104 protein-coding genes, 1 tRNA gene, 1 pseudogene and 1 riboswitch (1 of these 107 only partly in view) are annotated in these 111050 nt (G+C 68.8%); of the genes and pseudogenes, 55 read left to right on the top strand and 51 right to left on the bottom strand.

The window, feature by feature from the left end:
* Positions 1-209, top strand: the end of a protein-coding gene (rapZ, locus tag ABDJ85_RS09215) for an RNase adapter RapZ (RefSeq protein WP_347704461.1). 721 nt of this gene lie to the left of the window's left edge; 209 of the gene's 930 nt are visible here — the last part of the coding sequence; its start codon lies off the left edge, out of view; the stop codon is at positions 207-209.
* A 12-nt stretch (positions 210-221) separates the two neighbouring features.
* Here the strand turns inward: rapZ and ABDJ85_RS09210 are convergent, their stop codons facing one another.
* Positions 222-1130 carry a substrate-binding periplasmic protein gene (locus tag ABDJ85_RS09210; protein ID WP_347704460.1) on the bottom strand — a complete coding sequence of 303 codons (909 nt, stop codon included), beginning with the start codon at positions 1128-1130 and terminating at the stop codon, positions 222-224.
* Between the two features lie 280 nt (positions 1131-1410).
* Here ABDJ85_RS09210 and ABDJ85_RS09205 point away from each other — a divergent pair, with 280 nt between their 5' ends.
* Positions 1411-2280, top strand: a complete 870-nt coding sequence (locus ABDJ85_RS09205) for a serine hydrolase (RefSeq protein WP_347704459.1) — start codon at positions 1411-1413, stop codon at positions 2278-2280.
* Here the strand turns inward: ABDJ85_RS09205 and mutY are convergent.
* On the bottom strand, positions 2261-3262 hold the full coding sequence (mutY, locus tag ABDJ85_RS09200) for an A/G-specific adenine glycosylase (RefSeq protein WP_347704458.1): 1002 nt from the start codon (positions 3260-3262) through the stop codon (positions 2261-2263). The two genes, ABDJ85_RS09205 and mutY, sit on opposite strands and share 20 nt — an antisense overlap.
* Positions 3247-4062, bottom strand: a complete 816-nt coding sequence (mutM, locus tag ABDJ85_RS09195; protein WP_347704457.1) for a bifunctional DNA-formamidopyrimidine glycosylase/DNA-(apurinic or apyrimidinic site) lyase — start codon at positions 4060-4062, stop codon at positions 3247-3249. Before mutM ends, mutY begins: the two co-directional genes overlap by 16 nt.
* Before the next feature lie 37 nt (positions 4063-4099).
* On the opposite strand from mutM, the gene ABDJ85_RS09190 reads away from it, so the two are divergent.
* The 17 genes from ABDJ85_RS09190 to ABDJ85_RS09110 all read left to right on the top strand — a co-directional run bounded on the left by ABDJ85_RS09190 (position 4100) and on the right by ABDJ85_RS09110 (position 19853).
* On the top strand, positions 4100-5875 hold the full coding sequence (locus tag ABDJ85_RS09190) for a tetratricopeptide repeat protein (protein WP_347704456.1): 1776 nt from the start codon (positions 4100-4102) through the stop codon (positions 5873-5875).
* Positions 5872-6408 carry a lipoprotein insertase outer membrane protein LolB gene (locus ABDJ85_RS09185; protein ID WP_347704455.1) on the top strand — a complete coding sequence of 179 codons (537 nt, stop codon included), beginning with the start codon at positions 5872-5874 and terminating at the stop codon, positions 6406-6408. The genes ABDJ85_RS09190 and ABDJ85_RS09185 overlap by 4 nt, the downstream gene beginning before the upstream one ends.
* On the top strand, positions 6392-7300 hold the full coding sequence (ispE, locus tag ABDJ85_RS09180) for a 4-(cytidine 5'-diphospho)-2-C-methyl-D-erythritol kinase (protein WP_347704454.1): 909 nt from the start codon (positions 6392-6394) through the stop codon (positions 7298-7300). The genes ABDJ85_RS09185 and ispE overlap by 17 nt, the downstream gene beginning before the upstream one ends.
* A gap of 40 nt (positions 7301-7340) precedes the next feature.
* Positions 7341-7417 (top strand) — tRNA-Gln (locus ABDJ85_RS09175).
* Positions 7418-7499: 82 nt separating this feature from the next.
* Positions 7500-8462 carry a ribose-phosphate pyrophosphokinase gene (locus ABDJ85_RS09170; protein WP_347704453.1) on the top strand — a complete coding sequence of 321 codons (963 nt, stop codon included), beginning with the start codon at positions 7500-7502 and terminating at the stop codon, positions 8460-8462.
* 79 nt (positions 8463-8541) lie between these two features.
* On the top strand, positions 8542-9168 hold the full coding sequence (locus ABDJ85_RS09165) for a 50S ribosomal protein L25/general stress protein Ctc (RefSeq protein ID WP_347704452.1): 627 nt from the start codon (positions 8542-8544) through the stop codon (positions 9166-9168).
* A 68-nt stretch (positions 9169-9236) separates the two neighbouring features.
* Positions 9237-9884: an aminoacyl-tRNA hydrolase gene (pth, locus tag ABDJ85_RS09160; protein WP_347704451.1), complete on the top strand. Its 648-nt coding sequence runs from the start codon at positions 9237-9239 to the stop codon at positions 9882-9884.
* 14 nt (positions 9885-9898) lie between these two features.
* Positions 9899-10369, top strand: coding sequence for a hypothetical protein (locus ABDJ85_RS09155; RefSeq protein ID WP_347704450.1), 471 nt, complete (start codon positions 9899-9901; stop codon positions 10367-10369).
* Positions 10365-10598: riboswitch (cobalamin riboswitch) on the top strand. (Overlaps the previous gene by 5 nt.)
* 75 nt (positions 10599-10673) lie before the next feature.
* Positions 10674-12548 (top strand): TonB-dependent receptor plug domain-containing protein, encoded by a 1875-nt coding sequence (locus ABDJ85_RS09150; RefSeq protein WP_347704449.1) that lies wholly within the window; start codon positions 10674-10676, stop codon positions 12546-12548.
* A complete protein-coding gene (locus tag ABDJ85_RS09145; protein ID WP_347704448.1) occupies positions 12545-13402 on the top strand; it encodes an ABC transporter substrate-binding protein in 858 nt (285 codons plus the stop codon). Before ABDJ85_RS09150 ends, ABDJ85_RS09145 begins: the two co-directional genes overlap by 4 nt.
* Positions 13399-14379: a FecCD family ABC transporter permease gene (locus ABDJ85_RS09140; RefSeq protein ID WP_347704447.1), complete on the top strand. Its 981-nt coding sequence runs from the start codon at positions 13399-13401 to the stop codon at positions 14377-14379. The genes ABDJ85_RS09145 and ABDJ85_RS09140 overlap by 4 nt, the downstream gene beginning before the upstream one ends.
* On the top strand, positions 14376-15131 hold the full coding sequence (locus ABDJ85_RS09135; RefSeq protein ID WP_347704446.1) for an ABC transporter ATP-binding protein: 756 nt from the start codon (positions 14376-14378) through the stop codon (positions 15129-15131). Before ABDJ85_RS09140 ends, ABDJ85_RS09135 begins: the two co-directional genes overlap by 4 nt.
* Positions 15132-15212: 81 nt before the next feature.
* A complete protein-coding gene (locus ABDJ85_RS09130) occupies positions 15213-16016 on the top strand; it encodes a DUF5677 domain-containing protein (protein WP_347704445.1) in 804 nt (267 codons plus the stop codon).
* A 65-nt stretch (positions 16017-16081) separates the two neighbouring features.
* Positions 16082-17542: a cobyric acid synthase gene (locus tag ABDJ85_RS09125; RefSeq protein ID WP_347704444.1), complete on the top strand. Its 1461-nt coding sequence runs from the start codon at positions 16082-16084 to the stop codon at positions 17540-17542.
* Between the two features lie 2 nt (positions 17543-17544).
* The gene (locus ABDJ85_RS09120) at positions 17545-18609 is read left to right on the top strand and encodes a S1/P1 nuclease (protein WP_347704878.1); all 1065 of its coding nucleotides are present in this window, start codon (positions 17545-17547) and stop codon (positions 18607-18609) included.
* A gap of 11 nt (positions 18610-18620) precedes the next feature.
* Entirely contained in the window at positions 18621-19061 is a 441-nt protein-coding gene (locus ABDJ85_RS09115) for a hypothetical protein (RefSeq protein WP_347704443.1), read from the top strand.
* Between the two features lie 84 nt (positions 19062-19145).
* The gene (locus tag ABDJ85_RS09110) at positions 19146-19853 is read left to right on the top strand and encodes a molybdopterin-dependent oxidoreductase (protein WP_347704442.1); all 708 of its coding nucleotides are present in this window, start codon (positions 19146-19148) and stop codon (positions 19851-19853) included.
* Between the two features lie 285 nt (positions 19854-20138).
* Here the strand turns inward: ABDJ85_RS09110 and ABDJ85_RS09105 are convergent, their stop codons facing one another.
* The 17 genes from ABDJ85_RS09105 to ABDJ85_RS09025 form a co-directional block, all read right to left on the bottom strand.
* The gene (locus ABDJ85_RS09105) at positions 20139-20807 is read right to left on the bottom strand and encodes a hypothetical protein (protein ID WP_347704441.1); all 669 of its coding nucleotides are present in this window, start codon (positions 20805-20807) and stop codon (positions 20139-20141) included.
* 108 nt (positions 20808-20915) lie between these two features.
* Positions 20916-21167 carry a YfhL family 4Fe-4S dicluster ferredoxin gene (locus ABDJ85_RS09100; protein WP_347704440.1) on the bottom strand — a complete coding sequence of 84 codons (252 nt, stop codon included), beginning with the start codon at positions 21165-21167 and terminating at the stop codon, positions 20916-20918.
* 3 nt (positions 21168-21170) lie between these two features.
* The gene (gene coaD / locus ABDJ85_RS09095) at positions 21171-21674 is read right to left on the bottom strand and encodes a pantetheine-phosphate adenylyltransferase (RefSeq protein ID WP_347704439.1); all 504 of its coding nucleotides are present in this window, start codon (positions 21672-21674) and stop codon (positions 21171-21173) included.
* Positions 21671-22231, bottom strand: a complete 561-nt coding sequence (gene rsmD, locus ABDJ85_RS09090) for a 16S rRNA (guanine(966)-N(2))-methyltransferase RsmD (protein ID WP_347704438.1) — start codon at positions 22229-22231, stop codon at positions 21671-21673. Before rsmD ends, coaD begins: the two co-directional genes overlap by 4 nt.
* Positions 22232-22238: 7 nt before the next feature.
* Positions 22239-23018: an imidazole glycerol phosphate synthase subunit HisF gene (hisF, locus tag ABDJ85_RS09085; RefSeq protein ID WP_347704437.1), complete on the bottom strand. Its 780-nt coding sequence runs from the start codon at positions 23016-23018 to the stop codon at positions 22239-22241.
* A gap of 148 nt (positions 23019-23166) precedes the next feature.
* Entirely contained in the window at positions 23167-23913 is a 747-nt protein-coding gene (gene hisA / locus ABDJ85_RS09080) for a 1-(5-phosphoribosyl)-5-[(5-phosphoribosylamino)methylideneamino]imidazole-4-carboxamide isomerase (RefSeq protein WP_347704436.1), read from the bottom strand.
* A 63-nt stretch (positions 23914-23976) separates the two neighbouring features.
* Positions 23977-24624 carry an imidazole glycerol phosphate synthase subunit HisH gene (gene hisH / locus ABDJ85_RS09075; protein ID WP_347704435.1) on the bottom strand — a complete coding sequence of 216 codons (648 nt, stop codon included), beginning with the start codon at positions 24622-24624 and terminating at the stop codon, positions 23977-23979.
* A gap of 1 nt (position 24625) precedes the next feature.
* Positions 24626-25219 (bottom strand): imidazoleglycerol-phosphate dehydratase HisB, encoded by a 594-nt coding sequence (hisB, locus tag ABDJ85_RS09070; RefSeq protein ID WP_347704434.1) that lies wholly within the window; start codon positions 25217-25219, stop codon positions 24626-24628.
* Positions 25216-26298, bottom strand: coding sequence for a histidinol-phosphate transaminase (gene hisC, locus ABDJ85_RS09065; RefSeq protein WP_347704433.1), 1083 nt, complete (start codon positions 26296-26298; stop codon positions 25216-25218). The genes hisB and hisC overlap by 4 nt, the downstream gene beginning before the upstream one ends.
* Entirely contained in the window at positions 26295-26723 is a 429-nt protein-coding gene (locus ABDJ85_RS09060; RefSeq protein ID WP_347704432.1) for a PIN domain-containing protein, read from the bottom strand. Before ABDJ85_RS09060 ends, hisC begins: the two co-directional genes overlap by 4 nt.
* A complete protein-coding gene (locus ABDJ85_RS09055) occupies positions 26720-26938 on the bottom strand; it encodes a CopG family transcriptional regulator (RefSeq protein WP_347704431.1) in 219 nt (72 codons plus the stop codon). Before ABDJ85_RS09055 ends, ABDJ85_RS09060 begins: the two co-directional genes overlap by 4 nt.
* Before the next feature lie 57 nt (positions 26939-26995).
* Positions 26996-27781, bottom strand: a complete 786-nt coding sequence (locus tag ABDJ85_RS09050; RefSeq protein WP_347704430.1) for a substrate-binding periplasmic protein — start codon at positions 27779-27781, stop codon at positions 26996-26998.
* Positions 27782-27935: 154 nt separating this feature from the next.
* On the bottom strand, positions 27936-29246 hold the full coding sequence (gene hisD / locus ABDJ85_RS09045) for a histidinol dehydrogenase (protein ID WP_347704429.1): 1311 nt from the start codon (positions 29244-29246) through the stop codon (positions 27936-27938).
* Positions 29243-29896 (bottom strand): ATP phosphoribosyltransferase, encoded by a 654-nt coding sequence (hisG, locus tag ABDJ85_RS09040; protein WP_347704428.1) that lies wholly within the window; start codon positions 29894-29896, stop codon positions 29243-29245. The genes hisD and hisG overlap by 4 nt, the downstream gene beginning before the upstream one ends.
* Positions 29893-30135, bottom strand: a complete 243-nt coding sequence (locus tag ABDJ85_RS09035) for a BolA family protein (RefSeq protein ID WP_347704427.1) — start codon at positions 30133-30135, stop codon at positions 29893-29895. Before ABDJ85_RS09035 ends, hisG begins: the two co-directional genes overlap by 4 nt.
* A 30-nt stretch (positions 30136-30165) precedes the next feature.
* On the bottom strand, positions 30166-30921 hold the full coding sequence (locus ABDJ85_RS09030) for an ABC transporter permease (protein WP_347704426.1): 756 nt from the start codon (positions 30919-30921) through the stop codon (positions 30166-30168).
* Complete coding sequence (locus ABDJ85_RS09025) at positions 30918-31835, bottom strand: ABC transporter ATP-binding protein (RefSeq protein ID WP_347704425.1); 918 nt, start codon at positions 31833-31835, stop codon at positions 30918-30920. The genes ABDJ85_RS09030 and ABDJ85_RS09025 overlap by 4 nt, the downstream gene beginning before the upstream one ends.
* Positions 31836-31932: 97 nt before the next feature.
* Here ABDJ85_RS09025 and ABDJ85_RS09020 point away from each other — a divergent pair, with 97 nt between their 5' ends.
* The 3 genes from ABDJ85_RS09020 (at position 31933) to ABDJ85_RS09010 (ending at position 33841) form a co-directional block, all read left to right on the top strand.
* Positions 31933-32589: a TetR/AcrR family transcriptional regulator gene (locus ABDJ85_RS09020; protein WP_347704424.1), complete on the top strand. Its 657-nt coding sequence runs from the start codon at positions 31933-31935 to the stop codon at positions 32587-32589.
* 19 nt (positions 32590-32608) lie between these two features.
* The gene (locus tag ABDJ85_RS09015) at positions 32609-33382 is read left to right on the top strand and encodes a tetratricopeptide repeat protein (RefSeq protein ID WP_347704423.1); all 774 of its coding nucleotides are present in this window, start codon (positions 32609-32611) and stop codon (positions 33380-33382) included.
* A gap of 117 nt (positions 33383-33499) precedes the next feature.
* Complete coding sequence (locus tag ABDJ85_RS09010; RefSeq protein WP_347704422.1) at positions 33500-33841, top strand: hypothetical protein; 342 nt, start codon at positions 33500-33502, stop codon at positions 33839-33841.
* Between the two features lie 115 nt (positions 33842-33956).
* Here the strand turns inward: ABDJ85_RS09010 and ABDJ85_RS09005 are convergent, their stop codons facing one another.
* Positions 33957-35456 (bottom strand): wax ester/triacylglycerol synthase family O-acyltransferase, encoded by a 1500-nt coding sequence (locus ABDJ85_RS09005; RefSeq protein WP_347704421.1) that lies wholly within the window; start codon positions 35454-35456, stop codon positions 33957-33959.
* A 10-nt stretch (positions 35457-35466) separates the two neighbouring features.
* Between ABDJ85_RS09005 and ABDJ85_RS09000 the strand changes: the two genes are divergently transcribed.
* Entirely contained in the window at positions 35467-35718 is a 252-nt protein-coding gene (locus tag ABDJ85_RS09000; protein WP_347704420.1) for an acyl-CoA-binding protein, read from the top strand.
* 21 nt (positions 35719-35739) lie between these two features.
* Here ABDJ85_RS09000 and ABDJ85_RS08995 read toward each other — a convergent pair whose 3' ends face one another.
* Positions 35740-36063 (bottom strand): polyhydroxyalkanoic acid system family protein, encoded by a 324-nt coding sequence (locus ABDJ85_RS08995; protein ID WP_347704419.1) that lies wholly within the window; start codon positions 36061-36063, stop codon positions 35740-35742.
* A 223-nt stretch (positions 36064-36286) separates the two neighbouring features.
* Here ABDJ85_RS08995 and ABDJ85_RS08990 point away from each other — a divergent pair, with 223 nt between their 5' ends.
* Positions 36287-37660 carry a tetratricopeptide repeat protein gene (locus ABDJ85_RS08990; protein WP_347704418.1) on the top strand — a complete coding sequence of 458 codons (1374 nt, stop codon included), beginning with the start codon at positions 36287-36289 and terminating at the stop codon, positions 37658-37660.
* Here ABDJ85_RS08990 and ABDJ85_RS08985 read toward each other — a convergent pair.
* The 3 genes from ABDJ85_RS08985 to ABDJ85_RS08975 all read right to left on the bottom strand — a co-directional run bounded on the left by ABDJ85_RS08985 (position 37657) and on the right by ABDJ85_RS08975 (position 41541).
* Positions 37657-38673, bottom strand: a complete 1017-nt coding sequence (locus ABDJ85_RS08985; RefSeq protein ID WP_347704417.1) for an aminopeptidase — start codon at positions 38671-38673, stop codon at positions 37657-37659. The genes ABDJ85_RS08990 and ABDJ85_RS08985 overlap by 4 nt on opposite strands.
* Positions 38674-38705: 32 nt before the next feature.
* Entirely contained in the window at positions 38706-40733 is a 2028-nt protein-coding gene (locus ABDJ85_RS08980; RefSeq protein ID WP_347704416.1) for a molybdopterin-containing oxidoreductase family protein, read from the bottom strand.
* A 73-nt stretch (positions 40734-40806) separates the two neighbouring features.
* Positions 40807-41541, bottom strand: a complete 735-nt coding sequence (locus ABDJ85_RS08975) for an SDR family oxidoreductase (protein WP_347704415.1) — start codon at positions 41539-41541, stop codon at positions 40807-40809.
* Between the two features lie 112 nt (positions 41542-41653).
* Here ABDJ85_RS08975 and ABDJ85_RS08970 point away from each other — a divergent pair, with 112 nt between their 5' ends.
* Complete coding sequence (locus ABDJ85_RS08970; protein ID WP_347704414.1) at positions 41654-42571, top strand: LysR family transcriptional regulator; 918 nt, start codon at positions 41654-41656, stop codon at positions 42569-42571.
* On the opposite strand, the gene ABDJ85_RS08965 is transcribed toward ABDJ85_RS08970, so the two are convergent.
* The 4 genes from ABDJ85_RS08965 to ABDJ85_RS08950 form a co-directional block, all read right to left on the bottom strand.
* Positions 42562-43731 carry a TIGR04552 family protein gene (locus ABDJ85_RS08965; protein WP_347704413.1) on the bottom strand — a complete coding sequence of 390 codons (1170 nt, stop codon included), beginning with the start codon at positions 43729-43731 and terminating at the stop codon, positions 42562-42564. The genes ABDJ85_RS08970 and ABDJ85_RS08965 overlap by 10 nt on opposite strands.
* A gap of 82 nt (positions 43732-43813) precedes the next feature.
* A complete protein-coding gene (locus ABDJ85_RS08960; protein WP_347704412.1) occupies positions 43814-44713 on the bottom strand; it encodes a transglutaminase family protein in 900 nt (299 codons plus the stop codon).
* On the bottom strand, positions 44704-47304 hold the full coding sequence (locus ABDJ85_RS08955) for a circularly permuted type 2 ATP-grasp protein (protein ID WP_430765526.1): 2601 nt from the start codon (positions 47302-47304) through the stop codon (positions 44704-44706). The genes ABDJ85_RS08960 and ABDJ85_RS08955 overlap by 10 nt, the downstream gene beginning before the upstream one ends.
* Positions 47305-47345: 41 nt before the next feature.
* Positions 47346-47636, bottom strand: a complete 291-nt coding sequence (locus tag ABDJ85_RS08950) for a hypothetical protein (protein WP_347704410.1) — start codon at positions 47634-47636, stop codon at positions 47346-47348.
* Between the two features lie 175 nt (positions 47637-47811).
* Between ABDJ85_RS08950 and ABDJ85_RS08945 the strand changes: the two genes are divergently transcribed.
* From ABDJ85_RS08945 to ABDJ85_RS08930, 4 genes are read left to right on the top strand one after another with little or no spacing between them, the layout of a single operon-like run.
* A complete protein-coding gene (locus ABDJ85_RS08945) occupies positions 47812-48507 on the top strand; it encodes a choice-of-anchor E domain-containing protein (protein ID WP_347704409.1) in 696 nt (231 codons plus the stop codon).
* 54 nt (positions 48508-48561) lie between these two features.
* Positions 48562-50331 (top strand): sensor histidine kinase, encoded by a 1770-nt coding sequence (locus ABDJ85_RS08940; protein ID WP_347704408.1) that lies wholly within the window; start codon positions 48562-48564, stop codon positions 50329-50331.
* Positions 50332-50340: 9 nt separating this feature from the next.
* Positions 50341-50697, top strand: coding sequence for a response regulator (locus ABDJ85_RS08935; RefSeq protein ID WP_347704407.1), 357 nt, complete (start codon positions 50341-50343; stop codon positions 50695-50697).
* A 10-nt stretch (positions 50698-50707) separates the two neighbouring features.
* Positions 50708-51025 carry a response regulator transcription factor gene (locus ABDJ85_RS08930; protein WP_347704406.1) on the top strand — a complete coding sequence of 106 codons (318 nt, stop codon included), beginning with the start codon at positions 50708-50710 and terminating at the stop codon, positions 51023-51025.
* A gap of 1 nt (position 51026) precedes the next feature.
* On the opposite strand, the gene ABDJ85_RS08925 is transcribed toward ABDJ85_RS08930, so the two are convergent.
* The 5 genes from ABDJ85_RS08925 to ABDJ85_RS08905 form a co-directional block, all read right to left on the bottom strand.
* The gene (locus ABDJ85_RS08925) at positions 51027-54452 is read right to left on the bottom strand and encodes a transglutaminase family protein (protein WP_347704405.1); all 3426 of its coding nucleotides are present in this window, start codon (positions 54450-54452) and stop codon (positions 51027-51029) included.
* Positions 54453-54582: 130 nt separating this feature from the next.
* Positions 54583-55521, bottom strand: coding sequence for an alpha-E domain-containing protein (locus ABDJ85_RS08920; protein WP_347704404.1), 939 nt, complete (start codon positions 55519-55521; stop codon positions 54583-54585).
* 16 nt (positions 55522-55537) lie between these two features.
* Positions 55538-56971: a circularly permuted type 2 ATP-grasp protein gene (locus ABDJ85_RS08915; RefSeq protein ID WP_347704403.1), complete on the bottom strand. Its 1434-nt coding sequence runs from the start codon at positions 56969-56971 to the stop codon at positions 55538-55540.
* 117 nt (positions 56972-57088) lie between these two features.
* A complete protein-coding gene (locus tag ABDJ85_RS08910; RefSeq protein ID WP_347704402.1) occupies positions 57089-59137 on the bottom strand; it encodes a TonB-dependent receptor in 2049 nt (682 codons plus the stop codon).
* A gap of 109 nt (positions 59138-59246) precedes the next feature.
* Entirely contained in the window at positions 59247-59615 is a 369-nt protein-coding gene (locus tag ABDJ85_RS08905; RefSeq protein ID WP_347704401.1) for a hypothetical protein, read from the bottom strand.
* 47 nt (positions 59616-59662) lie between these two features.
* On the opposite strand from ABDJ85_RS08905, the gene ABDJ85_RS08900 reads away from it, so the two are divergent.
* The 6 genes from ABDJ85_RS08900 to ABDJ85_RS08875 all read left to right on the top strand — a co-directional run bounded on the left by ABDJ85_RS08900 (position 59663) and on the right by ABDJ85_RS08875 (position 66698).
* Positions 59663-60850: a M20 aminoacylase family protein gene (locus tag ABDJ85_RS08900; protein WP_347704400.1), complete on the top strand. Its 1188-nt coding sequence runs from the start codon at positions 59663-59665 to the stop codon at positions 60848-60850.
* Between the two features lie 203 nt (positions 60851-61053).
* Entirely contained in the window at positions 61054-62565 is a 1512-nt protein-coding gene (locus ABDJ85_RS08895) for a methyl-accepting chemotaxis protein (protein ID WP_347704399.1), read from the top strand.
* A 41-nt stretch (positions 62566-62606) separates the two neighbouring features.
* The gene (locus ABDJ85_RS08890) at positions 62607-63749 is read left to right on the top strand and encodes a hypothetical protein (RefSeq protein WP_347704398.1); all 1143 of its coding nucleotides are present in this window, start codon (positions 62607-62609) and stop codon (positions 63747-63749) included.
* A gap of 14 nt (positions 63750-63763) precedes the next feature.
* Positions 63764-64198, top strand: coding sequence for a hypothetical protein (locus ABDJ85_RS08885; protein ID WP_347704397.1), 435 nt, complete (start codon positions 63764-63766; stop codon positions 64196-64198).
* A gap of 272 nt (positions 64199-64470) precedes the next feature.
* Positions 64471-65907, top strand: coding sequence for an MFS transporter (locus ABDJ85_RS08880; protein WP_347704396.1), 1437 nt, complete (start codon positions 64471-64473; stop codon positions 65905-65907).
* Between the two features lie 233 nt (positions 65908-66140).
* Positions 66141-66698, top strand: coding sequence for a DUF1415 domain-containing protein (locus ABDJ85_RS08875; protein ID WP_347704395.1), 558 nt, complete (start codon positions 66141-66143; stop codon positions 66696-66698).
* Here the strand turns inward: ABDJ85_RS08875 and ABDJ85_RS08870 are convergent.
* Complete coding sequence (locus ABDJ85_RS08870) at positions 66688-67047, bottom strand: hypothetical protein (RefSeq protein WP_347704394.1); 360 nt, start codon at positions 67045-67047, stop codon at positions 66688-66690. The genes ABDJ85_RS08875 and ABDJ85_RS08870 overlap by 11 nt on opposite strands.
* A 151-nt stretch (positions 67048-67198) precedes the next feature.
* On the opposite strand from ABDJ85_RS08870, the gene ABDJ85_RS08865 reads away from it, so the two are divergent.
* The gene (locus ABDJ85_RS08865; protein ID WP_347704393.1) at positions 67199-67888 is read left to right on the top strand and encodes a response regulator transcription factor; all 690 of its coding nucleotides are present in this window, start codon (positions 67199-67201) and stop codon (positions 67886-67888) included.
* Positions 67889-67955: 67 nt separating this feature from the next.
* Positions 67956-69146, top strand: coding sequence for a response regulator (locus ABDJ85_RS08860; protein WP_347704392.1), 1191 nt, complete (start codon positions 67956-67958; stop codon positions 69144-69146).
* A gap of 16 nt (positions 69147-69162) precedes the next feature.
* On the opposite strand, the gene ABDJ85_RS08855 is transcribed toward ABDJ85_RS08860, so the two are convergent.
* Together ABDJ85_RS08855 and ABDJ85_RS08850 are read right to left on the bottom strand one after the other, a co-directional pair.
* A complete protein-coding gene (locus ABDJ85_RS08855) occupies positions 69163-70707 on the bottom strand; it encodes a PAS domain-containing sensor histidine kinase (RefSeq protein ID WP_347704391.1) in 1545 nt (514 codons plus the stop codon).
* 79 nt (positions 70708-70786) lie between these two features.
* Complete coding sequence (locus ABDJ85_RS08850; RefSeq protein ID WP_347704390.1) at positions 70787-71365, bottom strand: hypothetical protein; 579 nt, start codon at positions 71363-71365, stop codon at positions 70787-70789.
* A 74-nt stretch (positions 71366-71439) separates the two neighbouring features.
* On the opposite strand from ABDJ85_RS08850, the gene ABDJ85_RS08845 reads away from it, so the two are divergent.
* Positions 71440-71652 carry a hypothetical protein gene (locus ABDJ85_RS08845; protein ID WP_347704389.1) on the top strand — a complete coding sequence of 71 codons (213 nt, stop codon included), beginning with the start codon at positions 71440-71442 and terminating at the stop codon, positions 71650-71652.
* A gap of 20 nt (positions 71653-71672) precedes the next feature.
* On the opposite strand, the gene ABDJ85_RS08840 is transcribed toward ABDJ85_RS08845, so the two are convergent.
* Positions 71673-72548: an HDOD domain-containing protein gene (locus ABDJ85_RS08840; RefSeq protein WP_347704388.1), complete on the bottom strand. Its 876-nt coding sequence runs from the start codon at positions 72546-72548 to the stop codon at positions 71673-71675.
* A 73-nt stretch (positions 72549-72621) separates the two neighbouring features.
* Here ABDJ85_RS08840 and ABDJ85_RS08835 point away from each other — a divergent pair, with 73 nt between their 5' ends.
* Together ABDJ85_RS08835 and ABDJ85_RS08830 are read left to right on the top strand one after the other, a co-directional pair.
* A complete protein-coding gene (locus ABDJ85_RS08835; RefSeq protein WP_347704387.1) occupies positions 72622-73269 on the top strand; it encodes a transglutaminase-like cysteine peptidase in 648 nt (215 codons plus the stop codon).
* Between the two features lie 13 nt (positions 73270-73282).
* Positions 73283-75211, top strand: coding sequence for a bifunctional diguanylate cyclase/phosphodiesterase (locus ABDJ85_RS08830; RefSeq protein WP_347704386.1), 1929 nt, complete (start codon positions 73283-73285; stop codon positions 75209-75211).
* Here the strand turns inward: ABDJ85_RS08830 and ABDJ85_RS08825 are convergent.
* The 3 genes from ABDJ85_RS08825 to ABDJ85_RS08815 form a co-directional block, all read right to left on the bottom strand.
* Complete coding sequence (locus ABDJ85_RS08825; RefSeq protein WP_347704385.1) at positions 75197-76858, bottom strand: PhoH family protein; 1662 nt, start codon at positions 76856-76858, stop codon at positions 75197-75199. The genes ABDJ85_RS08830 and ABDJ85_RS08825 overlap by 15 nt on opposite strands.
* Positions 76859-77005: 147 nt before the next feature.
* Positions 77006-77485 carry a peroxiredoxin gene (locus ABDJ85_RS08820; protein WP_347704384.1) on the bottom strand — a complete coding sequence of 160 codons (480 nt, stop codon included), beginning with the start codon at positions 77483-77485 and terminating at the stop codon, positions 77006-77008.
* A gap of 214 nt (positions 77486-77699) precedes the next feature.
* Entirely contained in the window at positions 77700-78077 is a 378-nt protein-coding gene (locus tag ABDJ85_RS08815) for an Mth938-like domain-containing protein (RefSeq protein WP_347704383.1), read from the bottom strand.
* A gap of 127 nt (positions 78078-78204) precedes the next feature.
* Between ABDJ85_RS08815 and ABDJ85_RS08810 the strand changes: the two genes are divergently transcribed.
* The 6 genes from ABDJ85_RS08810 (at position 78205) to speD (ending at position 84648) form a co-directional block, all read left to right on the top strand.
* Positions 78205-79431, top strand: coding sequence for a pyridoxal phosphate-dependent aminotransferase (locus ABDJ85_RS08810; RefSeq protein ID WP_347704382.1), 1227 nt, complete (start codon positions 78205-78207; stop codon positions 79429-79431).
* A gap of 22 nt (positions 79432-79453) precedes the next feature.
* Positions 79454-80773 (top strand): homoserine dehydrogenase, encoded by a 1320-nt coding sequence (locus tag ABDJ85_RS08805; protein ID WP_347704381.1) that lies wholly within the window; start codon positions 79454-79456, stop codon positions 80771-80773.
* A 5-nt stretch (positions 80774-80778) separates the two neighbouring features.
* Complete coding sequence (gene thrC, locus ABDJ85_RS08800; RefSeq protein ID WP_347704380.1) at positions 80779-82173, top strand: threonine synthase; 1395 nt, start codon at positions 80779-80781, stop codon at positions 82171-82173.
* A gap of 210 nt (positions 82174-82383) precedes the next feature.
* Complete coding sequence (locus ABDJ85_RS08795; RefSeq protein ID WP_347704379.1) at positions 82384-83568, top strand: molybdopterin molybdotransferase MoeA; 1185 nt, start codon at positions 82384-82386, stop codon at positions 83566-83568.
* Positions 83568-83819: a molybdopterin converting factor subunit 1 gene (gene moaD / locus ABDJ85_RS08790; RefSeq protein WP_347704877.1), complete on the top strand. Its 252-nt coding sequence runs from the start codon at positions 83568-83570 to the stop codon at positions 83817-83819. The genes ABDJ85_RS08795 and moaD overlap by 1 nt, the downstream gene beginning before the upstream one ends.
* 7 nt (positions 83820-83826) lie before the next feature.
* Complete coding sequence (gene speD, locus ABDJ85_RS08785) at positions 83827-84648, top strand: adenosylmethionine decarboxylase (RefSeq protein WP_347704378.1); 822 nt, start codon at positions 83827-83829, stop codon at positions 84646-84648.
* A gap of 106 nt (positions 84649-84754) precedes the next feature.
* On the opposite strand, the gene ABDJ85_RS08780 is transcribed toward speD, so the two are convergent.
* On the bottom strand, positions 84755-85744 hold the full coding sequence (locus tag ABDJ85_RS08780; RefSeq protein WP_347704377.1) for a serine hydrolase domain-containing protein: 990 nt from the start codon (positions 85742-85744) through the stop codon (positions 84755-84757).
* Positions 85745-85919: 175 nt separating this feature from the next.
* On the opposite strand from ABDJ85_RS08780, the gene ABDJ85_RS08775 reads away from it, so the two are divergent.
* Entirely contained in the window at positions 85920-86621 is a 702-nt protein-coding gene (locus ABDJ85_RS08775) for a response regulator (RefSeq protein ID WP_347704376.1), read from the top strand.
* Complete coding sequence (locus tag ABDJ85_RS08770; protein ID WP_347704375.1) at positions 86618-87940, top strand: ATP-binding protein; 1323 nt, start codon at positions 86618-86620, stop codon at positions 87938-87940. Before ABDJ85_RS08775 ends, ABDJ85_RS08770 begins: the two co-directional genes overlap by 4 nt.
* 5 nt (positions 87941-87945) lie before the next feature.
* Here the strand turns inward: ABDJ85_RS08770 and ABDJ85_RS08765 are convergent, their stop codons facing one another.
* Genes ABDJ85_RS08765 through ABDJ85_RS08755 form a run of 3 tightly spaced genes read right to left on the bottom strand, consistent with a single transcriptional unit; the run spans position 87946 to position 91363 of the window.
* Entirely contained in the window at positions 87946-89478 is a 1533-nt protein-coding gene (locus ABDJ85_RS08765; protein WP_347704374.1) for a flavin monoamine oxidase family protein, read from the bottom strand.
* A 26-nt stretch (positions 89479-89504) separates the two neighbouring features.
* On the bottom strand, positions 89505-91073 hold the full coding sequence (locus ABDJ85_RS08760; protein WP_347704373.1) for a polyamine aminopropyltransferase: 1569 nt from the start codon (positions 91071-91073) through the stop codon (positions 89505-89507).
* Complete coding sequence (locus tag ABDJ85_RS08755) at positions 91070-91363, bottom strand: antibiotic biosynthesis monooxygenase family protein (RefSeq protein WP_347704372.1); 294 nt, start codon at positions 91361-91363, stop codon at positions 91070-91072. Before ABDJ85_RS08755 ends, ABDJ85_RS08760 begins: the two co-directional genes overlap by 4 nt.
* A 235-nt stretch (positions 91364-91598) precedes the next feature.
* Here ABDJ85_RS08755 and ABDJ85_RS08750 point away from each other — a divergent pair, with 235 nt between their 5' ends.
* Entirely contained in the window at positions 91599-92186 is a 588-nt protein-coding gene (locus ABDJ85_RS08750; RefSeq protein ID WP_347704371.1) for a GNAT family N-acetyltransferase, read from the top strand.
* A 168-nt stretch (positions 92187-92354) separates the two neighbouring features.
* Here the strand turns inward: ABDJ85_RS08750 and ABDJ85_RS08745 are convergent, their stop codons facing one another.
* The 3 genes from ABDJ85_RS08745 to ABDJ85_RS08735 form a co-directional block, all read right to left on the bottom strand.
* Positions 92355-92576, bottom strand: coding sequence for a DUF350 domain-containing protein (locus tag ABDJ85_RS08745; RefSeq protein ID WP_347704370.1), 222 nt, complete (start codon positions 92574-92576; stop codon positions 92355-92357).
* Between the two features lie 180 nt (positions 92577-92756).
* Entirely contained in the window at positions 92757-94373 is a 1617-nt protein-coding gene (locus tag ABDJ85_RS08740; protein ID WP_347704369.1) for a DUF4178 domain-containing protein, read from the bottom strand.
* A gap of 9 nt (positions 94374-94382) precedes the next feature.
* Positions 94383-95411 carry an SPFH domain-containing protein gene (locus ABDJ85_RS08735; protein ID WP_347704368.1) on the bottom strand — a complete coding sequence of 343 codons (1029 nt, stop codon included), beginning with the start codon at positions 95409-95411 and terminating at the stop codon, positions 94383-94385.
* 134 nt (positions 95412-95545) lie between these two features.
* Here ABDJ85_RS08735 and ABDJ85_RS08730 point away from each other — a divergent pair, with 134 nt between their 5' ends.
* From ABDJ85_RS08730 to clpB, 5 genes are all read left to right on the top strand, one after another.
* A complete protein-coding gene (locus ABDJ85_RS08730) occupies positions 95546-96040 on the top strand; it encodes a molybdenum cofactor biosynthesis protein MoaE (RefSeq protein ID WP_347704367.1) in 495 nt (164 codons plus the stop codon).
* Positions 96037-96405, top strand: coding sequence for a fluoride efflux transporter CrcB (gene crcB / locus ABDJ85_RS08725; protein ID WP_347704366.1), 369 nt, complete (start codon positions 96037-96039; stop codon positions 96403-96405). The genes ABDJ85_RS08730 and crcB overlap by 4 nt, the downstream gene beginning before the upstream one ends.
* Before the next feature lie 10 nt (positions 96406-96415).
* Positions 96416-99259 (top strand): AfsR/SARP family transcriptional regulator, encoded by a 2844-nt coding sequence (locus tag ABDJ85_RS08720; RefSeq protein WP_347704365.1) that lies wholly within the window; start codon positions 96416-96418, stop codon positions 99257-99259.
* 91 nt (positions 99260-99350) lie between these two features.
* Positions 99351-100193 carry a PEP-CTERM sorting domain-containing protein gene (locus ABDJ85_RS08715; RefSeq protein WP_347704364.1) on the top strand — a complete coding sequence of 281 codons (843 nt, stop codon included), beginning with the start codon at positions 99351-99353 and terminating at the stop codon, positions 100191-100193.
* A 63-nt stretch (positions 100194-100256) separates the two neighbouring features.
* The gene (gene clpB / locus ABDJ85_RS08710) at positions 100257-102851 is read left to right on the top strand and encodes an ATP-dependent chaperone ClpB (protein ID WP_347704363.1); all 2595 of its coding nucleotides are present in this window, start codon (positions 100257-100259) and stop codon (positions 102849-102851) included.
* 33 nt (positions 102852-102884) lie between these two features.
* Here clpB and ABDJ85_RS08705 read toward each other — a convergent pair whose 3' ends face one another.
* Positions 102885-106250, bottom strand: coding sequence for a beta strand repeat-containing protein (locus tag ABDJ85_RS08705; RefSeq protein WP_347704362.1), 3366 nt, complete (start codon positions 106248-106250; stop codon positions 102885-102887).
* A gap of 131 nt (positions 106251-106381) precedes the next feature.
* Here ABDJ85_RS08705 and ABDJ85_RS08700 point away from each other — a divergent pair, with 131 nt between their 5' ends.
* Positions 106382-108904, top strand: a complete 2523-nt coding sequence (locus ABDJ85_RS08700; protein ID WP_347704361.1) for a hypothetical protein — start codon at positions 106382-106384, stop codon at positions 108902-108904.
* A gap of 69 nt (positions 108905-108973) precedes the next feature.
* On the opposite strand, the gene ABDJ85_RS08695 is transcribed toward ABDJ85_RS08700, so the two are convergent.
* Positions 108974-109786 carry a hypothetical protein gene (locus ABDJ85_RS08695; RefSeq protein WP_347704360.1) on the bottom strand — a complete coding sequence of 271 codons (813 nt, stop codon included), beginning with the start codon at positions 109784-109786 and terminating at the stop codon, positions 108974-108976.
* 44 nt (positions 109787-109830) lie between these two features.
* Positions 109831-110943, bottom strand: a pseudogene (locus ABDJ85_RS08690) (cryptochrome/photolyase family protein); the annotation flags it as partial.
* Positions 110944-111050 lie beyond the last annotated feature (107 nt).

Below are 111050 nucleotides of genomic sequence, written 5' to 3'. Positions count from 1 at the left end.
CCGAGGTGGGCGTGATGCTGGGTCAGATCGCCGGCTTCCTGGCGCGCTGGCTGCCCAACTTCCAGGCCGACCAGCGCAGCTACCTGACCGTGGCCATCGGCTGCACCGGTGGGCAGCACCGTTCGGTCTACATGGTCGAGATGCTGTCGCGCCAGTTCCACCAGCACGGCCACGTTCTCAAGCGCCATCGCGAGCTGGATGCCCGCTGACGGCAGGCCCCGTCAACGCTTTTGCGACGGCGGCGGCTTGCGCCAGAAGGCCAGGGTGGCTTCCAGGCCGCGTTCGGCCTCGGGGCTGACGTTGGGGTTGGTGAGGCGCAGCGCCAGGCGGTCTTGCAGCCGGGCGCGGGCCACGGCGGCGCCGTGGAAGCGCCACAGGTGGGCATCGAAGCTGCCGTCCGCCTTCATGGCGAGCAGGCCCTTCTCGACGCGTGCGGCCAGGGCCGACTGGCTGGGCGCGAAGTAGTACTGGTAGGGGTAGGGATAGACCAGCAGCAGGTGCGGGTCGATGGCGAGGCGGGGCATCTGCGCATGCCGGGCCTCGTACTCGTCGAACACTTCGCCCACGCCGCGTGGGAAGAGGTCGAAGCGGCCGGCCATCAGCATGCGGAACAGGTTCTCGTAGCCGGACACCGTCTGCACCTTGATGCCGCTGGCGCGCAAGACGTCCACGTCCGGCCAGGCCAGGCCCTGGCCGATGGTCAGGCGTCGCAGTGCCGCGAGGTCGCGGATCTTGGCGATGTCGGGCAGGCGCCGCTCGTCCACCAGCGCAATGCGCAAGCCCAGCAAGCCGTGCCGTGCGTCAAACGGGATGGTCTTGGCCAGGGTCCGTCGCTCGACCGACACCGTGGCCCAGGTCATGTGCAGGATGCCGCGGTCGGCGTCCAGCTCGGCAAACTGGCGCAGCTCGGTCAGCACTTCATCGGTGGGCTGCAGGCGGACCGGGCCGTACTCGGGCTCGGTGCGGCGCAGCGCGGCCTCCAGCAGGCTCAGCAGGTCGAGCGAGCGCGTGTCCAGCGGCGACTGCGGGGCGGGGTAGCGGATCACCGGCACATTGGCAGCCAGCGCAGCACCGCTGCCCAGCCCACTCGTCAGCCCATTCGCTAGGTAGCCCGCCAGACCCAGCGTCAAACAGCGCCGGCGGCGGGGCTGCGCGGGTGCGCATGGGGCGGGTGCTGGCGGCATCCCTGACTGCAAGGGGAACATGGGTCTCGGGGTCTCCGGTCACGAGGGGGCGGTGCCTGGTGCCGGCCAAGCCCCGTGATCGTTGGGCGAGTTTGGCATGGCGGTGTGGTGCACGAGATTTCTGCCCCTTTTTGCCCCTGACGAACACCACACGACGCGACAATCGGGGCCACAGCCTTCTGGCTTCGATGCACATGGAGAGGGGCGCATGCGCCTTGGATGGACGATGAACACCGCGCACGCGCTGCTGCGCCCTTTGCTGATCGTGCTGGCACTGTCAGCGGCCCTGGCCGAGGCCAAGGCGGCGGCGGAGCCGCCTGCACCGGCGCCCGACGCCGCAGCAGCGCAGCCCCTGCGCCTGCCGGTGAATGCCAAGCACGTGGTGGTGGTGGACGACGCGACCGGCAATGTCTTGATGGCGCGCGACGCAGCGGCCATCGTGCCAATTGCCTCGCTGACCAAGCTGATGACGGCCATGGTCATCCTCGATGCGCGCCAGCACCCGGCCGAGCGACTGCGCATCAGTGATGACGATGTGGACCGCCTCAAGCACAGCAAGAGTTTTGTTCGCGTGGGCACCGAGCTTTCGCGCCAGGATGCGCTGGAGCTGGCCCTGGTTTCGTCTGACAACCGCGCCGCCTCCGCCTTGGCGCGTGCCTACCCGGGCGGGGAGTCCGCCTTTGTGCGGGCCCTGCAAGCCAAGGTGCGCGCTTTGGGCCTGCGCAACACCTCGCTGCAAGAGCCCACGGGCCTGTCGCCGCAGAACACCTCCACCGCCATCGAGGTGGCCCGCATCACGGCAGCAGCCGCGCGCTACCCCGAGATCGCTCGCATCACCAGCAGCAAGCGCGCCACCGTGGCCTTGAGCGGCCGCACGCGCGAGTTGCACAACACCAACCGCCTGGTGGGTGCCAAGGGCTGGAACATCCTTCTCAGCAAGACCGGCTACACCGACGAAGCCGGCCGCTGCCTGGCCATGCGCATGATGAGCGGCGCCCGTGCGGTGACCGTGGTGCTGCTGGACGCCGACGGCTCGGCGCACCGGCTGCGCGATGCGGCCTTGATCCGCAAGTCGCTCAGCCGAACAACTTCTTGAGCGGCGCGGGCAGCGCGTAGCTGGCCAGCTCTTCGCGCGGGACCCAGGTGCCCGGCAGCGCGGGCGCTGCATCGCGGAGCACCGCGCGTACCGGGTGCAGCACCCAGTCAAAGTGCGTCAGCGCGTGCTCGATGCGCGGCAGCGGCTCCAGCGGCCCGCCTGCGGCGGCGCGCAAGCTGGCTTCGTCGTCAAACAGAGGCAGGGTCCAGAGGCCCGCCCAGACGCCCGGGGCAGGGCGCTGCTGCAGCAGCACGCGGCCCTCGTGCTCCAGCCACAGCCACCAGTTCTCGCGCCGGCTGCGCTTGAGCTTGCGGGTCTTGATGGGGTAGCGCTCAGCCTCGTGCTGGCCAGCACAGAGGTCGTTCACCGGGCAGGCCCCGCAGTCGGGCTTGCGCGCGGTGCACACCGTGGCACCCAGGTCCATCAGGCCTTGGGTGTAGCGGTCCACCTCGCGCGCCGGGAGCAAGGCGGTGGCGCGGTCCCACAGGCGCTTTTCTTCACGCGTCGAGGCCAGGTCGCCGTCAAACGCGAGCACGCGAGACAGCACGCGTTTGACATTGCCATCGAGGATGGCAACCCGCTCGCCAAAGCAGAAGGCCGCGATGGCGGCGGCCGTAGAGCGGCCGATGCCGGGCAAGGTCTGCAATTGGGCAGCAGACGCAGGGAAGGCGCCGCCATGCAGGGCCGCCACGGCCTGGGCACAGGCGTGCAGGTTGCGTGCGCGGCTGTAGTAGCCGAGGCCCGCCCAGAGCGTGAGCACTTCGTCGAGCGGTGCGGCGGCCAGCTCCAGCACGGTCGGGAAGCGCTCCAGGAAGCGCGCGTAGTAGCCCAGCACCGTCGTCACCTGCGTCTGCTGCAACATGATTTCCGACAGCCAGACGCGGTAGGGGTCGCGCGTGTTCTGCCAGGGCAGCTCGTGCCGGCCATGGCGCTTTTGCCAGGCCACCACACGGGCGCCAAAGTCGCTCAACGCTTCTGGCATGAAGGGCAGAAGAAGGTGGAGCGCTGGCCCTGGACGATGCGGCGGACGGGCGTGCCGCAACGCACACAGGCCTCGCCCTCGCGGCCATAGACCTGGGCCTGCATCTGGAAGCTGCCCGCCACGCCGTGGGCGTCCTTGAAGTCGCGCAGCGTGGTGCCACCGGCTTCCACTGCCCGGCCCAGCACCTCGCGCACCGCTTGGGCGAGTGCCTCAGCGCGCGGGCGACTGAGCTTGCCGGCGGCAAGGCGGGGGTCGATGCCGGCCATGAAGAGCGCCTCGCAAGCGTAGATATTGCCGGCCCCGACGACCGCATCACCTGCCAGCAGCGCCTGTTTCACCGCCACGCGGCGGCCACGCCAGGCGGTGTGCAGGTGGCTGCCGTCAAAGGCCGGGTCAAAGGGCTCCAGCCCCAGGCCGGCTAGCAGCTTGGCGGCCGGGTTGGCATCCAGCGCGGCCGACCACACCACGGCGCCAAAGCGGCGCGGGTCGGTCAGGCGCAAGAGGCCGGCGCTGGTGTGCAGGTCGAAGTGGTCATGCGGGCCCGGGGCCAGGGTCTCGGCCACCAGGCCGAGCGAGCCCGACATGCCCAGGTGCAGCAGCAAGCCGCCGCGCTCCAGCGGCAGCCACAGGTATTTGCCGCGCCGCGTGACGGGGCCGATCTGTTGGCCCAGCAGGCTTTCGGGGTCGGTGCCCAACGGCCAGCGCAGGGGCTTGCCCAGCCGCAGGCCGGTGACCCTGGCGCCCTCGACCCGGTTGGCAAAGCTGCGGCGCGTGACTTCAACCTCGGGGAGCTCGGGCATCGGGAAATGATAATTGCCGCCTGTTCTCGGAGCCTTCATGTCGTCCAGCCTGTCCCGTGGTTCTCGCTCTGCCATCGCCTCGGCGGTGGTCGGGCTCGCGTTGGCGATGTGCGGCGGGGCCGCGGCGGCGCATGAGCGTTCGATCGTCGAGAGGCCCATCAACTCCGAGCTGGACGCGCCGCTGCTCTACCAACTGCTGATTGGCGAGCTGGAACTGCGCAATGGCGAGACCGGCACCGCCTACCAGGTGCTGCTCGATGCCGCCCGCCGCACCGGCGACGAGGGCCTGTACAAGCGCGTGGTGCAGATCGCCGTGCAGGCCCGGGCGGGCGACCAGGCGCTGTCCGCGCTGCGGGCCTGGACAACGGCCCACCCGGATTCGTCCGATGCCTGGCAATCGACGGTGCAGTTGCTGGCGGTGCTGAACCGGCCTGCCGAGGCCGTGGAGCCCATGCGCAACCTGCTCAGCGTCGGGACCAGTGCCGAGCGCTTGGCGGCGCTGGCGATGCTGCCGCAATGGTTTCAGCGCTCGCCCGAGCCTCAGCGCGTGGCCGCTGCGATGGCGCCTGTGCTGCAGGCCCAGCAAGGCGAGCTCAAGGCCGCAGCCCTGGTCACCGAGGCCCGCCTGAGCCTGAGCGCTGGCCTCTTTGAGCGGGCCGAAGCCATCGCACGCCAACTGGCCGAGCTCTACCCGGAGGCCGACGACGCCATGATCCTGGCGCTGGACCTGCTGCCCCATGCCCCCGGCGCTGAGGCCTTGATCACCCAGCGTCTGGCAGCCCAGCCCGGCCGCAATGCCTTGCGCCAGGCCTATGCCCGTGCGCTGGTGCGCATGCAACGTGCGGCCGATGCGGCGCGTGAGTTCCGCGAGCTCACGCAACGCGACCCCGACGAGCCGGCCCACTGGCTGGCCCTCGGTGCACTGGATACCGAGCTGCGACACGTTGTTGAGGCCGAGGCCGCGCTGCGCGAAGTGCTCAAGCGTTTGGACACACCGCCCAAGGACGAGGCCAAGCCCGAAGCTGCTGAGGAGGCCAAGCGCAGCCGCAGCGAGTTGCGGCGCCAGGCCTTGCTATTGCTGTCCCAGCTGGCCGAGCAGCGTGACGACCTCAAGGGCGCCGAGCGTTGGCTCTCGCAGGTCGAGGGCGCGCAGATCGACGTGCGCTACCGCCGCGCCAGCCTGCTGGCCCGGCAGCACAAGCTGGCCGAGGCGCGCGCGCTGCTGCAAGCACCTGTCAGTGCCTCCGACGACGAGGCCCGCACCCACCTGCTGGCCGAGGCCCAATTGCTGCGCGAGCAACGCGATTGGCGCGGCGCCTTGGGCGTGCTCAAGCAGATCGATGCGCGCATCCCCGATGACCCCGACATCCTCTACGAGCAGGCCATGCTCGAAGAGCGCCTGGGTGAGTTCGACCAGATGGAAGAGCGCCTGCGCCGCGTGATCGCCGTCAAGGCCGACCACCACCACGCCTACAACGCCCTCGGCTACTCGCTGGCCGAGCGCAATCTGCGCTTGCCCGAGGCCAAGGCCTTGATCGAGCAGGCGCTCAAGCTTTCGCCGGGTGAGCCCTTCATCGTCGATAGCCTGGGCTGGGTTGAGTACCGGCTCGGCAATCTCGCGGAAGCCACGCGGCTGCTGACCCAGGCCCACGCCGCACGCCCCGACGCCGAAATCGCCGCGCACTTGGGCGAGGTGCTGTGGGTCAGCGGCAAGCAGGACGACGCCCGCCGCGTCTGGCGCGAGGCCCTGGGCCGTGACGCGCGCAACGAGGCGCTGCGCGAGACCCTGGATCGCTTGAAGGTTGGGCTTTGACGCGCTGGGCATTCCTGTTTGCTCTGGCGCTGCTCACAGGCTGCGCAGGCCTCGCGCCGGTGGTGCAACCCGAAGCCACAGCCCGCCTGGCTGGCCGCATCAGCATCCAGGTCGAAGGCAGCGGGGCCAAGGGTGGCGCCGGCAGCGCTGGCTTTGAACTCACCGGTGGCCCCGAGGCTGGCAGCCTGGAGCTGACCACGCCGCTCGGGGCCATTGCTGCGCGCGCGCAGTGGCAGCCGGGGGCCGCACGGCTCCAGACGCCCGAGCAGGATCGCGAGTTCGCCGACCTTGACGAGCTGACGCGCGAGCTGCTGGGCGAGCCCATCCCCGTGGCGGCCCTCTTTGCCTGGCTGCGCGGCGAGCCCTGGGGCGCAGCGCCCTCGGTGCCCGTGCCCGGCGGCTTTGAGCAACTCGGTTGGCAGATCGACACCACGCGCAAGGCCGAGCGTGTGCTGGTGGCCAAGCGCCTGGCCGCGCCGGCGGTGACGCTGCGTGCGCGGCTGGAGGAGGGCAACGATGCGAGCGCTCCATGACGTGCCCGCCCCGGCCAAGCTGAATCTCTTCCTCCACGTGGTGGGCAAGCGGCCCGACGGCTACCACCTGCTGGAGTCGCTCTTCGTGCTGATCGACTGGGCTGACACCCTGCACTTCGAGCGGCGCGACGACGGCCAGATCCAGCGCCATGACCTGCGTGGTGGCGATCTGTGTGGCGGCGACCTGCCGGCCGACGACCTCTGCGTGCGCGCCGCACGGGCGTTGCAGGCGGCGAGCGGTTGCACCCACGGCGTGGACATCCATCTCGACAAGCAATTGCCCTCAGGCGCCGGCATGGGCGGTGGCTCGTCCGACGCAGCGTCCACCCTGCTGGCGCTCAACCAGCTCTGGGGCCTGCACTGGCCGCGTGAGCGCCTGATGCCCATCGGGCTCAAGCTCGGGGCGGATGTGCCCTTCTTCCTGGGCGGGCAACCCGCCTTTGTCCAGGGCATTGGCGAGTTGCTGACGCCGCTGGCCGTGCCGGCGCGGCGCTTTGCGGTGCTCAAAGGACCGGCAGGCCTGGAAACCCGGGCCATCTTTTCAAGCCCGCTCTTGGCGCACTCTGAAAAGTCAGCTATAGTTGCGGGCTTTCCCGCTCAGGCAAAAACGCTTGAAAACCTGGTGGATGGCTTCGGTCGAAATGACCTGCAGCCGGCTGCCGTGGCGATCAGTGTTGAAGTGTTTGAGGCGATCCGCAGACTGGATGCCAGCTTTGGCAATGCCCGCATGACGGGCTCCGGCGCTGCAGTGTTCGCCAGGCTGTCCGGAGCGGGAGATGATGGTAGAGACGAACGGTCCTTGGCGACCTTGCTGCAGGAACTTCCTGCAGGATGGACCGGACGAATCTGCCGCAGTCTGGATCAGCACCCTTTGCGGAGCTGGGCCGGCTGAAGCAAGTTTCAGGTGGCAGCTTTCGGGCTGTGACCCGTGTAGGGGAGTCGCCAAGTTGGTTAAGGCATCGGATTTTGATTCCGACATGCGAGGGTTCGAGTCCTTCCTCCCCTGCCAAACATCTTTGTTCCATCTCTCGTTGCCCGCCGCTGATCCGGCCACGTGATTCCAGCGGACCACTGAAACTCAGAGGTTCCCAGTGCTGCTGAACACGGTCATCTTTACCGGCAACGCCAATCCCGCCCTCGCCCAGGAAATCGCCAACCACCTCGGTCTCGAAGTGGGCAAGGCGGCTGTCGGTCGTTTCTCCGACGGCGAGGTGACGGTCGAGATCCAGCAGAACGTCCGCGCCCGCGACGTGTTCGTCGTGCAGCCCACCTGCGCGCCGACGAACGAGAACCTGATGGAACTGCTGATCATGGTCGATGCGCTCAAGCGCGCCAGCGCGCGCCGCATCACCGCCGTGATCCCCTACTACGGCTACGCCCGCCAGGACCGTCGCCCGCGCTCTACCCGCGTGCCCATCTCGGCCAAGGTCGTGGCCAACCTGCTGGAGACCGTGGGCGTCGAGCGCGTGCTGACGATGGACCTGCACGCCGACCAGATCCAGGGCTTCTTCGACATCCCGGTCGACAACATTTACGCCAGCCCGGTGCTGCTGTCCGACCTCAAGAGCCGCAACTACAGCGACCTGATCGTCGTCAGCCCCGACGTTGGCGGCGTGGTGCGCGCCCGCGCGCTGGCCAAGCAACTCGGCTGCGACCTCGCCATCATCGACAAGCGCCGCCCGGCGGCCAATGTGTCCGAGGTGATGCACGTCATCGGCGACATCGAAGGCCGCAACTGCGTGATCATGGACGACATGATCGACACCGCCGGCACCCTGGTGAAGGCGGCTGAGGTGCTCAAGCAGCGCGGCGCCAAGCAGGTGTTCGCCTACTGCACCCACCCCATCCTGTCCGGCCCCGCCATCGAGCGCATCGCCCAGTCGCAGCTCGACGAGGTCGTGATCACCAACACCATCCCGCTGTCGGATGCGGCCAAGGCCTGCAAGAACATCCGCCAGCTGTCGGTCGCCTTCCTGTTCGCCGAAACCATCCGCCGCATCTCGGACGGTGAGTCGGTGACCTCTTTGTTTGCAGAGCAGAACAACAACTTCTGATCGGCATTTCGTCGCCGTCGCAAGACGGTTTATCAAACGGCGCCTGGTCGCGGGCGCTGTTCTCTTTTTGGAGAAAACCATGAAGTTTGTCGCCTTCGAGCGCAAGTTGCAGGGGACCGGAGCGAGCCGCCGCCTGCGTGTGGCCGGCAAGGTGCCGGGTATTGTTTATGGCGCCGGTGAGCCCGCTCTGATCGAGCTGGACCACAACGCTCTGTTCCACGCCCTCAAGAAGGAAGCCTTCCACAGCTCCCTGCTCGACATGGAACTGAACGGCACGGTCACGCAAGTGCTGCTGCGTGACTTCCAGATGCACGCCTACAAGCCGCAAGTCCAGCACGTGGACTTCCAGCGCGTGGACGCCACCACCAAGATCACCAAGAAGGTGCCCCTGCACTTCAAGGGCGAGGCCGAAAGCCCCGCCGTCAAGACCGACAAGTGCACGGTCAACCACGTCGTCACCGAGCTCGAGATCACCTGCCTGGCGCAGCAACTGCCCGAGTTCATCGAGGTGGACCTGTCCGGCCTGACCCGTGGCCACTCGCTGCATGTCAACGACATCAAGCTGCCCGCCGGCATCAAGGTCGTGACGCACGGCAAGCCCAACCCCGTCATCGTCACTCCGGTCGATGCGGCGGCTGAAGAAGTCATCGTCGCCGCTGCCGCTCCGGCCGCTGACGACAAGAAAAAGGGCAAGGGCAAGAAGTAAGCTTGCCTGGCAATGCCACCCAATGAAGGGGCCCCACGCGGGCCCCTTTTCTTTAGGATTCCGCCCCAATGATTCGCCTCCTTGTCGGCCTCGGTAACCCCGGCCCTGAATATGAAGACACCCGCCACAACGCCGGTTTTTGGTGGGTGGACGGCGTGGCGCGCGGGCTCAAGGTCTCGATGCAGCCCGACAAGGCCTATCACGGCCTCGTGGCGCGTGTGAACAGCGCCCCCGGTGCCAGTGGCCCCATCTGGCTGCTGGAGCCCATGACCTATATGAACCTCTCGGGCAAGTCGGTCGCGGCGCTGGCGCGTTTCTTCAAGATCGCGCCCGACGAGATCCTGGCCATCCACGACGAGTTGGACCTTGCCCCCGGCGAGATGAAGCTCAAGAAGGGCGGCGGCACCGGCGGGCACAACGGCCTCAAGGACATGCAGGCCCAGCTCGGCACCGGTGACTTCTGGCGCCTGCGCCTCGGCATCGGCCACCCCGGCCACAAGGACGAAGTGGCCGGCTACGTGCTGCGCAAGCCGCCCCTGGCCGAGCGCCAGGCCGTGGAAGACTGCATCGAGAAAAGCTACGCCGCCTTGGAGCTGATGCTGCGCGGCGACATGGACAAGGCACTCGCCAAGATCCACGCCAAGCCCCCGCGCCCCAAGCCGCCGCGCAAGCCGGAAGCCGCTGCGGCAACGCCGGCCCCTGATCCCAAGCCCTGACCGGAGCCCCCGCCATGCGCCTGTTTGCTGCCTTGCTCACCCTGCTTGTGATCACCTCGGCCAGCCAGGCGCAAACGCAGCGCAAGGAGACCCCCATCTACCGCTGCGGCCCCGAGGGGAAGGACCTGCGTGACGCGCCTTGCCCGGCAGGCGGCGCGGCCGACACCGTTCAGTTCGACCAGCCCAGCAACGCTGATGCCCGCGCCGCCCGCGAGCGCCAGCAGGCCGACGCTCGCGAGGCCAAGCAGCTGGAGAAAGAGCGCAAAGCCCAGGAGGCACGCGACCTCAAGGCCAACGCCCGCGCCGCCGTCATCGGCCCGCAAACCCCAGCCTCGGCAGCCTCAGCCGCATCGCCCACCAAGAAGGCACCCAAGGCCCCCAAGCGCCCCAAAGCAAAAGCGGCCAAGCCCGCCGAGGCTGGCAAGCTTGATGCCGCTCAAGCTCCTGCGGCCAACCCTGCGCTTGGTCCGAAACCCCAGCGATAAACTCCGCCCCGTTGGTGCTCGCGGTCGGCTTCATGCCGGCTGCAGTTCAACGGGAATCAGGAGGGGGCGCCGCCGCGCGGCAAACCTAACCTGAGCTGTCCCCGCAACGGTAAGCGGACGAGGCATATCGCCTCACAGCCCTGCACGACAAGCCACTGAAGCTCCTGCTTTGGGAAGGCGCAGAGCGCACGCCGCCAGCCCGGATACCGGCCAACGACGGGGTGGTGCGCCTTCTGGCGTGCCACCGTTTGCCAGCGCGCTGCGTGGGAAAGCGCTCTGGCGTGATCGTGCCTGTCTCTTTTCCATGTCCAACCCACTCTTCGCGGCCCGTCGGTCGCTGTTCGCCCTCACCTCCGTGGCGCTGGCGCTGTCTGCGCACGCCGCGGCTCCCAACCAACTCGAAACCGTCGTCACCACCGCCACGCGCTCGCCGCAGCGCCTGGCCGATGTGCTGGCTGACCTCACCGTCATCACCCGCGCCGACATCGAGCGCATGGCCGCCGCCAGCCTCGCTGACCTGCTGCGCGCCAGCGGCTGCGCCGAGTTCAGCCGCAACGGCGGCCCCGCCGGCACCACTTCGCTCTACCTGCGCGGCGCCGAGACGCGCCATACCCTGCTGCTCATCGACGGCGTGCGCGTCGACTCACAAGCCACCGGCGGCCCCGCCTGGAACAACATCCCCATCGCGCAGATCGAGCGCGTCGAGGTGCTCAAGGGCCCGGCCAGCGCCATCTACGGCAGCGATGCCGTCGGCGGTGTGGTGCAGGTCTTCACCCGTAAGGCCACGTCGGCCCCGCAGGTCGACCTGGGCTTGGGCGCAGGCAACCTCGGTATCCGCAAGCTCGACGCTGCCGTCACTGGCCGCGATGGCATCTTTGACTACGCGCTCAGCGCCGCCCTCGATCGCAGCACCGGCTTCAACGCCACGCTCGACGTGCCCGGCTCCTTCAGCTACGTGCCCGATACCGATGGCTACCGCAAGCACCAGGCCACCGCCCGCCTCGGGGCCCAGCTCTCCAGCGAGCACCGCGCTGAACTGGTCTTCCTCAAGAACCACCTCAACAGCCAGTACGACGCCTCCAAGTTCTCGCCCACCAACGACGATCACACGTTTCAGGACACCCGTGCCATGCGCCTGTCCTGGTCGGCACAGTGGAGTGCTGCGCTGCAGACCCAGCTCAGCGTCGGCGAGTCGCGCGACCGCTACGAGACCCGCCCCTCGCCCTACCAGACCGAGACCCGCATCCGCAATACCGCGCTGACCGGCTCCTACCGACTGGGTGCCGGCCAGCAGCTCAACTTCGCGCTTGAGCGCACCACGGAACACCTCGACAACTCCGGTCTCGTGGCCGGCGGTGTTGATGACCGCGCCCAGAACGCCCTCGGCCTCGGGTGGCTGATGAACGCTGGCGCACTCAACCTGCAACTGCACGCGCGCCACGATGACGACAGCCAGTTCGGCGGCGTCAACACTGGCACGCTGTTGGCGGGCTACGCGCTCACGCCCGCGCTGCGTGTTGTCGGCTCGGTGGGCAACGCCTTCCGCGCCCCCACGCTCTACCAGCGCGGCAGCGTCTATGGCCCTGACCTCAGCAAACCCGGCGTCAAGGCCCTGGATGCCGAGCGCGGCCACAACGCCGAGATCGGCCTCAAGTTCGCGCTGGGCGACCACGAAGCCAGCATCACCACCTACCGCAACCGTGTCGGCAATCTCATCGTCTTTGGCGCGGCGGGCAGCTGTGGCAGCAGCTTTGGTTGCTACGAGAACGTCTCGCAGGCGCTGCTCAAGGGCACCAGCCTCGCCGGCCGTGCGCGCCTCGGGGTGGTGAACCTGTCGGCCACGCTGGACTTCCAGTCGCCCACGGACGCCAGCACCGGCAAACTGCTCGCTCGCCGCGCCAAGCGCCTGGCCACCTTGCGTGCCGACACCGAACTGGCCGGTTGGCAGATTGGTGCCGGCGTGCAGGCCGCTGGCCAACGCTTTGACAATGCCGCCAACACCAAGCCACTCGCCGGCTACGCCCTCGTCACGCTGGACGCGGCCTACCGGCTGCAAAAGGACTTGAAGCTGCAAGTCAACATCGACAACGCCACTAACCGCGACTACCAAACCGCCGGTGGCTTTGCCTCGCAGCCGCGCACCGTGGTGCTCAGCCTGCGCTGGAGCCCGCAGCTGTGAAAGCACTCGTCGCGCTCCTGTTGTGCATCGCGCTGCCCACATGGTCAGCCGGCATCGAGCTGCGCGACGACCTGGGCCACACCAGCCGGCTCGCCGCGCCCGCAAGGCGCGTGGTGAGCCTGCTGCCTTCGCTCACCGAGTCGGTCTGCGCCTTGGGTGCCTGTGACCGCCTCGTGGGCGTGGACCGCTACTCCAACCACCCCAAGCAGGTGAAAGCCCTGCCCGAGGTCGGTGGCATCGACGACACGCACGTCGAGCAGATCGTGGCCCTCAAGCCCGACCTCGTGCTCGCTGCCACCTCCACCCGCGTGACCGACCGGCTGCGCGCCTTGGGCCTCACCGTCGTCTCGCTGGAGCCGCGCAGCCACGCCGATGCGCAGCGCGTGCTCGGCCTGCTCGGTCGCCTGCTGGGCGTGCCCGACGCCGAGGCGCTGTGGCAGCGCACCGAGGCCGGCGCGGCGGCAGCGGTGGCCAGCGTGCCGCCGGCAGCGCGCGGTGTGCGCGTGTACTGGGAGGTGTCCAGCGGCCTCTACGCCGCCGGCCCGCCGTCCTTCATGGGCGAACTGCTCACGCGCCTCGGCGTGGCCAACATCGTGCCCGCCTCGCTCGGGCCCTTTCCCAAGATCAACCCCGAGTTCGTCGTCCAGCAGAACCCCGCGCTCATCCTCGTTGGCGCCCGCAACGCCGAGGGCCTGGCCCAGCGGCCCGGCTGGGCGCAGATCGACGCCGTCCGCACCGGCCGCATCTGCACCTTCAGCAACGAAGAGGGCGACGTGCTTGCCCGCCCCGGCCCCCGGATGGCCGAGGCCGCGCAGATCGTGGCGAGGTGCCTCAAAGAGAAGTTCGCGTCATGAACCTCAAGGCTGGCTCGCTCGTGCTTGGGCTGCTGGCCTTGGGCGTGCTGCTCATCGTCGCTGGCGTGCTGGTCGGCAGCAGCGGCTTGCTGGGCCTGCAGGACGACGGCGCCTCACTCATCCTCTGGCAGATCCGCCTGCCGCGCTCGCTCGGCGCCTGGTGTGCGGGGGCGCTGCTGGGCTTGGCGGGCGCCACGGCGCAGGGCCTCTTTCGCAACCCGCTGGCCGACCCGTATCTGCTGGGCAGCGCGGCCGGCGCTGGGCTTGCCGTTGCGCTCACGCTGGCGCTCACCGGCCTGAGCCTGCAAGCCAGCGGCACCGTCGGGCTGCTCGGCCTCACGGGCATGGCCTTTGTGGGCACGCTGCTGGGCGTGGGCCTCACCCTGCTGCTGGCGCGTGGCGTGGAGCAGACCCTGCGCCTGCTGCTGGCCGGCGTCATCGTCGGCGTGGTGCTCAATGCGTGCACCGACCTCGTCACCCTGCGCGCGCCCGACATCCTGCGTGGCATGCAGGCCTTTTTGCTGGGCAACACGGCGCTGCTGGGTTGGCCCAGCGTGGCCATCATGGGCGGCGCGGTGTTGGTGGCGGGCCTCGCCGCCTGGGCCGCCAGCCCGGCGCTTGATGCCCTGGCCCTGGGCGAGGCCACGGCCCGCTCGCTCGGCGTGCCGCTGGCGCGCATGCGCCTCATCTTGATCGGCGCCTTTGCGCTGGCCACGGGCGCGGCCGTGGCGCAGACGGGCATCGTGGCCTTTGTGGGCCTCGTGGCACCTCACCTGGTGCGTGCCGCCACGCCTGCGCGGCACGGTGCCCTGGTGCTGCTCTCGGCCCTGGCTGGCGGCGCGCTGCTGCTGGCGGCCGACGTGCTCGCGCGCGGCCTGCTCGCGCCGCAGGAGCTGCCCGTGGGCCTCGTCACCGCCTTGCTTGGCGGCGGCTATCTGCTGGTGCTGCTGTACCGGCGCGGAGGGCCCCGGCGATGAGCCTGCATGCCCGCATCGCCCGCCTGCGCATCGAGGGCGCCGAGATCCTGCATGGCATCGATCTGCGCCTGCAGCCCGGCGCCTGGACGGCCATCGTCGGCCCCAATGGCGCGGGCAAGTCCAGCCTGCTGCGCGTGCTGGCCGGCCTGCTCAAACCCGAGGGCGAGGTGCAGTTGCAGGGGCGTGCCCTCGGCCACTGGCCCGCCGCCGAGCGCGCCCGTGAACTTGCCTGGATGGGCCCGCAAGAGCCCGGCGCTGACGACCTCACCGCCCACGACGTGGTCATGCTCGGCCGCCTGCCGCACCGCGCCTGGCTGGCCCCGCCCAGCCCGGCTGACCACGCCGCCGTCGAGGCCGCCATGCAGGCTCTGCAATGCTGGCCCTGGCGCCACCGCCGCTTGGCCAGCCTCTCCAGCGGCGAGCGCCAACGCGTGCTGCTCGCCCGCGTGCTGGCCGTGCAAGCGGCCGTGACCCTGCTCGACGAACCCCTGGCCCACCTCGACCCGCCCCACCAGGCCGAATGGCAAAGCGGCGTCCGCGATCTCGTCGCTCAAGGGCGCACGGTGGTGAGCGTGCTGCACGAACTCAACATCGCCCTCGCCGCCGACCAACTCGTCGTCATGGACGCCGGCCGCATCGTCAGCCACGCCCCACCCAGCGCGCCGGAGAGCCATGAGGCGCTGATGCGCGTGTTTGGTGGGCGGCTGGAGCTGGTGCCGCATGGGGGGAGGTGGGTGGTGGTGGTGAGGTGATTTGAAAGTTCGTCGCCGTACAGAAGACCGGAATGCTGTGGGTTGGCGAACAATGGGCACAGGACCATCTGTATCGAGACCATGACACAAGCTCTCACCGACGAGATGTTTCTCGACGACTGGATTCACCTTGCGACCGCTGGCATCCGGCTGAAGCACATGTCGACGATCGGTCTGTGTCGGGAGCTGAACGTCTGTGCCAATCGCCTGATTTTCTCGACCACCATCAGATCGTCGGATATCCAGCAGGTCCTCATCGCCGCGCTTTTGCCCAGGCTGTTGACCGCCTTTCAAGGTGCCGTATTGACCGGGCAGATTGGCCTTGCTTCGGAAGCCAAATTGCTGGTTCGAAAGGTTCTCGAAGTCACCTTTCGAATCGTCGCAGTGAGTAAATCTGTGGAGGTTGCCAACCGGTATGTGCAGTCAGACGAATGTCATCGCCGGAAGTTCTTGAACAAGCTAAGTGCGTTGAAATCCGTTGAGCTATCGGCTTTAGAAATGGAACAGGTCACCAGGCTCAAGCAGGAGGTGAACGACGCGATTGCCGAGAAGGGTATTCGCGAAATCGGCACTCAGTGGTTTGCCGAGCAGGCTGAGTTGATGGACCTATACAACACAGCCTACGCATTGCTGAGTGAGGCGGCGCATGCAAATGTTCGAGATATCGGAGAGGTGCTTATCCAGGCGGATGCGAGCGACGTTGATCATCTTCGTTACGGCCCGGACGACGATGGCCTCTCTGATGTGCCGTGCACCGCCATAGAAGCAACGCTCATTTCACTTGAGGCGGCATTTCAGACTTTGCCAATCGTCGACTCGATGTGTTTGCAGCAAGTGCGCCGTCGAATGACGCTGCTATTCGAAGTTGTAGGCGGAGCGGACTGAACCAGGGGACACCCCTCAGTGACGGTCAGATGGTCTGTGCAAGACGGCGTCCCCCAATTTCCTCGATGACCACCAGAGCCCTCATGATCCTCGGCACCACCAGCGGTGCCGGCAAGAGCTGGCTGGCCACAGCGCTGTGCCGCTGGTACGCGCGGCAGGGGCTCAAGGTGGCGCCGTTCAAGGCGCAGAACATGAGCAACAACGCGCGGGTGGCGGCGGGGGTGGGGGGCCGGGTGGGCGAGATTGGCAGTGCGCAGTACTTCCAGGCCCTGGCGGCGCGGCGCACGCCCGAGGTGCGCATGAACCCGGTGCTGCTCAAGCCCGAGGCGGACACGCAGAGCCAGGTGGTGGTGCTGGGCGAGGTGGATGAAGCACTGTCGCGCATGCCCTGGCGCGAGCGCAGCGGCCTGCTGTGGCCCCGTGCTGAAGCTGCGCTGCATGAGCTGATGGCGGAGAACGATCTGGTCGTGATCGAGGGCGCGGGCTCGCCGGCCGAGATCAATCTGGCGGACAGCGACTACGTGAACCTCTTCACCGCGCGGGCCTCGCAGGCGCGCTGCCTGCTGGTGACGGACATCGACCGGGGCGGCGCCTTTGCCCACCTCTACGGCACGCACCAGCTGATGCCGGCGGATGTGCGCGCGCAGATCAAAGGCTTTGTGTTGAACCGCTTCCGGGGCGACGCGCGCTTGCTGGCGCCGGGGCCTGAGCAGTTGCAGCAGCTGACGGGCGTGCCCACGCTGGCCACCTTGCCGATGTGGCGCGAGCATGGCTTGCCGGAGGAGGATGGCATCTTCGACACCGCACCTTCTGGCCAAGGTCTGACCGTGGCCGTGGTGGCCTACCCGCGAGTCTCCAACCTCGATGAGTTGCAGCCGCTGCGCCAGATGCCGGGCCTGCGCCTGGTGTGGGCGCGCACGCCGCGCGAACTGCAGGGGGCGGATTGGATCGTGCTGCCGGGCTCCAAGTCCACGGCGGCGGATCTGGCCTGGCTGCGTGCGCAGCGGCTTGATGCCGCGATTGCCGCGCATGCCCATGCGGGCCGGCCTGTGCTGGGCATTTGCGGTGGCCTGCAGATGCTGGGCGAGGCACTGGTGGATACGCACGGCCTGGACGGCAATGCGGCCGGTTTGGGGCTGTTGAACCTGGTGACCTGCTTTGAGCGCGACAAGCGGCTGCGCCATGGCGAGGCGCGCTTTGAAGCCCTGGCCTGGCCCTGGCGTGCGCTGGGTGGGCAGGCGGTGTCGGGCTACGAGATCCACCATGGCCAAACGCAAGCCCACCCCAGCCTGGCTGCGCCCACGGTGGCGCTGAGGAATGGCGAAGGCGAGCCGATTGGCTGGCAGCAGGGCTCGGTGCTGGGTGTGTACCTGCATGGGCTCTTTGAGCAGCCGCAGGTGCTGCAGGCGCTGTTCAACCAGGCGGTGCGGCCGCTGGACGCGGTGTTTGACGGGATGGCTGACTTTGTGGACTGTCACTTCAGCCCAGGCACACTTGCAGGCTTGATCGACAGGAGTTCAGCGTGATCATGAAGTGGCAAGCGTGTGTGATGCGAGTGGCCATGGCGGCGTGCGTGGCCGTGGCGGCGACGGGCGCCCAGGCCTGGTCAGGCGATGGCCACAAGACCGTGGGCACGCTGGCGGCGGAGCTGATCAAGGGCACGCCGGCCGAGGCGCGCGTGACGGCGCTGCTGGGCGGGCTGAGCCTGGCGGACGCGGCCGTCTGGGGCGACTGCGTCAAAGGCATCGACCCGCGCCGCAACTACAGCTACACCGTGACAGGCCGCTACGCCGAGTGCGCGGTGTACGAGGCCCGCCCTGATCTGCTGGCCGAGATGGCCGACTTTGTGCGCCGCATCGACCTGCAATGCGGCACGGCCGAGGGCAACGAGAACTGCCACAAGCAAGCCCACTACGTGAACATGCCGGTGCAGCGCAGCCGCTACGAGCTGGGCTTCACGGGCACGCGGGAGTACGACCTCGTCGGCGCTGCGCGCACGGCGGTCAAGGTGCTGCAGGGCCAGCCGGCGCCTGCGGCCTACAACCTCAAGGGCCCGCGCGAAGCGCTGCTGATGCTGGTGCACTTTGTGGGCGACCTGCACCAGCCGCTGCATGTGGGCTCGGTCTACCTGGACGCCGATGGCCACCCGGTGGACCCCGAGAAGAGCGGCTTTGACGCCAGCACCCACACCATCGGCGGCAACCGCATCCTCAAGCTGGTGACGGCCGACAAGCCGGCCAGCATTGCCGAGTACGCGGCGGGCTTCAGGCCGCCCAACCTGCACACGGTGTGGGACGACGGTAGTGGCCCACTGGGCCCGACCCATGTGGACGCCGCCTGGGTGGCAGCCGCAGCCAAGCAGCCGGCCTTGGCCGGCGAGCCCAGCGCCTGGCCCGAGCTGATCTTCAACGACACCCTGGAGCAGGCCCGCGTGGCCTTTGACGGCCTGGAGTTCTCTGCCCGCCAGGGTCAGCTCTGGACGGTGCGGCTCTCCGAGGCCTACGAGGCCCGGATGCTGGCGATCAAGCGTGAGCAGCTGACGCGTGCCGGTGCGCGGCTGGCGCAACTGCTCAAGGCCATCTTCCCGGACTGAATCTGCGATCAATGAGTCTCGCTCGCTCTACTTCTGTCCTCGTATTGGCGCTGTTGGCGCAAGGCCCCGTGCTGGCCCAGGCGGCGCCGTCTTTCATGCCTGGGTTCACCGCCTTCGAGGGCCAGCTCAAGGGCAGTGAGCCGCCCGCCTGGCAACTGGTCTCGATGATCCGCATCGGCAGCGAGGCCGACCTCAACCCGCGCGGCAACCGCCTGCTCTCAGCCCTCATCAGCTTCGTGAACAAGCGCGGCGAGGCGGCGCAGAGCGTGGTGCTGATGATCACCGCCGAGGACAAGCATGTGGAGCTGATCAACAAGCTGATCGGTTCAGTGCTCGAAGAAGCCGCCACGCGTGCGGATGCTGGTGTTGTGGCAAAGCTCAAGGTCTCGGTGTCCGTCACCGACCCGGTGACCAAGGAGAGCCGCAGCTTTGAGTTCGCCAAGCGGACTTGAGCCACGCGCACAGCCTGTCTCCTGCGCGCCAGTACGGCCGCCTGCGGCGCCAGATACTCGGCCTCGCCACGTTGAGGACGCACGATGGAATCAAAGTTGCCACCTGGCCAGCGGGCGGTTGAGGCCTTTCATCGGTTTGGCCTGACGCCCTTTGCCAAGCGGTTCCCGCGCCAGACGCACAGCCGATCGCTGGAGGTCTGTGGCCATGTCCAGCAGGTGCTGCAGTTGCAGGATGTGTTTGAGGGCTTGGAGCGCGCCGAGGTGCAAAGCGACTTCCACTGCGTGACGACCTGGAGCGTGCGATCGCTGCGCTGGGAGGGCGTCCGGTTCTCGGACCTCTACTGGCAGGTGCTGCATCCGCAGGCCCGGCACGACCCGGACGCGACCTTGGTGGCGATGCGCGGGCAGGATGGCGCTCGCACGGCCTTGCCGCTGGAGGACTTGCTGGCGCCAGAGGTGCTGCTGGCCGACCGGCTGAACGGTGAGCCGCTGACCATGGACCACGGGGCGCCCTTGCGGCTGGTGGTGCCTGGCCACTATGGCTACAAGTCGATGAAGTACCTGTGCCGGCTGGAGTTCCGGCGGCCGCAGGAGGGCTATGCGGTTTCGGGCTTGCGCTTCATGGACCACCCGCGCGCGCGGGTGGCCTTGGAGGAGCGAGGCCGTGCGCTGCCGGGCTGGCTCTTGCGCTGGCTGTACCGGCCACTGATCGCCAGCACGGTGGCGACCTTTGCCCGCGCGGCGACAGGCCCGGCGCCGCTGAACTCAGGCGCTGGCGAGGGACAGCGCTGAGGGGCTACGCCCGCTTGCCTGGCTGGCAGGCTCGCGGCTGTTGCCACGGCCCAGAACGGGCGCTCGCGAAGCGGCCAGCGGCGACGTTGCATCGCCCGGTGCGCCGCTTGGTGTGTCAAGAGGCAAGCTCAACTGCTGAAACAGCGACCGCGTCTGCCGGTGCGCGCGGTTGCCGGGTTGTCCCAAGAGGCTCATGGCCGTTTCTCCTCGTTGGGCCACTCTAGGCGCAAGGGGCGTCCGCTTACCGTGACCAAGCGTCTCAAGCCGCAACCGGCCCCTGTGCGTTCAGGGCGAGGCAGGCGCCTGGAGCGTTGGCGCTGGATGACCGTAGTGCGTTTCGAGGCCCTTGATGGCGGCGTTGACCTCGGCCAGCAAGCGGGAGGCGAGTGCGGCGCCTTCGTCGCTGCTGCGCTGTCGGCTGTACTTTTTGCCCAGCACCTGGACTGCCGCGAGCAGCACCTCACGCAGCGCGATCAGGACATTGCCGGTGTGGATGTGGAAGCGCACCAGGTCCGGTGTCTTGCTGGCCATGGCCATCAAGGGCTTGGCGGCATCGCGGGAGACGTGCAAAAAGGTATAGAAGCGGACCACCTCGCGGGCCAGGTCCTGGGGCAGGGTCCCGAGCTGCGGTGACAGGGACTCGTAGAGCTTGAAGTAGGTTTCCTCGCGAGCCGTGTCGTAGCCGGCCAGGGTGGTGGCATCGAGTTGGCGCAGGCTGGCGGCGAAGACGTAGGCCTTGACGATGTGCGTCAGGTGGAAGGCCTGGACGATGGAGCGGACATCGCTGCGCAGCGCCGTGATCAGGTTGTCCCGGAGCTGGCGCCTGGCATGGAGGATGACGAGGCCGTTGAAGGCCAAGGTGGTGGCAACGCCCGCGACACCTATCAGGGCGGCGCGCTCGGAATTGCTCAGTCCTGAGCACGCGGGGTCTGGGCTGGCAGCGGGTGTCGGCATGAGGGCTCTCTGGGGGCCTGGGCCGGCCGGCGAATCCGACGGACCTGGGGCGTTGCCCCGGTATACCCGAGACAGCCAGCCCTCGCAATCGCAGCGACGTGACGGCGCTCAGCTCGTGACGGCCAGGCGCTGGTACTTCTGCAGCAGGGTCTCGCGGTCTTCGACGTGGGCGGGGTTCACCGGGATGCAGGCCACGGGGCAGAGCGACACGCACTGGGGCTCGTCAAAGTGGCCCACGCACTCGGTGCATTTGGCGGGGTCGATCTCATAGATCTCCGCGCCCATGGCGATGGCCTGGTTGGGGCAGACGGGTTCGCAGACGTCGCAGTTGATGCACTCGTCCGTGATCATCAGGGCCATGGCTCAGCCCCTTTCGGCCTGGCGCTCGCGCACCCGATCCACGATGCGCGCATGCACGCCGGGCGATACGAATTGCGACACCTCGCCACCCAGGGTGGCGATCTCGCGCACGAAGGTGCTGGAGGTGTAGAGGTGTTTGTCGCCCGGGGTGAGGAAGACGGTTTCGACCTCGGGCATCAGGCTGCGGTTCATGCCGGCCATCTGAAACTCATACTCAAAGTCGCCGCCGGTGCGCAGCCCGCGCACGACGACACGGCCGCCATGGCTGCGGACGAAGTCGCGCAGCAGGCCGTCGAACGCATGGACTTCGATATTGCCCAGCGGCGCCGCTACTTCGCGTGCCATGCTGAGCCGCTCATCGAGCGAGAAGAAGGTGCGCTTGTGGTGGCCCGCTGCCACGGCCAGCACCAGGCGGCCGAACATCCCGGCGGCGCGGCGCATCAGGTCTTCGTGGCCCAGGGTGATGGGGTCGAAGGTGCCGGGGTAGATGGCGGTGAGCGGCGTCATGGGGCGAGATTGTCGTCCTGGCGCAGCAAACCGTAGTGCACAGCGCCGGCCCGCCCTTGCTTCCAGATGGAAAAGCCTGCGGGGCAGGGCAGGGCGGAAAGGGACTCTGGTGACTCGACATAGAGCAAGCCACCGGGCGCCAGCAGGGGCAGGGCAGCGTCGATGGCCGCCGCATGCAGCTGGGCGGCAAAGGGCGGGTCGAGCAGGATGAGGTCAAACCGGCCGCGTGGGCCGGCACGCATCCAGCCGAGGGCGTCGGTGCTGTGGATCTCGATGGCGCCGGCCTTGAGCCGCTGCTGGCTGGCACGCAGCGCGGCGGCCAGCTTGGCATCGCGCTCCAGCATCACCACGGATGCGGCTTCACGCGACGCGGCTTCAAAGCCCAGGGCGCCGCTGCCGGCAAAGGCGTCCAGCACCTGCCAGCCGGCAAGCGTTTGGCCCAGCCAGTTGAAGAGGGTTTCGCGCACGCGGTCGCTCGTGGGGCGCAGGCCGGGGGCGTCGGGCACGGGCAGCTTGGAGCGTTTCCATTGCCCGCCGATGATCCTGATCTCACCCATGGAGGGCTCAGGTCCGCACGGGGATGCCGCGAGCGGCCATCAATGCCTTGGCTTCACCCACCGTGTGCTGGCCAAAGTGGAAGATGCTGGCGGCCAGCACGGCGTCGGCGCCGCCCTTGGTGATGCCGTCGGCCAAATCCTCCAGGCCGCCGACGCCGCCGGAGGCGATGACGGGGACGGAGACGGCGTCGGACACGGCGCGGGTGAGTTCGAGGTCAAAGCCGCTCTTGGTGCCGTCGCGGTCCATGCTGGTGAGCAGGATCTCGCCGGCGCCGAACTCGGCCATCTGGCGCGCCCAGGCCACCGCGTCGAGGCCCACGTTCTTGCGGCCGCCGTGGGTGTAGACGTCCCAACCGGGGCCACGGGCCGCGAGGTCGTCACCATGGCGGCGCTTGGCGTCGATGGCGACGACGATGCACTGGGCGCCGTAGCGGTCGCTCGCGGCGCGGATCAGCTCGGGCTCGGCCACGGCGGCGGAGTTGAAGGAGACCTTGTCGGCCCCGGCATTGAGCAGGCGCCGCACATCGGCCACGCTGCGCACGCCACCGCCCACGGTCAGCGGGATGAAGACCTGGCTGGCCACGTCTTCAATGATGTGCAGGATCAGGTCACGGCCATCACTGGTGGCGGTGATGTCGAGGAAGGTGAGCTCGTCGGCGCCCTGCTCGTTGTAGCGGGCAGCGATCTCGACAGGGTCACCCGCGTCACGCAGACCGACGAAGTTGATGCCCTTGACGACACGGCCGGCGGTGACGTCGAGGCAGGGAATGATGCGTTTGGCGAGCATGGTCAGAGTGATCCCAGGAGAGCGACTTGCGGGCCGAGCGCCGGGCCGCCCCAAGCCGGCCCGTCATGGCGACTGGCTTGGCGGTCGAGCCGCCAAGCCTCGACGCCCCCACGGGGGGCGGGCCAGCGTACTCGCTGGACCGGGGGCTTCATTTCTCGGCCATCAGCTCGTCAGCCCGCGCCTGCGCGGCAGCGAAGTCGAGGGCGCCGGTGTAGATGGAGCGGCCGCAGATCACGCCCTCCACGCCTTCGCTGTAGACGCCGCACAGGGCTTCGATGTCGGCCATGTTCGAGAGGCCACCCGACGCGATGACGGGGATGCTGAGCGCTTGGGCGAGCTTGACGGTGGCGTCGATGTTGATGCCGGTGAGCATGCCGTCGCGGCCGATGTCGGTGTAGATGATGCCTTCGACGCCGTAGTCCTCGAACTTCTTGGCCAGGTCCACGACCTCGTGGCCGGTGAGCTTGCTCCAGCCGTCGGTGGCGACCTTGCCGTCCTTGGCATCAAGGCCGACCATGATGTGGCCGCCGAAGGCCGTGCATGCGTCCTTGAGGAAGCCGGGGCTCTTGACGGCGGCGGTGCCGATGATCACGTAGCTGAGGCCGTCGTCAAGGTAGCGCTCGATGGTGTCGAGGTCACGGATGCCCCCGCCCAGCTGCACGGGGATCTCGTCACCCACCTCTTTGATGATGGCCTTGATGGCGGCCTCGTTGACGGGCTTGCCAGCGAAGGCACCGTTCAGGTCCACGAGGTGCAGGCGACGCCCACCGGCGTTGACCCAGCGACGGGCCATGGCGGCGGGGTCCTCACCGAAGGTGGTGGAGTCGTTCATGTCGCCTTGTTTGAGGCGGACACAGCGACCGTCTTTCAGGTCGATGGCAGGGATCAGCAGCATGGCCGAGGTAGGAAGGAGACGAGGGGGGATGGGAAAGCGCGCGCAGGATCCAGCGTCAGCGGATCACGGTTTCCATAGGAGGAAATTGCGGTAGAGCGCGAGGCCCAGGGCGGCACTTTTTTCGGGGTGGAACTGGGTCGCAAAAATGTTATCCCGGGCCACCGCACAGGTAAAGCGAGCGCCGTAGTCGGTCTCACCGGCGCTGTGGGTGGGCGAGCCGGTGCTGGCGTAGTAGCTGTGGACGAAGTAGAACCAGCTGGCGTCGGGGATGCCGTCCCAGCAGGGGTGGGCCAGCGTTTGGTGCACGCGGTTCCAGCCCATCTGGGGCACCTTGTAGCGGCTGCCGTCGTCTTGCAGTCGGCCCTCAAGCTGGAAGCGCTGCACGCGGCCGGGGATGAGACCGAGGCCGGGGGTGTCCTGCTCTTCGCTGTGGTCCAGCAGCATCTGCATGCCCACGCACACACCCAGCATCGGCTTGTTGGCGGCGGCGTGGAGCACCGCCTCTTGCAGACCGGAGTTCTTCAGTTCGGCCATGCAGTCGCGCATGGCGCCCTGGCCGGGCAGCACGATGCGCTCGGCGGCAAAGACGTCCTCGGGCTTGGAGGTGATGACCACCTCGACCTCGGCGCTTTGCGCGGCATGGATGACGGCCTGCGACACGGAGCGCAGGTTGCCCATGCCGTAGTCAACAACAGCAACGGTACGGCTCATCTCAGAGCGTGCCCTTGGTCGAAGGAATCACACCGGCCGAGCGCGGGTCGGCCGTGGCGGCCATGCGCAGGGCACGGCCGAAGGCTTTGAAGATGGTCTCGCACTGGTGGTGGGCGTTGTGGCCCTTGAGGTTGTCGACGTGCACCGTGGCGAGGGCGTGGTTGACGAAACCCTGGAAGAACTCGAAGGCGAGTTGCGTGTCGAAGCCGCCGATGGCGCCCGAGGTGAAGTTGACGTCCATCGTCAGGCCGGGACGGCCGGAGAGGTCGATCACCACGCGCGACAGCGCCTCGTCCAGCGGCACATAGCTGTGGCCGTAGCGGGTGAGGCCGGCTTTGTCGCCCAGGGCCTGGGCCACGGCCTGACCGAGGGTGATGCCGACGTCCTCGACGGTGTGGTGGCCGTCGATGTGGAGGTCGCCCTTGGCATCGATGTCGAGGTCGATCATCCCGTGGCGGGCAATCTGGTCGAGCATGTGGTCGAAGAACCCGATGCCGGTGGCGAGTTTGGACTGGCCACTGCCGTCGAGATTGACGCGGACACGGATCTGGGTCTCGCGGGTGTTGCGGACGACTTCGGCAATGCGTGCGTTCATGTCAGGGAGCCTGGAAGCGCTTGGAGCAGGAGCGTATTTTCCTCGGGCGTGCCGATGGTGATGCGGACGCAGTTGGAAAGCAGGGGATGGGCGGCGGAGACGTTCTTGATCAGGATGCCCGCCGCCCTCAGTTTGCTGAAGGTGGCGGCCGCGTCGCGCACGCGGGCCAGGATCATGTTGCCCTGACTGGGCCAGGGCTCGATGCCCTGCAGGCTTTGCAAGGCGGCAAACACGCGTTCGCGCTCAAGCCGCAAGGTGGCGGCCTGCTCGGCGTAGACGGCGGCGTGCTCCAGCGCAAAGAAGCCGGCCTCGGCGTTGAGCACGCTGACGTTGAAGGGCGGGCGCAGCTTCTCGATCTCGCCCGTCAAGGCGGGGTGGCCGAGCAGGTAGCCAATGCGCACGCCGGCCAGGCCGAACTTGCTCATGGTGCGCATCACCAGTACGTGCGGGTAGCGGGCCATCAGGTCGAGGCTGTCCTGCGCGGCAAAGGGCTGGTAGGCCTCGTCCATGACCACGATGCCAGGCGCGGCCTGCACGATGCGCTCGATGGCCTCGGCGTCCCAGAGGTTGCCGGTGGGGTTGTTGGGGTAGGACAGGTAGACCAGGGCGGGCTGGTGCTGCTCGATGGCGGCCAGCATGGCCTCGGTGTCCAGCTCAAAGTCCTGCGCCCGCAGCGGCACGCCCACAAAGGGCAGGCGCTGCTGGCCGGCGCACATCTCGTAGATGACGAAGCTGGGCACGGGCGAGAGCACGGTGGCGCCGGGCTGGGCCAGGGCCACGGTGAGCAGGCTGATGAGCTCGTCCGAGCCATTGCCGAGGGTGATGCCGGTGCCCGCTGGGGCGCCGGAGTGGGCCAGCAGGGCAGCGGCCAGCTCGCCCGTGCGCTCGGCCGGGTAGCGGTTCAGCGCCACGGCGCCGAGGCGGCTGCCTAGCTTGAGCTGCAGCGGCAGGGGCAGGCGGAAGGGGTTCTCCATGATGTCGAGCTTGACGACGCCATGGCTCGGCTGCACCTGGTAGGCGTGCGAGGCGCGCACGTCGGGCCGGATGCGGGCGAGGGCTTGGTCAAGGCGGGCAGTCATGGGGCGATGAGCAGTGGGTTGAGAACCTGGACGCTGTCGAACTGCGCGTCGTGCGGCAGTGCGAGGCTGAGCAGACGGGTGCAGCCCTGGGCCTTGGCGGCGGCCACGATCAGGGCGTCGGCAAAGGGGAGGCTGAAGCGGCTTTCCAGCGACCAGGCCGATTCGACGGTGGCCTGGTCTGGCGCCCAGGGCTGCCAGTGCTGGTAGCGGCGCACCTCGGCTCGGGCGTCGCCCTGGGGCATGGGCGGTGTGAGGCGGCGCGTGGCGGTGACGTAGAAGTCCTGCAGCACCTGGGTGGAGAGCCGGCCTGTGCGGGTGGACCACAGCATCTGCAGCCAGGCCAGCACCTGCTGGCGCTCAGGCAGCCGCGCGCCGTCCTCGCTGGCGAGCAAGACGCTGGTGTCGATGAAGACGGGGTCGCTCACAAGCCGCTCCGGGGCGGGTAGGGGCTGCCGTCAGACGCCCAGCTGCGCTCGCGGTGCATCCAGTCCTGGAAGGCGCGCTCGTAGGCGTCGTCGTGGCGCATCTTGTCGAGCAGCACCTCGCCCAGCAGGCGCGAGACGCTGGTGTTCTGCCGCGCGGCCTCCAGCCGGGCCCACTCGGCCACGGCGTCGTCCATCGAGACAGTCACGTTTTTCACGAAGTCAGTGTATCACGAAGTTCGTGTTGCACGAGGTTCGTGTCTTTGGCGCGTCACTCAAAGGGGCTGGAACCAGAATTCCGGCCGCTCGGTGGGTGTTTGCGGCGGCAGCCGGCCGTTGTGCAGCGGCAGTACGTGGCGGTGGTTGAGCTGCGCCAGTTGCAGGTAGCTTTGGTGTTGGCTGAGGAAGAAGCGGTCGAACTCGCCGCTGGCGATCAGGCGCTGCAGGCCTTGCTCGATGGTGCTGGCGAGGTCGGGGCGCTCGGGGGCCACGAAGAAGTAGACGGCGGCCGGGTAGCTGAGCGCAATCTCGGGCACGACGACGAACTCGGCTTCAAAGCGCTTGGCCTCGTTCCAGATCTCGGCGATGGAGCGCGGGAAGGCGTCCACGCGGCCCAGCTGCAATTGGCGGAACATGGCGTCGAAGTTGCCCGAGGTGGTCACCTTGAGGCCGGCGTCCTGCAGCACCTGGGTGTCCGGCCAGTCCAGCCCATGCACGAGCCGGAAGGCTTTGAGCTCGGCCAGGGAGCGCACGGCCGCGAGCCTGGCCGCCAGCTCGGGCCGGGCCAGCAGCAGGCGCCAGCCGACCAGGCCTTTGTCGATGGGCACCCGGACGGGCCGGGCAGCGGCCTCGCGTCGCGCCGAGGTCAGGCACCAGAGCACGTCCAGCCCACCCTCCTGGCGCCCGAGCGACAACAAGGCCCGGGCCTGCGGCAAGGCGAACGGCGCTGGGTGGAGCGCGACCGAGCGGCCTGCGGCTTCAAACGCGCGCTGCAGCAGCTGGGCGGGGTAGGGCTGATCGGCCTGCACGCCATCGCCCAGGAAGGGCACGCGCAGCTGCATGGGCAAGGCCCTGGCGCCCGTGCTGGCGCCCGCGCCTGCGAGCAAAAAACTGCGACGACCTAACCCACCCATCTAGCGAGTCTAGTCGCGCGACCCAGCCTTGCGGATGCTCGTTGATCCCGATCGAAAGCGGGAAAAGGCGCTGACGCGCAGCTCAGCGTTTGAGCCGCAGCTCGGCCGCTCGGGCATGGCCCTGCAGGCCCTCGCCATAGGCCAGCTCGGCAGCGATGGGGCCCAGCAACTGGGCGCCGGCCTCGCTGACCTCGATGAGGCTGGAGCGCTTTTGGAAGTCGTAGACGCCCAGCGGCGACGAGAAGCGCGCCGTGCTGCTGGTGGGCAGCACGTGGTTGGGGCCGGCGCAGTAGTCGCCCAGCGACTCACTGGTGTAGGCGCCCAGGAAGATGGCGCCCGCGTGCCTGAGCAGCGGCTCCCAGCGGTGCGGTTCGGCAGCCGCCACCTCCAGATGCTCGGGGGCGATGCGGTTGGAGATCTCGCAGGCCTCTTCCATCGAGCGCGTCAGCACCAGGGCGCCGCGCCCTTCGAGCGAGGCCTTGATGATGGCCTGGCGGGGCATGGTGGGCAGCAGGCGCTCGATGGCGGCGCGCACCTCGCCCAGGTAGGCGGCATCGGGGCAGAGCAGGATGCTTTGCGCCAGCTCGTCGTGCTCGGCCTGGCTGAAGAGGTCCATGGCGACCCAGTCGGGCGGCGTGCTGCCATCGGCCAGCACCAGGATCTCGCTCGGGCCGGCAATCATGTCGATGCCAACCTGGCCGAACACATGCTTCTTGGCCGAGGCCACATAGGCATTGCCCGGGCCGGTGATCTTGTCCACGCGCGGCACGGTGGCCGTGCCATAGGCCAGGGCCGCCACGGCTTGGGCGCCACCGACGGTGAAGACGCGGTGCACGCCGGCCACGTGGGCGGCGGCCAGCACCAGGGGGTTGCGGGTGCCGTCCGGTGTGGGCACGACCATGATGATTTCGCCGACGCCAGCCACGTGGGCGGGCAGGGCGTTCATCAGCACGCTGCTCGGGTAGGCGGCCTTGCCGCCGGGCACGTAGATGCCAACGCGGTCGAGCGGGGTGACCTTCTGGCCGAGCAGGGTGCCGTCTTCGTCGCGGTAGCTCCAGCTGCGGCCGCAGGCCTCAAGCTGGCGCTCGTGATAGCGGCGCACGCGCTCGGCGGCGGCTTGCAGGGCCTGGGCTTGCGCGGGCGGCAGACTCTCGAACGCGGCCTTCAGGTCGGCGGCGCTGATCTGCAGGTCGGCCATGCTCTGGGCCTGGACGCGGTCGAAGCGCGCGGTGTACTCGAGCACGGCCGCATCGCCGCGTGCCTGAACGTCAGCCAGGATCTCGGCCACGCGGCCTTCGATGGCGGCGTCGGTCTCGGCCGACCAGTGGCGCAGTTGCTCGAAGTCGGCTTCGAAGCTGCTGCTGGCGGTGTCGAGTTGACGCAGCTTGATCATGCGGGAATCGCCGAGGCGAAAGCGTCGATCAAGGCGCGCAACTTGTCGCGCTTGAGCTTGAGGGCGGCCTGGTTGACGACGAGGCGGGACGAGATCTCCATGAAGGACTCGACCTCGACGAGCTTGTTGGCCTTGAGCGTGCCGCCGGTGGAGACGAGGTCGACGATGGCGTCGGCCAGGCCGGTCAACGGGGCCAGCTCCATCGAGCCGTACAGCTTGATCAAGTCGACGTGCACGCCCTTGTCGGCAAAGTGCTGGCGGGCGGTCTCGGTGTATTTGGTGGCCACGCGGATGCGCGAGCCCTGCTTGATGGCGGCGGCGTAGTCGAAGTCCACGCGCGTGGCCACGCTCATGCGGCAGCGGGCGATCTTGAGGTCGAGCGGCTGGTAGAGGCCTGGCGCACCATCGCTGGCCAGCGCCTGCTCATGCAGCACATCGCGCCCGGCCACACCGAGGTCGGCGCCGCCGTATTGCACATAGGTGGGCACATCGCTGGCGCGCACCAGCACCACACGCACATCGGGCTGGTTGGTGGCGAGGATCAGCTTGCGCGAGGTCTCGGGGTCTTCGAGGACTTCAATGCCAGCCGCAGCCAACAGGGGCAGGGTCTCTTGGAAGATGCGGCCTTTGGAGAGAGCGAGCGTGATCATGCGGTGCGCCACTCCTCGGGCGTCAGGGTCTTCATCGAGAGGGCGTGGATCTGTTCCTTCATGCGCTCGCCCAGGGCCGCATAGACCCGCTGGTGGCGCCGCACGCGCGACAGGCCCGCAAATTCGGCCGTGACGATGGTGGCGAAGAAATGCCGGCCATCGCCCTCGACCTCCAGGTGCTCGCAGGGCAGGCCGGCGGCGATGTAGGAACGGACTTCGTCAGGGGTCGGGTCGGCCATGGTGCGCGTGGGGCGGGGAAACCCGAAATTTTAGGTCCTGAGCTTGTAGCCCCGCTTCAGGAGGTTGAGAGCCAGGCCTGCCGCCAGCACGAAGCTTGCAAACACCACCGTCAGGCTCAACCACGGTGACACATCGCTGACGCCAAAGAAGCCGTGGCGGAAGCCGTCGATCATGTAGAAGAAGGGGTTGAGGTGGCTGATGCCCTGCCAGAAGCCGGGCAGCGAGTGCACCGAATAGAACACGCCCGACAAAAAGGTCATGGGCATGATGATGAAGTTCTGGAAGGCGGCCAGTTGGTCGAACTTCTCGGCCCAGAGCCCGGCAATCAGCCCCAGCGTGCCCATCAGGCCGGCGCCCAGCAGCGTGAAGGCCAGCACCCACCCGACGTTGGCCAGCCCGGGCGGCGCAAACCAGGCCGTCACCAGCAGCACACCAGCCCCCACTGCCACACCGCGCACCACGGCCGCGCCCACATAGGCCGAGAACCAGGCCCAGTGCGACAAGGGCGTGAGCAACAGGAAGACGAGGTTGCCGGTGATCTTGCTTTGGATGAGGCTGGAGCTGCTGTTGGCAAAGGCGTTTTGCAACACGCTCATCATCACGAGGCCGGGGATCAGGAAGGCCGTGTAGGACACGGTCTCGTAGACCTTGACGTGGTCCTCTAGCGCACGGCCGAAGACCAGCAGGTACATCACCGCCGTCAGCACCGGCGCCGCGACGGTCTGGAAGCTGACCTTCCAGAAGCGCAGGACTTCCTTGTAGAAAAGGGTCGAGGCGCCGTTCATGCCGAGGCTCCCTGCATGATTTCAAGGAAGACGTCTTCCAGGTCGGCGCGGCCGATCTCCAGGTCTTCAATCGGCACCTGCGCCGCTCGCAAGCGCGCGAGCAGGCCCTCGACCTCGCTCGCATCGTGGGCCTTGAGCTGCACGATGCGGCCGGTCACCCGCGCGTGGCTGGCCAGCTCGGCAGGCAGAACTGCATCGGTCTTGAAGCGCAGCATGGTGGCGGCCTTGCCGCTGAGCAGGGCCGAGGTGCGGTCCAGCGCCACCAGCTTGCCCTGCTTGAGCATGCCGATGCGCTGGCACAGGGCCTCGGCCTCCTCCAGGTAGTGCGTGGTCAGCAGCACGGCGTGCCCTTCGCGGTTGAGGCGGCTGATGAACTTCCAGAGTGTCTGGCGCAGCTCCACATCGACGCCGGCGGTGGGCTCGTCCAGCACGATGACGGGCGGCCGGTGCACCAGGGCCTGGGCCACCAGCACGCGGCGCTTCATGCCGCCCGAGAGCTGGCGCATATTGGCATTGGCTTTGTCCGATAGACCCAGTTCGGCGAGCAGCTCGTCGATCCAGGCGTCGTTGTTCTGCACGCCGAAGTAGCCGCTCTGGATGCGCAGGGTCTCGCGCACGCTGAAGAAGGGGTCGAAGACCAGCTCCTGCGGCACCACCCCCAGCGCGCGGCGGGCGGCGGCGTAGTCGTCCACCACGCAGTGGCCCAGCACCTTGACGCTGCCGCCGCTGGCGCGCGCGAGGCCGGCGAGGATGCTGATCAAGGTGGTCTTGCCGGCGCCGTTGGGCCCGAGCAGCCCGAAGAACTCACCGGGGTGGATGTCAAAACTGACGCCATCGAGCGCACGGACCTGGCCGTTGCGGTAGCTCTTGCTGACGTTCTGGAACTGGATCGCGGGCGGGGCGGGAGGCGACATGGGGGCGCATTCTAGAAATCGCGGCGCCGGGGGCGGGGTTCGCTGCCAGAATGACCTTAGCGCATCTTCCCCGGGCCACCGCCGGCCTTGCCGTCTCATGCCGCAGCCGCCAAAGAAGCCCCGCCGCACCGCCGAGCGGATCCTGGAGGTCACGCTCGACCTCTTCAACCGCTTTGGCGAGCCCAATGTCTCCACGACGCTGATCTCGGCCGAGCTGCGCATCAGCCCCGGCAACCTTTACTACCACTACCCGGCCAAGGACGAGCTGATCAACGCGCTCTTCGGTCGCTACGAGGACGAGCTGGAGCGCCTGCTGGCAGCCTCGGAGGGCGTGCGCAACGTGGAGGACGCCTGGCTGTTCTTCCACATGCTGTTCGAGCTGCTCTGGAAGCACCGCTTCCTCTACCGCGACCTGAACGATCTGCTGTCCAAGAACCGCCGCCTGGAGACGCACTTCCAGACGTTGCTGGACCACAAGGCCACGGCCATGCGCAATGTGCTGGCCGGCCTGCACCTGGGCGGCGCGCTCAAGATGGAGCCGCGCGAGGCGGGGCCCACGGGCCAGTCCATGGTGGTGCTGCTCAGCTACTGGCTGAGCTACGAGTACGTGCGTGACCCGCGCCATGCGCTGGAGCCCGACCGGGCCGGCGCCTCGCTGATGCGCGGCGCCTTCCACGTGCTGTCCCTGCTTTTGCCCTACCTGGAGCCCGCCTCCAAGGATCATCTGTTCAAGCTTGCCGGCGAATATCAATAACGCATCAAGGAGACCTGCCATGGCCAAGTGGACCGCCTTCCCCGACGACAACAGCGCCTTCGCCTACACGCCCGCCACGCTCAAGAAGCACTGGGCCCGACTGCACGCCGGCGATGCCGAGCCCTTCCCCAAGGAGGCCGAGGTGGTGCAGGCCTGGATCCACTTCCATGCGGGCGAGTTCCAGGCGGCGTATGAGGCCGGCCTGGCCGCAGGTGGTGCAGGCGTCACCGTGGCCAACAAGGCCCAGGCCATCTACGCCAACTACCTGGAGAAGAAGGAGAAGGTGAAGCTGGAGATGTTCCTGGAAGTGGCCGAGCGGGCCTCAGCCCAGCAAGGCGCCGAGCCCAAGAACGCCAACGCCTATTACTGGCAGGCCTATGCGCTGGGCCGCTACAGCCAGGGCATCAGCGTCACCAAGGCCTTGGCCCAGGGCTTGGGCGGCAAGGTCAAGACGGCGCTGGAGATGACCATCAAGCTCGCCCCCAAGCATGCGGATGCGCACATCGCGCTGGGCGCCTTCCATGCCGAAGTGATCGACAAGGTGGGCAAGCTGCTGGGCAAGACCCAGGGCGCCGACACCGCCACCGGGCTCAAGATGTTCGAGCAGGCCTTGAAGCTCAACCCCACCAGCGCCATTGCCATGATCGAGCGCGCCAACGGCCTGGTGATGCTGGAGGGCGACAAGCGCATGGGTGAGGCCGAAACGCTCTACGCCCAGGCCGCCGCCTGCGAAGCCATGGACGCGATGGAGGCGCTGGACATCGCTGTCGCGCGCGAGGAACTCGACGAATAGGCATCGTCGGCCCCCGCGTTTGCATGTCCCTGCTTGGGGGATGTCATCGTTGTGCAAGCGCGGGCCAAACGCTTAAGCTTCGTTCCATCGCTTCTCCCTGACCGCAAGAGCCGCACGATGAAATACCTCCTGATCGCCCTGGCCGCCACCAGCTTCGCTGCACAGGCTGCCGACACCAGCAAGGCCGAGCAAGCCGAGTTGCGCGCTGAATGCGCCAAGAGCTATTCCGAGACCAGCACGCTGCCCATTGGCACGGCGAGCAACGAATTCCAGTTCGTCTACGCCCATGGCAAGTACAAGGGCGAGGCCAAGCCCGGCAAGCTGCTGCCCTGCACCCAGCTGCAGTACGCCGCCTACCTCGACACCAAGGCCGATCCGGTCAAGGTGATGTCTGCCTACCCGACCGCTGCCGGCCGGCCGACGCTGAAGAAATCCAAGGCAGAGCCCTTCAAGCTCTGACGACGAGCAAACCCGCTGTATAGAGCCTTGGCCGCTGTGCGGGAGCGGCCTTCCGGTGAACTCCACAATATTTGGGCGCTTCTCACGAAGCGCCCTTTTTTTTGGCCTGTCGCCGTCAATCCAGCTCTTGCTCGCCCCAGGGCAGCATCAGCGCTAGCCACAGCAGCCGCTCGAACTCGGGCGCGAAGTTGGCAATGATGGCCTCGGGGTCCGGGCACAGGCCGCTGTCGGTGATCAGGCCGAACTGCACCTTGCCGGCATAGGTCAGGATGCTGACACCCATGCCGATGTCGCCCGACTGCGGCACCCAGAACATCACCTTCTCGACCGTCGAGCCGCAAAAACTCAGCGCCTGCGCCGGGCCGGGCACATTGGTCATCACCGCCGTTGCCTTCTTGGCAAAGATGTTCAGCATCGCGTGCTGCACCGGCTTGATCAGCAGCCCCGCCACCGACAGCAGGCCAAAGGCCATCACCGGCTGGAAGCTGCCCTTGAGTTCGTTCATGCGGGCACGCACCGCAAACAGCCGCTCCACCGGGTTGGCAATGCCGATGGGCAGCACCAGGGGCACGAGGCCAAAGCGGTTGCCCAGCTTCCAGGCGTCCTCCAGCGGGCGCAGATTGACGGGCACCATGGCCCGGATCTCCTTGCCGGCCGGGTCCTCGCCCTTGTCCAGCAGGTAGCGGCCGATGGCGCCCGCCACGCAGGACAGCAGCACGTCGTTGATCGAGGCGCCCAGCGCCTTGCCCACGACCTTGACCTCGTCCAGCAGCAGGCCGTCGTCCCAGGCCACCCGCTTTTGCGTGCCGGGCTTGCCCTTGAGGCGGGTGTGCGAGTCGTCGGGCATCAGGGCAAAGGCGGCCACGTCGGACACTGCCTGGTAGCCCAGGCGCGCCACCTCCAGCGAGGTGTCGAGCGGCTGCGGGGGCTGGGTGGCCGCGTCCATCACCTTGTCCACACCCTTGGCCAGGCCGCCGCCGGCCAGGCCGATGGCCTTGACCGTCAGGTTGGACAGCGGGCGCAGCACCGCGTTCATCAGCCAGTCGTGGTCGTCCTCGGGCTCAGGCTTGCTGCGCGCCGCCGGCTTGGGCGGCGGCTTGCCGCCATCGGTGATGGACAGCATCACCGCGATCAGTGCGATGCCGTCGGCAATGCAGTGGTGGATGCGGGCGATGAGTGCGCTGCTGCCGTCCCCGACGTCCTCGATCAGCTGGAACTGCCAGAGCGGGTGGGCAGGGTCCAGCGGCTGGGCGGCCAGCTCGCCCACACGTGCCCGCAGCGCGTCGTCGCGGCTTTGGCCACGCATGGGCAGCAGCTCTTCCTTGACCACATGGCGGGCGATGTCGAAGTGCGGGTCCAGCTGCCATTCGGCGCCCATCAGCGGGTCTTCGACGACACGCTGGCGAAAGCGCGGGTAGCCCAGCAGCCGCTCGGCCACGCGCTCGCGCAGTTGTTCTGCCGTGATGCCTGGCCGCAGGAACCACACGCCGATGATCATCATCAGGTTGGCGTCGGTGTCCATCCGCAGCCATGCGGTGTCCACCTTGGACATGCGTTCCCGGTGCTGGCTCACTGCTGGCTCCTTGCGGCATAAACTTGGCGCACGATTCTGCATGGAGAACCCCGTGACGCTGAAAGACCAGTTCGAGGCCGCCGTGGCCGCCTCCAAGAACCTGCCCGAACGGCCAGACAACATGACCCTGCTGAAGATCTACGCGCTCTACAAGCAGGCCAGCAGTGGTGATGTGGACGGCAAGCGCCCCGGCTTCACCGACATGGTCGGCCGCGCCAAGTGGGACGCCTGGAACGAGTTCAAAGGCAAGAGTGCCGACGAGGCGATGCAGGAGTATGTGGACCTGATCGAGTCGCTGAAGTAAGCGCCTCCCGCCCCTGTTCCATCAAGCCGGCTTCTTCTTGGAAGCCGGCTTTTTTTGCGCCGCGAGCAGGCTGTCGAGTTCTTTCTCGATCTCGGATTCGATGGTGGACTTGAAGGCCCCGAGCAGCAGACCGAGCTTGGCGGACAGCTCGAAGTGGTCGGCCGCCACCTGCAGCTCGCCGCGCACGCCCGAGCGTGTGAACTCGACGGTGTCGCTGTCCTCTCCCTCGTAGATCGTGCACTCCATGTCGAACTTGGCTTCGACATGCTCGGCCCAGGTCTGGGCGATCTCGCGGGCCTTGTCGAGCCCGAGCGCATGCGCGCGGTGCAGGTGGATGTCGGCCATGGACGGCGTCTCCTCGGTGTGATGGCGGGACTCTAAGTCAGGTCTCTAACAGTGACATCTGGCGCAGCGCGTCAAGGTCCGGGTTACGGGGTGTGTCACTGGAAACAGCGTCGTGGACACCCCGGATGTCACTTTTCACCGGATTCGGAACAATCCCGTTACAAACGAAGTGGTGGGGGACGACGTGAATTTCTTTGTCCAAGTCTGGGCGCAACCGCCCGATATGAGCCTACCGCGCGATGGCTTCGAGGCCGACGCGCAGCGCCTGCTGTTGCGCCAGGCCATGCAGCCCGGGCCCTTGCAGTTCCACACGCTTGCACACAGCTTGATCGAGCGTTTTGACGCTATTGACAGCGACCCGCTCTGGCTCGACGACCTGCGCCGCGTCGATCTGGCGGCGCCTGTGCTGGACATCGCCATGGACGCCGACAGCCCGCGCTTCGAGGCCGCGCTGTCCATGCTGATCTCGCGTGCCCAGGAGCTGGGCCTGCACGTGGCTGACAACGTCAGCGGCGTGGTGCACCTGTCCGATGGCAGCGTGGTCGGCGAGGCCGAGGACGTGGTCATCATGCCCAGCATCGACGAGATCTCGTCCTGGCAGGCGTCGCGCAGCTACAGCTCGCGCAGCGACGCGGTGTGGCGCAATTCGGTGCGCTCCGTCACCGAGGCGGCGCTGGCTGAGTCGCCGGCCGATTCGCCATCCCGCCAGGTCAGCAGCCAGGCCGAGGCCTTGTTCCAGCGGGGCAAGGCCCTGCTCCGCCCGCAGCTGGGCGAGCCCAACCCCGAGCAGGCCCTGCGTTGCCTGCAGCGCGCAGCGACTGAAGGGCATCCGCGTGCGGCGCTCGAGCTGGCGATGTGCTACCTGCACGGCGTGGGCACCGACCGCGACACGCGCCAAGCCCGCGAGTGGCTGGAGCGCGGCCAAGCGGACGGCGCTGCCGAGGCCCGCTACCAGCTCGGCCGCCTGCTGGTGGCCGGCTGGGGCGGTGCGGCCGAGCCCGAGCGCGGCTTCCAGCTCTACCTCGATGCGGCAGCGCTGGGCCATGCCGATGCCACCTTTGGCCTGGCCTCCTGCCTGGACGCCGGCCACGGCTGCTCGGCCGACCCGCTGGCCGCCCGCGCCCTCTTTCTGCGCGCGCGTGCGCTGGGCTCCAACCTCAAGGCCCATGGCCTGCGCGTCAAGCAGCGCGAGCTGAACCAGGTGCGCGCGCTGGCGTCGCGCTTCGAGATGACCTCCAACCTGCGCGAGGTGCTGCGCGAGCGTCGCATGGAGCGCATGCGCCTTGAGAGCCGCGCCCGCGAAGCCACCGAGCTGCGTGCCGAGACCCGCCGCCGTGGCGAGAAAGCCCGCCCGTCGCCGCTGGGGTCGGGCAGTTTCCTCACCCATAACAGCGTACCCCGCCAGGTCTGGGCCTATGCCGCGCTGGCGGTGGCCTCGCTCAGCACGCCCTTGGTCTGGGCCTTCACGCCCCCAGGGCACTCGGCGCCGCGGCTGGTGCTGTGCCTGCTGCTGGCGGGCGTGGCCGCCTGGGGCCTGTGGCAGGTGCGGCCGACCGGGTCTGGCAACGGCAACAGTGGCCGCCGGATGAGTTTCTAAGGCGCTGCATCGCTGGCCAGTCGCGCCCGGCGCTCGGTTGGCGATAGGGGCGCCAGCGCCGCCACGGCGGCGTGGAAGCGTGGCCAGTCGCTGCCGCAGCGTTCGAACAGCCGCACAAAGCCCGGCACCAGGTCTTCATATGCGCCCAGCAGCGCCAGATTGGCGTTGTTGGCGGCCGCAAACCAGCGCTCGTAGCCGGACGGGGCCTGGGCCGAGCGCAGCAGGGCCTGCTTGCGGGCGCGCTTCTCGGCCAGCGGCAGGTCGAGCGCATACAGCGCGCCCAGGCGATCACGCAGCGCGCGCGCCTGGGCCAGGAAGTTCTCGCGCTGCGCCCGCCCGGCCTCAAACGCAGCCAGCGCCTCGGGCTTGCCAGCCAGCCACTGGCGCGCGCTCAGCAGCTCCACCGCCGAGGCATAGGCTTCGTTGAAGCCGGTGTCGTCGGCCACATAGACCTTCTGGTGCGCCAGCTCGTGGAAGAGCTGGGCCGCCAGCTCGCCTTCCTCGCGCTGGACAAAGGTGTTGAGCAGCGGGTCACCGCCCAGCCAGCCGCTCCAGCCCAGGGTCGAGTAGGCCGGCACGGGGATGACCTGGGCGTCCCAACCGGCCTGGCGCAGCGCCTCAACTTCAGCGCGTGCCGCCGCCAAGTGAAAGTAGCCGCGATAGCCGGCACAGCCCATCAGCGGGTAGCACCAGGTCTTGAGCGTGAAGCCGAACTCCGGGGCCGCCACGGCGTTCCAGACCGCCGCGTTGCGGCCCAGGTCGGCGTAGCGGGTGTAGCTGCTGTTGTCCGGCAGCGCGAGCCGCTCGGTGGCAAAGCGGCGCATCTGCTGCGTCAGGCGCAGGCGCTCGGCGAGCCGGGGTGGCGTGGCCGGGTCGCCCAGCCACTCATCCACCGGCCGGGCCGCGCGCAGCACGCCCAGATGGCCGCTCACAGCCTGCGACCAGTGACTGAGGTTGGCGCATCCCACCAGGGCCGCGCTGCCGAGCAGCACGCCGGTGAGGACAGCGGCCACGGTCAGGCGGCGGCGCCAGTGCGCGCCCCAGTTCACGCGGCCGCCACCTCGACCAGGCAGTCGTAAAAGGCTGGCGCAGCGCCGATGTCGGTCAGGCGCTGATGCGTCAGTTCATTCACATTGGTGCCTTGCACGCCCTGCTTGCGCCACCACACGCCCAGGCCATGGACCACGCCCGCCCGCGCCCGCAGGCTGATGCGCAGCCGGCACACATAGCGGCCACGGTCATTGAAGGCGGCCACCAGCTTGCCGTCCTGCAGGCCGCGCGCTGCGGCGTCGTCGGGGTGCATCTCCAGCAGCGGCTCGCCCTCGGCCTGGCGCAGGCTCTCGACGTTGGCAAACGTGGAGTTCATGAAGTTGCGCGCCGGCGGCGAGATCATGGCCAGCGGGTAGCGGGCGGCCAGCTCGGGGTTGCTGCGCACGCTCTCGTAGTTGGGCACGTAGTCGCAACCACCGGCCTGCGCCTTGCCGCTGGGGGTGCGGAAAGCCCCGTTCGCAAACGGCGCCTCGGGCAGGGGCAGCGGGTGGATGCCGTCGCGCCGCAGCAGGGCCATGTCGATCTCGGGCGTGAAGGCCTGGTCGGCCATCTGCTCGTCGGTGTCGGCGAGGCAGGGGTCGTCAAAGCCCATGGCAGCGGCCAGCTCGCGGAAGATCTGCGTGTTGGGCTTGGCCTCGCCCAGCGGGGCGATGGCCGGGTGGTTCATCAGCACATCGGTGTGGCCGTAGGTGGTGTGCACGTCCAGGTGCTCCAGCTGCGTGGTGGCCGGCAGCACGTAGTCGGCCAGGTCGGCCGTGTCGGTCATGAAGTGCTCCAGCACCACGGTGAGGAGGTCGCTGCGCTGGAAGCCCGCCACCACCTTGCGCGACTCGGGCGCCACCGCCACCGGGTTGCTGTTGTAGACGATGAGGGCCTCGATGCGCGGGCCAAACGCCGGGTTCGCCTCGCGCAGCAGGTCGTCGCCGATGGTGCTCATATTGACCGTGCGCGGCGTGCGGCCGGCCAGCAGCTCGGGGCGCTCCAGATCAGCGCGCTTGAAGGGCGCAAACCAGCCCGAGCCCGAGAGCAGCAGGCCGCCGCTCTCGTGCCGCCAGGCGCCGGTCAGGCAGGGCAGCATGGCAATCAGGCGCACCGCATTGCCGCCGCCGCGCACGCGTTGCATGCCGTAGTTGAGGCGGATGGCGGCGGGCTTGGTGGTGGCATAGACGCGGGCCAGCTCGCGCACCTCGTCGGCGGTGATGCCGCACTCGGCGGCCGTGCACTCGGGCGGCCAGGCCAAGGCTTTCGCGCGCAGCTCCTCAAAGCCGTCCACGTGCTGGCGCAGGTAGTCGTGATCCAGCCAGTCGTGCTGGATCAGCTCGTGCATCAGCCCCAGGGCCAGCGCGCCGTCGGTGCCGGGCAGCAGGGCGATGTGCTGGTGGCACTTCTCGGCCGTCTCGGTGCGGCGTGGGTCGATGCAGATCAGCCGTGCGCCATTGCGCTTGGCGGCCTGCGCAAAAGTCCAGAAGTGCAGGTTGGACGTGATCGCATTGCTGCCCCAGATCAGGATCAGCTGGCTGCCCGCGAAGTGCCGGTAGTGCATGCCGATCTTGCCGCCGTAGGCTTCAAGCATGGCATTGCCGCCTGCCATCGCGCAGATGGTGCGGTCCAGCCGCGCGGCGCCGAGCTTGTTGAAGAAGCGCCCGGCCATGGCCTCGCCCTGCAGCAGGCCCATGGTGCCGGCATAGCTGTAGGGCTGGATGGCCTGCGGGTCGCGCGCGGCGATGGCCTTGAGGCGCGCTGCGATGTCGGCCAGGGCCTCGGCCCAGCTCACGCGCTCGAAGCGCGGGGCCTCGTCCTTGCGGCTGACGCGGCGCAGCGGGTGCAGCAGGCGGTCCGGGTGGTAGGTGCGCTCGGCATAGCGCGAGACCTTGGTGCACAGCGCGCCATGGGTGCTGGGGTGGTCCTGCCGGCCCACGATGCGCACCACGCGTTCGTTCTCGACGGTGACCTGCATCGCGCAGGTGTCAGGGCAGTCATGGGGGCAGGCCCCGTTCACGGTGCGGGAGAGGACGGCAGACATGGCGGCGAGGGGCTACGGCGTGAGCGTCGATTGTCAACGCCCGCGCTAAAGCCCCCAAGCGGGCCGGACGCACTCAGAGCTGGCTCATGCCGCCGTCCACCACGATCTCGGAGCCGACGATGAAGGCCGACTCGGGCGCGGCCAGGTGCAGCACCGTCGAGGCGATCTCCTCGGGCGTCCCGAACCGGCCCAGCGGCACCTGGCTCTGGATCTGCGCCGCCATCTGCTTGAGCGTGTCTGCGTCAAAGCCGAGCTTGCCGTAGAGCGGCGTGGCCACCGGCCCCGGGCTGACGACATTGACGCGCGCCCCTTGCGGCAACAGCTCGGCCGACAAGGTCTTGGCCAGCGAAATCAGCGCGGCTTTGCTGGCGGCGTAGATGGCCGAGTTGGGCATGCCGATGTGCGCATTGATGGAGCCATTGAGCACGATGGACGCGCCGCGCGCCAGCACTGGACGCAGGGCCTGGATCAGGAAGAACGCGCCCTTGGCATTGGTGGCGAAGCTGCGGTCCCACAGGGCCTCGCTGGCGTCGGCCAGCGGGGCGAACTCGGCCACGCCGGCGTTGACGAAGACGGCGTCAAGCCGCCGCCCGCCCGCCGCAAGGTCGGCGGCCAGCGCGCGGGCGCCGGCGACATCGGCAGCATCCAGGGCAATCAGCTCCAGGCCAGGGTCCACCTGGGCGGGCTTGCCGGGGCGTGCGGTGACGATGACCTGGGCGCCTTCGGCGGCAAAGGCGCGGGCGGCTGCCAGGCCGATGCCGGAGGTGCCGCCGGTGACGAGGACGGTCTTGTTTGCGAAGCGAGACATGGGGGGCCTTTCGAGTGCGTTGAGCGGCGGTGTTGCCGTGGACTCGATACTCGGCAATCCAGGTCAAGAAGACGTCCGGGCCGCTTGGCCGACATGTGCGAAGCCTTTGAACATGCTGACCGACGAAGAGATCCAGCTGATGGAGGCGCTGCGCGAGAGTGGCAGCCTCACGCGGGCGGCGGCGCGGCTGGGCAAGGCGCCGTCCTCGGTGTCCTACACGCTGCGGCAGATCGAGGCGCGCTTCGACGCCCTGCTGTTCGACCGCCGCCGTTACCGCCTACAGCTCACGGCGGCTGGCGAGCTGCTGGTGCGGGAGGCTGCGCGCCTACACGACGACATGCAGCGCCTGAACCGCCGCGTGGGCCAGGTGGCGCGGGGCTGGGAGGAGCGGCTCTGGATCGTCACCGACGAGCTGCTGGAGTTCGAGAGCCTGCTGCCCGTGATCCAGGACTTCGATGCGCTGGACTCGGGCGTCAGCCTGCGTGTCACGCACGAAGTGCTGGGCGGCACCTGGGAGGCGCTGAGCGAAGGCCGTGCCGACCTGGTGATCGGTGCCACCAACGAGCCGCCCAGCTATGCCGGCGTGCGCTGGAAGGAGCTGGGGCAACTGGGCTGGGTCTATGCCGTGGCGCCACGCCACCCGCTGGCCAAGGCGCCCGAGCCGCTGGGTGCCGACCAGATGCGCGCCCACCGCGCCGTGGTGGTGGCCGACAGCTCGCGCCGCACTGAAGGCCGCGCCTACGGCCACGGCGCCGGCCAGGCCACGCTGGCCCTGCCCAGCATGGCGGCCAAGATCGCCGCGCAGTGCGCCGGCCTGGGCGTGGGCTGGCTGCCGGAGGCGCGGGTGGCATCCCTGCTGCAGCGGGGTGAGCTGGTGCCCAAGCGGATGGCCGTGCCTCGCGAGCCCAACACCTTGTACGTGGGCTGGCGCGAAGGCGTTGAAGGCCGAGCCCTGGCCTGGTGGCTGGAGCGGCTGAGCGAGCCGCGCCTGTGCCAGCGCCTGGTGAACGGCCTGGACCGCTATGCCTGAAGCCGGCTGATCAGCTCCGGCCCCAGCACCCGCCGCCTGGCCGTACTGACCTGCCGGCGCTTGTAGGCCTCGTGGCTGGACTCGCCGTCCTGGCTGTGGGCCAGACTGGCTGCGTCGATCAGCTGGATCTCGAAGGCGAAGAAAAAACTCACGTCCGGCGGCTCGGCCAGCAGGCCTTCGATGGCGGGGCTGAGCTCGGTGGCGGGCAGGTGGATCATCTTGCGCACCGTCAGCTGCAGGCTGTGGAAGTCGCTGGCGGTGTGGGGGTTGCTGGCGTGGCGGCTGTCGGTCCGCGCGCGGCGCGCGCACAGTTCGGCCAGCTCCAGGTCCATCTGGCGCAGCAGGTCCAGCGGGTAGTCGCTGGCGCGGTCGATCAAGGCGCGGTAGCGCTTGAAGACCTGCTTGGCCACGGCCAAATCGAGCAGGCTGTTGCGCGTGCGGCTGACTTCGAGGTTGGTCAGCGCCACCACGTGGGCGCGGCGCAGCAGGTCCAGCGCCAGCAGGCACTCCATGCGGGTGTTCAGGGTGAGGCGCAGGCCCAGGTGGTCGTGGATGTCGGCGGCCACGTACTCGGGCTTTTGCAGCAGCTTGAGCAGGATGCTGTGGCGGCTCTTGTTGCGCTTGTGCTCCACATGCACCAGAGGCAGGCAGACCGCGCCATCGGTCAGCCAGTGCTGCTCGCCTTCGCAGCGCAGCACGGCGTCGAGGCCGTCAAACACCTGCTGGCGGATGGCCTCGAAGTGGCGCAGCTTGAGGTTGCTGTCGATGTAGAAAAGGCCGTGCATGACCTTGAGCACCGCGCAGGCCCAGAGCCGACGCGCGTCCACGCAGTGGGTGCGGCAGGAGGCCATCAGCAGCAGCTGCAGCGGGTCGGCAGCGTCGGCCACCTCGGGCGGGATCTCACCGTGCTGCTCGGGCGCGAGGAAGGTCTGGCGCACGAAGTCCACGGCCTCGCGGTGGATGCGCGCGCAGTAGGCCCGCACGGCGGGCTGGTCCAGGTCGTAGCCGTACTCGCGGGCGAACTGCTTGGCATCACTCAGCTGGCGCAGGGCCAGGCTGCCCAGGTCGATGGCCGAGACGCCGCCGGCGATGGCTTCGAGGTAGCTCCAGTTCAGCGAGAAGCGCTGGTGGGTCTTGAGCGAGGCCTGCAGAGCGGGCATGGAGGCGGTGCGGTGTGCGACGTGCAAGGCGCGAGGTGCGGGCCAGCATAGGCCGGCACCCCTTGCGCGTGCACACAGCCGGTTACGCCTCGGGCTCGACCGTGACTTCCACCACGAGGCTGGCCGTGCCGCCCCCGCGCAGCACGCCGCGCAGCGGGGCTACGTCGTTGTAGTCGCGGCCCCAGGCCAGGGTCACGTGGTCGAGGTTGGCGGGGATGTCATTGGTGGGGTCCAGCGCCATCCAGCCCTGCTCGGGGCACCACAGCTCGACCCAGGCGTGCGAGGCATCGGCCCCCACCAAGCGTGGCTGCCCGGGCGGTGGCTGGGTGAGCAGATAGCCCGACACATAGCGCGCCGCCAGCCCGCGTGACCGAGCACAGGCGATGAAGAGGTGGGCAAAGTCCTGGCACACACCGGCGCCTTGCGCCAGCGCTTGCGCCGCGCGGGTGCTGACCTGGGTGCTGGCGGGGCGGTAGTGCAGCGAGTCGTGGATCAGGTGCTGCAGGGTCAAGCCCACCTGCGCGACCGTCGTACCCGGCACGAAGGCCCGGCCTGCGAAGTTGCGGATCGCGGCATCGGGCATGGCCAGCGGCGAGGGCAGGCCGAACTCGCGCACCTCCTCAAAACCCGCCATGGGCTGCAGCGCGGCCTGCTCCCAGGCCGGGCCACGCGCTGGGTCGGGGGCAGGGCGGGATTGCAATGCCACGCTGAAGCGGCTGCTCACCGTCAGCCGCTGGTGCACGCGGGCGTGGCCGAACACCAGGCGGGCATTGCCCCAGGCGTCGCGCCGCACGCGTTCGGCAGCGCCGCGCCAGCCATCGGGCTCGGGCGTGATGTCGAGCTCCCAGTCCAGCACGCGCTGCCAGGGCGTGTCGCGCGGCACCAGCACGGCCGCGTGCTGCGCCGACTCGACATCGGCGCTGTAGGCGTAGCGGGTGATGTGCAGGACGCTGAGCTGGCGCATCGAGTCGATCACTGCCACACGCGCTGCTCGGTGCCGACGACGTGGGCAAAGAACTGCTGGCTGATGTGGTTGGACAGGCCCTGTGCGGCCGCCGCTGTGACGCGCAGCCGGGTCGTCAGGGCCAGGTGGTGGGTCTCGGGCTCACTCAGCATGTCCAGCGGCCAGTCGGTGGGCTCGGGCAGGCGGGCGGCAATCTCGGCGGCCCAGCGCGGGTCGGCCTCGTGGCGCGACAGCTTGGCAAAGCGCTCGCGCAGTGTGCGCGTGACCCAGCCCAGCGAGCGCGGGTTCTCGGTGCTGTGCACCAGCAGATGCAGCAGCGGCGCCAGCTCGCGCCGGGCCTGGAACTGGGCGCGGTAGGTGATGGTGGAGTCAAACAGCGCCAGCACCAGCGCAAAGCCGTCCTCGCTCAGGGCCAGGTCGTGCTCAAAGACATCGGCCAGCGCCTCGCACAGGAAGACGAGCCGCTCGATCTGCCGGCCGATAGACAGCAAGCGCCAGCCGTCGTCGCGCGTCATGCGGTCGGTCTGGATGCCGGTGAGGGCGGCGAGGTGGGTGTCCACGCGCGCCAGCACGCCCAGGCAGTCGGGCCCGGCCGAGGGGCCGCGCAGGGCTTCAATCACGTGTTGCTCGAAGTGTTGGCCCACGTCGTGGATCAAGCGCCAGGCCTCTGGCGAGAGGCGCTCGCGCAGGGCCTCGCCGCAGTCGCGCAAAGCGCCGAGGTTGAAGCCCACGCCAAAGCTGCCGCTGGCGGCGGGCAAGGCAGCCAGCAGCTTGTGCTCGAACTCGGCGCGGCCCGGCACTTCGCCGGTGAAGAGGCCGTGGCGGCGCGCCAGCACCTGCAGCAGCGCCGTCATCTCGGGCGGCAGCACGCCGCGCTGCACGCCGGCCAGGGCCTCCAGCGTGAGGCGCGCGAGGCGCGCGGTGTTCTCGGCACGCTCGGTGTAGCGGCCCAGCCAGAAGAGGTTCTCGGCCGAGCGGCTGGTGACTGTGCGGTGCGCGGCGGCCAGCTCGGCCGCTTGCATGGGGGAGGGCAGCAGCGAGGTGGTGTCCACCGGGCCGTCGGTCAGCACCCAGGTGTCCACGGTGGCGCTGCCGCGTTGGATGGAGAGCCAGCCTTCGGTCGAGGCCTCCCGCTGCGGGGCCACGCGGGTGAGGCCGCCGGGCAGCACCTGCCAGTCGCCCTGGCCGTCGCTCATCGCATACACACGCAGTACGGCGGCGCGCGGCTCCAGGTGGCGGCCGGTCCACACCGGCTGGTGCGAGAGCTTGACCGGCGCCTGCAGCGTGAAGGCGGCCGGCTCGGCCTCGATGCGGCGGGCCAACTCGGCCAGTTTGTCGGCCGACAGCTCGGCGCCCACCACGGGGTCAAAGCTGTGCGTGGTTTCGGCCGCGGGGAAGCTCGGGACCACGATGAACTCGCGCAGTCGGTTGCGCAGTGAGGCCCAGACGCCCGCCTCGCCGCACCACCAGGTCGTCACGGCCGGCAGGCTGAGCGACTCGCCCAGCAGCGCCTCGGCCACGCCGGGCCAGAAGGCCGACAGGCCCGGGCTCTCCAGCCAGCCACTGCCCGGCGCATTGGCCACCACGACCTCGCCCGCGCGCAGCGCCTGGATGAGGCCGGGCACGCCCAGGGCCGAGTCGGGCCGCAGCTCCAGCGGGTCGAGGAAGTCGTCGTCCACCCGGCGCAGCAGCACGTGCACGCGCTCCAGGCCGGTCAGGGTCTTGAGGTAGACCTTGTCCTCGCGCACCGTCAGGTCGCCGCCCTCCACCAGGGCGATGCCCAGGTAGCGCGCCAGGAAGGCGTGCTCGAAGTAGGTCTCGTTGCGTGGCCCGGGCGTCAGCAGGGCCACGCGACTGCGCGCCCCGGCGGGCGAGAGGCGGGTGAGGCCGGCGAGCAGGTCGCGGTAGCTGGCCGCCAGGCGCTGCACGCCCATCTCGCGGAAAGCCTGCGGGAACTGCTGGGCCACCACCAGGCGGTTCTCCAGGATGTAGCCCAGGCCCGAGGGCACCTGGGTGCGCTGGCCCACCACCCACCAGCGCCCGTCCTCGCAGCGCGCCAGGTCCACGGCCAGCACATGCAGGTGCACGCCACCGGGCGGGCGGCAGCCGTGCATGGGGCGCAGGTAGCTGGGGTGGGCCAGCACCAGATCGGTGGGCAGCAGGCCGTCGTGCAGCAGGCGGCGCTGGCCGTACACATCCGCCAGCGTGGCGTTGAGCATGCGGGCGCGCTGGCGCACGCCGGCGTCGATGCCGGCCCAGTCCTGGCTGCTGATCAGCATGGGCAGCAACTCCAGCGGCCACTGGCGCGAGCGCGAGGAGCCCGGGTCGCCGTGCACGTTGTAGCTGGCGCCGTCGTCCTGCACGCGGCGGCGCACGCGGGCCACCAAGGCGTCCAGCTCGGCACCGCTGGCCTGGGGCGTGGCCTGCCAGAAGGCCTGCCACAGCGGCGAGAGGCTGCGCTGCGATTCGCCCGGGGCGTGCACGCGCCCGGTCAGCTCATTGAAGTGGCCGGGCCGGCCCGGCTGCGTGCTGCGGTACGCGGCAGGCAGGCCACCCAGCGGCGCTGGGCGGGACTCGGACGAAAACTCCAGGGCGCTCACGCCGGGCATTGTCCGTGCTGCCGCCTTGCCTTGATCTGACGAGATTCGGCCTACAGGCCCGTGACGCCGCGCAGCAACGTCACGCCCGCAGCGGCAGACAGCCACCAGCCGATGCGCTTGAGCAGGTCGGTGTCCAGCCGCCGCTCCGCCGCCGCCTGCGAGGGTCCAAAGCCCACCACAAAGGCATGTGCGGGCAAAGCGATCACGACCAGCGTGGCCACGATCAGCTCAAACCCACCCTGTTCGGTGCTGCCGCCAAACTTGGCCCACAGCAGCGGCCAGACGAGGGCTGCCAGCACGCCGGCGGCGGCGGCGGTCCAGGGAGTGGGGCGGAGCGTCATGGTGGCAAGGGGCCGAAGCGTCAGGGAGTCCGGATGATGCCATCGGGGTGCTGATGCGGGCTGGATGCCCGTCTGCTGCCGGCGTGCCCCCTCAGGTCGGGGGTGCTACTCAGATCGTGCGATGGGCGCGGCAAGGGCGGGTCGATAGCCTTTGAGCACGATGAGAGGAAAGACCATGAATCGAACTTCGGGCCAAAGCTGGGGCGCAGGGCTGCGCCGACGGATGCGCGGATTTGTCGCGCTGGTGGTGTTGGGGAGCCTGGCAAGCGGGGTCGCGGCAGAGGTCGTGTCCTATCCGCTCTCTGATGGGAGTGGCAAATCGTTGTTCAACCTGCCGAAGTTCGACGCTTCACTCGGCACCTTGAAAGAGGTGACGCTCGAAGCGCGGTTCAACTGGGGAAGCACCGTCGAGAGCCGACCCAGGTGCCCTGACGGTGCGGACGCGTGCGACAGCCTTGTGCAGGCCACCTCGAAGGGGTTTGTCGATTTTGAGCTGGGCACGATCGGCCTGCATCTGCTGAGCGAGTCTTCGCTCTCCAGGAATTGCCCCATTACCAACGGCTACAACCAATGTGGCCTCTTCTTGGGTGTTCACGATGCGGACGCAGACTCGGCGACCGACGCGGAGACTTTGGCTTTGTTCACGGGGCCGGGCACGTTCAGGGTCTTCTTCGACGGGCCGTATGTGGCCGTCACCTCCGGGCTGCGCGATGCCCGGCGGATCACTGGCAACCCCTATGGCTCCTGGGTCACGGTGACCTACGCCTATGACGCGGTGCCCACGGCTGCCGTGCCAGAGCCTTCATCGCTCGCGCTGGTGGCCCTGGCCGGCGCTCTCGTCGCATGGCCACGGCGCCGCCCGCGCGCCTGAGTGCCGTCGGCCAGAATGGGGCGATGAACCCCAAGCGCCTCCGCTGCTGACGCAATGATCCGGCGTTGGCTGCTTGTGATCTCGCTGGTCGGGCTCCTGCCCTGGGCCGCCTCGGCGCAGCCGCGCAGCTTCGAGACCTTGCGCCTGAGCGAGGCCGAAATCGCCGTCACGGAGGGTACGCAAGCGCCTTTGGCTGGCTGGACTCCGGCGCGTGTGCCCGAGGTCTTTGCCCAGCACCCGCAGGCGGGGCTCAGCACCTACTGGCTGCGGTTCTCCTTTGAGCTCGCCGAGCTGCCCGCCGAGCCCTTGGTGCTGCTGGTGCACCGGGTCGCGCTGACGGCGGAGTTCCGCCTCAATGGCTCGCTGTTGAACCCAGGTGTGCGCTTCGAGCAGCCTGGCGGGCCGGCCGGCACCAATATGCTGAACGAGCCGCAGTGGATCGTGCTACCCGGCGGGCTGTTCCGCGTGGGGCACAACGAATTGCTGGTCAGGCTGCGGGCGGACCGCGTCACCGCCGCCTGGCTGTCCAACCCCCTCATCGGCAGCCCGCAGGCTTTGCGTGGCGAGTACCTGCTGCGTCATGCGGCGCAGCGGGTGGTGCCCCAGGTGCTGTTTGTGCTGTTGCTGGCGGGCTTGGTGTTTGGCCTGCGCCTGTGGTGGCGCGAGCGCCTGCTGCTGCTGGGCCTGGTCGTGACGACGACCGTGCTGTGGCTGCTGCAGACGGGGCTCTACCTGCTGGCCGATCTGCCCCTGCCGTGGCGCGCGGCCGTGTCGCTGGTGACGGCGGTATGGATCGCCTTCCACTGGGCCTTGCTGACCCTGCTGTGGCGCCTCAGCGGCAGCAGTTGGTCCTGGTTCCCGCGGGCCTTGCAGTTGGGGTCGGGCCTGGCTTTGGTGGGTAGCGTGTTGGTGTTGATCCTGGAGCCCACGCAGTCGGTCCTGGGCTTGCTCTTCATTCCCACCACCGTGCTGCGCTTCATGACCACCGTGATGCTGCTGCGCTGGGCCTGGCGCGTGCGCAGTTGGGCGGCCCTGCTGCTGGTGGGGAGCGAGCTGCTGTGGTTTGCCGGCCCTTTGCAGCTGATGCTGATGGTGCAGGGCGTGGTTTCGCATGAACCCTTCATGCTGGAGCCAGGCTGTGCCCTACCGTTGGTGCTGGTGCTGTTCGGGCTGGCCGCCCAGCGGCTGGCGCAGCAGCGTGAGGCTGCGGCGCAGCAACGCCAGCAAGGCGCGATGGAAGAGCGCCAGCGCATGCTGCTGGAGATGCACGACGGTATTGGCTCGCAGCTGGTGACGGGTCTGCGCCTGGCGCGCCGGGAGGACGCGCCGCGCAGCGTCGTCGTGCAAGCCATCCAGAACGCGCTGACCGACCTGCGCCTGGTCATGGAGGCCCAGGAGGGCGCCGCGCAGGAGTTGCAGACCCTGATGCAGCATTGGCGCGAGCGCACCCAGCCGCAGTTGGAGGCGCTGGGCATCGCCTTGCAGTGGGACGTGCAAGCCTTACCGCGACCGCACCCCTTGTCGGCGCTGCAAGCCTTGCAGGTGCTGCGCATCCTGCAGGAGGCCTTGAGCAATGCCTTGCAGCATGGCCAGCCCCGGGTCGTCAGCGTGAGCTTGGCGCCGGTGCCGGGTGGCTGCGAGCTGTGCATTGGCGACGACGGCGTGGGCCTGGGCAAAGGCCCGCTCCCGGCCCTTCAGCGCGGCCGGGGGCTGGACCATATGCGGTGCCGCGCCGAGAGGCTGGGTGGCCAGCTTGAAGTGGGCCCAGGCGCTGCGGGCGGCACCGTGGTGCGTCTCGTCTTGCCTGCTGCCAAGCAGGCATGATGCGGCCCCATGCGCCGCGCGCCTGAGTCAGAGCCAGGGTCACTGAACATCTACATCGTCGAGGACGACGATGCCCTGCGCGACGACTTCTGCCGGGCCGTGCAGACCTGCCCGCGCTTGCGCCTGTTCGGCGCCACGGGCTCGGCCCAGGAGGCCTTGCGTGTGTTGCGGCAGCGGCCGGCCATCGACGTGTTGCTGGTGGACCTGGGCCTGCCCGATGGCGACGGAACCGACGTGATCCGGGTCATGCGGACCGAGCTGGCGCAGGCCCAGGCGCTGGTCATCTCGGTGTTCGCGGATGACCGGCGCGTGCTGCCCGCCTTTGCGGCCGGGGCGCGCGGCTACCTGCATCAAGGATGCGAGTGACGAGGATCTGGTGCGTGCGGTGCTCGATGTGGCCGAAGGCGACGCGCCCGTCTCGCCCCAGGTGGCGCGCCATTTGCTCAGCCGCTTCGCAGAGGACCTGGCGCCGTCCGGCAAGCAGCCCGAGACCCCGTCCAAACGCCTCACGGCGCGCGAGGCCGAGATCCTGACCTTGGTCTCACAAGGCCACAGTGGGCCCGAGGTTGCCAGCCGCCTCGGGCTGTCGCTGCACACGGTGAACACTCATCTGCGCCGCTGCCACCAAAAGCTGGATGCAAGGAACCGCCTGCAGGCCGTCAACCTGGCGCGGGACAGCGGGCTGATCGACTAGTTCAGCACTTGCGCAAATCCAGCGTGAACGGGAACTCCAGGCTGCGCTGGGGCTCGCCCGCCTCGATGCGGCCCGGCGTGTGGCCCATGGCCTCGAAGCGCGCCAGGCGGCGGCTTTCGGCCTCGTAGGCGTTGACGGGCAGGGTGCTGTAGTTGCGGCCGCCCGGGTGGGCGACGTGGTAGCGGCAGCCGCCCAGGGAGCGTTGCATCCAGCTGTCGACGAGGTCGATGGTGAGCGGGGCGTGGATGCCGATGGTGGGGTGCAGGGCCGAGGGCGGCAGCCAGGCGCGGTAGCGCACGCCGGCCACGTACTCGCCCACGCGGCCGGTGGGCTGCAGTGGGACGGACACGCCGTTCACGGTCAGCACATGGCGCGGGTCGATGAGGCCGGTGACCTTGAGCTCGACACGCTCCAGCGACGAGTCCACATAGCGGACGGTGCCGCCCGGTGCGCCTTCTTCGCCCATCACATGCCAGGGTTCGAGCGCGGCGCGGACGCTGACATGCACACCGCGCGCTGCGAACTCGCCGAGTTTGGGGAAGCGGAACTCGAAGTGCGGTGCAAACCAGCTCGGGTCCATCGCATAGCCGGCCTGCTGCATGTCCTCCAGCACATCGGCAAAGTCTTGCTGGATGAAGTGCGGCAGCAGGAAGCGGTCGTGCAGCTCGGTGCCCCAGCGGACCAGCTTGGCCTTGTAAGGCTTGGCCCAGAAGCGCGCCACCAGGGCCCGCATCAGCAGCTGCTGGACGATGCTCATGCGCGCATGGGGCGGCATCTCAAAGGCGCGCAGCTCCAGCAGGCCCAGGCGCCCGGTGCTGGTGTCGGGCGAGTAGAGCTTGTCGATGCAGAACTCGCTGCGGTGCGTGTTGCCGGTGACGTCGATCAGCACATTGCGCAGCGTGCGGTCCACCAGCCATGGGGGCATGGCCTTGCCGTAGCGTTCACTCGCGGCGTGGATCTCGGCCAGCGCAATCTCCAACTCACGCAGCTGGTCATTGCGCGCTTCGTCCACGCGCGGTGCCTGGCTGGTGGGGCCGATGAAGAGGCCGCTGAACAGATAGCTCAAGGACGGGTGGTTGTGCCAGTAGGCCAGCAGCGAGGCGAGCAGGTCGGGCCGGCGCAGGAAGGGCGAGTCCGCGGCGCAAGCGCCGCCCAGCACGAAGTGGTTGCCGCCGCCGGTGCCGCTGTGGCGGCCGTCGATCATGAACTTCTCGGTCGAGAGCCGCGAGAGCCGCGCCGCCTCGTACAGGAACTCGGTGTGCTGGACCAGCTCGCCCCAGTTGTGAGCCGGGTGGATGTTGACCTCGATGACGCCGGGGTCGGGCGTGACGGCCAGCTGCTTGAGGCGGCTGTCGCGCGGCGGGCCATAGCCTTCGAGCACGATCTTGAAGCCCGTGTCCTCGCAGCTCAGCTCGATGGCTTCGAGCAGCTCCAGGTAGTGCTCCAGATTGGCCAGCGGCGGCATGAAGACATAGAGCACGCCGGTCTTGCTGCCCTGGGCCTCGGCCTTGGGGCCATTGGCCCGGCGCGGGTCGCGCGCCTCGACGCACAGCGCCGTGCGCGTGACGCTGGCGTCGCTGACGAAACGCTGCGGGTAGGGGTTCTGGTCGTGCTGGGTTTGCACGCCGGGCTGGCCGGTGCCGGGCAGGGCTGAGCCTGGCAGCTTGGCCTGTTTGCGTGTGTCGCCGGCCACATTGAGGGCGCCGCCGGCCGCGCGCGGCAGGTAGCTGGCCGCAAGCGGTGGCCGCTCGGCAAAGGGGTCGCGCTCGTGCAGATAGGGGTAGTCGCCCTTGGTGACCCAGGGGAGTGAGTCGAGCGGCAGGCGGTAGCCCATGGGCGAGTCGCCCGGCATCAGGTAGAGCCGCTCGTCGCGGACGAACCAGGGCCCGGTCTTCCAGCTCGGGCCGCCGAGGCGGGTGTCACCACGCTCCAGCGGCAGCACATAGCCGACGACGCTGTCCAGCCCCTGCTGGAAGACGCGGCGCAGGCGCACGCGCTCCAGCTCGTCGTCGAGCTTGCTGTCGAAGGGGTCGACGTTGACGGGCAGGCGGCGCTCGCGCCACAGGTAGTACCAGGTGTCTTCGTAGCCGGGCTCTACGTGCTCATCGGAGAGGCCGAGGTTGCGCGTCAGCGCCTGCATGAAGAGCTGGGCGTGCTCGCTGGTGTAGGCGTGACCTTCCCGCTCGTCGGCAAACCAGTCGGGGTTGCGCCAGCAGGTCTGGCCGTCCGCGCGCCAGTGGATGGACAGCGCCCAGCGCGGCAATTGCTCGCCCGGGTACCACTTGCCTTGGCCAAAGTGCAGGAAGCCGCCGCGGCCGTATTCCTCGCGCAGCTTGTGCACCAGGCTTTGGGCGTAGAGGCGCTTGGTGGGGCCGAGGGCGTCGGTGTTCCATTCGGCGCCGTCGCGGTCGTCGATGGAGACAAAGGTGGGCTCGCCGCCCATGGTGAGGCGCACATCGCCAGCGTCCAGCTCGGCATCAACCTGGTCACCCAGCTGCAGCACCTGCTGCCACTGCGCCTCGCTATAGGGCTTGGTGACGCGCGGTGCCTCCCAGACGCGGGTGACCACCATCTCGTGGCCGAACTCCACCTCGCACTCGTCCACCGCACCGCTGATGGGCGCGGCGCTGCTGGGCTGCGGCGTGCAGGCCAGCGGCAGATGGCCTTCGCCCGCGAAGAGGCCCGAGGTGGGGTCAAGCCCGATCCAGCCGGCGCCGGGCAGGAAGACCTCGCACCAGGCGTGCAGGTCGGTGAAATCGACCTCGGTGCCACTCGGGCCGTCGAGCGCTTTCTGGTCGGGCGTGAGCTGGATCAGATAGCCCGAGGCGAAGCGCGCGGCCAGGCCCAGGTGGCGCAGCACCTGGACCATCAGCCAGGCACTGTCGCGGCAGGAGCCTGAGGCCTTCTCCAGGGTCTCCTCGGGCGTTTGCACGCCGGGCTCCAGGCGGATCAGGTACTCGACCCGCTGGTGCAGCTGCATGTTCAGGTCAACGAGGAAGTCGACGGTGCCGCGCTCGCTGCGGTCGATGCCGTCGAGCAAGCCTTTGAGCAGCGGCGTCAGGGGCTCGGCCTGCAGGTAGGGCGCGAGTTCGACCTGCACGTCCTCTTCGTACTTGAACGGGAAGTGCTGGCTGCTCGGCTCCAGGAAGAAGTCGAAGGGGTTGTAGACCGACATCTCGGCCACCAGGTCCACCGTGACGGTGAACTCGGTGGTCTTCTCGGGGAAGACGTAGCGCGCGAGGTGATTGGAGAAGGGGTCTTGCTGCCAGTTGATGAAGTGCTTGTCGGGGTCCACGCGCAGCGAGTACGACAGCACCGGCGTGCGGCAATGCGGCGCTGGCCGCAGGCGGATGACCTGGGGGCCCAGGGACACGGGCCGGTCGTAGCGGTAGCGGGTGACGTGCTTGAGGGCAACGTGGATGGACATCTTGCAATCTCCACCGCAGGGTGTGCGGCTGACGGGAATCCGAATTACTCAACGACTCCCGACGAGCCGGCTCTGCCGGGCGTCTGGGAGTGCCCCCTTGAGGGGGCCGGCGCAGCCGGTACGGGGTGGGCTACACCAAGAAATCGCGGCTGATGCCTTGGCCCAGGCCGCCCACTTTGACGAGGAAGTCTTCCAGGAAGGGGTGCAGGCCGGTGTCGAGGATCTCGTCGATGCGGCCAAAGGCGAGCGAGGCTTCGAGGCGCCCCGCCTGGCGCAGGGTCTCGGCCGATTGGGCATTGGCCACACGCTTGAGATTGGCCACCATTCTGGTGATGCAGTGTGACAAGGAGCGGGGCATGTCGGGCCGCAGGATCAGGAGCTCGGCCACCTTCTCTGGCTGGATCACATTGCTGTAGACCTTGCGATAGATCTCGAAGCCCGAGACCGAGCGCAGCACGGCCGACCAGTAGTAGAAGTCGCGCGCCGAGTCGGTCTCGCCTTGCGTCTGGCTGCTCGGGTCGCGGTGGAACTTGACGTCGAGCAAGCGAGCCGTGTTGTCGGCGCGCTCCAGGAAGGAGCCGATGCGTATGAAGTGGAAAGCTTCGTCCTGCAGCATGGTGCCCACGGTCACGCCGCGCGAGAGGTGGCTGCGGTACTTGACCCACTCGAACAGCGTGCCGGGGTCGCGCTGCCAGTCCCCTTTTAGCAACTTGCGGAACTCCAGCCAGGTCTGGTTCATGGTCTCCCAGACCTCGGTCGTCAGCGCCCCGCGCACGGCCCGCGCGTTCTCACGCGCGGCGCGCAGGCAGCAGAAGATGGACGAAAGGTTGTTCTCGTCGGCCACCATGAACTGCATGACGCTGCGGCTGTCGGCCTTGTCGTAGCCCTTGGCATAGAGCGCGTCCAGCTCGGAGATGGAGAGCTGGCTGCGCCAGGTCTGCGCGGCTTCGTCCTGGGACTGGGGTTGCAGGGACGTCTGGTAGGCGATGTCCAGCATGCGGGCGGTGTTTTCGGCCCGTTCGATGTAGCGGCTTAGCCAGAACAGGTGATCAGCGGTTCTTGAAAGCATTCCTCGTGTCCCCTCGTCAGTCTTCCAGGACCCAGGTGTCCTTGGTGCCGCCACCTTGGCTGCTGTTGACCACCAGCGAGCCCTCCTTGAGCGCTACGCGCGTGAGCCCGCCGGGGACCATGCGCACGTTCTTGCCCGAGAGCACGAAGGGCCGCAGGTCGATGTGGCGCGGGGCGATGCCGCTCTCCACATAGGTGGGGCAGGTGGACAGCGACAGCGTGGGCTGGGCGATGTAGTTGCGCGGGTTGGCGATGAGCTGCGCGCGGAAGGCCTCGATCTCGGTCTTGCTGGCGGCGGGGCCGACGAGCATGCCGTAGCCGCCGGCGCCGTGCACTTCCTTCACCACCAGCTCGGACAGGTGGGCCAGGGTGTAGGCCAGGTCCTTCTCGTCGCGGCAGACGTAGGTGGGGACGTTGTTGAGGATGGGCTTCTCACCGAGATAGAACTCGATCATCTTGGGCACATAGGGGTAGATGGACTTGTCGTCCGCGATCCCTGTGCCGATGGCATTGCTGAGCGTGACCTTGCCGGCCTTGTAGACGTCCACCAGGCCCGCGCAGCCGAGCTGCGAGTCGGCGCGGAAGACCTTGGGGTCGAGGAAGTCGTCGTCGATGCGGCGGTAGATCACGTCCACCCGCTTGGGGCCGCGCGTGGTGCGCATGTAGACGTAGCCGTTGTCGACGAACAGGTCCTGGCCCTCGACCAGCTCCACGCCCATCTGCTGGGCCAGGAAGGCGTGCTCGAAGTAGGCCGAGTTGTACATGCCGGGCGTCATCACGACCACGGTGGGGTCGGACACGCCCTGGGGCGCCACGCTGCGCAGGGTGTCGAGCAGCAGGTCGGGGTAGTGGGCCACCGGCGCCACGCGGTGCTGGGCAAAGAGCTCGGGGAAGAGCCGCATCATCATCTTGCGGTTCTCCAGCATGTAGCTCACGCCGCTAGGCACGCGCAGGTTGTCCTCCAGCACGTAGTAGTCGCCGCTGCCGTCGGGGTTGCCGGCGCGCACGATGTCAACGCCCGCGATGTGGCTGTAGACGCCGCCGGGCACGTCCACGCCGTGCATCTCGGCGCGGTACTGGCTGTTGTTCAGGATCTGGTCGGCCGGGACGATGCCGGCCTTGAGGATCTCCTGCTCGTGATAGACGTCGTGCAGGAAGCGGTTGAGGGCGGTGACGCGTTGGGCCAGGCCGGCCTGCATGCTGCGCCACTCGTCGCTGGGGATGACGCGGGGGATCAGGTCGAAGGGAATGAGCCGCTCGGTGCCCTCGCCGCTGTCCTTGTCGCCATAGACGGCGAAGGTGATGCCCACGCGGCGGAAGATCAGCTCCGCCTGCTCGCGGCGCTCCCGCATCAGCTGCTCGGGCTGGGCACCCAGCCAACCGGCATAGCGGTCGTAGTGGGGACGCTGGCCGCCAGTGGCCAGGTTCATTTCGTCAAACGGGGTCTGCATCGACGTCTCCTCTCCATCCAGGCTTCAGCAAGATCTGGGCCTGGGGTCGATGGACCTGGATGCTGACCGGTTTTGCCGCGCCCGGGGGCGCCCGGCGTGGGCCGGGCGCCACAAGGCTCAAAAACGTAGCTGAACCCCTGCCGAGACCGACCGCCCCGGCTGTGGCGCCAGCGCGCGGATGGTGGCTACGGCCGTGGCGTTGTAGGCCAGACGGTCACCCCCGTTGTCGAGCTTGAGGTAGCCCAGCACATCAAAGCCCGGCTGGTGCCATTGCCGGGTCAGGGCTAGGCGCCAGGTGCCGGAGCCGGCGGTGGGGGTGTCCAGCACGGGCACGCGGCTTTGGCGGGCGGTGCCGCGCAGCTCCAGCCGGCTGGTCCAGGCGCCCCATTGCGCGTCCAGCCCGAGCAGGGCGCGCAGCGGGGCGAGGCGGGGCAGGGGCTCGCCGGTGTCCTGCTGCTCGCCGCGCACGGCGTCGAGCTGGCCCAGCAGCGCGAGCTTGAGCCCTGGCGCCCAGCCCGCCGTGGGCAGGGCCCAGCGGCCCTCCAACTCCACCCCGCGCAGCCGCGCCGGCACGCCGGCAAAGGCATAGACCGGGAAGCGCTCGCCCGTGTCGTCCAAGGACTCACCCGTGGCGGCCAGGGCGATGTAGCGGTCAAAGCGGGTCTCGTAGACATTGAGGTGCACATGGCTGGCCACGCCCTCCCACTTCAGCCCCAGGTCCAGGCTGCGCGCACGCTCCAGCCCCAGGCTCGCGTCGCCCCGCTCCACATTGCCGGTGGCCACGTGCACGCCGTTGGCGTAAAGCTCGTAGTAGGCCGGGGCGCGCTCGCTGCGGCTCAAGTTGGTGCTGAACTGCCAGCCCTGGCCCAGCGGCGCGGTCAGGCCCAGCGCCAGGCTGCGGGGCTTGAAGCTGCGGGATTGGGCGGGGCCGAACTTGGGTTCCTGGGCGTCCGGCGCATCACCTTCCGAGCGCACCCGCACCGACTCCTGGCGCAGCCCGGCGGTGAGCTGGGCGGCACCCAGGTCCAGCTGCTCCAACGCAAAAACGCCGCTCTGCCGGGTGTGCGTGCTGGGCACAAAGGCCTCCTCGCCCAGGGCCGAGAAGTCGAGCTGCTCCCACTGCAACCCGACGACGCCGCTCAGTCGGCCGAGCACAGTGGCGACCGGAGTGTGGGTGGCCTCGACCCGGCCATCGCTGCCCCGGCTCTTGAAGGTGGTGCCCACGGCCCCGTCACCTTCCAGCTCCTGGTGCTCGTAGCGGTTGCGGCTGGCTTGCCAGCTGATCTTGCTGATGAGGCCCGTGCCGGACCACTCGCCGGCGGTGGCCAGGCGCTGGCGCTGCATGCGGATGCTGACGTCGGGCTCAGCGGTGACGCCATAGGTGTTGTGGGTGTCGTCCACCGAGAGGCCGACCCGACCGGAGCCGAAGAACAGCGAGCCGCCCAGGGCGCCTGCCTGGCTGCGGCCGGCGGAGTTGCGCACGCTGTGGCGGGCCTCGCTGCCCGCGTCGGTGGGACTGTCAAAGCGCGGCGTGCGCTGGTCCCCGGCATCGCGCCCGGCCAGGTCGGCATGCCAGCCCCAGCCGGTGTTGCCGCGCCCACTGCCGCCGTCCAGCACCAGGGCGCCGCTGCGCTCGCGGCTCGCACCGCCCAGGCGCAGCTCGGCAGCGCCCGTGAGGCCGGGTGTCAGGGTGGTGGGGATGCGGTTGTCCAGCAGGTTGACGACGCCGCCGAGGGCATTGCCGCCATAGAGCAGGGCGGCGGGGCCGCGCAGCACCTCGATGCGATCCACCACCAGCGGGTCCAGCGCCACGGCGTGGTCGAAGCTGAGGTTGGAGGCGTCCACCGAGGCGCCGGCATTGCTGAGGATGCGGACGCGGTCGCCATCCAGGCCGCGGATCACCGGGCGGCTGGCATTGGGGCCGAAGTTGGACGCCGACACGCCGGGCATGCCAGAGAGCGTGTCGCCCAGGTTGTTGCTGCGTTGCAGGACGAGGGCGTCACCCTCCAGCGCATCCGCAGGCAGTGAGAGCGTGCCGCGCAGCGGGTTGCCGGTGACGACGACTTTGTCGAGGGCTTCAGGCTGAGTTTGGGCTTGGGCCAGGCTCAGGCACAAGCAGGAGGACGCCAGCACCACGGGGCGCCAGGCGAAGGGGAATCGGGACATCAAAGGGCTCCAAGCGCGCCGCCGCCGGCAGGCCGAGAGGGGCCGGGGCGCGGTCACGCACAGGGCGCCGCAGCGGCCCGTGGGTGGGGAGGCAGCGCGCGGCGCGGGGTCAGGAAGTCAGGGTGGCGGGAGCGGCAGTGCGCTCCGGCGGGCCCCGAGCCCCGTGGCGCCAATAGGGCGCGCTGTGGGCCGCCTGTACCGGCCCGGCTTGCGGCGTGGCCGTGGCAGCGGCCGTGGCCGCCGTGGGGGCCGCGTCTGGCCCGGGCGCCGTGCCGGCCAGGTGGGCGGCGGCCAGGCAGAGTTCGCACAGGTCCTGAACGAGACCTTCGCTGCTCTCATGCTGGGCCGTATGCGCCGCGCCGCCCGTAGCGTGCGACAGCGTGTGCAGCCACGCGGCCCCCTGCGCCAGCGGCAGCAGCAGCGCCAATGCCAGCAACCAGCGCTGGGCAAAGGGTCGGACGCGAAGGGAGGCAAGCATGGCGAGGCCGCGATCCTAAACTCGGGGCCACACACCGACCTTTCGTCATGCAGTTGATCGACTCCATCCTGGCCGCCAGCGCCGAGATCACGGCCCTGCGGCGTGACATCCACCGCCACCCCGAGCTCTGCTTCCAGGAGCAGCGCACCAGCGACCTCATCGCCCAGGCGCTCACCCAATGGGGCATCCCCGTGCACCGGGGCCTCGGGAAGACCGGCGTGGTGGGCGTGGTGCGAAATGGCGACTCGCCCCGCGCCGTGGGCCTGCGGGCCGACATCGACGCCCTGCCCATCACCGAGCGCAATACCTTCCCCCATGCCAGCACCATTGCGGGGCGCATGCACGCTTGTGGGCATGACGGCCACACGGCCATGCTGCTGGCCGCCGCCAAATACCTGGCCACGCACCGCAACTTTGACGGCACGGTCTACCTCGTCTTCCAGCCGGCCGAGGAGGGCGGCGGCGGGGCGCGCGAGATGATCAAGGACGGGCTCTTCGAGCGCTTCCCCATGGAGGCCATCTTTGGCGCCCACAACTGGCCGGGCCTCGCGGCCGGGCAGTTCGCGCTCAAGAGCGGGCCGGTGTTCGCGTCCAGCAATGAGTTCCGCATCGTGCTGCGCGGCAAGGGCTGCCACGCCGCCATGCCCCACCTGGGCCTGGACCCGGTGCCGGCCGCCTGCCAGCTGGTGCAGGGCTTCCAGACCATCGTCAGCCGCAACAAGCGGCCCATCGACCCCGGCGTGATCTCGGTCACCATGATCCAGGCCGGCGAGGCGACGAACGTGGTGCCCGACAGCGTGGAGCTGCAGGGCACGGTGCGCACCTTCACCGTCGAGCTGCTCGACCTCTTCGAGCGCCGCATGCGCGAAATGACCGAGCAGCTGGCCGGGGCCTTTGAGCTGACGGCCGAGTTCGAGTTCCGCCGCAACTACCCGCCAACCATCAACCACGCGGCCGAGACCGGCTTTGTGCGCGAGGTGCTCACCGGCATGGTGGGGCCCGAGAACGTGCTGGACTTCGAGCCCACCATGGGCGCCGAAGACTTCAGCTACTACCTGCTCGAGAAACCCGGCTGCTACTTCCTCATCGGCAACGGCGACGGCGACCATCGCAGCCTGGGCCACGGCCTCGGGCCCTGCACCTTGCACAACCCCTGCTACGACTTCAACGACGAGCTGATCCCGCTGGGGGGCTCGATGTGGGTGCGGCTGGCCGAGGCCTGGCTCCGGCGCTGAAACCGGCCGGCGGGAGCCGACCCCTGTTGCACGAAGCACAAGCGCCAGCGCCGGCGCTGCAAACGCTTTCGTGCGCGCCGCGAACTAGTTCGCGTTCGTGCGCACCGCCTTGGTGAGCGCTCCCAAGGCCGTTCCTAGACTGCGCCGCTTGACCCCGCTGCCCGTCCCGAGGGCGGCGCTGGCTCATGAGGAATGCACGGACGATGAAACGCCTTCTCTGGATGCTGCCCCTGCTGGCGATTGCGCTTGGCGCTGTGACCAGTTTCTGGTTCACGCGCTCGACCAACGAGTTGCTCGACAACCTCGGGCGCACCGACAGCCCGGCTCTCGGGGCCGTGCAATCGCTGGCCTTCGGGCTCACTGCCGTGGCCGACGGCTACAAGAGCGCCGCTGCCGCTGCTGACCAGGCCGCCCTCGACGGCGTGGCCCAGAAGGTGGCCCTGCTGCGCGACGAATTCAAACGCTATGCCGCCGTGCCGGGCCGTGCCGACGATGCCGCGCGCCTCTCGGCTGCCTTCGACACCTACCAGCAGGCCGCCAGCAAAGTGGCCGACATCCTCATCAAGGGCAAGGGCGGTGACGTGGGCGAGGCCGCCCAGGCCATGCAAGCCGCGCAAAAGACGCTGGAGACCGACCTGACGCGCCAGAAGCAAGCCGCCCAGGCCCAACTGGACGACCACATCGCCCAGACCCAGCGCCTGGTACAGCGCGGCTTTGCGGCCAACCTGCTGGCCTCGCTGCTGATGCTGGCGCTGTCGATCGGGGTGTCGAGCTGGTCGGTGCGCGTGCTCAAGCGCCAGCTCGGTGGCCAGCCCGATGAGGCCACCGAGATCGTGCACCGCATCGCCAGTGGCGACCTCAGCACCCCGGTGCGCCTGCGCGACGCCAGCTCCGCCAGCCTGCTGGCCGCGATGAGCGAGATGCAGCATGGCCTCTCCGCCGTGATCGGCGATGTGCGCCAGGCCGTGCAGCGCGTACATACGGCGGCGGGCGCCATCGGCGAGGGCAACAGCCTGCTGTCCGAGCGCTCCGAGCGCCAGAAGGAAAGCCTGCATGCCAGTGCCGCCAGCATCGACGAGCTGACCCGCTCGGTGCGCAGCAATGCCGACAGCGCCGAGCAGGCCCGCAAGCTGGCCGCCCAGGCCAGCGTGGCGGCCGACGACGGCGGCCGCGCCGTGGCCGACGCCGTGACCGCGATGGGCCAGATCTCGGACCGTGCGCGCAAGATCGTCGAGATCACCTCGCTGATCGACGGCATCGCCTTCCAGACCAACATCCTGGCGCTGAACGCCGCTGTCGAAGCTGCCCGCGCGGGCGAGCAGGGCCGGGGCTTCAACGTGGTGGCGGGCGAGGTGCGATCCCTCGCTCAGCGCGCCAGCGCGGCCGCCAAGGAGATCAAGACCCTGATCGACGACTCGGCCGAGCGCATTGACGCCGGCGCCCGCCACGTCAACGAGGCCGGCGTGGTGATGGGCCGCCTGGTGGACTCGGTCAAGCAGGTGGGCCAGCACATCGAGCAGATCTCGGGCGCCTCCGCCGAGCAGCGGCGCGGCATCGAGCACGTCAACGCCATGGTCTCGGAGCTGACCGGCCATACCGACGACAACCACGCCCTCGTCGCCGAGGCCGGCCAGGCCTCGCAGACCTTGCAGCAGGTGGCCAGCCAGCTGGACGAGGCCGTCGGCCGCTTCCGGCTGGAAGCGCGCCGCAGCTAAACCCCCCTTTCTCCCTTGAAGTTGTTGTTGAAGGATTCCGAATGATTCGAGCGTCCCTGAAGCTGGCCCTCACCGCATTTGCGGCCATGACCGCCGCCACCCTGACCCTGCCCGCGCGCGCTGACGACGCGTTCAGCGTCTCCGGCTTTGCCACGGTGGCCGCCGGCAAGGTGCTGGGCGGTGACCGCACCGACGACTACTACCGCTACCCCTGCCCCTGCTTCATTGCCGACTACAGCCACGGCGCGCTGTACGCCGAGCGCTGGCAGATCAAGCAGGAGACCAAGATCGGCGTGCAGGGCACCTACACCTTCACACCCAAGCTCTCGGCCACCGCCCAGGTGGTGGGGCGCGGCGTGGATGGCGTCAAGGCCGGCCTGGAGTGGGCTTACCTGTCCTACGACCTGACCGACAGCTGGACCCTGCAGCTCGGGCGCAAGCGCCTGCCCATCTACTACTACTCCGACTTCCAGGACGTGGGCTTTGCCTACACCTGGGTGCGCCCGCCGGCTGACCTCTACGGCTGGGAGATCGTCAACTACAACGGCGTCAACGCCACCTACCGGGGCGACTGGGGCGGCTGGGCCGCCAAGACCAACCTCTTCCTGGGCCGCGAGAACAGCCGCGACAACCTGATGCAGCGGCTCTACTACGACCAGCCGCAGGACGTGACCTGGAAGAACATCATGGGCGGCGACCTGGTGCTGCAGCGCGGCATCCTGACCGTGCGCGGCACCTACATCCAGTCCGACGTGCAGCAGTGGGACCGCACGACCGGCGAGCGCGTCACGCCCGCCGCTGACCTGTCCAAGTCCGCCGAGAAGCAGCGCATCTACGGTGTCTCGGCCAACCTCGACATCAACGACTGGTTCGTGCGCAGCGAGTACAGCGTGTTCGACCGCAGCGGCTACAGCTACAAGTCCAAGGCCTACATGCTGGGCGTGGGGCGCCGCTTTGGCGACTTCACCGCCATGCTGACGCACACCCAGTACGGCGAGCACAACACTTTCACCCCCGACGCCATCCAGCGCGACAGCGGCGACTCGGCCACGCTGCGCTATGAACTCGGCCCCTCCACCGCGCTCAAGCTGCAGTGGGACCGCTTCCGTGACCGCTCGGGCGCGGACCTGTCCTACGTCGGCAACTCGCGCCTGCTGTCGGTCTCGATCGACACGCTGTTCTGAGCACGGAGGGACTCATGCAACGCACACAGACTGCCCGCTCACGTCGCCTGCGCTCGGCCTTGATGCTCGCTGCCCTGCTGGCCAGTGGCACAGCCGGCGCCGAGCCCGTGCTCGTGGTCAACGCGGCCTTCACCGCCGCGCTGGACGACGAGGCCGCCGCCAAGATCTTCCTGCGCCAGGTCAAGACCCTGCCCGACGGCACGCCCGCCAGCCCCGTCACGCAAAAGGACGGCCCCACCACCGAGGCCTTCCGCAGCCACGTGCTCAAGAAGAACGCCTCCCAGCTCAAGGCCTACTGGGCCCAGCAGGTCTTCACCGGTGGCGGCAAGCCCCCGCCCGAGCTGGAGGGCGACGACGCCGTGCTCAAGCATGTGGCTGACACGCCCGGCGGCATCGGCTACGTCGAGAGCGGCAAGACCCGCGCTGGGGTGCGCGTGATCAAGCGCTGAAACCGGGCAAGTGCGTCGGTTGGCGCTGGTGCGGCGCGCCATGTACTTGAGGGGCGATTTGTGCAGCGCTCTCGCTCAGCTGCTGCATCCGGATTGCCCGGCTGTGGTCACCTCGATGGGAAGCCCTCTGCGGCAGAACAGCAATGCCCTGAATCACGCGCTTTCCCCCTTTACAGTGGAAGGTTTGGCGATTCACATCCGCGATCTCCGCGCTTCATCGCCATAGGCCCAAGCTCCGCGTCCTTTCGGATTCCATCGACGCCCCCAAATTCATGCACACCACCTCCAAGGTCGAACCCGCCACACAAGGCTTTTACAAGTTGTCGGCGCTGACGCGCATCGGTTTCGGCGCGGGTGACCTCGCGCAGAACCTGATCTACCAGACGGTTTCGACCTACTTGCTCTTCTTCTACACGAACGTCTTCGGAATCAGCGCGGGGGCAGCCGCCTTCATGTTCCTCGTCGTACGGCTGGTGGATGTCATCTGGGACCCGTTCGTAGGCGCCTTCGTTGACAAGCGCAACCCGCGCCTTGGAAAGTACCGCAGCTACCTCATCCTCGGCGGCATTCCCCTGAGCGGGCTGGCCGTCCTCTCCTTCTGGAACGGGTTTTCCGGACAGCTTTGGTACGCCTACGTGACGTACGTCACCCTCTCGCTCTGCTACACGTTGATCAACGTACCGTACGGCGCGCTGAACGCCTCGCTCACTCGCGACACAGACGAGATCACCAAGCTCACGTCGACACGCATGTTCATGGCGAACCTCGGTGGCCTCGCCGTGCAGTTCGGCGTGCCCGCCACGATTCAGCACTTCGCCCCGGACAACGACTGGTCCAAGCCTGCGTCGTCGCCAATCTGGTTCGCGGTGATGTCGGTCTACGCCGTCGTCGGTTTCGGTCTGCTGGTGTTCTGCTTCACCCAGACCAAGGAGCGGGTGGTGATGGACGAAAGCACCGGCCATACCGTGAAGTACGCGGATCTCTTCACCGAATTCGCCCGCAACCGCCCCCTGCGCATCGTCGCGTTCTTCTTCATCACGGCGTTCGCCATGATGGCGGTTGGCAACTCTGCTTCTGCGTACTACATGCAGTACAACCTGGACCGGGCCGACGCCTTGCCGGTCTTCAATGCGTTGGGCTCGATTCCCGCCTTCATCTTCATGCCCATGGTCCCGGCGCTCAAACGCGCGCTGGGCAAGAAGGGCATGTTCTACCTCTTCCTAAGCGTCGCGATGATCGGCATGGGCATGCTGTACGTCGTGTCTGTGGTCCCCGCTCTCCGGTCGCAGCTGTGGCTGGTGTATGTCGCCCAGTTCGTGAAGTCCACGGGCGTGATCGTGGCCACCGGCTACATGTGGGCCTTGGTACCTGAGGTCATCTCATACGGGGAATGGCAAACCGGCCGCCGCATCTCCGGTGTGGTGAGCGCCCTGACCGGCATCTTCTTCAAGGCCGGCTTTGCCCTCGGCGGCGTCATCCCAGGCGTGGTGCTTTCCATGACGGCGTTCGATCCGACCAAGGCGCAACAGTCCGCCGCAGCCCAGCAGGGCATCCTCTGGCTGGTCGTCGTCCTCCCTGCGATCCTCCTGGCGTTGGCCATGTTCATCATTTCCAAGTACGAGCTGGAAGACGACAAGATCGAAGAGATCAACCGCGAGATTGAAAGCCGCCATCGCAACGCAGCGCCCTCTGCCGTAGCCACGGCCTGACCCTACTGGGCACAGCAGGTCTCCACGGCGGCGGCAAGCCTCCGCCCGAGCTGGAAGGCGATGACGCCGTGCTCAAGCACGTGGCCGACACGCCTGGTGGCATCGGCTACGTCGAGAGCGGCAAGACCCGCGCCGGCGTGCGCGTGATCAAGCGCTGAGTCGCTGCCCCAGGGGCGCGAGACCTACACTGCCGAACCCGGCCAGGCCCCATGCCTGCGCTGGTGGTTTGCAAGATGTCCACGCCCACCCAAGACACCGTCCTCCAGGACACCCAGCACTGGCTGGTGCAGGCCGTCATCGGCCTCAATCTCTGCCCCTTTGCCAAGGCGGTGCACGTCAAGAACGGCATCCGCTACGTGGTGAGCGAGGCCACCGAGCCCGAAGCCCTGCTCAAGGAGCTGGCCCACGAGCTTTTGCTGCTGCAGCGCAGCGACCCCGACGAGGTCGAGACCACCTTGCTCATCCACCCGCAGGTGTTGACGGATTTCCTCGACTTCAACGACTTCCTCGCAGCCGCCGATGGCCTGGTGGACGAGCTGGAGCTGGACGGTGAGCTGCAGGTGGCGAGCTTCCACCCCGACTACCAGTTCGACGGCACCGAGCCGGGCGACATCAGCAACTTCAGCAACCGCTCGCCCTACCCGACCCTGCACCTGCTGCGCGAGTCGAGCATCGAACGCGCGGTCGAGGCCATGCCCGACACCGACCGCATCTTCGAGACCAATATCGAGACGTTGGAGAAGCTTGGCCTGGCCGGCTGGCTGGCACTGGGGCTGAAGGCTACTCCTTGACCCAGGAGAGGCTGGCGCTGCTGCGCTTGCCTTGAGACGAGCGCGAGCGGTGCACGGCTTCCATGCCGGATTTGCCGCCGTTCCAGGCGGCGATCAAGAGCTGGCTCACGTCCTCGCGCGAGAAACTTTCCAGGTCAGGCCGGCACTGCTTGATGGCCACGGCCAGCAGATCGCGTGGTACACCCTGGTGGGTGGCCAGCACCGAGATCAGGGCCGTGAAGAGGTCGGGGAAGGCCGTGCACAGCGTCTGGATGCGGTGCATGGAATCAGCCGGCGCATTGCGCGCGCCCGGCAGCAGCCAGTCCAGGGCCAGTTCAGTTGGGCTGGGAAGGGCGGGAGTAGGCGTCATGGCGTCGCTCCGTCAGCTTCAGTCTCCATCTCGGCCGGGGGCGAGACATGGGTTTTCGGGGAAAGCGCAGGGCGGCAATTCGGCACACTCCGCGCGTTCGGCGAGCGGCTGTGCGCTCTGGCGCCGCAGCTGTCAGCCGACACTCGCAAGCATGCAACCCAAAACGCTGGCTTTGGTCGATGACGACCTCGACTACGCGGAATACCTCACGCAGGACCTGCGCGAGCGAGGCATCGCGGTGCGCCGCTTCGACGACAGCAATGCGCTGCTGGCCGACCCCGAGGCTTTTGACTTCGAGTTCTACCTGATCGACCTGATGCTGCCCGGCGTTCAGGGCACCGAGCTGATCAAGATCCTGCGCCGCCGCACCGAGGCCGGCATCGTGGTCGTCTCAGGCCGGCTCGGCCCCGAGGTGTTTGGTGAGGTCATCACGGCCGGTGCCGACATGTACCTCGTCAAGCCTGTGCAGTTCGAGCAGGTGGCCTTGGCCATCGGCGCCGTGCAGCGCCGCGTGGTGCGGCCCGGCTCGGCCGACAGCCTCTGGAAGTTCGACGCCGCTGCCGGCGAGCTGATCGCGCCGGACGGCATCCGCATCCAGCTCAGCGATGCCGACCAACTGCTGATCGAGTGCTTCGTCAAGGCCGCCGGCGAGCCCGTGACCCGCGAGGCCTTGCTGGCCTGCCTGGGGCGCGCAGCCGGCGCCTCCGAGGCCGACGATGGCCTCTCCGCCACCATCTACCGCCTGCGCCGCCGCATCGAGCGCGCCACCCCCATGCTCGTGCCCCTGCAAAGCAAGTCGCGCGTGGGCTATGTCTTCAAGGCTCCGCTGCAGCGGGTCTGAGCGCTCTGACGCCACGCCGTAACGCGCCGGGGCCTATGCTTTCGCCATCCCACTTTCGCTTGTCCTCATGAAGTTGTTGTCGCTCTTCTTCCTCGCGGTCGCACTGGCGGCGCTTGTCGTCTTCCTGCTGCGCCGCAAGCAAAGCCGCGAGCGCGCGCAGGAGCGCGAGCAGCGCGAGGCCCTGGCCCTGATCGAGGCCGCCCGCATCGCCGCCGAGGCCAAGCGCGCTGCGGCGGAGAAGCAAGCTGCGGAACCGGTTGCGGAAGCTGTTGTTGAGCCGGCCGCTGAGCCCGAACCCGATGCAGAGGCCCTCGCGGCTGCGCAAGCGGCTGCAGAAGCCGCTGCCCAGGCTGCTGAACGTGAAGCTGCCGAGCGCCTGGCCGCAGAACAGGCCGAGGCCGCACGTGCGGCGGCAGAGCGTGCCGAGGCAGAGCGACGGGAAGCCGAACGTGTTGCCGCAGAGCGCGCGGAAGCCGAGCGTGCCGAAGCTGAACGTCTAGAAGCTGAACGTGCTGCAGCTGAACTTGCGGCAGCTGAGCGTGCCGAGGCCGTCCGCCGCGAGGCTGAGCGCCTGGAAGCTGAACGCCTGGAAGCCGAACGCCAGGCCGCCGAGCAAGCCGCCGCTGAAGCTGCTGCAGCCGCTGCCCGCGCCCAGCGCGAGGCCGAGGAACGCGAAGCAGCGGCGCGCGCCGCCGCCGAAGCTGAAGCCGCCGAACGCGCGGCTGCCGAGCTTGCAGCTGGCGAGCTTGCAGCTGGCGAACGTGCCGCTGCAGAACGTGCCGCCGCTGAACGCCTGGCCGCAGAGCAGGCTGCTGCCCAAGCGGCCGCTGCTGCTGAAGCTGCTGCCGTGGCGCCACCCACCCGGCCACTGAGTGCCGCCGAGACACGGGTGATGGTGGTGGACGACTCCAAGATTGTGCGCGTCAAGACCCAGCGCACCTTGACGCCCCAGGGCTACCAGGTGCTGCTGGCCGAGAGCGCCGAGCAGGCGCTGGCGCTGTTCGAGACCGAGGCGCTGCCGCACGTGGTGATCACGGACGTCGAGATGCCGGGCCTGGATGGCTTCCAGTTCACACGCCACATCCGCGCCACGCCGCTGCTCTCGCACCTGCCGGTGATCATGATCACCTCGGCCGACGACCGGCGTGAGGCCGCCACCGCTGCGGGCGTGACCGTGCTGCTGGGCAAGCCCTACCCGGAAGAGACCTTGCTGGCCCACATCGAGGCCTTCCGCAGCGCGGTGAGCGTGCCGGCCTGAGAGGCTGCTCGCCCTGTCAATCGGCGCCCTGCGGCACCACCAGCCGCAGCACCGAGCCCGAGGCATCGCTGCGCGCCAGCTCGGCGCGGCCCTGGTGCAGCTCCAGCACGCGCCGCACGATGTAGAGACCCAGGCCGTGGGTGCCCTCGCGCGCCTGGCCGGCGCGTGCACCGCGCTGGAAGAGCCTGGCACGTACCCCTTCGGCAATGCCCGGCCCCTGGTCTTCGACCTCGAACACGATGGCCGGCGGCTCCTCCACGTCCAGCACGCGCAGCCACACGGGGGTGCTGGTAGCTGAGTACTTGAGCGCATTGCCCAGCAGGTTGCGCAAGGCCAGGCGCATCAGGCTCATGTCCATCCAGGCCGTGCGTGTGCTGCTCTGGCGTTCGATGCGGATGCGCTCACGCGCCTCGCGCGGCAGGTCGGCCAGGCAGACGGCGATCAGGGTGTCGATGTCGGTGTCCTGCGTGGCGACGGACGCCGCGCCGGCCAGCGAGGTGGCCGCTGCCAAGGTGTTGTCCACGCCGCCCAGCACCTGGCTGATGACGGCCTCGGCCCGGGCCAGGCGTTCGCGCAGCACGGGGGCGGCCTGGCCTTCGAGGGCGGTGCTGGCGCTTTGCAGCGCGGCGCTGGCGCTGTTGAGCGGCAATCGCACTTCGTGGGCCAGCACATCGAGCATCTCGGAGCGCTCGTTCAGAAGGCGGCGCAGCTCCTCGGCATGGTGTTCGATCTCGGCGCGCAGGCTGCGTTCGCGTGTCAGTTCGCCCTGGCGGCGCAGGTCGTCGGTCACGTCCACCAGCGACGCCAAGGCGCGCAGCGGCTGGTGCTGGGCGTCGTACTCGGTGGTGGCCGACATCAGCACGTCGCGCAGCCGACCATCGGCACAGCGCAGCTGCAGGGCTTGCTCGACGCAGCCGCCGTCCTGCCACAGCAGCGGCAGCTGGCGCACGATCAGCGCAGCGGCGCTGTCGGCCGGCATGAAGGCGGCCAGCGGGCGGCCGATGACCTCGTCCCGCATGTAGCCGAAGTGGCGCAGCCAGAGGTCACTGACCGCCAGCAGGTGGCCATGGGTGTCGATGGAGTGGAGCAGGGCGGGCGTGGACTCGTAGAGCGCGCGCAGGCGCTGGCGGTGGCCCTCCAGCTCGGCCCACAGGCGGCGCTGGGGTGTGACGTCCTGAAAGCTGCCGACCAGGCGCACGGTCTGCCCGCCCGCAGCGGTGGGCTCTCGGTCGGCCTCGCCCTGGCAGCGCACCCAGATGCGGCGCCCGGTGGCGGTGATGAGGGGCAGCTCCAGGTCCCAGGCGTCGCCGCTGGCAATGGCCTGATCGAGCGCGGTCTGGATGGCGAGGCGGGCCTCGGGGGCGAAGTAGCCCAGGGCTTCGCGCTGGCTGGGGCGGTGGCCGGGCGGCAGGTCATGCAGCCGGCAGGTCTCGTCGCTCCAGATGATCTCGCCGGTGGCGAGCTCCCAGGTCCAGCCACCCACGCGCGCCATGCGGCCGACGCGGGCGAGCAGAGGGCTGGCGTCCGGCCGCTCGGGGCTGGGCTGGGTGGTGACTGGCATGCCAGACGTGATTCTCCCGACGGCCATGTCGCGCGGCGCGGCCGGCGGGGCCGCAAGCGTGCATTCCTCGGCACGGCCTTCAGCCGCGCCCGAACCACCCTTGGCGCAGTCCGCCGCAGTGGGCCACGCTCCAGCGGTCTACCGGCAGGCGGTGCCAGCCGCCCAGGGGCACACGCTGCCAGCTCGCTTCGTCCAGCCGGCAGGTCCAGCGCTGGTCGTCGCTGTTGCGGAAGACGACCTCATAGAAGGCCTCCCGGTGGCCCAGGCGTTCGGCGCCGGGGGTGTCGGGGGGCAGGGCGCGCAGCGTGGGTGCGGGCCAGCGCGGCGGGCTGCTGCGGTCCCCCTCGTCGTGGGCCAGCCAGAGCGTGCGCCAGGCGGTGCTGCTGTACTGGCAGCGCTCCAACTGGCCGCCGTCGGGGTGTTCAGCCAGGCGCCGGCCGGTGATGGGCACGCTGGCCGGCAGGTCGCGGCACCAGTCGGACGAGGTCTCCTGCTGCAACCGCTCGACCTCGATCTCCAGCCGCCAGGTGATGCGTTCGGCCTCGACGAGTTCGCCACGCGGGCGCAGCAGCCACAGCAGGGCGATCAGGCAGAAGCACAGAAAGACGCCCAGCTCGCGCCGGCGGCGACGTTTCTCGGCGGGGGTGTCACCAAACATGTGGGGTGCATTTTCCCCAGCAGCCGGCGGTATTCCCGGGGCTGTGGGCCTCGGCGCATGGCGACAATGCCCGCATGAAGGTTTTCTACTGGTTGATGGCGCTCCTGATTCTCGGAACGTTCATCCCGTCTGCGTTCTACCTGGCCTTGTTCCTGTTCACCGGCGATGACCGGGCCCTGGAACGTGCGCGCAAGCTCTGGAACCTCTCCCGCGTCTTCACCCTGTTCAGCGTGAACATCCTGATCTGGGGCCACGTGCTGGTGGCGGCCTGGTCGCTGTTCCGCTAACCGCGGCCGACGGGCCGGCCTCAGGTCGCGTCAAAGATCGGCACCAGGGCCTCTTCCCACTGCTCCAGATCGGTCCACTGCACGTGCAGCCAGGCCATGGCAGCGGCGTGGTTGGCGGCCCAGTCGGCGTCCTCTGACAGCCCTTCGTGGCGGCGCATCAGCCACTCGGCAATCAGGCCGGCGGCGATGAGGGCGTGCACGTCGGGGTCCACATCCTTGGCGCCGAGGGCGCTGAAGTCGTGGTGCAGGCGCACGGCGGCCATCAAGAGCGGCGGCAGGTTCCAGACCCGTACGACGAGGGCGCCCACCACGGCGTGGTCGGTGCGGTGGTTGGCGTTCTCGGTGGCGATGAAGGGGCGGTCGATGCGCGCATTGGCCTCGACCATGGTGCTGGCATAGCCCTTCATGCTCTGCAGCAGCACCGGCATGCCCACATGCAGGAAGAGCCCGAAGCCATGCGCCAGGTCGCGCGACATGCCGGGCAGTTGCTGGGCGATGAAGTCCATCGCGGCCGCGCGCTTGGCTGAGCGCTCCCAGAAGCGCGCGAGCTGGCGGTTGTTGACCGGGATGGCGTTCTGCACCAGGAAGCGGGACAGCAGTTGCGCCGTCTCGCGCAGCCCTAAGCGCGTCATGGCCTGGCCCACGGTGGAGCAGGGCGGGCCCACCGGCTTGTAGAGCGGCCCATTCGCCATGCGGATGAGGGCGGCCGACATGGCCACGTCCTGGCTGGCAATGTGCGAGACGAGGTTCAGGTCAGGCTCGGCCTGACCCATCGCCTGCTGCAGCTGGGCCAGCAATTCGGGGCAGGGCGGGATCTGGACCTGGCGGAGATCACCCTTGGCGCGGCTGGTGTCCAGCTCGCTGCGGATGGCCTCGGTTTGGCGGGGGGACGACATGAGAAAAATCTTAGGGCAGTGCCAAGTTTGCGCGCTGTCTAAAAGGGCTCGATGTGTACGATCCTTCACGCCCATGAAGCTGCGCGCCCTGATCGCTCGTATCGCCGTGCTGTGCATGCTGCCTGTTATGGCCTGGGCGGCCTATGACGCCACGCGGGTGCTGGACGTGGCGGCCTCGCGCAGCAGCAAGGTGCTGGAGCAGGCGCGGGACCTGGTGGCCCTGATCGAGCGCGTCGCGCGCCTGGATGAACCGGCGCGCCTGGTGGCGGTGAACCAGTTCTTCAACCAGCGCATCGCCTTCCATGACGACGCCGAAACCTGGGGCGTGCCCGACTACTGGGCCTCGCCGCTGGAGTCGCTGGAGCGCCGTGCCGGCGATTGCGAGGACTACGCCATTGCCAAGTACTTTGCGCTGGCCGCCAGTGGCGTGCCGGTGAGCCGGCTGCGCATGGTCTATGTGCGAGCGCGGCTGGCTGGGCAGTCACAGGCACACATGGTGCTGGCCTACTACGCCGAGCCCAATGCCGAACCCGAGATCCTGGACAACCTGCGCCCCGAGGTGCTGCCGGCCTCACGCCGGCCGGACCTGACGCCGGTGTTCAGTTTCAATACCGATGGCCTGTGGCAGGGTGTGGGGGCGCAGTCGCAAGGCGACCCGCTGGCCCGGCTCTCGCTGTGGCGCGACCTCGTCGCCAAGGTGCGTGGCGAGGGACTGTTTTGATGGAGAGACGATCATGTCCTTGATGCGACAGGTGACCTGGCTGGTGCTGGGTGTGGCACTGGCAGCGCTGCTGGGCGCGCTGGGGGTCTCGACCCTGAGCGCGCGCAATCTTGTGCAAAGCCAGCTCCAGCTCAAGAACGCGGACAACGCGCAGACGCTGGCGCTGGCGATGTCGCAGCAGGGCGGCGACGAGGCCTTGATCAAGCTGCTGGTGTCGGCGCAGTTCGACACCGGGGCCTATGAGCGCCTGCGCTGGCTGGGCCCCGATGGCCAGGTGCGCTTCGAGCGCGGCGAGGGCGCGCGGGAGAGCCGGGCGCCGGCCTGGTTCCAGCAGCTCGTGCCCATCAGCGCGGCCGATGGCGTGGCCCAGGTGTCGAGCGGCTGGCAGGCGGCCGGTGCCGTCGAGGTGCGCAGCCACTCGGCCTACGCAACGGACGCGCTCTGGGCCTCCTGCCGCCTGATGCTGATCTGGCTGGCCGGCGTGACGGTGGTGGCCCTGATGGCCGCCTGGTGGACGCTGCAGCGCATCCGCCGCCCGCTTGACGCCGTGGTGGCGCAGGCCGAAGCGGTGATGGGCGGGGTCTACAACCAGGTGATGGAGCCGCGCATGCCCGAGTTCGCGCGGCTGACCCGGGCCATGAATGCCATGGTCGGGCGGGTGAAGGCCTCCTTCGACGCCCAGGCCGGGCAACTGCTGGTGCTGCGTGACCAGGTCCATCACGACACCCTGACGCGCGTGGGCACGCGCAAGCACTTCCTCGCTGAGTTCGGCTCGGCGCTGGAGCGCGACGAAGGCCCGATGGACGCCGGCCTTTTGCTGCTGCGCCTGTGTGACCTCTCGGGCTTGAACGCGCGCCTCGGGCACGCCCAGACCGACGAGCTGCTGTGCGCGCTGGCCGATGCGCTCAAGGTCTACCCCGAGCGCGTGCCGGGCTGCTTGATCGGGCGGCTCAACGGCAGCGACTTTGCGCTGTGGCTGCCAGCGGCCCAGGTGATGGCCGAGACGGCGCAGGCCATTGCCGATGCGCTGCGTGCGACCCTGCCGGTGTTTGGCCCGCAGGTCCGCGTCGTGATTGGTGCGGTGGAGCTGCCGCGCGCACGGCCAGCCGCTGTGTGGCTGGGTGAGGCCGATGCGGCGCTGGCACGCGCCGAGAACCGCAGCACCGGCCCCGTCGAGGTGGTGGCCGAGCTGCGCAGCGTCGGGGCCCAGCAGGGCGAGGGTCAGTGGCGCCAGCAGTTGCAGGACGCGCTCGCCCAGTCGCGCGGGCGCTTGGTCGAGTTCCCGGTGCACGACCGCACCGGCCGTGTCTTGCACCTCGAATGTCCGCTGCAGTTGCAGCTCAAGCCCGATGAGGACTGGCTGCTGGCCGCGCGTTGGCTGCCGCTGGCTCAGCGTTCGCGCCTGACGGCGGGCATCGACCTGCTGGCGGTGCGGCTGGCCTTGTCGGCGATCGCGGCGGACGGCGCGGCGCGTTGCGTCAACCTGGCGCCGGCCAGCCTGCAGGATGCGAGCTTCCTGCCGCAGCTGCGGGAGCTGGTGCTGGCCGCACCGCAGGCTGCGCGATCTCTATTGCTTGACTTGAGCGAGGCGGCAGCCACCCAGCACTTTGAGCTGCTGGTCGAGGTGGGCCGGCAGTTGCGGCCGCTGGGCGTGCGCCTGGGGCTGGAGCATGCCGGCGCCGGCCTGGCCCAGGTGGACCAGCTCTTCCAGGCCGGGCTCGACTACGTGAAGCTCGATGCCGCCGTGGTGCGCGGCGTGGCCGGCGACCCGGCACGCGTGGCCTTTGTGCGCGGCATGGTCATCATGCTGCGCAGCCTCTCGCTCAAGGTCTACGGCGAAGGTGTCACCGAGGCGCTGGACGCCCAGGCGCTCTGGGATTGCGACCTGGACGGCCTGACCGGCCCCTGGGTGACTGAAAGCAGCAGCTCAGAGCACCTCTGACGCAAAGTCCGCGAGGCGCGAGCGCTCGCCGCGCGCCAGCGTGACGTGGCCGCTGTGGGCCCAGCCCTTGAAGCGGTCCACGGCAAAGGTCAGGCCTGAGCTGCCTTCGGTCAGGTAGGGCGTGTCGATCTGCGCCAGGTTGCCCAGGCAGACGATCTTGGTGCCCGGGCCGGCGCGGGTCACCAGGGTCTTCATCTGCTTGGGCGTCAGGTTCTGCGCCTCGTCGATGATCAGGTACTTGTTCAGGAAGGTGCGGCCGCGCATGAAGTTCAAGCTCTTGATCTTGATCTTGCTGCGCACCAGGTCGTTGGTGGCCGCACGGCCCCATTCCCCGGCACCGCTGTCGCCACGCGCCAGCACTTCGAGGTTGTCGTCGAGGGCGCCCATCCAGGGGCTCATCTTTTCTTCCTCGGTGCCGGGCAGGAAGCCGATGTCCTCGCCCACGGGCACCGTCACGCGGGTGACGATGATCTCGGTGTAGCGGCGCTCATCCAGCACCTGCGAGAGGCCGGCAGCCAGGGTCATCAGCGTCTTGCCCGTGCCGGCCGTGCCGGTGAGGGTGACGAAGTCGCACTCCGGATCCATCAGCAGGTTGAGCGCGAAGTTCTGCTCGCGGTTGCGCGCGGCCACGCCCCAGACGGCGTGCTTCTGGTGACCGTAGTCCTTGAGCGTCTTGAGCACGGCCGACTTGCCGGTGATTTCGGTCACCTTGGCATAGAGCGGCGTGGCGCCCGGCGCCTCCAGGTAGACGAGTTGGTTGATCAGCAGCGAAGGCACCAGCGGCCCGCTGATCCGGTAGAAGGTCGTGCCGCCTTGCTGCCAGCTCTCCATGGTCTTGCCATGGCGCTCCCAGAAGTCGGCCGGCAAGGCCTGGACACCGGTGTAGAGCAGGTCGGAGTCTTCCAGCGCCTTGTCGTTGCGGTAGTCCTCGGCAGGGAGGCCCAGCGCGCGGGCCTTGATGCGCATGTTGATGTCTTTCGACACCAGCACGACTTCGCGGCCGGGTTGTTGGTCCTTCAGCGACTGGACGACGGCCAGGATCTGGTTGTCGGCCTTGCCCTGGGGCAGGGCCTGGGGCAGGGTGGCGTTGATCGGCGTGGTCTGGAAGAACAGCCGGCCCAGGGCCTCGCGGTGGCCGGTCGAGCTGAGCGGCAGGCCTTTGACCATTTCCTCGACGCCTGCGCCCTCCAGGCTGGCGGCCAGGGTGTCCAGGTCACGGCTGACCTGGCGCACATTGCGCGCCACTTCGGTCATGCCCTTCTTGTGCCCGTCCAGCTCTTCCAGCGTGATCATGGGCAGGAAGACGTCGTGCTCTTCGAAGCGGAAGATGCACATCGGGTCGTGCATCAACACATTGGTGTCGAGCACGAAGAGCTTGGTCGGGCCGGTGGGCTTGCGGCTGCGGGTGTTGCTCGCCGCCTTGGGTGCCGCCGCAGGCTTGGACGGCTTGGCGGCTTTGGCCTGGGTGGCGGGGGTGCCACCGGCGGCGCGGGCCACTGGCGTTGGCAGCTGCACCACCTCGGCGGTGGCGGCCACTGGCGGCGGCGTGGCCGGCGGCTCGTTCAGTGGGGTTGGAGACAGGTCGTTCGCGTAGGAGGAGACGTCGAGTCGGGAGGCGCGTTGTTTCGGGGCTTTCGGCAGTGGCATGGATCAGTGCAAATCGAAGGCACCCCACGCGATCCCGGCCCTGAAAAGCAAAAAGCCGCGCAGGATGAGCGCGGCTTTTGCTGAGGGCGGCGAGATTTCGACTCGGGGCATGCTTTGATTATGCACATGCCCCGTGGCGCGAATGCTTCAGGCCGCTTCCTTCTTGAGCGATTTCACGGCCTTCAGGACTTCGTCCACATGGCCGGCCACCTTGATGCCGCGCCATTCGCCCACCAGCACGCCAGTGGGGCTGATCAGGAAGGTCGAGCGCTCGATGCCCTTGACCTTCTTGCCGTACATGATCTTGTTCTTGACCACGCCGAACATGTGGCAGAGCTTTTCTTCCGTGTCGGCGATCAGCTCGAACGGCAGTTCGAGCGACTGCTTGAACGCGTTGTGCGAGGTCATGTTGTCACGCGAGACGCCGAAGACAACGGCGCCGGCCTTGACGAAGTCCTTGTGCCGGTCACGGAACTGCATGGCTTCGGTCGTGCAGCCCGGCGTGTTGTCCTTGGGATAGAAGTACAGCACGACGGAACGGCCAAGGAAGGCCTTGTCAGTGAACTTCACACCGCCGGTGGCCAGGGCCTCAATTTCCGGTAGCTGTTTGTTGAGCGAAGGCGTCATGAGGAGTGCGGCAAGGGTGGGCCAGATGATCGACAGCTCGTGGCCGCCGCTCGGGAGGCAATAGCCAGCAATTATAGGCGAGCACGGCCTTATGCGTACTCCCAAGATTCACATTGCCGGTGCGGCGGTGACTCGGACTGGGCGCTGAGCCCTGCGTGCACCGATGCGGTGCAGCTTGGTGGACTGCGCCGGACAGTCCCGCTAGCAGTCTGGCTCAGGCCGTCTCGATCAGCAGTGCGGCCACCACCCGGCGGCGCTCGCTGGCGAGCACGTTGTAGGTGCGGCAGGCGGCCGCCAGGTCCATGGTTTCCAGGCCGACGCGGGCCTGCACCAGGGCACGCCACTGGTTCGGGTGCGCAAAACGCAGCCGGTTGCCACTGCCAAACACCACCAGTTCGGGGTCGCCCACCAGCAGCGCCTCAAAGTCAGCGGGCTGCAGGTCTTCAAAGCGCGTGGGCCGCCAGCGCAGCACCTCGCCCTGACGCGGCACGATCAGGCTGTGGTTGTAGAGCTGCCCGTTCACCCAGATGCCTTGGGCGTCGTGGCGATGGATGTTGTTGCTGTCGCTGACATCGTCGGGCTGGAATTTCATGCCGCGAGTGTCGCAAAGACCATGGCTGACACCTCGTCTGGCGAAGGGCGAGGATTCGCGTCCCACGTAAACTTGAGGGTTGCTGCGCCGCAGCCTCTCGCTTTCCGGAAAGCCCCAGGAGCCCCCTTTGAAACCCCTCGTCAAATCCAGCAAGCTCGCCAGCGTCAGCTACGACATCCGTGGCCCGGTGCTGGACAAGGCGCGCCAGATGGAGGAAGAGGGCCAGAAGATCATCAAGCTGAACATCGGCAACGTGGCCGCCTTCGGCCTGATGCCGCCGGACGAGATCGTGCAGGACATGATCCGCAACCTGCCCGATGCCGCTGGCTATACCGACAGCAAGGGCCTCTTCGCGCCGCGCAAAGCCGTCGTGCATTACACGCAGCAGCAGGGCGTCAAGGGCGTGTCGGTGGACGACGTCTACCTGGGCAATGGCGCGTCCGAGCTGATCCAGATGGCGATGAACGCCCTGCTCAATGACGGCGACGAAGTCCTGATCCCCGCGCCGGACTTCCCGCTCTACACCGCCGTGGTCGGCCTCTCGGGCGGGCGCCCGGTGCACTATCTGTGCGACGAAGGCGCGGGCTGGTTGCCCGACCTCGGCGACATCGAATCCAAGATCACCCCGCGCACCCGCGGCATCATCGTCTGCAACCCCAACAACCCGACCGGCGCGCTCTACCCGCCGGACCTGCTGCTGGGCATCATCGAGATCGCGCGCAAGCACGGCCTTGTGATCTTTGCCGACGAGATCTACGACAAGACCCTCTACGACGGCAACGTCCACGTCAGCATGGCCAGCCTCGCTGACGACGTGCTCTTCGTGACCTTCAATGGCCTCTCCAAGAACTACCGCTCCTGCGGCTACCGCGCCGGCTGGATGGTGGTGAGCGGCGAGAAGCGCCACGCCCGTGACTACATCGAAGGCCTGAACATGCTGGCCTCGCTGCGCCTGTGTTCCAACACGCCGGGTCAGCTCGCCATCCAGACCGCTTTGGGCGGCTACCAGAGCATCAAGGACCTGGTCGCGCCCACCGGCCGGCTCTGCCGCCAGCGTGACCTGGCGCACGACCTGATGTCGGCCATCCCGGGCGTCAGCGTCGTCAAGCCCAAGGCCGCGCTCTACATGTTCCCGCGCCTCGACCCCAAGGTCTACCCGATCCAGGACGACCAGCAGTTCGCCTACGAGCTGCTGGCCGAGGAGAAGGTCTTGATCGTCCAGGGCACCGGCTTCAACTGGGTCGCGCCCGATCACTTCCGCCTCGTCTTCCTGCCCAATGTGGACGACCTGCGCGAGGCCATCGGGCGCATCGAGCGTTTCCTGGCGGGCTACCGCCGTCGTCATTCCTCCTGAGCTTTTCTCTCCCCCTTTGACCATGCAATCCATCAAGGTCGGCCTCATCGGCTTCGGCACCGTCGGCAGCGGCACGCTGCACGTTTTGCAACGCAACCAGGCCGAGATCCGCGGCCGGGCCGGCCGGGGCATTGAGATCGCCATGATTGCCGCGCGCAATGCTGAGCGCGCCAAGACCATCCAAGCCCAGGTGGGTGCCAGCATCCCGGTGACGGCCGATGCCAACGAACTCGTCAACCGGGCGGACATCGACATCGTCGTCGAGCTCATTGGCGGCATGGAGCCGGCCAAGAGCCTGGTGCTGCAGGCCATTGCCAATGGCAAGCACGTCGTCACCGCCAACAAGGCCCTGCTGGCCGTGCATGGCACCGAGATCTTCGAAGCTGCGCGCGCCAAGGGCGTGGTGGTGGCCTACGAGGCCGCCGTGGCCGGTGGCATCCCCATCATCAAGGCCCTGCGTGAAGGCCTGGCCGCCAACCGCATCCAGTGGCTGGCCGGCATCATCAACGGCACCACCAACTTCATCCTGTCCGAGATGCGCGGCAAGGGCCTGGACTTCGGCACTGTGCTCGCGGAAGCCCAGCGCCTGGGCTATGCCGAGGCCGACCCGACCTTCGACATCGAAGGCGTGGATGCCGCCCACAAGCTGACGCTGATGAGCGCCATCGCCTTCGGCGTGCCCGTGCAGTTCGACAAGGCCCACATCGAGGGCATCAGCAAGCTCCAGGCCGCCGACATCAAGTACGCCGAACAGCTCGGCTACCGGATCAAGCTGCTCGGGGTCACCCGCCGCCGTGAGAACGGCATCGAGCTGCGCGTGCACCCGACGCTGATCCCCTCCACCCGACTCATCGCCAATGTCGAAGGCGCGATGAACGCCGTTGTCGTGAACGGTGACGCCGTGGGCAGCACACTGTTCTACGGCAAGGGCGCCGGCTCCGAGCCCACGGCCTCTGCGGTCGTTGCGGACCTGGTGGACGTGACCCGCCTGGCCACCGCCGACCCCGACCACCGCGTGCCTTACCTGGCCTTCCAGCCCGACGCCATCACCAACACGCCGGTGCTGCCCATCGGCGACGTGCAGACGGCTTTCTACCTGCGCCTCGTGGTGGCCGACCAGGCCGGCGTGCTGGCCCGCATCACCACCATCCTGGCCGAGCACGACATCTCCATCGACGCCGTGCTGCAACGCGAGTCCGCCGAGGGCGAGCGCCAGACCGACGTCATCATCCTCACGCACGACACCGTCGAGGGCCGGATGACCGAAGCCCTCGCCAAGATGCAAGCCCTGGCCACCGTGCTGGCCCCCATCGTCAAGCTGCGCAAAGAAGAGTTGGCCTGATCCTGATGAAGTACCTAAGTACCCGTGGCGATGCCACGCTCCGCAGCTTTTCCGACATCCTGCTCGAAGGCCTCGCGCCCGATGGCGGCCTTTATCTGCCGGCCAGCTACCCCAAGGTCAGCGACGCCACCCTGCAGCGCTGGCGTGGCCTGAGCTATGCCGACCTGGCTTTCGAGATCCTCTCGCTCTACATCGACGACATCCCGGTCGATGACCTGCGCGCGCTCGTGCGCAAGGTCTACACGCCCGAGGTGTTCGGCACGAAGGAGATCGTCCCGCTCACGCGCCTGGGCAACAGCGGCATCGCGCTCGAAGCCCTGTCCAACGGCCCCACGCTGGCCTTCAAGGACATGGCCATGCAACTGCTCGGCGCCTTGTTCGAGTACGAGCTGGGCCGCCGTGGCGAGACGCTCAACATCCTCGGCGCCACCTCGGGCGACACCGGCAGCGCGGCCGAGTACGCGATGAAGGGCAAGCAGGGCGTCAATGTCTTCATGCTCAGCCCCAATGGCCGCATGAGCCCCTTCCAGCAGGCCCAGATGTTCAGCCTGCAGGACGCCAACATCCACAACCTCGCCGTCGAGGGCGTGTTTGACGACTGCCAGGACATCGTCAAGGCCGTCAGCAACGACCTCGAGTTCAAGCGCAAGTGGCGCATCGGTACGGTCAACTCGATCAACTGGGCGCGCCTGCTGGCCCAGGTCGTCTACTACTTCGCCGGCTACTTCCAGGCCACCAAGAGCAATGCCGAGAAGGTGTCGTTCTGCGTGCCCAGCGGCAACTTCGGCAACGTCTGCGCCGGCCATGTGGCCCGCATGATGGGCCTGCCGGTCCAACGCCTGATCGTCGCCACCAACGAGAACGACGTGCTCGACGAGTTCTTCCGCACCGGCGGCTACCGCCCGCGTGCTGCGGCTGAGACGCACGAGACGTCGAGCCCCTCGATGGACATCTCCAAGGCCAGCAACTTCGAGCGCTTCATCGCCGACCTGCTGGGCCGCAATGGTGATGCCGTCAAGGCGCGCTTCACGGCCAGCAGCTTCACGCTGTCCGCCGAAGAGCGCGGCAAGATCGCCGACTTCGGCTTCACCTCCGGCCGGAGCACGCACGCCGACCGCGTGGCCACCATCCAGCGCTGCCATGCAGAGTTTGGGGTCGTGATCGACCCGCACACTGCGGATGGCCTCAAGGTGGCGCTTGAGAAGCGTGACCCGGGCGAGACCGTGATCGTGCTGGAGACTGCGCTGCCCGCCAAGTTCGAGGCCACCATCCAGGAAGCCCTGCACCAACCGGCTCCGCGCCCCAAGGGCTTTGAGGGCATCGAGTCCCTGCCCAAGCGCTTCCAGGTCGTGCCGGCCGATGTGGCCACCATCAAGGCCTACATCACTGCAAATGCGTGATTGCCACCCACCCCGTACCCGCTTCGCGGGTCCTGCAGACCGCGTTGGGCCAGCGGCCCAACTCCTCGGCAGGCACAAGCCGCCCACAGGGCGCCTTGTGTCCGGCCTCAGCCCCCTCAAGGGGGCGCTGCCAGTGGCCCGGCCAAGCCGGTTCCACGGCAGCCGTTGGAGGGGCGCTGGCCGTGCCGGCCAAGCTTTCGGGGTGAGTTGATGTTGAGCCTGGACGACGCGCTCGCTGAGCTTCTGGCGGCCTTGCAGCCGCTCAGCGGGTCAGAGCAGCTGCCCACCAGCAGGGCGCTCGGTCGGGTGCTGGCTCAGGATGTCGTCTCGGTCTGCGATGTGCCACCAGCCGACAACTCGGCCATGGACGGCTATGCGCTGCGTGCGCAGGACGCCTCGCAGCCGCTGCCGGTGACGCAGCGCATCCCCGCTGGCGCCGTGGGCCAGCCGCTGGCAGCGGGCGAGGCCGCGCGCATCTTCACGGGCGCGCAAGTGCCGCCGGGTGCGGATGCCGTCGTGATGCAGGAGCAGACCGAGCTGATTGACGGCCAGTTGCACGTTCGCGCGCCCGTCGCGCCGGGCCAGCACATCCGCCGCCAGGGCGAGGACGTCCGCACCGGCAGCACCGTACTGCCCGCCGGCACACGGCTTGACGCCATCGCGCTGGGCCTGGCGGCCACAGCTGGCGCTGCGCAGGTCACGGTCAGCCGCCGTCCGCGCGTGGCGCTGTTCTCGACCGGTGACGAGCTGGTCATGCCCGGCGAGCCCCTGCCGCCCGGTGCCATCTACAACTCCAACCGCTTCCTGCTGCGCGGCCTGCTGGAGCAACTGGGCTGTGAGGTGCAGGATCTCGGCATCGTGCCCGACCAGCTCGACGCCACGCGCGCCGCCTTGCGCGACGCTGCGGCCAAGGCCGACCTCATCCTCACCTCGGGCGGTGTGTCCGTGGGTGAGGAGGACCACCTGCGCCCCGCCGTGCAGGCCGAAGGCGAGCTGACGCTGTGGGCGCTGGCCATCAAGCCCGGCAAGCCCTTTGCCTTTGGTCGTGTCGGCAGCTCCTGGTACATGGGCCTGCCCGGCAACCCGGTGTCCAGCCTCGTCACCTTTTTGCTGCTGGTGCGGCCAGCCTTGCTCAAGCTGCAAGGCGCGACGCGGCTGCAGCCCCTGAGCGTGACCCTGCCCGCCGGCTTCGACTGGCCGCGCAGCGACGTGCGGCGCGAGTTCATCCGAGTGCGCGTGGGGGCTGACGGGCGCCTGGAGCGCTTCGGTAACCAGAGCTCGGGCGTGCTCAGCTCGGCCGTCTGGGCCGATGGTCTGGCCGACCTGGCACCCAGCACCCCGTTCACCGCCGGCACGCCCGTGCGCTTCATCCCCTTCTCGGGCCTGCTCGCGTGATCACCGTGCGCCTGCGCTTCTTCGCCTCGCTGCGCGAGCAGCTGGGGGCCGAAGGCAGCCTGCAACTGCCAGCCGGCAGCACCGTCGCCCAGGCACGTGACGCGCTGATCGCCCAGGGCGAACGTGAGGCCAGTGCCCTGGCACGCGGCAAGGCAGTGCGCGCAGCGCTCAACCAGGCACTGTGCGCCGAGTCCGCCGTGCTCCAGGACGGCGACGAACTCGCCTTCTTCCCGCCCGTGACGGGCGGATAAGCCTCTGATGCAAGGCCTGCACCTTACGGCCGACCTGAGCGGCGTGGACCCGGGCTTGGCGCTGATGCGTGACCCTGAGGCTCTGGCTCAATGCTGCCGAGAGGCTGTGTTGGCATCGGGACTCCTGGGCGTGGCCGAGTTGACGCACCGGTTCGGACCTGCCGAGGGCCAGAGTGGTGTCACCGGTGTGGTCCTGCTGGCCGAATCGCATGTCGCCGTGCACACCTGGCCCGAGCTCGGCGCAGTGACGCTGGACGTCTACGTGTGCAACTTCGGGGCCGACAACAGCGCAAAGGCGCGCCGGCTTATGGACCAACTGCTACAACGGTTCGATGCTCGCGAGCTGGCCATCAACGAATTGCGCCGCGGTGGCGGAGCGCCAGCTCGTCACGCGCGTCAGGCGAACGGGGTCATCGCGTTCTGCCGCAATCTTGCGTTGCTCATGGCGATGGTGTGGTTGGCCGCCGCGCTCGCCGTATGGGCGGACGGCGAAAGCTGGGCGGCAGATTTGCCCCAAACCTGGAGCTACGAAACCCGGCATGCCCTGGCCGTCAACCTGTCTGTGGCCGCAGGCGCGGTCATTGGCAGCCTCGTGCTTTCACTCCTGCTGCTGTCCCGCAGACCTGCGATCTGGGTGATTGGCTTCGGGATCGTGATGGCGGCATTGAACACGTGGTCGCATCTGACCTGGGTCAGTGGTGCGGGCCTGTATCAGCTTCAGTTCGGTCCGGGACTTATGTGGGGGCCAGTAGCCATTGCGTTGGCCGTCCTGACCGGCATGCGGCTCGCCACGGCTGCAAATCGATGGCTGCGTCGACGCTCGGGGTGACGGCGCGCTGTCCCTACCTGGCCCGAGGCGGCTGGCGCGACCCTGCAGGTCTATGTCTGCACCTACGGTACAGACAACTCGGCCAGGGCCGCCTGCTGCGCGGCGCTCAGGGGCGCGGCTGACCGTCCATCCAGGCGGCGCGGATCAGCCGGCCGCAGTAGGCCGAGGCCGCACCGGGGTGCAGGGCCGTGTCGTCGGGATTCGGACTGCGTTGCTCGCGGGCCAGCACGCCGTAGAAGCGCTTGTCGGCGCTGATCCAGGGGTAGAAGCCGAAGGCGCCGGCGCTGCTGAAGGCGCCGTCGCCGTGCTGCGGGTCGTCCTCGACCCAGTGGCCAAAGCTGTAGCTCCAGGCCTCGTCCAGCGGCACCGGCGTCTTGATCGCCTCGCTGGGGCAGACGGTGGGATTGGTGCAAACCTTGTGCTCGCCCAGCAGCTTGCTGATCTGTAGCTGGCCGCTGACCATGGCTTGCAGCAGGCGGGCGTAGTCGCCGGCCGTGGTGCGGCCGCCGCCGGCCGGCTGAGCCTGGGTGTAGTCGAAGCGCCAGCCGGCGCCGATCACGGGGCTCAGCGTCTGATGCAGTGCCAGCGCCAGGCCGTCCGGGCCGAGCTGCCCGAGGCCCATCAGCACCGCGTGTTCTTGCATGTGGCCGCCGCTGTAGTCGAACTTGCCGACCGTGGCCGGGTTTTGCTGCCCGCGCCCGTTGAGCGGCGACGACTGGCAGGCCGCCACGCTTTGGTTGGGGCCGCAGATGAGGAAGTTGGTGTAGCCGGAGCGGAAGTTCATGAAGCTCCAGTCCATCGCGCTGGGCAAGCCCTGGCGGCGCTCGGCCACGAAGGCGGCATAGACCCATTTGGACGCCGAGGCGATGGCCATGGGGGTGTTGCGCTGCGGGGCCTCGGCGCCGGCTGGGCCTACCGAGCCACCAGCCAGTGGCACGCGGCCATTGCCGACTTCCCAGTAAAAGGGCTGCACGGCCACGCAGTTGGCAGCCTTCTCGGCCGTCAGGCGTGCAGCGGCTACACGTTGGTCAGGTGTGGGGTCGGCGTGCGCGGCGCCAACGATCAGGAGCAGGACGAGGGGGCGAAGCGAGGGCATGGCGGGTCTCCGGTTGACGATGAAGGCATCGTGTCCGGGTCAACGCCGATCAGGGGTATCCGGTTGAGTGGCAATGCTTGCAAGCCCTGACAAAACCGGTCGCCTTGAAAGACTTTGTCATCAATTGGTGGCCAGGCCGCAGCGCCGCGCCGGGTTGGCTTCCTAACATCGCGCCATGTCCGCCCGCATCTTGATCGCTGACGACGAGCCCGAGCTGCGCAACCTGCTGCAGCGCTACCTCAGCGAGCAAGGCCTGCAGGCGCGTGCCGTGCCAGACGCGGCGGCGGCCGAGGCCCTGCTGGCGCGCGAGCGCTTTGATGTCCTGGTGCTCGACCTGATGATGCCGGGCGAGGACGGCCTGGCTTTTTGCCGCCGCTTGCGCGTGGCCGGCGAGACCATCCCCATCCTGATGCTGACGGCACGCGGCGAGATGGTGGACCGGGTGTTGGGCCTGGAGATGGGGGCTGACGACTACCTGGCCAAGCCCTTCGCGCCGCGCGAGCTGCTGGCCCGCTTGCGGGCGCTGGTGAGGCGGCAGCAGCAGCTGGGTGCCCACCTCGGGCCGCAGAGTGAGGAAGCGACGCGCTTTGGCCCGTTCACGCTGTTCCCAGCGCAAAGGCGGCTGGAGCGGGACGGGCAGGAGGTCGCCCTCAGCACGGCCGAATTCCAGTTGCTCAAGGCACTGGCCAGCCAGCCGCATCGCCCGCTCGGGCGCGAACGCCTGTTGACCCTGGCGCATGGCGACGACCACGGCGTCAGTGACCGCAGCCTCGATGTGCAGGTGATGCGTCTGCGCCGCCTGATCGAGGACAACCCCAGCCAGCCCCGCTACATCCAGACCGTCTGGGGTCTGGGCTATGTGTTCGTGCCCGCATGAAGAGCTTCTGGCCACAGAGTTTGTTCGCCCGCAATCTGTGGCTGATTGCGGGGCTGGTGGTGCTGGCGCAGGTGGTCAATGGCTGGGCCTTTCGCGAGGCGGTGCTGCGGCCGCACGTCAATGAGTCGGTGGCGGACGCGGCGCGCAGCTTCGAGGCTGCCCGGCAGGCCCTGGTCCTCATGGCGCCGGCAGAGCGCGCGGCGTTCGTGCGGCGCTTCAACGAGCGAGCCGAGCCCGACGACAGGCCGGCGCTTGGGCGCCGCATCGGGCTGATCGAGCGTGCCTACATCCAGGCGCTGGAGCGGCGCCTGGGCGGGGCCGAGGCTCCAGCCAGCTGGCGACTGGAGGCCGATGGGACCTTGAGTTTTCGCGTCGCGCTGGCCGAGCCCGGCGAGGTGTACTGGCTGCGGGTGCCGCGCCCCTTGTCGGGCCATCATCTGGTGGGCCGCTGGCTGCTGGGCAGTGCCTCGGCGCTGCTGCTGGCGCTGCTGGGGGCCTGGCTGATTCAGCGTCGGCTCAACAGGCCGCTGAGCCGGCTGGTGCAGGCCAGCGAGGCACTGGGTCGGGGGCAGCGCCATGTCGAGCTGGCAACGGACGGCCCGACCGAGATTGCGGCCCTGGCCCACAGCTTCAACGCCATGAGCGCAGCCCTGGCGCGCGGCGAGCAGGAGCGCTTGCTGATGCTGGGCGGGCTGTCGCACGACCTGCGCACGCCGCTGGCCAAGATGCGCCTGGCCAGTGAGCTCTTGCGCGACGGCGGGCGCAGCGACCCGGCCCTGCTCGACAGCCTGGAGCGCGGCCTGCAGGACCTTGACGGACTGCTCACCCAGTTCCTCGCCTATGTGCGGACGGCCCACGGCGACCACGCGAGCCGCGAGGAGGCGCCCGTGCCGCTGGAGCTGCATGCGCTGCTCGCCGAGGTGGCCAGCTTGAGCCCGCATCGCGCGGCCACCAGCGTGGTCGATGCCGAGCGCGTGCACCTGCTCGCCCGGCCGCAATCGCTGCGGCGCCTGGTGCTCAACCTGCTGGTCAACGCCCAGACCCACGGGGAGCCGCCCATCGAGCTGGCTTGCGGGCAGGCGCCGGGTGGTCCGTGGCTGGAAGTGCGGGACCGCGGGCCCGGCATTGCGCCGGAACGTGTGGCCGCACTCAAGCGCCCGTTCGCACGGGGCGATGCGGCGCGCAGCGGCCCTTCGGGCTCGGGCCTGGGCCTGGCCATTGCCGAGCGCTTGGCAGCGGAGGCCGGTGCCCAACTGCTGCTGTTGCCGCGCGAGGGCGGCGGGCTGGTGGCGCGGGTCGAGTGGCGGGTGCCGGCGTAGCCGCCTTAAGACGTCACCACGCGCGCTGCCGACACACCCGCCGTGTAGGCCTCTTCAAACACCGAGTAGCCCGCCAGGTCGCTGTGCGCAAACGCGATGCGGCCCTGGGGCTGGGTCAGCGCCTGCAAGGCTGCCGCGCTGCGCGTGCCGGGTGTCGGGATGCTCATCGCGTGGCCGAAGCGGCAGAGGTCGATGCGGGCGAGTTGCTCGCGCAGGTCGGGGTGGGTGGGGGCGAGGTCGGCCAGCACGGCGTCGGCCCATTGCTGCCAGGGCGCTTGGAGCAGGGCGCCGCGCTGGCTGTCGGGCAGGGCCAGGTAGGCGGTGAGCAGTGGGGGCTGGGGCGTGGGGTCGAGCGCCTGGTGGCGGGCGTTGACATAGCCGAGCAGTCGGGTGCTGCCGTGGCTGACGTTGTCCCAGCTGGGCGGGGCACCGGGGTGGTCGATCAGGGGCTCGCGCAGCAGCAGGTTGGCGGTGAGCCAGGGGGCGTGCTGCTGGCGCAGGCTTTGTAGCGCCGCCGGCGGCGTGCGCAGCAGGCGGCGGGCGACGAAGAGCGGCGTGGCCAGCACCACGTGGCGGGCACGCCAGCGTTCCAGGCGCTGCTCGGGCACCTGCCAGGCCAGCACCTCCACACCCTCGCGCTCCTCGCTCACCTGCAGGGCCACGCGGTCCAGGTGCAGGTGGGGGTGCAGCGGCTGGGACAGACGCTCGGCCAGCCAGGCATTGCCTTCGGGCCAGGTCAGCACGGGCTCGCGCTCTGCCGTCTCGTCGCCGGGGGCATGGAAGCCGTGGCGGCTCGCAAAGTAATGCAGGCCGGCCCAGGCCGAGACGGTGTCGGCGGGCGCGCCGAAGTCGTCGCGGCAGCAGTAGTCGAGGTACCAGCGCAGGCGTGGGGCGGTGAGGCCGTGCTGATCGAGCCAGGCCGCGAAGGTCTGCGCATCGAGCGCCGCGTGCCCGGGCGTCCAGCGTGCACGGCGGGTGGGCATGGCAAAGCCAAGCTGGCGCTGTGCCTCGGCCACCAGGTTAGAGAAGCGGCGGTACTGGGCCAAGGTGTCGGGGCTGTCCGCAGCGGGGAGCAAGCCGTCCTGCCAGGCGCCGTCGATGAAGAGGCGCTCCTGCGGGCTGTGGCAGAGGTGTCGCTCGTCCCACATGGCTCGGCCGAGCTGCTGGCGCACCAGGCCCAGTTCTTCCAGCAACTGGTAGACCTCGCGGGCCTCGGGCCCGGGCAGCGGCAGGTAATGCGCGCCGATCGGGCAGCGTGCGCCGGCCAGTTGGTGGCCCCGGCTGTTGCCTCCGGCCGTGGGCTCCAGGTCGAGGATGGCGACGTCGTCCACGCCACGCCGCTGCAGCTCGCGGGCGCAGGCCAGGCCGGCAATGCCGGCGCCGACGATGAGCACATGGGCCTGGCGTGGCGTGGCGGTCGATGCCGACGGTAAAGGCTCGCGCAGCCGGTGCCCGCGCTCCGGGTGGGTGCCGACCCAGCCGCCTTGCAGGGGCGGAAGGTCAGGGGTGCAGCCGCTGGCCAGGGCGCCGGCCGTCAACAGCAGCGATCGGCGGCTGAGCCCGTTCAATGAACCTTGCCCCACTCCGCTTCGAACTCCTGCACGAGGATTTGGTTCGACAACCGGTTCACCTCGGTCGGCACGCGCGCCATGTCGGGCGGGAAGTCGAAGAGCGCAGGCAGGCTGGGCACGCTCAAAAAGCGCAGGCCCGCTGGCAGTTGCTTGGGTGCGCTGAAGGGCCGGCGCGAGGCCAGCACAAAGCCCCATTCGCCAAAGCTGGGCACGTGTGCGTGATAGGGCGTGGCCGTGAGGCCGACGGCCTCGACCGTGCTCACCACCGTCCAGAAGCTGCGTCGCGCGATCAGCGGCGAGGTGGTCTGGATCACCGCAAAACCACCGGCGGCCAGATGCTGGTCGACGAGGGCGTAGAAGCTCGTCGTGTAGAGCTTGCCGAGCGCGAAGTTGGACGGGTCGGGGAAGTCGATCACCATCACGTCGAAGGTCTCGGTGCTTTGCTCCAGCCAGCCAAAGGCATCGGCATTGACGATACGCAGCTTGGGACTGGACAGTGACTCGCCGTTCAGCGCAGCCAGCTTGGGGTTGCTGCGGAACAGGCCCGTCATGTGCGGGTCCAGCTCCACCAGGGTCACCTGCTCGACGCTGGGGTGCTTGAGGATCTCGCGCACCGCGAGCCCGTCGCCGCCGCCCAGCACCAGCACGCGTTTGGGCGCGCCGTGTGCCGCCATTGCGGGGTGCACCAGAGCCTCGTGGTAGCGGTACTCGTCCCGCGAGTGGAACTGCAGGTTGCCGTTCAAGAAGAGCCGCGTGCCCGCCCGGCCCTCGGTCACGACGATGCGCTGGTAGGGGCTGCTTTGCTTGAAGACGATGCGCTCGCCATAGAAGCGCTCCTCGGCCCAATCAGTCAGCCTGTCAGCGCCCGCCCAGGCCACGAGCAAAACGAGGGCGCTGCCGGCGGTGGCCAGCCCGAGGCTTCGGCGCGCGCGCAGGTCGGGGCGGAACAACCAGCCCGCCCAGCCCGCCACTGCCACGTTCAAGAGCCCAAAGGCCAGGCCCGTGCGCACGAGGCCCAGGTGCGGCACCAACAGCAGCGGGAAGGCCAGCGCCACCAGCAGCGCGCCCAGGTAGTCAAAGGTCAGCACCTGCGAGACCAGGTCCTTCAGCGCATAGCGCTGCCGGAAGTGCTGCTTGAGCAGGCGCATCACCAGCGGGATCTCCAGCCCCACCAGCGTGCCCACCAGCAGCACCAGCGCATAGAGCAGCGTGCGAAAGACCAAGCCCTCGCCCGGCGGCAGCAGGTTGTGCGCGGTGAAGAGTGCCGCCGGCATCAGCCCGCCCACCACGCCCACCAGCAGCTCCACCTGCAGGAAGACGGCCGCCAGCTGCCGCTCCACAAAACGCGACAGCCACGAGCCCACGCCCATCGCAAACAGATAGACCCCGATCACGGTGCTGAACTGCAGCACCGAGTCGCCCAGCAAATAACTCGACAGCGCACCCGCCGCCAGCTCGTACACCAGCCCGCAGGCCGCGATGACAAAAACGCTGGCGAGCAGCAGCAGCTCGGCCGCTGAGACGCGCGAGCTGGCCGCCGGGGGCGTGGAGGGAGCCGTCACACCACGCGGTCGAAGTGCTCCACCAGCGGCGGCTGGGCGAAGTAGCCGCCGATCAGGCCGCGCCACTCGATGAACAACGGCCCTTGCCGGAAGCCCACGTTGTGCGCCTCGATGCTCTCCCACTCGATCTGCAGCACATAGCGCTCCGGCGTTTCGACGCAGTGATGCACCTGGGCGCGGATGAAGCCTGCAGCCTTGGGCAGCACGGTGGCGACGCCCTTGGCGATGGCGGCTTCAAAGCCGGCTTGCTGGCCAGGGAGGATGCGGATGTCGGCGATTTCGAGAACCATGGGGGCGGGGTGTCTGAGGGGGGTGACGGAGTGTCGCTGAGCGCGGGCGGGGTGTGCGTGGCGGTGGTGCGGCTTGCGAATTGGTGAGGACGGTCTTGTTGCGTCGGATCTGGCGAGAGGGCAACAGCCTAGCTTGCAGTCCTGGCGGACATTTGCGGGTGCGTCGGGGTGAGTCGTTAATGTTTGCTTTCAACATTGGGGTTGAAATTCATGCGCCTCTGGGTAAATTGCCCGCATGCATGTGCACCGTCTCAACCTGCAGTTGAACGAGGACTTGGCAGCCGCTCGCGCGGTTTACCTTGACGTGCCCGCCTATGCGCTGAGTGCGTTTGGCGCGCTGCGCTCAGCTGAGGTTGTAGACAAGGCGCTGACGGATGCCTTTCCTGCTGATAGCACCCCCGAGCAGCGCCTTAGCTTCCTAGGGTGCAACAAGGATCAGCCGCAGGTGCTGGCTCAAGTGGTGGTCGGGTTTCCGACGCCTGACGTCCTGGGCCTCACGCTGTTGCTGGTTCGGCAGGGCGTTCAGCGCCGGCACCTGGCTTGTGAAATGCTGGACAGGTTGAGCCGCCAAGCTAGGCGCTGGCCGGGCATTCAGCGTTGGCGTACCTTCGTGCTCGAAAGCAATGCAGCCGCCAATGCCTTCTTTGGGCACAGTGGCTTCATGGTCGCAACGCCACCCCAGGTACTGCGTGGTTTTCATGAAGGCGCTCGCTGCCTTGAGCGGCCCATCAAGGCCCGGCCCGTCTGTCGTGGCGGGCACGGACAGGGCATCAGCCATGCTGCCCGGGTGACCGTGCCCGATGGGCGTGTGCGCGTTTGGTGAGTTGACCTTGGCGCCTGCCACCCCGCACGCAGGGTCTGTTTGAACGGCCGCAAATTGGTAGGCAGTGGCGAGGTTGCGAAGGTCCGCAAGGGATCTCGGCTGGGAGTCTGTCACCAGGGGGCTTCGGCCCGCCTGCAGGCCCCAGCGACGAGCCGCTAGTAGCTGTACTTATCCATGAATCGCCGCCGCAATGATGTGCCCGATGGACAGGCACATCGCGCCCACCACGATGGCGAGGGCGACGTTCTTGTGTTCGACGAGTTCTTCCCAGAGCTTGTAGGGCGTGATCTTGTCGACGATGACAAAACAGACCCAGAAGATGACGACGCCGATGAGGGCGTACATCGTTGAGCCGAGGACGACTTCGGGTTTGAGCCAATCGAGGGTCATGGTGTGCCTACCTTTCTACGCTGCTGAGGGTCAGGGTTGCTTTCTGGGCCGAGCGCCGGGCCGCCCCCAAGCCGGCCCGCGCTGACGCTTCCTGCCGGTCAAGCCGGTGGGAAGCGGCGTCCCCTCGGGGGACCGGCGGGGCTTGCCCGCGTTCAGCGGGGCGAGACCAGGCGAGGGGCTTCATTTATGCCCGCCGCCACCGCTGCTGTAGCCGCCGTAGCTGCCGCCGCTCCAGCCGCCACCTGAGGAGCGGCTAAGGTTGCTGCGGCACTGTTGGTACTGGGTGCTGTACTCGCCGTAGGCGTCCTTGTAGCTCTGGCAACTGTCGCGCGAGAGGGCGCGCATGACCAGCACCAGCACGAGCAAGATGAGCAGGCCGACGATGAGGACGGTGATGAAACTGGTGCCGGCTTTGCTGAAGGCACCGGCGTCGCGCTGCAGGCTGGGGGCTGCGTCGCGGGGCAGCGAGAAGGCGCGGCGCACTTCCTCGGCTGACAGCACGCGGCCGTGGCTCCAGACGACTTCGTCGCGCGTGGCCTCGCGGCTGAGCAGTTGGCGGCCGTCACCGGAGACGTAGTCGGCGACCAAGGCCTCTTGGTCCAGCCGCACCGGCCAGTAGAACTCGCCCAGCACGTGGGTGACCTTGGCCCGGTAAGGCTGCTCCCAACGGGGCTTGAAGTTGACATCCCGCCAGCGGGCCATGCCGCCCGCGCTGAGGCTGGGCGCGCCGGTCAGGGGCTTGACGAGGCTCCAGCCTTCGAGGGTGTCCACCAGGAAGGCGAAGCCTGCCATCTGGTTGAAGAGCAGGTACTCGCGCCAGAAGCTTTGCTCGTCCTCAGCGTCGTCGGGGATGTCGCAGCGTTCCTGGTAGCCCACCACCTGCCAAGCGATGGCGGCGTCGGCAATGTCGAGGCTGAGCAAGCCGGTGCGGCCCAGCGGGATCAGGGGCTCGGCGCCAGGTGGTTGCTCGGTGTAGCCCAGGGCCTTGGCTTCGGGGGCGGGCACGTCCACCACCGCGCCGCACTGGCCGCAGGCCAGGCTCTTGGTCTGGGCGAGCTTGGGGGCCAGCGGCGCGCCACAGCTGGGGCAGGCAAAGCTGCGGCCTTGCAGCGTGGCCTCGGAGACAGACTCGCCCGTGGCCGTGACGCGCAGGTTCTGCAGGCGCAGCTCGGCCAGGGGCACGGCGCGGCCGATGCTGAAGCTGGGCCGGGCGGCGCTGCCGAACTCCAGGCTGGCCACCTCGTCGCGCTCATTGCGCAGCTCCACCACGGTGAAGGACTCGCGCAGTTGCGGCGGGCGGGGCAGCTCGCCCTGGGCGGCAGCGACGCGGGTGGGCGTGACGGCGGCCACGCTCCAGCGCTGGCCGGCCAGGCTGAGGGGCAGGCCCGGCTGCAGACGCACGGGGTCGGGCGGTGCCTCTTGCAGCGGCACCTCGACGCTGAGCACAAAGCTGCCGTTGTCCTCGGACAGCCAGGCCACCTTGGGTGGCTCGCTGCCGGCATCAAACAGCAGATGCCATTCGTTCCAGTGGCCCTCGCTGCCCTGCATCTGCAGGCGGCCGACGACGGCAAAGCCCGAGCCCATCCACTGCCCGGTGCTGCCGAGCTGCAGGGGCGAGTAGTCCTCAAAGACCTCGGCGCTCTGGCCGATCTGGGACAGGGTGTCCCCGTCGCGCAGCAGCGTCGAGCGGCAAAAGCCGCAGACGGCGCTGGCCGACGCGCGGCTCGCGAACTCGACCGGCGCGCCGCAGTTGGGGCAGGCAGCCCGCCAGCGGCGCTGGGGCGTCGCCTCAGGCATGGAGGGGCATCACCCCAGCTTCTTCAGGAGGTCGGCCTTCTTGGCGGCGAACTCCTCGTCGGTGAGGATGCCCTTGGCCTTGAGGTCACCGAGCTTTTCAAGCATGGCCACGATGTCGTCCGGCTTGGAGACCGGGGCCGCCTGGGCCACGGTGCCCACGCCCGCCAGGCCTTGGCCCAGCTGCTGCGCTAGGGTCTGGCCCAGGGCCACGCCGGCACCCAGGCCCACGGCCTCGCTGGCGATGCCGCCGCCCGAGCCTGCGCCCTTGGCCAGCTCGGGGATCGACTGGGCCGTCTGGTATTGCATGAAGGCGCCCATGTTCTGGCCAATGATGCCCATGCCGATGCGCTGGTCGAGGATCTTTTGCAGCTCCTCGGGCAGGGAGACGTTCTGCACCGTGACGCTGGTGAGCTCCAGGCCCAGGGCTTCAAAGGCGGGCGCCGTGGCGGCTTGCAGGGCCTTGGCGAACTCGACCTGGTTGGCCGCCAGGTCCAGGAAGGGGATGCCGCTCTGGGCCACGCCATCGGAGATGTGCTGCAGCATCAGGCCGCGCAACTGGCCTTCGAGGTCGGCCACGGTGTAGCGCTCGCGCGTGCCCGAGACCTGGCTGTGGAAGGCCTTGGCGTCCTTGATGCGGTAGGCGTAGTTGCCGAAGGCGCGCAGGCGCACGGCGCCGAAGTCCTTGTCGCGGATGGCCACGGGTTGGCTGGTGCCCCAGCGCTGGTCCATCTGCTGGCGAGTGCTGAGGAAGTAGACGTCGCTCTTGAAGGGGGACTCGAAGAGCTTGTCCCAGTTCTTCAGGTAGGTCAGCACCGGCAGGGTCTGGGTCGTCAGCTTGTGGGTGCCGGGGCCGAAGACGTCAGCCACCTGGCCCTCGTTGACGAACACCGCCAGCTGGGACTCGCGCACGGTGAGTGAGGCGCCGTGCTGGATTTCCATGTCGGCCATGGGGAAGCGCCAGGCCAGGGTGCCATCGCCATCCTCGGTCCATTGGAGGATGTCTATGAACTGTTTCTTGATGAAGTCCATCAGGGCCATGTGGGGTACCTCGTGTCGCGCCCAGGGAGGGTGGCGGGCGCTGGGAGGTTGAGTATGTCCGAGGCTTGCAGCTGGTTTGCAAAGCAGGAAGGTGAATCTCAACACCCGTCAGCTCGCGGTCAAAATCCGCCCCCATGGCCCGCGTCAGCATCCAAACCGCCGATTTCGACCTCAGCCAGGAGGTGGCCGCCCTGCGTGCGCAGGACGGCGGCGTGGGCGCCGTGGCGGCCTTTGTGGGCACGGTCCGTGAAGCCAGCAGCGGGGCCTCGGTGAGCCGCATGGAGCTGGAGCACTACCCCGGCATGACCGAGGCCGCCATCGAGGCCATGATCGACGAGGCCTTGCGGCGCTTTGCGCTGCGCGGCGTGCGCGTCATCCACCGCGTGGGTGTGCTGGAGGCGCGCGAGCAGATCGTGCTCGTGCTGGTCACCTCGGCGCATCGGGGCGAGGCCTTCCAGGGCTGCGAGTTCCTGATGGACTACCTCAAGACCCAGGCGCCGTTCTGGAAGAAGGAACACACGCCTGCGGGTGCCCAGTGGGTGGACGCGCGCGTCAGCGATGACGCGGCGCTGGCGCGCTGGGGCATCGCGGCGGGCAATGCGGCGGGCAATGCGGAGGTGGGGGGATGAATGCATTGGCAGTGGCGCTGGGCGCTGCGCTGGGGGCCCTGGTGCGCTGGCAGGCCGGCGTTTGGCTGAACAGCCGGCACCCGCAGGTGCCGCTCGGCACCCTGGCGGTCAATGTGGTGGGCGGCCTGCTGATCGGCATGGCCCTGGTGCTGCTGGCGCGGCCCGATCAGCAGCTGTGGCGCCTGCTGTGCGTGACCGGCTTCCTGGGTGGCCTCACCACCTTCAGCGCCTTCTCGGGCGAGTCGCTGGCGTTGCTGCAGCGGGGCGAATGGGGCTGGGCGTTGGCGCACAGCGCCCTGCATCTGCTCGGCGCGCTGGGCGCAGCGGCGCTGGGCGCGTGGCTGGCACAGCGCTTGATGGCCTGAAGCGCTGGCCGTGAAACCCTACAAGCTCGCGCTGCCGTCGGTCGAGGCCGCCTGGCGGCGTGACCGCAGCTTGCAGGCGCTGTCTGGCGCGCTGAGCCGCCAGCCCCTGGTGTGGATGCTGGGCCTGCCCGGCGCCGGCAAGACGACGCTGGCCGCGCAATGGGTGCGGCAGGCGCAAGGCGCGGGGCGCCACTGCGTCTGGTACCGGCTGGACGAAGACGACGAGGACATCGCCGCGCTCTTCGATGCCCTGCGCCAGACGGCCGGTGCGGCGGACCTGCCGGCCTGGTCGCCCGCCCATGGCACCGAGCCCGATCGCTTCGCCCGGCAGTTCTTTGCCCAATGGCTGGAGGCCCAACCCGGCGGCCTCACGTTGGTGCTGGACGACTGCCACCGCCTGGGCGCGGGCAGCGGTTTCTTTGGCGTGGTGGACGCGGTGGTGGACCTGGCGCGCAGCAGTGGCGGGCGCTTGTCGCTGCTGATGCTGAGCCGCCGGGCGCCGCCGGCGCCGCTCTCGCGCGGGCAGGTGGCCGGCTGGCTCACGGTGTTTGACCAGCTTAGCCTCACGCCCGAGGACGTCGCCGCCGTGGTGCACCACGTCAGCGGCCGCACGCTGAGCGATGCCGAGGCCCGCAGCCTCGACGCAGCCGAGGGCTGGATGGCCCATGTGCTGGCGCTCACACGCCAGGGTGGCGCCATGGCCGACGCCGCGCGCGGCTCGGTGGGCGAGTTCCTGTGCGAGGAGCTGCTGCGCCTGCTGCCGCTGGCCGAGCGCCGCCCGCTGCGCCTGGCGGCCGAGCTGCCCGAGCTGCCGCGCGACTGCGTGCCCCTGGCCCCTGCCACGCGCCGCTTGCTGGACGAGCTGGCCGCGCAGCGCTACTTTGTCGAGCCCCTGCCCACCGGCTGGCGCCTGCACGACCTGCTGCGCGACGGCCTGTGCGCGCTGAACGCCCAGCTGGAGCCACCGCCTGAGCTGGCCGCTGCGCGCCGCACGGCCGCCGGCTGGGTGGCGCAGGCCATGCCCGAGGTGGCCATGCACCTGCTCGTCGCCGCCGGCGATGGGGAGGCCGTGCAGACCTTGCTCGACCGCGAAGGCCAGCGCTGGCTGGCCCAGGGCCGCCACCGCCAGCTGATGGTCTGGCTTGGGGCGCTGCCTGACCCTGCCCCGGCTGCGCGCGAGATCTGGCGTGCCGAGGCCCTGCTGCCGCTGGCGCCCGAGGAAGCCCGCCCCGTGTTCGCCCGCTGCCGTGCTGCCGCCGTGGCCGCTGGCCAGCCCGATGCTGCTTGGCGCGCCTGGTGCGGCGAGGTGGCCAGCTACGTGGTGCAGTGGGGCGCCGTGCAGGGCCTGGCCGAGCTGGTGGACGAGCTGGAGGCCATGGCCGCCACGCTGGGCCCACCGGCTGGCGAATGGCAACTGCGCTGTGCCGCCGATGCGCTGACGGCTCTGATGTACGGCCGTGCCGAGGACCCGCGCATCCGCCACTACGCCGACGCCACTGCGCGCAACATGCTGCTCAGCCTTGATGCAGCCGCGCGCATCGGCGCTGCCGCCCAACTGCTGATCTACAAGCTCTGGTGGGCGGGCGACTTCCCCGGCGGCCGGGTGCTGTACGACACCTACGAGAGCGAGGTCGAGCGCGGCCATGCCGACGGCAGCCTGCCCGCGCTGGCGCGCTTGCTGTGGTGGTCCAACGCCGCCATCGTGGACTGGCAGTGCGGCGACCCGGCACGCTGCTACGCCAAGGTCGAGCAAGGCCTGGCGCTCGCCCAAAGCTCGGGCATCCATCTGCGCGACTTCTTCCTGCTGACCCAGGGCATCTTCTGCGCGCTGTCGCAGGAGGACTGGCCGCGGGCTGAAGCCTGGCTGGCCCAACTGGCCCACACCGAGCGCGGCCACCGGCGGCTGGACAGCATGGTCCACCACTTCTTCCGCAGTTGGCATGCGCTGTCGCGCGGGGACGCTGCGCTGGCCCTCGCGCATGCCGAGACGGCCCTGCCCATGGCCGAGGCCCTGGGCTCGCTGTTCCACCGCGTCATCGTGCTCTCGGCCCTGGCGCCGGCGCGCCTGCACAGCGGCGACCTGGCCGGCGCCGCCGAGGCCTACCGCATGCAGCTGGCCCTGGCCAAGGGCAGCCAGAACCCGACCTTTGCCTACATCGCCTTTTGCGCCGGCGCCGAGATCGCCCTGGTGGCGGGCGACCATGAGGCGCTGCGCAAGCAGGTGGAGCGCATGCTCACCGTCAAGCACCTAGGCGGCTTCCACAGCGACTGCGGCTGGCGCAGCCCGGTGCGCGCCCGGCTGATGGCCTTTGCGCTGGAGGCCGGCGTGCTGCCCGAGGTGGCGCGGCAGTGGATCCGCCAAAAGCGCCTGACCCCGCCCGAGGGCTTTGCCGGCGACTGGCCGGTGCCCGTGCGCATCAAGGCGCTGCAGGGTCTGGAAGTGGAGCTGGACGAGCCGGGCGACACCGGCGGCAAACCGGCGGCGCGCCTGCGCGAGCTGCTGGGCGCCTTGGTGGCCCGCCACCCGCAGGGCGTGCAGCAGGCCGAGCTGCAGGACTGGCTCTGGCCCGAGGCCGAGGGCGACAAGGCGGCCGCCTCGCTCAAGGTGGCCGTGCACCGGCTACGCGCCTGGCTGGGGCACGAGAGCGTGCTGCTGCGCCAGGGCCAGCTCAGCCTCAACCCCCAGCGGGTGAGCTGCGACCTTTGGCAGGCCCGTGCGCGGGATCCAATGGCGCTGGCCCAGCAGGCAGACGCCGTGTTGGCCGGGCTGGACCTGCCGCCCGTCCACCAGCTGCGCCAGCAACTGCGCAACCCGATGCGGGCACCCCACCCCCGGGAATCAGGGGGGCGCTGACGCCGCAGGCCGCCGCTGGCAGCCACTTGCGTTACCCATCGGTAACCCCTTGGTTTCGACACTGGGCGCGAATCTCCTGGAGACACCGCCCATGCCCACACCCAACCGAATCCTTCGCCGCGCCCGTCGTTTCGCCGGTGCACTTGCGCTCGCCGTCTGCCTGCCCGCCAGTGCCCTGCCCAGCCTCTGGAGCTATGGCGCCTATGGCTATGAAAACCCGGCCCTGGGGCAGAGCGAAACCGTCTTCACGCCCGGCAGTGGCACCAAGCTGGCGTCCAACGCCAGCTTCTCCTTCATGTCCAGCCTTGGCGCGCCGGTGGCGCAGGCGGGGGTCTTCACGCCGGGCTGGTTCACCACCAACCAATCCAACTTGAACGCCACGGCCAGCGCGGCGGTGCAATACGACTTTCTGGTGCAAACCAACAGCGTTTTCAGCGAAGTCGTGCCCATCACGGTACGTGGCCACTACTACCTGTTTGCCGACAACGAGGGCAGCGCCAGCGGCTATGTGCGCGTGGCGGTGTCCAACACCCCCGGCGGCCTGCCTCCGGGCGGCAGCCTGCAGCGCACCAATCTCAGCTTTGGCTGCTCCGCCGGCTCGCCCGATTGCGGTGTGTTGCACGACTTCGAGTTCAACCTCTTGATTGCCAGCTTCGGCAGTGCGTCTCCGGGCGAGATCGGGCGGCTCTCCATGCTCGCCACGGCCCGCATCGCGGCCCAGTCCAAGTACGGCTCCAGCGCAACGGCCTGGGTGGACCCGCTCTTCGAGATCGACCCCGACTGGGCAGCGGCCCACCCGGGGGCCTCCTTCATCCTGGGCCCAAGCGTCACCAATGCCCTGGGGACGCCGCCCGTGCCCGAGCCCGGCAGCGTGGCGCTGATGTCGCTGGGCCTGGTGACCCTGCTCTGGCGCCGCCGCCGCGCCAAGCCTTGATCTGACGCAACTTGAAATCCTCCGGCTGATGCCCAACTCGGGTGCAACCGGAGGATTTCTTTCATGCGTCCCGACAAGTTCACGACCCGTTTCCAAGAGGCCCTGGCCGAGGGCCAGAGCCTCGCCATCACGCGCGACAACCCCTACATCGAGCCCGTCCACGTGGTGGCCGCCATGCTGGTGCAGGAGGACGGGCCGCGTGCGCTGCTGGAGCGTGCGGGCGTCAACGTGGCCGGGCTGCGCACAGCGGCTGAGGGCCTGATCCAGGGCCTGCCGCAGGTCAGCGGCTCGGGCCAGCAGGTGCAGGCCGGGCGCGACCTGGTGAGCCTGCTGCAGGCCTCGGAAAAGGAAGCCAGCAAGCGCGGCGACCAGTTCATCGCCTCCGAGATGTTCTTGCTGGCGCTGGCCGACGCCAAGACCGACTTTGCCGGCGTGGCGCGCGGCCATGGGCTGACGCGCAAGGCGCTGGAAGCTGCGATCGAAGCCGTGCGCGGTGGGCAGAAGGTCGATTCGGCCGAGTCCGAGGGCCAGCGCGAGGCGCTCAAGAAGTACACGCTCGACCTCACCGAGCGCGCCCGTCTGGGCAAGCTGGACCCGGTGATCGGCCGTGACGACGAGATCCGTCGCGCCATCCAGGTGCTGCAGCGCCGCAGCAAGAACAACCCCGTGCTGATCGGCGAGCCCGGCGTGGGCAAGACCGCCATCGTCGAAGGCCTGGCCCAGCGCATCGTGGCCGGCGAGGTGCCCGACACCCTCAAGGACAAGCGCGTTCTGGTGCTGGACATGGCCGGCCTGCTGGCCGGTGCCAAGTACCGCGGCGAGTTCGAGGAGCGGCTCAAGTCTGTGCTCAAGGAAGTGGCGGCTGACGAGGGCCGCATCATCCTGTTCATCGACGAGATCCACACCATGGTGGGCGCCGGCAAGGCTGAAGGCGCCATTGACGCCGGCAACATGCTCAAGCCCGCGCTGGCGCGCGGCGAGCTGCATTGCATCGGCGCCACCACACTGGACGAGTACCGCCAACACGTCGAGAAAGACGCCGCGCTGGAGCGCCGCTTCCAGAAGGTGCTGGTCGAGGAGCCCAGCGTCGAGGCCACCATTGCCATCCTGCGCGGCTTGCAGGAGAAGTACGAGGTCCACCACGGCGTCGAGATCACCGACCCCGCCATCGTCGCGGCGGCCGAGCTGTCCAACCGCTACATCACCGACCGCTTCCTGCCCGACAAGGCCATCGACCTGATCGACGAAGCGGCGGCCAAGATCAAGATCGAGATCGACTCCAAGCCCGAGGTGATGGACAAGCTGGATCGCCGCATCATCCAGCTCAAGATCGAGCGCGAGGCCGTCAAGAAGGAGAAGGACGAGGCCTCGCAAAAGCGCCTCGGCCTGATCGAGGACGAGATCGCCAAGCTGGAGCGCGAGGCTGCTGACCTGGATGAGGTCTGGAAGGCCGAGAAGGCCCAGGCGCAAGGCTCCGCCCAGGTCAAGGAAAGCATCGACCGCATCCGCCAGCAGATCGAGGAGTGGAAGCGCAAGGGCGACTTCAACAAGGTCGCCGAGCTGCAATACGGCCAACTGCCCGAGCTGGAAAAGCGCCTCAAGGAAGCCCAGGCCAAAGAGGCTGGAAAGGCCGGCAAGGCGGACAAGCCGCGCCTGCTGCGCACCCTGGTGGGCGCCGAAGAAATCGCCGAGGTGGTGGCCCGCGCCACCGGCATCCCGGTGTCCAAGCTGATGCAGGGCGAGCGCGAGAAGCTGCTGCAAATGGAGACCAAGCTGCACGAGCGCGTGGTGGGCCAGGACGAAGCCATCACCGTGGTGGCCGACGCCATCCGCCGCTCGCGCGCCGGGCTGTCAGACCCCAACCGGCCGCTGGGCAGCTTCCTCTTCCTCGGCCCCACGGGCGTGGGCAAGACCGAGCTGTGCAAGGCCCTGGCCGGCTTCCTGTTTGACAGTGAAGACCACATGGTGCGCATCGACATGAGCGAGTTCATGGAGAAGCACTCGGTGAGCCGCCTCATCGGCGCGCCCCCCGGCTATGTGGGCTACGAGGAAGGCGGCACCCTGACCGAGGCCGTGCGCCGCAAGCCCTATTCGGTGCTGCTGCTCGACGAGGTCGAGAAGGCCCACCCGGATGTCTTCAATGTGCTCTTGCAAGTGCTGGACGATGGCCGCCTGACCGACGGCCAGGGCCGCACCGTGGACTTCAAGAACACCGTGATCGTGATGACCAGCAACCTGGGCTCTCACCTCATCATGTCGATGGCCGGCGAGTCGTCTGAGAACATCAAGGACGCCGTCTGGGCCGAGGTCAAGACCCACTTCCGCCCCGAGTTCTTGAACCGCATCGACGAGACCGTGGTCTTCCACGCGCTCGACCGCCAGCACATCGAGGGCATCGCCCGCATCCAGCTGCGCCTGCTGGAGCGCCGGCTGGACAAGCTGGAGATGAAGCTCGAAGTCAGCCCCGAGGCCCTGGCCGAGCTGGCCAAGGTCGGCTTCGACCCGGTGTTTGGCGCCCGCCCCTTGAAGCGTGCCATCCAGCAGCGCATCGAGAACCCGCTGTCCAAGCTGATCCTCGAAGGCCGCTTCGGCCCCAAGGACGTGATCCCGGTCAGCGTGGCGGGCGGCGAGTTCTCGTTCGGGCGCGTGGTGCACTGAGGGCAGGACGCTGAACGACCCCTAGGGGCCGATTCAGCGCTCTGGTCTGCGGCGGCGTAGGCGCAGCACCATGGCCAGGCCGCCCACCAGGCCCATCAGCCAACTGGAGGGCTCGGGCACGGCCGGGGTGGCCAGCAGGCCATGCTGGGTCAGCTGCTGCAGGTCGAGCAGGCCGGCGTCGTAGCCCAGCACGTCGATGCGGGCGGGGTCCAGGTTGCCCTCGAAGTTGGCGAACTGCAGCAGTTGCAGGCTTTGCCCCGGCGCCAGCTTGAAGCCGGGCTGGAAGATCAGGCGGAGCCGGCCTTCAAAGTGCAGCAGCCCGATGTCGAGCAACTGATCGGAGGCGGGGCCTACTTCCAGGTCGAGCTGGCTGTTGCGGTCGAAGTAGAGATTGCCGCCGTGGAAGTGCACGCTGGCCGGGCTGTTGCCGGGGCTGTAGCCGGCCTCAAAGTGCACGTCGCCCATGAAGTCGCCCGCGCCTGAGACCGCGTCCACAAAGCTGATGCGGCCGGTCTCGGCCACCACCAGGCCGTTGTTCACAAAACGCCCTTGCACGCTGGCATTGCCGTAGCTGCGCAGTTCTTCGCCGGCGGTGATGGTGGCGCCGTTCACGCTGGCCAGGCGGCCGCCGTCGCGCACCAGGGTCGAGACCCCCAGCTCGGCCAGGTCGGTGTCGAGCAGCAGCACGGTCTGGTCCTGCGTGTCGAGCACGCCTTGGTAGGCGATGGCGTCGCTGCGTGCCAACTGGCCCAGGGTGAGCGAGCCGCCGGCCGCGCGGATCCAGGTGTTGTAGCCCTGGCCGCCGTGCACAGCGGCGTTGACGAGGCCCCGGCCGCTGAGGTTGTCGATCTGGCTCATGGACAGGGCCGGGGCGCCCGCACCCAAGGCCGAGATGAAGCCGCCGTCCAGCGTCACGCTGCCGGCCTGCAGCGTTCCGCCCGGGGCCATCAGCAGCGCGGAGCCAGCGCCCAGTTGCAGGGCTTGGTCCACCTTGAGCGTGCGGCCGGCTTCCAGCTGCAGCACAAAGGGCAGCTGCGCGCCGTCCAGCGCCACGCCGCCGGCGCCCGTCACGTGCAGGGTGCCGCTGCGCCAGTCCAACTGCCCTGGCTGGCCCAGGGCCACGGCGCCGCTGCGCAGGGTGGCGTTTTGCAGCAGCAGGCTGCCCAGTGGGTTCTCCTTGCGCGTGGTGCCGCTCACTTCGACCAGGGCGCCATCGGTGATGCTCAGTTCGCCCGGCTGCGCGAAGCCGACGCGCAAGTCACCATTGATGCCCCAGCGCGTGCCGGGGCTCCAGACCTCGGCATGGCCGTGGCCGGTGGCGGCCGTGCCGATCTGGGCCGTGCCGGTTTGCAACTGGCCGCCTTCGCCGAGGTAGAGCGCGCCCGTGCCGCCGCTGCCCAGCACCAGGCTGCCATTGGCCGTGACGCTGCTGCCGGTGCCGCCCAGGTTCAGGCTGCCGCGCCCTTGTGCGCCGCTGCCAAAGCTCAGGCTGCCGTCGAACAGCGCGGTGGCGCCACCGAGCACGGTCAACGCGCCTTCGCCCTGCTCGCCCACGCTGGCCCACTTGCCCGTCAGGCTGGTGCCCGGGCCGTCCAGCAGCAGCGCGCCGCTGCCACCCGATTTGCCGATGTTCAGGTTCTGCCCGATCTGGACCTGGGCGCCCTGATTGGCCGTGAAGTTGCCCATCCCCAGCAGGCCGACGCTGAGCAGGCCCGTCTGGCTCCAGCGGGTGCCGGCGCCCGAGAGCAGCACGCGGCCATTGCCCAGCCCCGAGTAGGCGAGCTTGGCGTCGCCATTGACCTGGATCTGGCTGCCGCCGTCGGCGCGCACCACGCCATTGCTCATCAGGCCCAGCACCAGGTTGCCGTTCACCGTCAGCTGGCTGGCGCCGTGCAGTTCGATGCTGTTCTCGCCGTCGCTGAGGCCGAAGCCGAGCTGCGTGGCGCCCAGCTCGGCGCTGGCGCCGTTCAGCAGGCTCACCGTGGCCCAGCCGGTGCCGCCGATGCTGGTGTCGCCAGCGGTGCGCAGGCGCGAGCCGTAGCCGCTGACGCTGAGCACGCCGCGCGCGCCGCCTTCGGTGCCCATGCTCAGGGTGTTGGCCTTGAGCAGGGCGCCGCTGTCCACCGTCACGCTGGACACGCCCCGGCTGCCCAGCGCCAGGCTGCTGCTGACGACCCAGCTCGCGCCACCGCTGAGGTCCACATTGCCCCGGTAAAGCGCATTGGCACCCACGTCGCCACTCTGGCTGGTGAGCGTGGCACCGTCGTGCACCGAGAGCCGCCCGCGGCCGACATCGCCCACGAGCACGGCCCCGGTGAAGCTTGCCGTGGTGTTGCTGCCGCCCATGTCCAGCGCGGCGCCCATGGCGCCGCCGTAGAGGGCGGGCGCGTTGTTCAAGGACAGGCTGGTGCCCTGCAGGCGTGCGCCCTGGTCGAGCACGATGCGGCCCGTGCCGCCCGGCATGCCCACGCTGATGGCGCCGCTGGCTGAGGTCAGGCTACCCACGCCGGTGACGGTGACTTGGCCGTCTGCCAGCGCGCCGACCACGCCGCCCGCGCTGTTCCAGCGTGCGCCGCCCTGTACGGTCAAGGCGCCGGAGCCGGCCGAGCCGATGATGAAGGACCCCGTGCCGTTAAGCAGGCTGCCCGCGCCGCTCAGGCTCACAAAGCTGGCGGCCGGCGTGCCCAGGTTGGTGTTGGTGCTGCCGACTTCGAGCTGGTTGATCTGCGCCGTGCCCGCCGTCTGCACAAAGCTGGCGGTCTGCCCGGCCAGGCTGGACAGCTCCAGGCTGCCGGCGTTGAGCGTGCCCCCGGTCTGCTTGAAGCTGGACGCCGCCGCCGTGCTTTGCAGCTTCAGGGTGCCGGCATAGGCGGTGCCGGCGCTCAGGTCCCAGCTGCCGCCCAGGACGGTGGCTGTGCCGATCACCTGCAGCTCGCCGCCGCTCTGGGCGATGCGGCCCAGCCGGGTGGTGCTGGTGCCCAGGCCAATCTGCACAGTCCCGAGGGTCAGGGTCGTCACGTGCAGCGAGCCGCGCGCCATGTCCAGCCCCGCCGCAAAGCTGGTGCTGCCGGCCATCGACAGCAGCGAGGCGAAGCCGCTGGACGAGCTGGCGCGCTGCGGCTGCGCAAAGCTCACCAGGGTCTCGGCCGTGGCGGTGCTGAGCTGGATGTAGGCGTTGTCGGTCAGGGTCGGCGCTGCCAGGCCCGTGATGCTGCCGTCGGTGATGGCCCAGCAGGTGGGCATGCCCTGGCTGTTGCTGCCGCTGGGCAGGCCGAACCAGTCAGCCGCGCGGCAGCCGCCGATGAACTGCCATCGGTGGTCGGTGGCGATCGACGGGCGGGGGCTGAGGGCGATCAGGCAGGCAGCCGTGATCAGGGGCAGGCGCAGTGAAGGTTTCATGCCTTCACTCTAGGAAGACAGCGGCGTGCACGCATCGTCCAGTGGGATGGGGGCACCCCATCCTTTCGGACGGGGTGTGCGATCCGTTTGGCGGATGGGCAGTGCCCGGCGCACGCGGCATCGTGCGCGGCATGAAAGCACGTCTTGCCCTGTTGGCCAGCCTCAGCCTGCTGGCCTCGCCCGCCCCCGCCGCCCAGCGCTGGTGGACCTATATCGGAGGCTGCGGCAACGCCGACTGGCTGGGCGTGCTGGCCGCGCCCAACAGCCAGGGCCAGATCAGCTGTTGGTCCACGCTGGCCGGCGGCGCCTCGGGGGCGCTGCCGCCGCTGGCGGCGGACCAGGTCTTCCTCGTCAATGCCCAGGCCAGCGCCGAGTTGCTGACGCCCCTGGCGGGTGCCAGCCGCACGCCCTTCAATGCCAGCGCGCAGTGGCTGGACGCGCGCGGATCGGCCAGCTTTGCCACCGGCCTGATGGTGGACAAAGGCTCGCTGCGCTTGCAACTGCTGACCCTGGGCAATGAGCTGGGTGAGGCTGAGCAACGCGGTCGCCTGCTGCAAAACGGTGGCAGCGTGAACCTGGAGCGCGCCCTGGTGCGCTTTGGCGACTACACGCTGCAATCGGGCACGCTGACGGCCACCGAAATGCTGCTGCAAGGCAACAAGCCGCGCTATGAGCAAAGCGGTGGCACGGCCAGCTTCCAGCGCCTGGTGCTGGAGGCGCCAGCCACCGGGGGCGACGCCTTGCTGCGGCACACCGGCGGTGCCCTGAGCATCGGCGCCCTGACGCTGAATTCCGAGCGCCTGACCGGCACCACCGTGGACGCGCAGGCGGGCACCAGCGCGCAGGTGGACAACCTGCTCACCACTGGCAGCCAACGCTCCTTCATCAACCTGGGTGCCGGCACGAGCTGGCAGAGCCTGAACGCCACGCTGGCCCAAGCGGCCTATGGCGTGACCCGCATGCAACTGGCCGCCGGTGCCAGCTGGACGGTGAGTGAGCTGCTGGTGCTGGCCAGTGCGGGCGAGGCCCACCTGGAGCTGTCGGGGGGCGCGCAGCTCAGCACCCACAACACCTTGCTGGCCAACCAGACCATGGGGTCGGGCGAGCTGGTGCTGCGCGATGCCGGCACGCGGTGGCACAACGACGGCGTCTTGGTGATTGGCCAGGCCCGCTTTGGCACCGTGCGTGTGGAGAGCGGGGCCACGGTCCAGAGCGGCGCCTTGGTGCTGGGTGACGACGGCAATGCGCGCGGCGCGCTGAAGCTGGACGGCGTGGGCACGCGCTGGGACGGTGGCCGTCTCACCGTGGCCAATGTCGGCCAGGGCGATGTGACGGTGCGCAATGGCGCGCAGCTGGCCACCACCAGCGCCACGGTAGGCAACAACGTCGCCAGCAGTGGCTTGGTCGACGTGCGCGGTGGCCAGGCGCTGTGGGCGGTGTCGGGCACGCTGTCGGTGGGCGGTGCTGGCAGTGGCCGCCTGAACATCGGCGACGGCGGCCAGGTGCAGGCCGGGACGCTGTGGATGGGGGCGGGCGGCATCGTGACGCTGGATGGCGGCAGCCTGACGCTGGCACAGGGCATGACGCTGAACCCGGGCGCTGGGTTCGTGTGGCAGCGCGGCCTGTTGCGCTACGACGCGGGCGACCAGCAACTCGGGCAGGGCGGTTTGCCCAAGGCCCTGAGCCTCGGCGCCCAGCAGCGGCTCGAAGTGGCCGAGCGGCTCAGTCTGCCCACGGGCAGCGTGCTGCTGCTGGCCGGGGGCAGCCTGCAGGCCAAGTCCCTGCAGCTGAACGGAGGAGTGCTGGCGGGTGACGCCAACGGCCGGCTCGACATGAACAGCGTGCCCTATCTTGTGGGGGCCGGCACGGCGGCCGTGGCGGTGAGTGGCGGCACCGGCAAGGAGCATCGCATCGAGGCCACGGGCAGCCTGCTGCTGGGCGATCTGTCTCGCGGCGATGGCATCGACTTTGGCGGCCACCTGGTGGTGGGCAGCCACTTGGTGTCGCTCAATGACGCGGACCTGGCCGAGTTGAACGCCAAGGTCTTTCTGGACCAGGGCGGCCGCCTGGCCAGCGTGAACGGCATCCACCTGGCTTCGGACGGCGTCCTGCTCAGCGAGGGCAGCTCGCAGGTGCAAGGCGCCTTCGTCAACGACGGCCGCGTGGTGTCGAACCAGGGGGTGCTGAGCTTTCTGGGCGACGTCAGTGGGACCGGCAGCTTCAAGGGCGGGGTGCGCCTTCTGGCCGGCTTTGCGCCCGGCGGTGGCACGGCTGGGGTCGACTTTGGCGGCGGCGACCTCAGCCTGGGCGAACACGCGCAGCTGCAACTGGCGCTCGGCAGCGGCCGGGCTGGCCATCTGAGAGGCATCGATGCGCTGAGCCTCGATGGCACCCTCATCTTGCAGGTAGATGCCGGCGCCGCGAGCGGCGGCGTGTTTGACCTGCTGGACTTTGCGCACGCTGCCGGTCGCTTTGCCAACGTGCAGGTGCACGGCGTGGCCACCGAGCGGGTGGACTTGAGCCAGCTCTACAGCACGGGCGAGGTGCGCATTGCGCCGGTGCCCGAGCCCGCCAGCGCCCTGCTGGCCCTGGGCGGCCTGGCGCTGCTGTTGGCGCGGCGCCGGGGGCTGCGCAGCAGCCTTAATACTGTCTAGAACAGCTCGCTCAAGCGCGTCATCCAGCAGCGCATCGAGCACCCGATTCAGTGCAATGCGATAGCAAGCTCAGCGTTGCACGGTGTAGCTGATGCCGGCCTTGGGCACCGCGAAGACGCCGCCAAAGCTGCGCACCCACACCTGCGGCCCTGCCTGCTCAATCAGTGAGCCCGGCATCTCGTAATCGAAGCGCGGATTCATGAACGCCGACTTGAAGACGATCTTGGGCTCGCGGCTGACCGCCTGATTGCTGTCTCGCAGGTAAAACGCGATCAACTGCCGATAGGCCTCGCGTGCCTCGTCCGTCAGTGTGGCGAGCTGAACGTCGCTGATGCCGGCCAAGGCATCGAGCGAGAACTGCGGCGACAACTGGTACACGTACTTGGTGGTGTAGGTCTTGCCAGGCGCCGCTGCCGGTGCCTCGACGAACAGCGCCGCCGCCGGCGCCAGGACCGATTCCGAGACCTTCACGACCAGCAGGTAGGGCGTGAAACGCACCACCGCCGCAGTGCCTGGGGTTTGCAGCGTCAACGGCGTGCCATTGCTGGCCTCGGTGAACAGGGCGATGGGGTCGAGCTTGACGCGGCCGAAGAGCTTGGCCACGTCGGCCTTGGTAACGGCGTCGATCATTGCCACGTTGGCAGCCACGCCCAGTGGCCCCAGCAAGAGGCCAACGCCGACGCCGCCACCGCCAAAGTTCTGGCTGTAGACGATGGACTTGCCGTCGTCCAGGTGCTTGGCGGTGTTGCTGACCTGCTTGACGGCCTCGGCCTGGGCAATGCCGTGCGTGTCGCCCGGTGCCCGATCACGGATGCCAGGCAGTTGAGGTGCGGCGCAGCCGACGAGGGCAAGCAGCGTGGCGGAAAGCAGAAACAGGCGCATCAAGCGCATCGGGGACTCCGGCAGTTCGTGGGCGGGCCGGGAGTCTAAGGGGTGGCTTGGGGCCCCGAGGATTGGCGCAGGGCCTGCGCCTGGGTCTGGATGGCGTGGCGCTCGGCCTCGTCGAGCCGCGCGAGGTTGCGCACCTGCAGGGCCAGGCGCGGGTGGCTGGCGAAGCGGGTCTCGTGGCGCAGCAGGAAGTCCCAGTACAGGGTGGTGAAGGGGCAGGCCTGCGGCCCCGTGCGCTCGGCCGGGCGGTAGCGGCAGGTGGCGCAGTAGGGGCTCTGGCGGTCGATGTAGGCGCCGCTGGCGATGTAGGGCTTGCTGGCCATCAGGCCGCCGTCGCCAAACTGGCTCATGCCAAGGGTGTTGGGCAGCTCCACCCACTCGACGGCGTCGACATGCACGGCCAAAAACCATTCGTGCACCTGCTGCGGCCTCACGCCCAGCAGCAAGGCGTAGAGGCCGGTCACCATCAGGCGCTGAATGTGGTGGGCGTAGCCGGTGGCCAGGGTCTGGCGCAGGGTGTCGCGCAGGCAGGCCATGTCGGTATCGCCGGTCCAGTACCAGGCGGGCAGATCGGCCTCGGCGCCCAGGGCGTTGAGGTCCAGGTAGCCGGGCATCTGGGTCCAGTAGATGCCGCGCACGTACTCGCGCCAGCCGAGGATCTGGCGCACAAAGCCTTCGACGCTGGTGAGCGGGGCGTGGCCGGCGTCGAGCGCAGCCACGGCGGCGTCCACCACCTCGCGCGGATTGAGCAGCTTGAGGTTGAGCGCCGCCGACAGATGCGCGTGATACAGCCAGGGCTCGCCGGGCCACATGGCGTCCTGGTAGTGCCCGAACAGGGGCAGGCGCTCGGTGATGAAGCGCTGCAGCGATTGAAGCGCCTGCTCGCGCGTGACGGGCCAGGCAAAGTCGGCCAAGGACCCAGGGTGCTTCGCAAAGCGGGTGGCCACCTCGGCCAGCACCTCGGCGGTGATGGCGTCGGGCGCAAAGCGCGCCGGTGGCGGCAGGCTGCCGGGGCCGCCGGGGCCGAAAGCGGCGCGGTTCTCGGCGTCAAAGTTCCACTGCCCGCCGCGCGGCTCGCCGCCTTGCATCAGCACACCAAAGCGCCGGCGCTGCTCGCGGTAGAAGGTCTCCATGCGCAGTTGCTTGCGGCCTAGGAGCGTGGGCGGCAGAAATCCAGGCCCGCGTTGGCCCCGGAAGGGGGGCGAGGCAAGGCGCGACGCGCCGTCCGGGGCCTCCCCCCGGACAAGCGGCGCAACGC

It is taken from the genome of Roseateles paludis, from assembly GCF_039872745.1.
Taxonomy (GTDB): domain Bacteria; phylum Pseudomonadota; class Gammaproteobacteria; order Burkholderiales; family Burkholderiaceae_C; genus Pelomonas; species Pelomonas paludis.
This window is presented reverse-complemented; position numbering and strand designations above follow the sequence as displayed.

Coding starts and splice junctions, on each gene's coding strand:
- ABDJ85_RS08975 (WP_347704415.1), bottom strand. CDS start 41,541: ATGTCTCGCTTCGCAAACAAGACCGTCCTCGTCACCGGCGGCACCTCC.
- ispE (WP_347704454.1), top strand. CDS start 6,392: ATGCGAGCGCTCCATGACGTGCCCGCCCCGGCCAAGCTGAATCTCTTC.
- ABDJ85_RS08905 (WP_347704401.1), bottom strand. CDS start 59,615: ATGCTTGCCTCCCTTCGCGTCCGACCCTTTGCCCAGCGCTGGTTGCTG.
- speD (WP_347704378.1), top strand. CDS start 83,827: ATGCAAGGCCTGCACCTTACGGCCGACCTGAGCGGCGTGGACCCGGGC.
- hisG (WP_347704428.1), bottom strand. CDS start 29,896: ATGATCACGCTCGCTCTCTCCAAAGGCCGCATCTTCCAAGAGACCCTG.
- ABDJ85_RS09050 (WP_347704430.1), bottom strand. CDS start 27,781: ATGCAGCTGCGCGTGCCCTTCCTGGGCGATGGCGTGCAGGCCGATCAG.
- ABDJ85_RS09100 (WP_347704440.1), bottom strand. CDS start 21,167: ATGGCCCTGATGATCACGGACGAGTGCATCAACTGCGACGTCTGCGAA.
- ABDJ85_RS08830 (WP_347704386.1), top strand. CDS start 73,283: ATGTCCTTGATGCGACAGGTGACCTGGCTGGTGCTGGGTGTGGCACTG.
- pth (WP_347704451.1), top strand. CDS start 9,237: ATGATTCGCCTCCTTGTCGGCCTCGGTAACCCCGGCCCTGAATATGAA.
- ABDJ85_RS09105 (WP_347704441.1), bottom strand. CDS start 20,807: ATGCCGACACCCGCTGCCAGCCCAGACCCCGCGTGCTCAGGACTGAGC.
- hisC (WP_347704433.1), bottom strand. CDS start 26,298: ATGACTGCCCGCCTTGACCAAGCCCTCGCCCGCATCCGGCCCGACGTG.
- ABDJ85_RS08845 (WP_347704389.1), top strand. CDS start 71,440: ATGAAGGTTTTCTACTGGTTGATGGCGCTCCTGATTCTCGGAACGTTC.
- ABDJ85_RS08860 (WP_347704392.1), top strand. CDS start 67,956: ATGAAGTTGTTGTCGCTCTTCTTCCTCGCGGTCGCACTGGCGGCGCTT.
- ABDJ85_RS08735 (WP_347704368.1), bottom strand. CDS start 95,411: ATGGCCCTGATGGACTTCATCAAGAAACAGTTCATAGACATCCTCCAA.
- ABDJ85_RS08755 (WP_347704372.1), bottom strand. CDS start 91,363: ATGGTTCTCGAAATCGCCGACATCCGCATCCTCCCTGGCCAGCAAGCC.
- ABDJ85_RS08915 (WP_347704403.1), bottom strand. CDS start 56,971: ATGCAGACCCCGTTTGACGAAATGAACCTGGCCACTGGCGGCCAGCGT.
- ABDJ85_RS08835 (WP_347704387.1), top strand. CDS start 72,622: ATGAAGCTGCGCGCCCTGATCGCTCGTATCGCCGTGCTGTGCATGCTG.
- ABDJ85_RS08805 (WP_347704381.1), top strand. CDS start 79,454: ATGCAATCCATCAAGGTCGGCCTCATCGGCTTCGGCACCGTCGGCAGC.
- hisH (WP_347704435.1), bottom strand. CDS start 24,624: ATGAGCCGTACCGTTGCTGTTGTTGACTACGGCATGGGCAACCTGCGC.
- ABDJ85_RS09110 (WP_347704442.1), top strand. CDS start 19,146: ATGGAATCAAAGTTGCCACCTGGCCAGCGGGCGGTTGAGGCCTTTCAT.
- hisA (WP_347704436.1), bottom strand. CDS start 23,913: ATGCTGCTGATCCCTGCCATCGACCTGAAAGACGGTCGCTGTGTCCGC.
- ABDJ85_RS08780 (WP_347704377.1), bottom strand. CDS start 85,744: ATGCCCTCGCTTCGCCCCCTCGTCCTGCTCCTGATCGTTGGCGCCGCG.
- ABDJ85_RS09030 (WP_347704426.1), bottom strand. CDS start 30,921: ATGAACGGCGCCTCGACCCTTTTCTACAAGGAAGTCCTGCGCTTCTGG.
- coaD (WP_347704439.1), bottom strand. CDS start 21,674: ATGACGCCGCTCACCGCCATCTACCCCGGCACCTTCGACCCCATCACC.
- ABDJ85_RS08740 (WP_347704369.1), bottom strand. CDS start 94,373: ATGCCTGAGGCGACGCCCCAGCGCCGCTGGCGGGCTGCCTGCCCCAAC.
- ABDJ85_RS08855 (WP_347704391.1), bottom strand. CDS start 70,707: ATGCCAGTCACCACCCAGCCCAGCCCCGAGCGGCCGGACGCCAGCCCT.
- ABDJ85_RS08940 (WP_347704408.1), top strand. CDS start 48,562: ATGATCCGGCGTTGGCTGCTTGTGATCTCGCTGGTCGGGCTCCTGCCC.
- ABDJ85_RS09135 (WP_347704446.1), top strand. CDS start 14,376: ATGAGCCTGCATGCCCGCATCGCCCGCCTGCGCATCGAGGGCGCCGAG.
- thrC (WP_347704380.1), top strand. CDS start 80,779: ATGAAGTACCTAAGTACCCGTGGCGATGCCACGCTCCGCAGCTTTTCC.
- ABDJ85_RS09035 (WP_347704427.1), bottom strand. CDS start 30,135: ATGGCCGACCCGACCCCTGACGAAGTCCGTTCCTACATCGCCGCCGGC.
- ABDJ85_RS08910 (WP_347704402.1), bottom strand. CDS start 59,137: ATGTCCCGATTCCCCTTCGCCTGGCGCCCCGTGGTGCTGGCGTCCTCC.
- ABDJ85_RS08850 (WP_347704390.1), bottom strand. CDS start 71,365: ATGTTTGGTGACACCCCCGCCGAGAAACGTCGCCGCCGGCGCGAGCTG.
- ABDJ85_RS08920 (WP_347704404.1), bottom strand. CDS start 55,521: ATGCTTTCAAGAACCGCTGATCACCTGTTCTGGCTAAGCCGCTACATC.
- ABDJ85_RS08840 (WP_347704388.1), bottom strand. CDS start 72,548: ATGTCGTCCCCCCGCCAAACCGAGGCCATCCGCAGCGAGCTGGACACC.
- ABDJ85_RS08695 (WP_347704360.1), bottom strand. CDS start 109,786: ATGCGCCTGTTTCTGCTTTCCGCCACGCTGCTTGCCCTCGTCGGCTGC.
- ABDJ85_RS09155 (WP_347704450.1), top strand. CDS start 9,899: ATGCGCCTGTTTGCTGCCTTGCTCACCCTGCTTGTGATCACCTCGGCC.
- ABDJ85_RS08950 (WP_347704410.1), bottom strand. CDS start 47,636: ATGACGCTCCGCCCCACTCCCTGGACCGCCGCCGCCGCCGGCGTGCTG.
- ABDJ85_RS09190 (WP_347704456.1), top strand. CDS start 4,100: ATGTCGTCCAGCCTGTCCCGTGGTTCTCGCTCTGCCATCGCCTCGGCG.
- ABDJ85_RS08745 (WP_347704370.1), bottom strand. CDS start 92,576: ATGACCCTCGATTGGCTCAAACCCGAAGTCGTCCTCGGCTCAACGATG.
- ABDJ85_RS08870 (WP_347704394.1), bottom strand. CDS start 67,047: ATGACGCCTACTCCCGCCCTTCCCAGCCCAACTGAACTGGCCCTGGAC.
- ABDJ85_RS08995 (WP_347704419.1), bottom strand. CDS start 36,063: ATGGCCGACATCCACCTGCACCGCGCGCATGCGCTCGGGCTCGACAAG.
- ABDJ85_RS09140 (WP_347704447.1), top strand. CDS start 13,399: ATGAACCTCAAGGCTGGCTCGCTCGTGCTTGGGCTGCTGGCCTTGGGC.
- ABDJ85_RS08900 (WP_347704400.1), top strand. CDS start 59,663: ATGCAGTTGATCGACTCCATCCTGGCCGCCAGCGCCGAGATCACGGCC.
- ABDJ85_RS08865 (WP_347704393.1), top strand. CDS start 67,199: ATGCAACCCAAAACGCTGGCTTTGGTCGATGACGACCTCGACTACGCG.
- ABDJ85_RS08990 (WP_347704418.1), top strand. CDS start 36,287: ATGAGCCTACCGCGCGATGGCTTCGAGGCCGACGCGCAGCGCCTGCTG.
- mutY (WP_347704458.1), bottom strand. CDS start 3,262: ATGCCAGAAGCGTTGAGCGACTTTGGCGCCCGTGTGGTGGCCTGGCAA.
- ABDJ85_RS08795 (WP_347704379.1), top strand. CDS start 82,384: ATGTTGAGCCTGGACGACGCGCTCGCTGAGCTTCTGGCGGCCTTGCAG.
- ABDJ85_RS08965 (WP_347704413.1), bottom strand. CDS start 43,731: ATGCCCGCTCTGCAGGCCTCGCTCAAGACCCACCAGCGCTTCTCGCTG.
- ABDJ85_RS08750 (WP_347704371.1), top strand. CDS start 91,599: ATGCATGTGCACCGTCTCAACCTGCAGTTGAACGAGGACTTGGCAGCC.
- ABDJ85_RS08815 (WP_347704383.1), bottom strand. CDS start 78,077: ATGAAATTCCAGCCCGACGATGTCAGCGACAGCAACAACATCCATCGC.
- ABDJ85_RS09020 (WP_347704424.1), top strand. CDS start 31,933: ATGCCGCAGCCGCCAAAGAAGCCCCGCCGCACCGCCGAGCGGATCCTG.
- ABDJ85_RS08705 (WP_347704362.1), bottom strand. CDS start 106,250: ATGAAACCTTCACTGCGCCTGCCCCTGATCACGGCTGCCTGCCTGATC.
- ABDJ85_RS08945 (WP_347704409.1), top strand. CDS start 47,812: ATGAATCGAACTTCGGGCCAAAGCTGGGGCGCAGGGCTGCGCCGACGG.
- ABDJ85_RS09150 (WP_347704449.1), top strand. CDS start 10,674: ATGTCCAACCCACTCTTCGCGGCCCGTCGGTCGCTGTTCGCCCTCACC.
- ABDJ85_RS09120 (WP_347704878.1), top strand. CDS start 17,545: ATGAAGTGGCAAGCGTGTGTGATGCGAGTGGCCATGGCGGCGTGCGTG.
- ABDJ85_RS08935 (WP_347704407.1), top strand. CDS start 50,341: ATGCGCCGCGCGCCTGAGTCAGAGCCAGGGTCACTGAACATCTACATC.
- ABDJ85_RS08820 (WP_347704384.1), bottom strand. CDS start 77,485: ATGACGCCTTCGCTCAACAAACAGCTACCGGAAATTGAGGCCCTGGCC.
- ABDJ85_RS09025 (WP_347704425.1), bottom strand. CDS start 31,835: ATGTCGCCTCCCGCCCCGCCCGCGATCCAGTTCCAGAACGTCAGCAAG.
- ABDJ85_RS09205 (WP_347704459.1), top strand. CDS start 1,411: ATGAACACCGCGCACGCGCTGCTGCGCCCTTTGCTGATCGTGCTGGCA.
- ABDJ85_RS09015 (WP_347704423.1), top strand. CDS start 32,609: ATGGCCAAGTGGACCGCCTTCCCCGACGACAACAGCGCCTTCGCCTAC.
- ABDJ85_RS09010 (WP_347704422.1), top strand. CDS start 33,500: ATGAAATACCTCCTGATCGCCCTGGCCGCCACCAGCTTCGCTGCACAG.
- mutM (WP_347704457.1), bottom strand. CDS start 4,062: ATGCCCGAGCTCCCCGAGGTTGAAGTCACGCGCCGCAGCTTTGCCAAC.
- ABDJ85_RS08775 (WP_347704376.1), top strand. CDS start 85,920: ATGTCCGCCCGCATCTTGATCGCTGACGACGAGCCCGAGCTGCGCAAC.
- hisB (WP_347704434.1), bottom strand. CDS start 25,219: ATGAACGCACGCATTGCCGAAGTCGTCCGCAACACCCGCGAGACCCAG.
- ABDJ85_RS09130 (WP_347704445.1), top strand. CDS start 15,213: ATGACACAAGCTCTCACCGACGAGATGTTTCTCGACGACTGGATTCAC.
- rsmD (WP_347704438.1), bottom strand. CDS start 22,231: ATGGGTGAGATCAGGATCATCGGCGGGCAATGGAAACGCTCCAAGCTG.
- ABDJ85_RS08885 (WP_347704397.1), top strand. CDS start 63,764: ATGCAACGCACACAGACTGCCCGCTCACGTCGCCTGCGCTCGGCCTTG.
- ABDJ85_RS08700 (WP_347704361.1), top strand. CDS start 106,382: ATGAAAGCACGTCTTGCCCTGTTGGCCAGCCTCAGCCTGCTGGCCTCG.
- hisF (WP_347704437.1), bottom strand. CDS start 23,018: ATGCTCGCCAAACGCATCATTCCCTGCCTCGACGTCACCGCCGGCCGT.
- crcB (WP_347704366.1), top strand. CDS start 96,037: ATGAATGCATTGGCAGTGGCGCTGGGCGCTGCGCTGGGGGCCCTGGTG.
- ABDJ85_RS08730 (WP_347704367.1), top strand. CDS start 95,546: ATGGCCCGCGTCAGCATCCAAACCGCCGATTTCGACCTCAGCCAGGAG.
- ABDJ85_RS08880 (WP_347704396.1), top strand. CDS start 64,471: ATGCACACCACCTCCAAGGTCGAACCCGCCACACAAGGCTTTTACAAG.
- ABDJ85_RS08955 (WP_430765526.1), bottom strand. CDS start 47,304: ATGCCCGGCGTGAGCGCCCTGGAGTTTTCGTCCGAGTCCCGCCCAGCG.
- ABDJ85_RS08980 (WP_347704416.1), bottom strand. CDS start 40,733: ATGTCTGCCGTCCTCTCCCGCACCGTGAACGGGGCCTGCCCCCATGAC.
- ABDJ85_RS08925 (WP_347704405.1), bottom strand. CDS start 54,452: ATGTCCATCCACGTTGCCCTCAAGCACGTCACCCGCTACCGCTACGAC.
- ABDJ85_RS09005 (WP_347704421.1), bottom strand. CDS start 35,456: ATGCAGAATCGTGCGCCAAGTTTATGCCGCAAGGAGCCAGCAGTGAGC.
- ABDJ85_RS08895 (WP_347704399.1), top strand. CDS start 61,054: ATGAAACGCCTTCTCTGGATGCTGCCCCTGCTGGCGATTGCGCTTGGC.
- ABDJ85_RS08890 (WP_347704398.1), top strand. CDS start 62,607: ATGATTCGAGCGTCCCTGAAGCTGGCCCTCACCGCATTTGCGGCCATG.
- clpB (WP_347704363.1), top strand. CDS start 100,257: ATGCGTCCCGACAAGTTCACGACCCGTTTCCAAGAGGCCCTGGCCGAG.
- ABDJ85_RS08875 (WP_347704395.1), top strand. CDS start 66,141: ATGTCCACGCCCACCCAAGACACCGTCCTCCAGGACACCCAGCACTGG.
- hisD (WP_347704429.1), bottom strand. CDS start 29,246: ATGATCAAGCTGCGTCAACTCGACACCGCCAGCAGCAGCTTCGAAGCC.
- ABDJ85_RS09165 (WP_347704452.1), top strand. CDS start 8,542: ATGAAGTTTGTCGCCTTCGAGCGCAAGTTGCAGGGGACCGGAGCGAGC.
- ABDJ85_RS09125 (WP_347704444.1), top strand. CDS start 16,082: ATGACCACCAGAGCCCTCATGATCCTCGGCACCACCAGCGGTGCCGGC.
- ABDJ85_RS08715 (WP_347704364.1), top strand. CDS start 99,351: ATGCCCACACCCAACCGAATCCTTCGCCGCGCCCGTCGTTTCGCCGGT.
- ABDJ85_RS08970 (WP_347704414.1), top strand. CDS start 41,654: ATGCTGACCGACGAAGAGATCCAGCTGATGGAGGCGCTGCGCGAGAGT.
- ABDJ85_RS08770 (WP_347704375.1), top strand. CDS start 86,618: ATGAAGAGCTTCTGGCCACAGAGTTTGTTCGCCCGCAATCTGTGGCTG.
- ABDJ85_RS08825 (WP_347704385.1), bottom strand. CDS start 76,858: ATGCCACTGCCGAAAGCCCCGAAACAACGCGCCTCCCGACTCGACGTC.
- ABDJ85_RS09115 (WP_347704443.1), top strand. CDS start 18,621: ATGAGTCTCGCTCGCTCTACTTCTGTCCTCGTATTGGCGCTGTTGGCG.